This is a genomic window from Phenylobacterium sp. J426, assembly GCF_024699945.1.
Taxonomy (GTDB): domain Bacteria; phylum Pseudomonadota; class Alphaproteobacteria; order Caulobacterales; family Caulobacteraceae; genus Phenylobacterium.
The window spans coordinates 226101-341443 of the sequence record NZ_JAJOMY010000002.1 but is presented as its reverse complement, the minus strand read 5'-3'; the positions used below and the strand labels follow the sequence as shown (position 1 = coordinate 341443).

Sequence of the window (115343 nt, the reverse complement as noted above, 5' to 3'; positions counted from 1 at the left end):
AAGGGCTTTCGTACAAGGAGGCGGCCGAGGTGCTGGAGGTGCCGCAGGGCACGCTGACGAGTCGCCTCGTCCGCAACCGGCAGGCCGTGCTGACGGCGCTGGAGGGGGCATGAAGGACCGGGACCTGACCGTCGCGGCCTACGTGGACGGTGAGCTGGACGCTCAGGCCCGCGCGCGCTTTGAGGCTGAGATCGCCGTCGACCCGTCGCTGGCCCGCGAGGTGGCGGCCCAGCGGCGTCTGCGTGCCCGTCTGGCCGCCGCCTACGACCCGGTGCTGGCCGAGGCGCTGCCGCTGGAGCTGACCCTCGCCGCCCAGGCTGTCAACGACCGGCCCGCCAAGCGCTTCGGCCTGCCCCACTGGGCCGCCGTCGCCGCCAGCCTGGTCGCGGGCGTCCTCGTCGGCCGCACCACCATCGTCGAGCCCGACGCGCTGGCCGCCCGCGGTCAGCTCGCCCAGGCGCTGGACCGCCAGCTCGCCGCCGATGGCGGGCCCATCCAGGTGGGCCTGAGTTTCCAGGCGAACGACGGCCGCTACTGCCGTACCTTTCAGAGCGCGCCCGACCGCCGGGCCGGCCTCGCTTGCCGCGACGGCGGCGGTTGGCGGTTGCGCACCGTCACCGCCTGGGCCCCGGCGAACGTCGACTACCGCACCGCCGGTGTCGACACCCCGCCCGAAGTCCTGGCCGCCGTTGACGCTCTCATCGCCGGCGAGCCGCTCGACGCCGCCGCCGAACGCGCGGCCCGGGCCCGAGGCTGGAAGCCGTGAGCTAGCTCGCATGACTGACCTACGGGGTCGCGACGCGTAGGCCTTTCGGTCAGCTAGTTCGCGATACTGCCTAGGACTGCTAGGCGCCAGGAAGGCACGGCAAGCGCTTATGAGAAACCGGCGCTCCGTCGTATGCGCCGCAAAGCGGGTCGGCCTCCGTTCAGCCTGACGGCGGCTATCGGTGCGGGCGAATCCAACAGGTTGGCGGGAGCCATGTCGCGGGGATCAACATCTCGGCGAAGCACCAGATCGCGGTCACCGCAACCACAGGCTCCAGAGCCCGATGAATTTGTGCAGGCCCTCCCAGAGTAGCTGGCGACACTCCCGGCGCTCCAGCTTCAAGAAGGCGCGCCGCCAGTCGGTCAGCCGCCTTGGCGCCCGAGCGTCCAGGCACGGTGGTCTCGCAACACCATTGCGGCGTTCGGCAGGCCTGACGCCCGTCATCAACCGACCGCCAAGGCCTCTGAACGGACGGCCCGAGGCAAGCGGTTGGCGCTCCGTCGAGCAGATGATGGCTCGACGTCAGCCCCCGCGATCGATTTCCGCAAGCGGCGCCATGATCATGTACCTCAGACCATCCGAGCGGAACTCGAGACTGGCTTCGCCTTTGAGTTCTCGGACGACGCCCTGCTCCAGCAAGCGCGAACCGAATCCCTTTCGACCGCTAGGCGTCACGGTGGGACCGCCATGTTCAGACCAGCACAGGCGCAGCGCTTCAAAGGTCGGAGCCCCCTCTACCGCCCAGACGATGGCGACCCTCCCGGCTTCGTTCGAGAGCGCACCGTATTTCAGGGCGTTGGTGACGAGTTCGTGCGTCGCCATCGCCAGCGCGACGGCTGGCTGCGGCCGCAAGCGGATCCGCGGACCTTCAAGCGAGGTGCGCCACCGCACGGCCGGGTGAACGCCGAGCACTTGCGTAAGCAAATCTCGCAATTCCGCGCCGTCCCATCGCTGTGCGGTCAGAATGTCGTGCGCGCGCGCAAGAGCCATAAGCCGCGCCATGAAAGCGTTCTGTGTCGCAGGCGGAGTATCGCTGCTCCTGAGCGTCTGGGCGGCGATGGATTGGACAATGGCGAGCGTGTTCTTTACGCGGTGGTTCAGTTCGTCGATGAGCAGCCGCTGGTGACGCTGAGCCTCTTCGTTCCGGGCGAGCGCCTCTCGCAAGGCGGTGCGCTCGTCGCGCTCTGCGCGCAGCGACTCCAGCTCGTCGAACAGGCGTGCGCCGATCTGACAACGCTCGCTGTCCGTCGGATCGAGCATACGCTGGGCGAGCTCCTCATGTTGCCGCATGAGCAGCTCCACATCCTCCTCGAAGGCGAGTTCCGGATGGGTCTGCGTCCAGTAGTGGGCCGTGCGGATAAAGGCGAGATAGGCGGTGAGAAGCTCGAGCGCCTCACCCCCCAGAGCGGCCCGCAGAGCCGCTCGCGCTCGGCGACCTTGACTGGGACTGTTAAACAGGACGCCGGCCGCGACGAAGACATCCCACTCCATCTCACTGCCAGCCTCCGGCATCGCCGCGAGCGGCGCGACATGAGCCGTCAGCCGATCCAGGCTCTCGGCGATCTCGTCGGCGTCCGGAGCACCCGGACGCCGAAGCAACGCAATCACCTGATCCACGCTCTCCGGCGCGGCGTTTGGATCGCCCGAAGGCCGTCCGGCGCCGACCAGGAACCCGACGTGACGGACGATGCAGTACCGCACCTCGCAAAAGCGCGAGAGATGCACGAACAGCCGCTCTTTGAACAGGGACGGCAGAGGATTATCGAGATAGGCTGATTTCGCGAAGGCCCAGAGCTCTCGGACCAGGCCGGGAGCCTCCCCGGCGGTCTGGAAGAAGTTCGGCACGACGCCGAACCGGGCCAACACCTCAGCTCGGAATGCATCCTCGCCGCTCATGGGACGGGGCGAGGTTGGATCGCGCACGATCGACATCCGGACTGCCTTGCTCTCGGTTACCGCGGCCAGGAGATCGGCGCTCCCACCCCAGGTGAATAAACCCGCTCAGCCGTGCGGGGGGTATGCGTCGACCGGCAACGTGCCATGGCAACGTTTGTGCCTGCTGGAGCACGGCATCGATGAACGAGCGCCAGCCATAAATCACGATCGCCTGCAGGTCGATGGCAGCTGCAGCGGCAAGCCATCGTTCAGGTCAAAGCCGTGCGACACGCGCCTGGGGTAGATTCGGCTTTGGCGTTCGACCACCGGCTGCGGGGGTAGAAGGCGGCCAGAGATCAAGCTGCCCGGAGAAGTCGGGGGGGCTCGTCGACGCGCAGGACATCCTTACCGGCTGATCGCGGCAATCGGCTCCAAGGACGACGAGTTCCAGCGGCTGCGATTAAGCGCGAGGCGAACGCTTGTGCCGTCTGGCCTCCGCTCATCGCGAGAGCGGAGCTTCGGGCGAGAGCCTGGTCCGGGCCAAAGAGGCCGCACCCGCGAGACCGGGACAATAAATCGAGCCAATGTCCGCCACCAGCGCGGCTTACCGTTCCCCTGTGCAGGAGCGAAGCCTTGGGGGTGTTGGATGCGTCGAGTTGTGATGTGTGCGGCGGCGGGCGTCCTTTTTCTGGGTGGGTGTGACGGCCGGCAGACCCGAACGGTCAGCAATGCCGAGACCGGAGAACGGGCGACGATCGAGACCGGCGCGGGAGCCCGGCCGCCGACCAACATGCCCGATTTCGCGCCAATGTACCGCGGGGCGCAGATCGAAAGCTCCGTGGCCGGGACCAGCTCGCAGCAGACGGGAGCCAACCAGGGCGGCATGGTGACGTTCCGCGTCGACGACAGCGTCGAGCAGGTCGCCGCCTTCTATCGCGGCGTCCTCGACCGCTCCGACCTCAGCGTCCGGGACGAGCTCAATCTCAACGGCACGCTGATGCTGACCGGAAGTCATCCGGACGATTCCGATCGCGGGCTGCAGGTCAGCATTGCGCGGACCACCGACGGGCGGGGCAGTTTCGTGACCCTGGTCTACAGCCTCGGCGAGGGTTGACCGCGCCGGGAGGAACCGCAGAGCTTACAAGGAACCGCGACAGGGGGCTGAAGTGGATTGGGAAAAGGTCGAGGCGGCCCTGGACGAGGCGCTGGAGCATCCCCCATCCGAACGCCGGCGCCTGGTGCACGACCGGCTGGGCTCCGACGCAGTGCTGGAACGGGAGGCCCTGTCGCTGCTGGCGGCGGCGGAGGACAGTGCCGCCTTCCTCGGCCCTGCGGCGGCGCCCTCGGCCGATCTCGAATGCGGCGCCCGCTTCGGGGCCTGGCAGGTCGCCGACCGCCTGGGCGGCGGCGGCATGGGCGAGGTCTACCGCGTCGAGCGCGCCGACGGCGCCTATCGACAGCAGGCGGCTCTGAAGTTGATGCGGCCGCTGCCCGCCACCTATTGGAGCCGGTTCCAGGCCGAGCGCCAGATCCTGGCGGAATTGGAGCACCCCGGCGTCGCCCGCCTGTTGGACGGTGGGCTGAGCGCCGACAACCGCCCCTTCATGGTGCTGGAGTATGTGGACGGCGCGCCAATCGACGCCTGGTGCGACGCCAAGCACGCGGACGTGCGACGGCGCGTCGGACTCATCCTCGAGGTGTGCGAGGCCGTCGCCCATGCCCACGCCAAGCTGGTGGTGCATCGTGACATCAAGCCCTCCAACATCCTGGTTACGGAGGATGGCCGCACCCGGTTGATTGACTTCGGCGTGGCGCGGCTGATGGCGGCCGGCGACGGGGCGCGCACGGAAACCCCGGTCTCGATCGAGTACGCCGCGCCCGAACTGCTCGAAGGCGCGTCCGCCACGGTGATGACCGACGTCTACGGCCTGGCCGCGACCCTGTTCGAATTGCTGACGGGGCGGCCGCCCATCGTGGTGACCGGCGATCCCATGGCGGTGGCCGTCCGCAAGATCGCCGAGGCGCCGGCCGAGCGCTTGTTGACAGCCGCGCCCTCCGGGTCTGCGCCCGGCGCTCTGGCGCGCGACCTGGACGCCATCCTGGCCCGGGCCCTGCGGAAGGAACCCCAGGCGCGCTACGCCACCGTCGAAGCCTTTGCGCAGGACCTGACCCGAGCCCTGGCGGGTCAGCCCGTCAAGGCGCGCGAGGGCGAGCGGGGCTATGCGCTCGGCCGCTTCCTGCGCCGCCGGCGCTGGCCGATCGCCGCGGCCGCCGCGGTGGTGCTGAGCCTTGCGGGGGGCCTGGGCGCAGCTCTCGTGCAGGCCGAACGAGCCGAGGTGCAGCGGGACGCGGCCCTGCGCGAACAGGCGCGGCTCGAGGCCGTGCAGCAGTATCTCTATTTCATGTTCCGCAACGCGGCCGAGACGGGCGGACCTGACGCCGACGTCGCCCAGGTGCTGGAGAACGCCGCGGGCCAGGTGCTGGCTCAGTTCGAGGCCGACCCCCGGCGTGGCGGCCCGCTAGTGAAGATGTTGGGGGAGCTGTTCTTCTATCTGAACGACTATGAGGCGGCAGAACCCCTGCTCAGGCGCCTGGTCGGCACCACCGGGGTGGAGCCCCACATCGTCGCGTCCGCGGCCTACGACCTGGCCCAGGTCGAGCTGCGCAAGTCCGAGCAGGCGGCGGCGGCGCGCCATCTCGAACAGGCCCAGGCGTTCTGGCGGCGCGAGCCGGATCGCTGGCGCTCCCAGCTGGTGGACAGCCGCCTGGTGGAGGCCCGCCTGCTGAGAGATCGAGGCCGGGTCGAGGACGCGGTGGCGCTCCTGCAGCGCAACCTGCCCGTCCGCATTGCGCTCAGCGGCGCGAACCACCGGGAGACCGGTGTCTACCACAATGACCTGGGGGTGATGCTGACCGCGGCCGGGCGCCCCGAAGAGGCGATCCCCTCCTTCCGCGCCGCCCTGGGCGTCTGGCACGCCGCCGGGCTCGACGCGGGGCCGGACGCCCTCAACACGCTGAACAACCTCGCCGCGCTCGAAGTGCTGCAAGGCCGTCCGGATCGCGCGGAACCGCTGTTCCGGCGCGCCTTGGATGTGCGTCGACGCCTATATGGGCCGTCCGCGGCCACGGCCGCCCTGCTGAGCAACTCCGGCAAGACGCTTTTGCAGCTGGACCGGCCGGGCGAGGCCGTTCCGCTGCTGGAGGAGGCCGTTGATATGGCCCGCGAACACGCCGGCCCTGGCAGCCTGCACTATGCCTCTGCCGTCGCCGGACTGAGCGAGGCCTATCTGGGCCTGGGCCGCACCGGCCAGGCGGCGGGCCTGAGCGAGGCCGCGCTCCGGACGGTGCGGGCGGCGCTGGGCGAGAGCCACCCGGCCACGGCCGTCGTGGCGGTCTCCCTCGGGCGCGTTCGCGCAGCCCAGGGACGCGGCGACGAGGCCCGGTCGCTCCTGGACGGCGCCCAGCGATCCCTCTCAGCTCTCGGGCCGGCGGGCGCGACCCAGATCCGGGCCATCGACCAGATCAGATCGCGATACGCGCTTCGCTAGGCGGAAGCGACGCCGTCAGGTCGCCGTTCAGCTCCCGATAGAGCCACGCCCGGGCCTTCACCCAGTCGCGGCGCACCGTGCGGTCGGTGACGCCCAGGAGGGCGGCGGTCTGTTCGTCGCTGTATCCGGCGAAGAAGCGCAGTTCGACCACCTGGGCCAGGCGCGGATTGAGGCGGCCCAGCCGGGTCAGGGCCTCGTCCAGCTCCACGAGCCGATCGTCGCTCTCCCAGAAAGGTTCGATGTCGTCGGTCAGGGCGTCGACCTTGCCCGCCCCGCGCTTGGCCGCCAGTCGCGCCCGGGCGTGATCGACCAGCACGTGACGCATCGCCAGCGCCGCAGAATGCAGGAAATGATCGTCGTTGCGCCATTCGCCCCGTCGGCGCAGCTTGAGCCAGGCTTCGCTGATCAGGACGGTGGCGCGCAGCGTTTCGCCGGCGTTGACGCGGAACCGCTCGCGCAAGGCGATCTTCCGCAGCTCGCTCCAGAGCTCAGACGCCAACCGATCCGCTCCAGACCGCACGACGCCGTCCTCGATCCGGTTGGTCGCACCCGCCGTCATCACCCCCTCGCCCCAACTGAACGTGGATATCTTACGCCGAAAAACTATTGGTTGCCACCGCCCGTACGTATCCAGGCGTGACCGGTGTCGAAGCGAAGTGTCCGCGGCCTTGCGCCCGCACGCCGTCCTGTCCCAGGCCATAGCGAACCGCGTCGTCGCCAAGGACGCCATAGCCGCCGGGGCGCCCGGGAACAGATGCGCTGGCTCGCCGAGGCGCAGGGGCTCGGGGATTGAGCAAGGACGCGTTCACGACGGTCACGGCGGAGGCGCGCGCCCCGAGGACCACGCCGCCGCGGCCGTCCGAGGACCGTCCCCTTCTGGAGCGATGGCTAGTGGAGACGCCGTGACCGTGCGGCAGGCGGCGGCCAGTCCGTCACCGGCCCAGAAGCGGCGCGCGTCCCGCGCCAGTCGGGCGCCCAGCCCGCGTTGGTCGCCAGCCAGAAGGGCGGCCCGGACCGTCAGGGCCTGCTCGAAGGCCCGCTGGAGGCCCTCCCCGAACCTCGGCGGCGCCAGCAGTAAGGCGTCGCCCACGAGGGCGAGCGGCGGCGCCCCTGCGAGGTCCGTCTCCTCCAAGGCGATCCGTTGCACCCCGGGCGCCGTGTAACGGACGCCGCGGCCTGAGAAATTCATCCCGCCCAGGCGGCCCGCGAGCTCCGATCCCGCCACGTCGCAGACCGCATGCATGACGTCGTCCAACGACGGCGGCGGCCGTCGCGCCGAATAGCGACAAGTCAGGGCCGCGCGCCCCGCGGGCCCGATCTGGATCAGCCCGTCGAGGCGGCGGCCCGGATCATTCCACGCGATCACGCCCGAGGCGCCGCGAGCGCGGCCGGTCCAGCTGACGAAGGCTTCCGCGCCGCCCAGATCGTCCATGAAGACGTCCGGCAGGACCGCCTCCAGGAGGGACAGGACAGCGCGCCGCCCGCCAGTGGCGTCGATGAGCAGATCCGCATGGACGACGCCGCCCCCCCCCCCCGCACCCGCCATCGCGCACGTTCGGCGACGACGTCCAGCGCAGCGGCGTGGAAGCGCAAGTCCACGCCCGCCGCCTCCGCGGCCCGGGCGAGGTCCCGCTCGAGGCCACCCAAGGTGATGACGCCTGGCGAAGGCGCTCCCGGCGACAGCGCCTCGAGCGCCTCCAGGGCCTGGGCGGCGCCGGAGGAAAGGCGATGCACATGGGCGCCGCGTGGCGAGGCCTGGCCACGCCGGCGGGCCTCCAGGACGACACAGGACGCCCCCGCCTGCCGGACGGCGAGGGCGGCGGAAAGCCCCGCCGCCCCACCGCCAACAATGACGACGTTCATGGCCGCCTAGCGCCGCTCATCTCCTGTCGGCCGCATGGGAACCCCCAGGCCGCGGGACCGGGTCTGCTCGTTCGCGGCGACGACGAGGAAGACGACGCCATTGGGCTGGCGTCCGAGGGTCTGGCGGGCGAGGTCTTCGAGGATGCGGTCCCGGTTCTGCAGGGTCCGCCCGCCGCCAGGGACCAGCATGTCGCCTGGGAACAGCATGTCCCCGGGAAACAGCATGTCGCCCGGGAAGAGCATGTCTCCGGGGAACAGCATGTCGCCTGGAAAAGCCGTCTCGCGCGGCGAAAGCTCGAAGCGCCGCGAGGCGAACACATCCGCCAGCCGGCCGCGCTCGAAACGCGCCGCCAACAGCTGAACCGGCGTGACCTCGGCGCCGTCCAGTCTCAGCTCCATGCCGCGAAGCAGCGCCTGGCGCAGGTCCTCCTCGGTAAGCCGGTCTAGCCGGTCGCGCACCCGGATCGTGATCTGTCCCCCATCCTGCGCCAAGGCCAGGGTGGCGGACGCCATGCCTGCGCCCAGGGGCGCCGACGCCCGCCAAGAAGGTTCTACGCACCAGAGCCATCAGCTCATCTCCTGTTCACGCCCCTCGTGACGGAGAACGGGAGAGGGCCAAGCAGGCGGACATCAGAAGGGCTGGCGCTGCAGCACGATCGGGATCGACGTCTCCGCCTCCGGGGGCGCATAGACGCCGTCGATCCACGCGCCGGCGGAGACGGCGAAGGTCAGGACATGGTCGAGGCCGTCGGCGCCGGGACGAAAGACGATACGGGCCCGGCCGTCTCGGGCGACGCCTTCGAACGACGCGCTCAGGTCGGTGAACTCGCAGTCGTCGGAGGAGGGCTGCGGCAGCGGCCGGTCGATCCAGCAGAAGGGCTGGAACAGCACATAGCTGCCCTGCAGGTCCTCGCCATCGTGGAGGATGTGCAGCCGCATCACCGCGCCGTCAGCCGGATCCTGCGGCCGCGTGACACGCCAATTCGCCTGCAGAGCGCCCGCGGGCGCGCGAGGCGACTCTTCGCCGTCTTCGTCATGGGCGGTGACCGGCTCGAGAGCGGCGGAGGCGCCCGGATCCCGGTCCGGGTCGGGCGCGGGCGCGGGCGCGGGCGCGGGCGCGGGCGCATCCTGCGCGCAAGCCCCCGCCGCAAGGACAAGGAGCAAGGCTAGGGCGACAGGCAGCGCCTTGGCGGTCATGGCGGCGACTCCTTGCCAGGGGTTGGCCAGCAGCCGTGCGGGCCGCCGGCCGCAGGCTTCAGAACAGGCGGCCGACACCCTGGCGGATGCGCTCGTGCGCCCGGCGCTCGGCCTCCTCGGCGGCCGCCCGCGCGGCCCGCGCAGCGGCGCTTTCAACGGCGCCCGGGCTCCGGGGTCCGGCGGCGGTCCCTTGCGCCGCCGCGCCCGACTGGCCCTGCATGCGAGCAAAGGTCCCGTTCCATTCCCGATCCGGAGCGTCCTCGCAGTGGCTCCAATTTCCCGTGAAGGCGGATCGGTCCGCGTTGAAGCGCCAGACAACCCGACCGTAGTAGGCCGTGCCGTTCTTCTGCTTGCCGCAACTGATCGGCGAGGCGTCCTGATACCAGTAGCCGGTGACGGTGGAGCCTTGCGCCACCCCCTGAACCCGGCCGCCGCCGTACTCGTAGACCCCCTCCACGCCGCCCGCGTCCCAGCGGGTGATCGTCAGGTCGTTGAAGTCGGTCGTATAAACCCGGCCCACGGCCGGATCCGGCGCCCTGGGCTGCGGCCGCGCCGCTCGCACCCGACATCAACCGCCGGCCGCTCCAGCGTTCGGACGCAGGTTCGTCGCAATAGCCCCACCCGCCCGCGAAGGACTGACCGTCACGGGAGAAGACGAGTTGTAGTCTGCCGTAGTGGGTCTTGCCGTTGCGAGGCCGGGGACAGGCGACCCCTGAGTCGTCCTGGTACCAGTATCCCCTCACCGTCATGCCCTGGCGCTCGCCCTCGAAGCGGCCGTTCTGATGCGCGAAACGTCCAGCGACCGCCCGGCCCTCCCAGCGCTCAAGGGTCAGTTCGCCCCAGTCCGACTCGAAGGCCGCGCCGGCCATGGCCGGAGTCTGCGCATAGGCCCCGCCGGCCGCTAACAGCCCGAGCGCCATGCCCGTCGACAGCATCACTCTCTTCATCGTCATATCCTGTCCAAAACGCCACCTGTGCAGGATCAAGTACGGAAACCCGCCCGCCGACCGGACATGGCGGCGCGCAGGCCGACGGGCTCCGTCAGCCCGCGTCCGTCAGGATGGGCTCCTCGACATCCAGCATGTGGCGCGGCGCCGTCGCGATGCAGGTCTGAAGGCGCGGCGTGACCTCCTCGCGTTCAGCCGGACTCAACAGCTGGGTTCCGTAACGCTTCTTCAGCGCGTCGAACTGCGCCAGCGTCCCCCCCACGGTCCCGGATCAGGGTGGCGGCCTGGTTGCCCCAGGCGCGATAGTCTTGGGGGCTTGCCTTAGGCAGTCCCTGCGCCGTTTCGGCTGAGGCCATGTGCAGGAAGTAGGACCCATGGGTGAGCGCCCAGCACTCCATGGCGCGATGGAGCGCCGGATCGGGGCGCGGCCCTTCGCCGCCCTGGAGGCCGGCCAGGGCCTGGTGGTCGCCCGCCGCGGCGGCCTCTCCGCCACCCGTTGCGGCCCCGGCGCCCCTGCCCCGGCTCCTTCTGGACCCCGTCGTCGCAGCCGATGAGGATCATCGCCAGCAAGACGCCGCCAAGCTGCGCCGCCCAAGGTCTGGTGCGCCACGTCATGTAAAGCCTCCTTTCGTCCTTCCCTCCGCTGAACGGAGAAACGGGGCCTCGGCGGACACCGGCTGGCGCGGCGGATGGCCTCACACCACGTCCTTGTAGGCGCAGGCCAAATGGCGCGCGCCTGCCGGGTCGGCGCGGAGCTGGGCGATGACGGCGCCACGCGCCTGCGGCGGCATCGTCGCGGCGAAACGGGCGATGATCGCCTCGACCTGGGCGTCGGTCAGATCGCAGGCCAGGCCGAGGTTCGCCGCGCCATCCGCACCGCCTGAAGCCGGGGCGTCCGGGTCGACACGCCGCGGCTCGGCGTTCATGGCCGCGCGCTCGGCCGAGGATAGCCGCGACCACATCTGCTCGCCCATTTGCTCGACCAGGGGTGGCATTGTCAGCGTGCGGGCCGAGGCTGGCGTCGAGGGCAAGGCGACGACGGAATGAAGCACGCCGGAGATGGAGCCGCTGAGGGTCGCCGCGCAGCGGTCGCTTGGGGGCGAGAAGCTGGCCTGATACCGCAGGAGCATCGCGCCGGACGTGCTGCGCTCCACCACGATCTCGCCCTCGCCCTCGATCCCGGTGGGTAGGACGAGGCCCTGCTTCTGGAGCGCTGCGTTGGTCATGCCGCCCGTAAGCCGCGCCGGGTAGCGCCCGGGGCCGGAGACGGTTCCCGCAGCTTCAATGCGGAAGTCCAGCTGGGAGGCGGGCAGGCGGCCGCCGCCGCTGAACGACGTCAGACCGCCGGAGCTCGCGGCCGCCATGGCCGAGGCGCCCAGCGCCGCCACATCACGGCTCGTCCGCTGGCACACGGCGTTGGGGCTGTCCGGCCGCTCTCCCTGCGCGGGCGCGCCCATGGCCGAACCCAAGGCGATCTGAACGCGGCTGCATTCCGCCATTTGCGCGATGAGGTCCGGAGCCGAGGCGGGGATGAGATAGCCGACGATGCTGAAGTCGGTCGGATCCATCGCTGCTATGTGAAAACTGGCCTGGGGCGGTAGGCCCTCACTGGCCACGCCGGTGGCGACGTCTCGCGTCTCGCAGTCTCCCTCCTCGACGGCGGCGCGCGCGCGGACCGCCTGGCGGGCCTGGTGGGCGCCCGGCCCCACGGTGAGGCGCAGACGCCGGACGCGCGTCTTGTCCTCCCCGGCGGGATGCAGATTGGTCAGGGCGATGGTCATGGCCTGGTCGGCGAACGCCGGGTCCGGATTGTGGACGAGCGTCCAGGACTTCACCGCCGCGCCGGTCCGCGTGTCCTCGACGATCATCCCAGGCCGCACCATGTCGACAGGGCTGTGGTATTCCACCTCAACCGGCCCGCGGACCGGCGGCGCTCGCCAGACCTGCTGGGCGGTCAGGTGCAGACCTTCCAGCGCCTCTACGCCCCCCTCCCCCGCGTCGGCGATCACCGTGTAGATGGGGGGCAGGCCTTGCGTCGGCGTCTTGCCGGACCAGCGGACCACGAGGCAGTCGGTCGAAGCCTCCTTGAGCGTGACGTCCACCTCTCTCACGGCATTGGCCAAAGAAAGCTCGATCGGCAGGCAGCCGCTCCGGCCGCCGTTCTCCACCATGGCGCCTTGCCAGACCTCGCGGGCGAAAACCCCCCTGCCCCTCGGCGCGCCGAGGCACCACGCCGTTGGCGATCAAGGCGGACCAGTTCAGCTTCGCCAGCGCCCGCGCCAGGCCCATGTCCTCCCCAGCGGCGCGGATCAGGGCCGCGTCCAGCCATCCGCGGACGGAAGCCGCCTTGGCGGGATCGGCGGGACGGCTCGCATAGGCGTTGTTCAAGAAGCTCCACTGGCGGCCCCATCCCAGGACGGCCCAGAAGGCGACATCGCTGCCGCTGTTGGCGCCGACTTCGAACAGCGGGACATCCACCCGTCGGACGCCCGCAAGACTGCGCGCCAGCCCGGTCCAGTTGTCGTAGGAGGCCGGCTCGCGGTCGAAGCTGCGGATCCCGGAGCGCAGGATGATCTCGCCGCTGCTGGAATAGCCCCAGTCGTGGCCGAACCGATCCTTGCCGCCCCGAAGCGACACAAAGCCCAGGGCTGCGCCGAGGCTGTTCAGGGCCTGGCTGGCCGACGTGGGGGCCGGCTCCTGGCCCGGCGCATGCGGCGGAAGCCCCAGGCGATCGTTGCAGTACCCCTGGACCTGTCGCCACCCCACAGCCATGGCCAGCGACAGTTCAGGATAGGCCGACGCCCAGTTCTTCTCCGAAGGCCGGTCGAACCATTCCGCCGGGCGCCGTGAGATAGCGGCTGTGGCCGCCGCGTCCGCAGGCGCCGCCGTAGGCGAAGGGCGCCACGTCGTCCCGAAGACGCAGCAAGATGCCGTATGTCGGCCGTCCCGCCGGCTGCTGGGGCTGGAAGATGTCCGGCCGGGCGCCGATAACGTTCATGATCCGGCTGCTGGTCGGCCACGCGTCGAACACCCGATCCATCAGCCGTTCGATCCGACGGGTCTCAGCCGCGTCGACCGGCGGTCGGGCGACGTAAAAGGCCTCGGCCCGCGCATCGAGCCACTCGGGAGGCGGCTGGTCGCCCGACCATACCCGCAGGCTGGGCTTGTCCTGAGCCATGGCCGACGGGGCGCACGCCGTCGCCATCAAGGCCGCCACGAAGCTGAACGTCGTCCAGATCCTAACGCGGTTCATCGTCGTCGCTTCCCCATCCGGTCTGATGAGGGAACGAGATCGCACGGCGGATCAGGACATGAGAATGGATCCGTCACCCACGCGCCCAGCGCCAAGAACGTCGCGCGATATCAGCCATTGCGACCTACTTCGGCCCAAGCTTGGCGCGAACATCCCAGGCCTGAATGGTTCGGTTTGCCCGGCCTGAGGCGGCGGCGACGACCGCCCGCGTCCGCGGTCCCGAAGCGGGCCTCCAAATCGACGTTGGTCGCATTGGAGTGGCGCGCGGGCCTTGCGGCCACACCCCGGACCACGAAGCCGACCCGCCCCTCGCCGGGCGTCGTCAGCGCCGCAAGGCGCTTTCCGTCGGCGACTATATACTTTGCAAACCCGGAAACTTAGCGGCCAGTTAAGGCGTTTCGATTATTGCGCTTGTTGCGCTTATTGCGCATATAGGGTGCGTTAACAGGAGCTTTGATTATGAACGGCCTACTGGAGCGGCCGGGCACCGTGATTCCCACGGAGCACGATGCAGACCTTGCGGCGACCGCAAGTCGTGCGATCGCGCGTGCGGCCAAGGACATTCTGCACGTGCGCCTGGAGAATGGCGACGAGCTGGCCTTACCTAAAGCAGTGACGCGCCTTCTGTCCCACCTGCTTATCGAGATGGGTCAGGGCAACGCTGTCACCATCATCCCGATCCACGCGGAGCTATCGACGCAAGAAGCGGCAGACTACCTCAACGTATCGCGTCCGTATCTTGTTAAGCTTTTGAACGAAAAGAAGATACCTCACCACAAGGTCGGTACTCATCGCCGCGTGAGATTCACGGACATTTGCGAGTACAAAGAGAACTTCAAGAAGGAACGCTCTGCGGCGATGGATGCTCTAGCCGAAGAGACCCAAAGATTAGGATTCTAGACCATTCGTGTTTCGAGCTACACCGTTGTTCTAGACGCGTGCGTCCTCTACCCCCGCGCCGCTGCGAGACTTGCTAATGGAACTCGCAGTGGCCGGGCTCTTCCGCGCGAAATGGACCGCTGAAATTCACGACGAATGGATCTGGAACGTTCTCAAGAACCGTTCCGATCTCACGGAAGCTCAGCTCCACAGAACCCGCGACCTTATGAACGCGGCCGTGCTCGATTGCCTCGTTGAAGGTTACGAGGAGCTCATTCCGGCTCTCACCCTTCCGGATGCCGACGACCGCCATGTGCTGGCAGCCGCCATCAAGAGCGGCGCCGACGCTATCGTCACGTTCAACCGCCGGGATTTCCCGAAAGCGGTGCTCGAAAACTACGACATTGAACTGCAGCACCCGGACACCTTCATCCAGCATCAGATGGGGTTGGACGCCGCAAAGGTTGGTGATCGCGGCTCAGAGGTGTCGCGCCCGCCTCAAGAACCCCCGGCGACGGTGGAAGAGTATCTTGAGCGACTGGAGGCTCGGTCTCTGCCGCTCACCGTCGCTGAGCTGCGCCCATATTCCGCACTGCTCTAAGAGCCATCAGGCGTTGCGGGCGGCTCCTTGGGAGCGACCCTCCTCACCGTCTCTTTGCACCGCGCTTCGTCCTCGTCCGCCTCTAGCTCGTGGGCGAGATCCTTGAACTTGTCGAGTTGGGGCCTGGGGTCTTCGGGCATGGGGGATATCCTCAACGAAAAGGACCCACCGCCGGGCGACTTGGCGGTCGTCGCCCCGCCCTCGTATCGCGCGAAGATCGTGTCCGATCGCGTGTTCGAGCTCCGCTCGCACCCCGACTTCCGGATCGCTCGCAGGGCCCTAATCATATCGCGCCTGGCGCAAGTCATTTCGGAACGAAAGGTCCAGGGCGGGCTGCGGCGGGTGCTCCTTACTCAGGCCAAGAGGCTGCAGTGGCTGGCGGAGCGGCGATACGAGGGCCTTGGGGGCGCGGCCTCAGTCGCCATTGAGGGTGACGAGGACGCCTAGATGCGGGGCGCCCTGAGCAGCCGCCGGGGCTGCAGTCACGCGCTCCGCAGGAGGGCGTTCACCTCGGCTGCAAGGGCACGGGCAGTCTAAGGAAACCTGTAAGACCCAGGCCACCACTCCACCGCTCGCGGTGAAGGAACGATGTTGCGTCCCCGCCTTGCAGGGGCCCAGCCTAGCCTGTAGCCTGGGCGGATCGGACGCTTCGGCCCAACCCTGGTCCGGTAAGGTCGGCGTGAGCGCCTCGCGGCGCTTGCGCCGGCTGAAGCAGGCATTGCTCGCTCGACGCTGGGGACGCGTGGATCCGCACGAGGCGATCTGCACAGATTGTCGCAGGGACCCTCGGCAGGAATTCTGTTGCAGCGACTTTCTCGAGTAAGTTCATAAACTTAACATTCCCGCCACGGGCGATAGCAACCAAAATACAACCTGGCTCTCGGAAACACTCCGACCGAAGGTAGCCGCTACCGCGAAACGGGACCCCCACACCCTTCAAAGGGGCGTTCGAAAGTCGCTCCCAAGCATCTAGTCCTGGTCGAACGCCGGCCCCCGGCGCCTGCCTGATGGCGACATTGGGTATCGCGGATTGCGCTATGTCGACGGCTCCCCGTAGGGCTGGCCGCTGGTCATGATAGTCCTGATGATCCGGGGCCATCTGGTTGGCCATGCGTCTAGTCGGCGTCGAATAGCTCTAGGAAGGCCGCGAGGCTCGCGACTTGGCCCTGGGGCGCCGAGATGCGGCCTTCCCGAACGAGCTCCTCCGCTGACACGATGCGCTTCGTGAGCTCGAACCAGGACCGCCGGTCCGTTTCCAAATGAAGGGCGTCGGCCGCAGCGCCCGGTCGCGTCTCCGCCACGCCGCGGCGGACCGCAATGGTGAAAGCCTCCCCCGTGTCGCGGAAACGGATCGCCAGCGCTTTCTCCACATGCCGAGAACGCTCGGGATCGATGCGACTCTCCAAGACCGAAACCAGGGCGGCGGTCGGGGCTGCGGCGACGCCCGAATAGCTGCGCGTGGCCGCCGCGGCCGGCGACTTATGCATGTCGATCTTGCCCTCCAGGTGCAGCGCCTCGGTCAGGTAGAAGTTGTAGCCTTGGGTACCCCATGAGACCTGAGCCAACTTGCGCAATGCTGCGGCCTTCGCGGTCCGCGCAGCGGCGTCCTCGGGCGCCGCCGCCACGGCGTAGCCGGCCAGCTTCGCCGCCAGGGCGTACTGTCGCTGTTCCATCGCGCGTCCAACGCGCGCCAGCAGCCGATCCCTGCCGCCGAAGCCTTCCACAATCGTCGCGCCGAGAACCGCCGGGCTCGGCGGATGCATCTCGGCGGCGTCTTCTCCGTACCAGCCGATCAGACCGCGGTAGATGCCGCGCAGGGCGAAGTCGAACTCGGAGTAGCCCTGGTAGAGGGTGGGCTCGGAGCGGAGATGCTCCGGCAAGTGGGTGTTGGCCACCAACTCGTCAGGGCCCCAGCCCTTGTTGATCCCGCGGATCGCCTGATTGAACGTGAAGGCATAGGCGTCGCGATGCGCGGTCAGGATCCGGTTGATCTCGGCCGCCCCGGAGACAGCGTCGCCATGCATCGGGACATAGTGCTCCGGCTGCAGGGCCCGGATATCGTCATAGCCTTCGATGATGCCCCGCGGATCCCGATACGGCTCGCCGCGCAACGTATACATGGCGAAGAACTGTTTCGCCGTGACATTGGTGACGACCGTGGAGAGCTCGGGAATCCAGACGCTCAGGCTGTCGTCAGTGTCCCCCTGCGCATGGATGAAGACGAACTCCGTGCCGCCGATCGCGAGACGCTCGCCGTCCGCCACGGGCCGAGTCACGGCGAGGTGCCCGGACGCGAGCTTCGCCGGGTCGCTCACCGGCGGCGAAGGCACGCCCAGCCGCGCATCGGGCCCCTGCGCCGGCAACAGGTTGCCGAACTGCATGTTCACCCGCCGCTGGCGCGACGGCGCCAGGTCCAGGGACGCCGCGCCCTGGTTCTTCTCCACCCGCGGATGGCCGACGATCATCACGTCCGCGCGGCCTGCGCCCTTCACGATCGCCGAGGCCCCCGCGTGTAGTGGGAGTGCGAGTAGACGATGGCCAGGATCGGCTTGTTCGAGAGCTTGCGGATTTCGGCGAGGAAGGTCTCGCCCTCGCCGATGTTCACGCCGGTGTCGAAGACCACGAGCCCGTCGCGGGTTTCAACGACGATGCAGTTGACGATGGAGAAGTCGCGGATGGTCCACACCCGCTCGCGCACCTTGACGACGCGGGCCTTGCCGACGTCCGCGCGGGCCGCCGCGAGCTGGGCGTTGATGATGGCGCCGTTGGGGGGCGACCACTGTCTCCACCGGATCCCCCATGTAGGGATTAGGCGGCGGCGCCGAGGCGGCCGCAGCCGGCCACAGGATCGCCGCCGCGCCGGCTCCGACCAGAGAGTTCCAGATAGTGAAGGTCATAGGCGACTCCGCCGCCGCGTGGGCGCACAGCTGGGCGACGGACGCAGGCTCGGGGAGGTGGAGCCCGCGTCCGTCTCTCCCCCAATGGGCTAGTAGCGCACCTTCGCCGAAAGACGGAGGGTGCGCGGCTCGCCCACGAAACACCGCTGCAGGCTGCCGCCGGTCACCGGGTCGTTGGTGCCGAGCGGACCGGCCAGGGTCTGGCCGAACTTCAGCGTGCAATAGCCTTCATCGGTGAGGTTTTCGCCGCTGACAGCGAGCTCCCAGCGCTCGTCGGGGCCGCGCAGGGCGAGCCGAACACCCAGCAGGGCGTAGCCATCCTGAACCGTCTGCGGGTTCCCGTCCCCCCGCCCCGCCGACATCGTTGTCGCTGATAAAGCTGACGCGCCCATTGGCGGCCAGGCTCATACCCCCCACGGCAGCGGCCGCTCGTAGTCGGCGGAGACGACGCCCTGCCACTTCGGCGAGAAGGCCGCGCGGGCGCCGGTGAGGTCCTGGATGCCGCCGAAGCCGGGGAGCCCCGGCGCATTGCGGAAGTCCGTGTATTCCGAGTCCAGGCGCGTGCCCGACAGGGACAGGGTCAGATCGTCGGTGGGCCGGCCGACGAACTCGAACTCGACGCCGCGCTGACGAATGCTGCCGGCGTTACGCACGCTGAAGAAGGTGCCATTGTAGCTGCGCAGCTGGAAGCCATCGATCTCGGTCACAAAGGCCGTGGCGTTGGCCGTGAGGCGCCCGTCCAAGAGGTCGCTCTTCACGCCGAGTTCGTAGTTCGTGGTCTCCTCCGGCGCGAACACCCGCGCGGTCCCGAGCACATTGCCGGTCCCAGAGTCGAAGCCGCCCGACTTGTAGCCGGTGGAGACCGTCGCGAAGACCATGGTCCCGCGGGTCGGACGCCAGGTGGTGTTCAGCCGGTAGGTGACCTTGTCGCCGCTGAAGGCGAGGTCCGCCTCGTCGTTGGCCACAATGATGCCGGCGGCGCTGTTCAGCGCCCGCGCACGGATGTAGCCGTCCTTCTCGTCCCGCGACCAGCGGAGTCCCAGCGTGACGTCCCAGACGTCGGTGACCGAGTAGGTCGACTGCCCGTAGACGGCGTAGCTTTCGGTGGTCTGGGTGAACAGCGATGTGCTCGCGCCGCGCTGCGGACCGGCCAGGCAGGCTGTCAGGCGGGCCGGCAGCGCGTTGCGGATGAGGATGTCGCAGTAACCCGAGCCGAGATTGACGTCGCTCGAGATCCGGTAGTCTTCCTTGAAGTAGTAGAGCCCCGCCACATAGCGCAGCCGCCCGTCCAGCAGCGTTTCCGGGGAGATCAGCTGCAATTCCTCGGAGTGGGTCTTGCTCTGGTACCCGGCGTCTCGGCCGAACAGGCCGGCCGCCGTGTAGGCGACATCGTCCTCGCCCTGAATGTTGTCCCAGCGGCGCAGGCCGCTGATCAGGCGCAGCTCGTAGTCGCCGATCTCCCAGCTGAGCTCGCTCGCAAGTCCGTACTGCTCGTCATCCATGTTGCCGTCGGTCAGCTGGCGGACCCGCCGGCCGAAAGTGTCGTAGAGCTCCGGGTGGAGACCGTTGAGCCGGCTGGCGATGTTCGCCGCGCCCTGCGGCGTGACCGTGGCCGCATCGACCGAAGCCACGACCAGGCCGTCGCCGTCCTGCCGCTGGTAGTCGCCGCGCAGCAGCCAGGTGACCGAGTCGGAAAGCTCCGCCCGGACCGCGCCGCGCAGGGAGGTCGTCTCGAGCTGACCAAAGCGCTCGCCATTCAGCGCGCTCCGGCCGTAGCCGTCGAAGCCGTCGTACAGCACGGCCAGGCGGGCCTGGATCCGCTCGCTAACCGGCAGGTTAACCACGCCCGTGGCGCGGCGCCGTCCGAAGTTCCCGACTTCCGCCATCGCTTCGCCGCCGAAGGCGGCGGTGGGTTCGGCTGTCCGGATGCTAAGCGCACCCATAGAGGCGTTGCGCCCGAACAGCGTGCCCTGGGGCCCTCTCAGGATCTCGACCGAGGCGACATCGTTGAGGCCCGCCAAGAGCGGGCCGGGACGGGCTATGTAGACGCCATCCACGAAGGCGCCGACGCTGGGCTCGATGGCGGCGTTGCCGGCCGAGCCGATCCCACGGATCGAGATGCGGGTGTTGGCGGCCTGTGACGCCCGGGACACGTAGAAGCTGGGCGCCACCCGCTGCAGGTCCTGGACATTGGTGACGTTGGCCTTCTCCAGCGCCGACGCGCCGAGCACCGCCATCGAGATCGGCACGTCCTGCGCCCGTTCGCTCCGCTTTTGTGCGGTGACGATCACTTCGTCGACGGAGGCGTCCATGGCGGAGGCCGCCTCTTGGGCCGAGGCAGGCGCCGCCGCCAGGCCCGCGACCAGCGCCAACGCGCTCGCGCTGCGAAGATAGGTCATCTGCATCTCCCCTGCATGTTTTCGTCACGGGCCACTTAGCGGGTCCATGGGGGAGTCATACGCAATGTTACCAACCAGGATCAAATGAAATGATCCTATCTGGTAACATACCTATGTTTCGATCTCGTCGTTCTCGAAGCCGTAGCGTGTCGGCGGCGCACCGAGACGGAAGGCGTCCCGCAATGCGCGGTGGTATTCGCGGGAGACGCGGCCCCACCATTCCGCCCGCGCCGCGTCGGTGAGGCCGTCCGCGCCTTCCAGCCAGTTGATCAGCACGTCGACGATCGGGCCGACCACCTGCAGGGCCGCCAGCCGGGCGCGTCCGCCCGCCCCCGGGGCCACTCCCTCGCCCGGCAAGAACCAGCGCGCTTCGACGTAGGCCGCGAAGGTCTCCCAGATCTCCGCACGCCAGCGGTTCTGCTCCGCGCCGCCCCGGCTGTAACGCAGCACGAGGAGGAAGAGGTCTGGGTGCTCACGCGCCGTGCGCACGATCTGCAGGACCCGCTCGCCGTACGCCCGGTAAGGCTGGGCGTAAGCGTCGTGGATCGCCGACAGAACCCGCTCCAGCAGCGCATCCATCAGCGCCTGCTTGTTCGGGAAGATGCGATAGATGAGCACCTTCGGCGCCCCTAGCGCGTCGGCGACATCCTGCATGGTGGCGGTGTTCAGGCCCTTGCGCAGAAAGACCTCAGCGGCGATCCGCAGATAGAGTTCGCGACGCTCCTCACGATCAACGCGCGGCTTGGAGCCCAGCCCGACACGGGCGGCGCGGGACGCAGGCGTGACACCCTTCGTGGCCAACGACACCCTCCCCCAAGCTGTTCTGGCGGACCGCCCATGCCCAGTTCCGGGCGCCGGTTGTCAAGGGTGCTCTGCGCTGCGACCGCCCTGCCGCCGCACCGCTCGGCTCGGCGCCCGGCGACAGCGGCCCGGCGGCAGATCTCCGCTGCCGGAATGGCGTCTGCGCCCGATGATGATCGGGCCAGAGACAGCAGGCCCTCCTTGCTGAAGCTGCTGATCGCCCCGACCTGCCTGGGCTTGGCCACCGCCAACCATGCGGCGACCGCCGCCTGGCGCTAGGCCCCCATCGGTCGCATGACGCCCGCGGCCCTCACCGTCGCCCACCCGCACGAACCCGTCGCACTTGAGCTCTTGGGTTGAGGTATGACCTCTTCAGCGAGAAGCGAACGCTCGCCCTCCCGCACGTGCAGTCGCTTAAAGCGGCGCGCGCGGCGGCGGTGGACTTGGCATCGACGTGGCGAACGGCGGCGACGCTTACCCGCCCAGCGTGCGCGACTCGCGGCCCGTATCGCCCTGAACGCCAAAGCACCGGCGAAGACACTGCATGCCGTTCGACCGCGGACCTCGCCGGCATGCCGGAGACGACGGGGTCACCTGCGCGCACGGGCGGTGGCTTTAGGAGTGGACGCCAACGCCTTCGCCCCTGAGCCTTTACGATCCGAGCCAGCGCAATCCGGTCGCCGCGTGCAAGGCGTTCGTCGACTTCGCGCGACGGCGCAGCGCGGCCGGCGAACCCAAAGGCCCTGCGTGGTGCGCGCCTAGTGCTTCCAAAGGCGTTCAGGCGCGAGGGTCGGCCAGCCCGAGACCATCAATGGGGCGCCATGAGGCGGACGCTAAGCATCATAGGAATAGGCCAGCGAACACGCAGGCGACCATGAGGCCGACGTAGACCAGCGTCACGCCAAGGCAAGAGAGCAGGATCGCGAACCGCGCGGCGCGGAACGTCTTGCGGTTGATGGAGCCGTGCTGGTCACGCATACCCGGGCCTACTGTGAAACCCGACCGCCCTAAGGCTCCGCTTGCTGCGCCTCAATTAGGGGATTCTACGAGCTGCGCATTCCTGCCGTCGCTCTTGCGCCCTCGTCGTGAAGAGCCTACGCTTGGAGGGTCGGGTGTTAACATCCGGCAGAGCTCTCCAGAATTGAGTGGCCGGCGCAGTTGCGCTGGCCACTTTTCTTTGGGGCCTCGACTTGTCCGTTGGCCGTGCGCGCCGAAGCGACCCGGCCGCTGCTGCCGCTCGCCTGGTCCTACTTGGGCCGTTCAGCTGCGCCGTTGGCGCGGTAATTTGCGCGCCGACGAGACACGGCAGGTCGGCGAATTCTCGAGGCGAGGCTCGCAACGTTCGCACCGGCACGCGGAGAGGCCCCGCCAGCTCAGGCTGACGGGGCCGTGGGTCGAGGACAGCTGACGGCCCCCAAGGCCGTGCGCTGCTTAACTTCCACGAACCTGGTCGCGTTGCACAGCAGCCGGACACAGCCGTCTGACGCGCTTTGTCTTAAGAGCGCCCGTCGCCGAATAGATCTTGGTCAGCCGCAGAACGGATGGCACCGCGGAGCCACCGTCTTGGTCGGCCTCCAGAGTCGATCTGTTCGTCATCCCAGGTGCGCAAGGGCGTTGGGAGCCGAGCATCTCAGAGGCTCCTCGGACGCCCCGCGAGGGAGGAAGGCGTCCATCGCCACCTCAAGCGATAAGCCTCGCCTCACACAACCTGCGGACACGTTCCTGAAGATCCGCAATCCGCGCGCTTAGCCAGACCAGTTCCTCGGGCGTGATCTTGTAGTGCGGCGAATAGCGGGCGTCGATGTAGGCCTTCCGCAGCAACTCGAAACATCGCTGTTCGAACTTGCCCGTCCGAGGCCAAGCGTCGATCAGCTCCGGCGCCCAGACGCTCCGCCTGCGCCCGCAGGAAGTTCAGCCTGTGCGACTTCGGACTGTAGAGCGTCAGTGTCAGCAAGAGGCAGTGATAGAGCCGCTCGGTCGCTTGATGGAGCAAGAAGGCGGCCAGCTTGTTGTCGCTATCCTTGACGGCGTAACCCGCGTTTCTCAGAAAGCCGCCCGCGCTCTCGAACCAGCGATCGAACTGCTGCTGCGCCTCCTTCCTGGCCTCCTCAGGCGAAAGCTGGCGGGGTTTCGCGAAGGGCTGATCCTCGGATTGGTACAGGACCACCCCGTCGCGCAAGATGTCGACGAAGAACGGCCGGCCCAGGCCAAGTTGCCGGTTCACATCGGAGAGGGAGTGCACAATGAAATTGGCAGGCGCTGACAGGGTTCGGGTCGTCTCGTATTCGCGCAACAGGCGCTCGTCGGCCTTGGTCCAGTACTCGACGACATCCGTCAGCTCGTCGTGGCTCACGACAACAAGCAGATCATAGTCTGAACGATAGCCGCTCGCCCGATCCTCGACCCAGTCGCCTCGAGCATAGGAGCCGAACAGCACGACCTTGAGGATGCGCCCCATCTTCCGGGTCGCGATCTGCTTGTTCTTGGTGGCGTCATGGAATTCCGCCAGCAGGATCTGCACCACGCTCGAGAGTTCGCGGCGCTTGCTGTCTGGCAGATGTTTGAGGCTCGTCTTCACGAGGTAAGACTCCCCTGTTCGCCCAAGCGTTGCAACCCGCTGCCGTGCGTGGTCTGTGTGAGCGCCGAGCTGGAATAGGGTCGAGGCCCGCCTAGGATCCGAGAGAGCCGACGCGGCGCGCGCGCCGCTAGCGAAGAGCCCACCCCCTGCGCCGCCAACCTCTGCCTTGGGATTTCAGCGTCGTGGCGGCATACCGCGCCGCGAGGGAGCGCCTGTGTCCGTATTCCGCCACTACATGTTGAACAGTCGAGGCCAAATCGAGGTCGGCGACTGGCTCGAGGCTCAGGACCTGGAGGACGCGCGGCGGAAGGCGATGGAGAGTTGCCGCGGCCGTTTCCCGCTCTGCGAGATCTGGCAGGGCCATCAAAGGTTGGCGCAGTTTGCCTGTGCCGAAGGGTGTGAGGGGTGATTGCGCAGTCCCCGCGAGGCTCGCCGGGCCGTTCCTGAACCCGACGCTCGCCTTAACCTTCGCCCGTGATGGCGGCGATTTTCGCCAGCCTTTGCGATACGCAGGGTCATGCGCAGGGAGGTGGTCCGAACGCGCGATCGGCCGTCGGACGACCACTCAGCTGAGCTTGAAGCCAAGCGCTACCCAAACAGCCACGCCTGTTGCGTAGATCACCGCCACCCCGCCGAAGGCTGCAAGGATGGCGAGCCGCGCCGTGTTGAAAGTGCGCCGGTCGAGGCCGCCGCGCTCCTCCTGGTCCATGACACAATCCCCCGTATTTGTACGGGTATCGGTTAAGGGTCGGCGGCTGCAGTCGCAACGTCGCTCCGGTTGTAGTCGTCAGGTTCATTCGCGCGACGGTGCAGACGCACGGTTGATCTTTTGCGGGCCGGGCCGTCGCACCCCGGCGCGAAGGCTGCGAGGTGTCGGGCGCCAGACCGGAAGACGAGCGAGACAGCCGCGCAGCGCGTAGGCGCAACAGCAAGATCAACACACACAGAACCGGTCGGGCCAGCGCCGCGCCGTGCGCGCAGGTGATCCTGCGATGTTGTGCGTGCGGTCGGCGCGGGCGCACACAGAAACCGCGTCGGCCAGACGGTCACCGTTCGAGGTCAAGCAGAAGTGGGGCAGCGCGGCTCCATTCACTCGAACCTCGCGCCGTGAGCCCCGGGGCGCTCGATGCTTAGGACGGCAACTCCTGGCGCGATGGACGCATCGGCCAGCCTGATCCATGGAACCGCAGCCTTGTACAATGCCTTTCGCCCAAGGATCGAGCGAGGCGGACATGCACGTCGCGACAGCCAAGGAACTGGTGCTGCGGGCGCTGGTCGCGGCAGAGATCGCTGAGAGCTGCACACATAGCGAACTGCGGCGGCAGTTTTACGCCTTGTCGGAGCTTTGGCTGGACCGAGCGCGGACCGATGCGGGCCAAGCACCAGAAAAGCTTGGGTCCTTCTCTGACCTGAACCTCGCGCCGCGTCGGATTGCGGAGGAGCGCCCGCGCCCGCCGCCCTGATGTCGAGGCGATGCCTCTCCCGCAGATCATCGCGATGCGCACGTGGGACGGGCGCCGCGACCCCCGATGGGGACGTGCTACGACTTGTCGAGCGGTGAGGGTTCGGATTAGGTGAACGCGCGTCCGGTCAGCATCCCAATCCTCACCGACGCGCACACCCCGATGTGCCGCCGACGCAAGGCCTCGCGGCCTTGCGTCGGTATCTTGCTTCCGGCAGACCAAGCTTCGCCCGGTGACTGTCGCCTGCCAAGTTGTGAGGCGCCGCACGCTGCGGCGCCTCACCGGCTCCGTTTGCGACTTGCGCCTCCCCGGCCATGATGACGATCATCACATGCGCTCGCGCTGGCAGCGCTCGCACACAGCCTGCGAACCGCGAGCCTGCGCCGTACTAAGTCGGGAACTGTGACGCGACGCCGGGGCAGGAGGACCTTCCATGACAGTCAGCGACCTGATCGAGCAGCTCCTGCGTTTCGATCCGGAGCACGAGGTCTTGATGAATGTGGACCGCAAACTCTGCGCCATCGCGGAGGCGCAGCTCGATTGGGCGGGATCAGTTGGAGGTCAGCTGCAGCTTGCCGGACCTGGCGAACCGGGTCAGCGCGTCGTGAGGCTCAGTGCCCTCAGAGGCACGTAGCCCGAACCGCGCCGAGATCCATTGCGCGAGACGCAAAGCCGAGCTTAGCTCCTGTTGTCGGGCTGAGGCACGCAAACTCCCCGGCTCGGCCGGCGCGCGCGCGGCCGCTGCGTCGCGCCGGCCAACCCACCCGTATCTGTGGTGGGATCATCCCAGCCTGTCCGGCGGCGAAAGCATGCTCAGCACCAACTGCCCGCGCCTGAGTGGGAGCATCCCTCCAAGTCGGACGCGTGCCTGCGGCTCCCCGTGCCGCTGACGGCCCCGAAGCCGCGGGTTCGGTGCTTCCTTGCGCCACCCACGGTCTTCCGCTTAGCTGTGGCGGCTGAGCCATCGAGCACCCCCAGGTACGCGGACGCTCGGCCGCCGGCGCGGAGCGAAGCTCGTTCCTCCGCGCCGGTGATCCGCGGGCCAGCGTCTCGCGCGGACAGGGCGTGCGATCCGCACGCTCGGTTGAAGCGCAGCCGGACGAAGCGCGCGATGTCTCCGAAGATGAGCCCGTTCCGTTGCGACCCCGCGCGGGTCATTGCCCAGCGCGCAGGCAGACGGCGCCGGTGACGCCGCCATCTTGATCAAAGCTGTGCGGCCTGCCCGCCATGCGCTCGCGAATGTGTCGTGACGAGCGGGCCACGATTGAAGCTTCACAGGCGGCGCGTTCGCCGTGGAAGATGCAGGGGCACGTGACCATGACCTTTCAGCCTCTCGACGCGAGCCGCTACGAGGTCCGAACGTATGGCGGCCTGACATTCCGCGTCGCCCGAGGCCTCACCGAGACACTATCGGATGAAGAGGTCGAATACGTCTTTGCACGATTGGCGATGCGGTCAACGGGAGGACCGGCCCTGGAGCCGCGCAGGACGCCGCATGCCTTCAAGGGCGACTCGACCGCAGCGGCGGCGAGACTTCGACGTCGATCGCCGCTCCACATTCATGGAGATGGCAGGGGCTGAGCTTTGAACCTCACGGTTGAGGAACTGAGCATCCTAGATGCGGTCGGGCGCGGCGACTTCCCTCTCCCGCCGGGCGCTGACGCCTTGATCGAGTCTCTTCGGCAACAGGGTTATCTGTTGCGAGGGCTGCGGGGAGCGCTCTCCCTCTCGGACCGCGGGTGGGAAGCCCTGGGTGTGCCTCCGCCGTGAGCAGGACGCAGCGTGCAGCCGATGGCGGGCTTGGTCCGAGGGGTATGACCTTTCAATCTGATTGCACAGCAAGCCATCGCCCCAGAGATGCGCCGCGCACCTTATGAGCACGATGACTCCGGCTCAGGACACCTCATCCCTGGCCGATCAGACCCTGTCTAGGCGGAATATGGTGGCCAAAAACTGGCTTCGCGGTAGACGAGATCTTTGCGCCAGCAACCTCGCATTTCAAGCATTCCGAACAATAATATACGACGCGGACTGGAATCAGCCAGCCAGGGGCGACAGCGCTGTCTGCGACCGACCTTGCGCCGCTCGCCGGATATGCCAGAGCATAGCCAGCGCTGGAGTTCAAGCGAGGGCGCTAAATTGGACCGCGCGAACTATCCTGATCTGAGCGGGCGCACAGTCTTCGTGACCGGCGGAGCGTCGGGGATCGGCGCCTGTCTCGTCGAGCGCTTTCACGGGCAGGGCTGCAAGGTGGCATTTGTTGACCTGCAGAGAGACTCTGGCCAGGCACTAGCAGCGAAACTGGCGGAGGGGGTGTGGTTCCGCCGCTGCGACGTTACCGATGCGGCGGCGCTCCAAGCAGCGATCGCGGATGCCGCGGACGCCCTCGGGCCGGTAACGGTGCTTATCAATAACGTCGCCAACGATGCACGACATAATGCGGCGGAAACCTCAGTTGAGGCGTGGCGCCAGAGCCTCGCCGTGAATCTAGATCCGGCGTTTGTGGCATCCGTCGCCGCTTATCCAATGATGAAGTTGGAGGGCGGCGGATCAATCGTAAACGTAAGTTCAATCAACGCCATGTGGGGGCCAGCTCACATGGCGACGTATGTGGCGGCCAAGGGCGCGATCAATTCGCTGTGCAAGAGCCTAGCCCGCGAGTGGGGGCCAGACAGAGTGCGAGTGAACGCGCTGTCGCCCGGCTGGGTCGTCACCGAGCGACAGTTGGAGCTGTGGCTGACGCCGGAGGCGGAGGCGCAGTGGCGTGAGCAGGTAGCGCTGAAGGAACGGCTGTATCCTGATGATATCGCCAATGCAGCGCTTTTCCTCGCCAGCGACAGCGCGCGGATGATTACCGGAACCAATCTGGTCGTCGATGCGGGACGGCTCGGATAAGGTTCGGTTTGAAGGCGGCGTCGCGCCGAGGTCGGGCTCCCGCCGAGCTCCACGGCGTCGCGCGGGCGAGGCGAGCAGTCCCAGCGCAAATCGTCAGCTAAGCAACGCGAGCGTCTGGGCCGCAACCCGGTCGATCCCATAGTGCTCAGCGACGTGATCCCGGATGCGCCAGCTGAGGCGAGACTTCACGGCGCGGCTCAACCTAAGCGCAGACAGCATGGCCGCGGCCAGAGCGGCCGGCGCGTGCGGCGCGGCGATGACCCCCTTGTCGTCCCCGAGGAGGTCTCGGACGCCGCTCGCCTCCACACACACCGGGATCAGGCCGCGCACCATGGCCTCCAGCAGCGCGTTCGACTGGCCTTCGCGCGGAGATGGCGAGACATAGATGTCGTGGCCAAGCAGCAGATCGCCAGGATCGGCCACCGCGCCGGTGAACACCACCCGATCCTGTAGGCCAAGCTCGCCGGTAAGCGCGATCAGCGCTGGGCGGTCGGGCCCGTCGCCGACAATGGTGACGGTCCACTCGCGATCTCGCGGCAACAATGCCGCGGCGCGCACCAAGTCCGATGTCTGCTTGTCGGCCACGAGGCGGGCGGCATAGATGAAGCGTGCTCCGGTTCGGCCCGCGATGGCTTGAGCCACCACCTCCCGCGCCGGCGCCTCGACCCCATTGGGCAAGGCGAGGATTCGAGCCTCGGGCACCCCCTCCTTGAGCAGATCCTCGACAATCGTCTGGCTGTTGGCGATGAACCAGCGGGTGGTGCGCCGCACGAGATGCGCCACCAGATGGCCGTACAGGTACTTCTTCGCGCGAAGCGCATGGAATTCGGAGGCTTCTCCGCCGCCGCCCGGCTTAATCAGCACCGGCAGTCCGGCGAATTGCGCGCCCAGCAGCGGACCCGCGCAGTGCAGGCGATGGTGCAGCACATAGACGCCATCCAGCTCAGCGCGCCGGGCCATAATCAGGCACATGGTTCGGTGGGTCCACGCGAGCGTCGCGGCGATGTGACGACCGCCCGCCGCGGGCAGGGCGCTCAGCCGGAAGCGAATGGTCTCGCCGAACCGCTCCTCGACGACCTGAGTGTGCGGACCTTGCAGGGTGGGCGCCAGCAGCGTCACCCGCCACCCGCGCCTTGCGACCGCATGCGAGAGGATCTCGGCCTGCCGCTCCACGCCGCCATAGACATCTGGGAAGTAGCTGGGCGCGACAATGAGCAGCCGCCGGGGTCGAGCCGGAGCCGAGGCGTGAGGAAGCCCGGCGACCGATGAGGTCAACGAGGCGTCCGCCCTCACCCGCCCCGAGTCCTGACGATCTCGCAGGTGATGGGGCGGTGATCGGAGCCGAGCGCCGGACCGCGGCGGCACCGCTGCGCCCGAAGACCAGAGGTCATAGCGATTTGATCAATGGGCGCGCCGAGCCAGCCGAAGGGCGCCGCAAGCTCCCGGGTCGCCGCAGGCAGCAAGGCTGCATTACCCCACCTCAGGCCGTTCGCGCGCAGAAAGGCGCTGAAGTGCGGCGACCATGGAGCCGTATTCCAGTCGCCCATGACCAGCTTTTCCGCGCCTGGCGGACACTGAGAACCGATCCAATGGGCGGCGGTCGCGAGGTCTGCATTACGAGCCCGCCACAGGCTCGCGTCACGGATTGTGTTGGGGTGGATCGACACCACGCAGACCGGGCCGCCGAAATCCACGACGCCCATCGCCACAGGGCGTCTTTGCGGCGCTTCCAGCACACGCCCGTCCGTCAGTGGCATTTGCGCCAGCAGTTCCACGCCCTGGCGGGCGCTCGACCCTGCAACACGGTGGAAATCGGACAGCGGCGAAGTCTCGACCCAGGCTCTCCAAGCCGCAGCGCCCTCTTGAATGGCGATCACGTCGGGCTCGACCGCGTCGAGCCAGCGCGCGAGAGCCTGCGCGCGAGGATTGGTGTTCAAGATGTTGAAGCTGACGACGGTCAGGGCGGGACCGCCGGCGCCTGTTCCGCGCGTCGCGTACAGAAGAGCCGGCGCTGAGAGGATCGCGAGGCTCAGGGCGGCGCTCGCCAAACCGTACGGCCAACCCCGCCGCGTCGCCAGGGCGAGCGCCAGGATCGGGATGGCCAGCGCGAAGGTGATCCAGGGGCGGAAATGGTTGGCGGCGTCCAGCAGATAGACGGCGCCGCCGAACGACAGAGCAGTCTGCACCGCCAGGAACACCGCCAGCAGGATCATCAGCGCCACTCGACGGGGCGCATGGCTCCCTCGCGCTCGCCGGCCCGCGGAACCGCGGCGGGATCCCTTGCCGCCTTCGCGTCGCCGCCGCGCGCTGCTGCTCAATCTTGCTCTCCCCTGCCCCCTCCTTCTAGTGCGGCCCTGCGGCGCAGCAAAGCCCGGCGACATCGCGCCGCCCGCGACTTGACACCTGCGCGCGCTTACGGTGCATCGCAGATGCCGAACCGCAGGAGACCGGCGTGTCGTACAGCCCAACCGCCGAAGCATCGCCTGCTCCGCCACGCGTGGGCTTCATCGACGTCCTGTTCGCCGTGTCGACGGGCCTGCTTTTCACCAGCTTCCAACTCTACCTGCCGACCGAATGGGTGACGATCCGGTTCTACCCGACCGTCCCTCTGATGGTGATCACCACCTTGGTGGTGGTGCTGGGCTTTGGACGGGAACGTCCGATCCTGCGCACGTTGAGTCTGCCGCTCTGCCTCTTCGCCGGCATCTATGTGCTGAGCGCCTTCAGCGTCGGCTTCGACAACGGCGTGCGTGAGCTTGTCCAGGCGACCGTGGTTTTCGGCTTCGTCACCGCCTTCGCCGCCCGTTACTCCACCCACTCGCTGCGGCAGTTCTTCAAGGCGTTCGCGCCGGTGGCCGTGCTCATCCTCGGCTACACGATCTACTGGCACATCTCGAACGGCTTCTACTTTCAATGGAAACGCCTGGGCGAGCCGAAGGCGTTGTTCGATCTCCTGCCGCTGATGGCCGCCGCCTGGATCTGGAGCCGCAACCGCTTCCCAGCGGTGCTCGGCGTTCTGCTGTTGGCCCTCGTTGGGGTGCTCATACTGCTCTCCGGCGAACGAAAGGCCTATGTCGCCTTCATCCTTGCCCTGGCGCTGATGCTGAACCCGCGCCACCCGCTTGCCTATCTGGCGCCGCTGGCGGCGCTTGCCGGCGTCTACTTCGCTGTCCAGCTCTTCGATGTCCCCTACATCACCCGACAGGTGAACACCCTGCTGGCGCTGGTGGGCCTGGTGCCGGCGCCGGACTCGATCAGCAGCGTGCAGCGGGCCTGGCAGCTGCATGTCGGCATGATCCTGTTCAACACCTCGCCGCTGTTCGGGGTCGGCACCAACGGCTTCTCCGAGATCACGCGTCGGATGTATTCGGAGAACTTCGTCGGCCTGCACGGCGAATTTCTGCGCATCCTCGTCGAGAACGGTATCGTCGGCCTCACAGCGTACCTCCTGCTGCTGGGCGGGGTCGTCGCGCGCCTCATTCGCCCGCTGCCGGGCGCTTTCGGCGCCAGCCGCGAACATCGCGTCGCATGGCTGTGGTTCCTGAGCCTGCTTGTCTACACCTCGTTCGAGGGCGCCAATCAACTGCTCATGGTCCTGCAATACAGCCTGGCCTATGTTCCGTTGCTGAATTTCGGCCCGACTTGGCGGCCCCCGCCCGCGGCAGCCGAGTCGCCTCGGCCCGCGTCGCGCGCCGCTCGCCGCGGCGAGCGGCGCTTGAAACCCGCCACTTCGTCTCATCCGGGCGCGACGCCCGCCCCTCTGTGAGACCCATCCATGCATTCGTCGTGGCGCATCGAGTGGCGGGACCGAGGCTGGGCGGTCGTCTGCGATGGACCGTTGGGCGTGATCCCCTGGACTATGGATCTTGAAGACATGCTCGCCGAAGCCCTGATCTTCAAGGCGCAGGAGGATGCGCGCCAGTTCGCCCGCCTTCTAAACGCACTGGCTGGCGTTCGCAGGACGTGAAGCGACTGGAGAGCCGGTGGATCGCCGTGGCGTGCGAGGATCATTGGATTGTCGCCTGTGAGGGGCCGCTGGGGCTCATTCTGCAGTTCGGCTTCGCGTTGGATCCGGACACCGACTGCGTGGGATTCGAGATCTTCCGGAGCGAAGCTGAAGCTGCGGCGCACGCGGAGACCTTGAACAATCGACGGGCGTAGTGGGCGAAGATCGACGTCGCGCGTCGAAAGCGCAGAGCCCGCGAAAGCCTGGCGGATGCTGATCGACAAGATCCGTCGGATCCCACGCTGCAGGCGCTTTGGGACCTGGAGCGCCAAGGATCGTCGCCTCCGCTGGCAGTCCCGGGGCGGCGCACATCACCTCAACCGGGCGTACTGCGCGATGGTCATCGGGAATACCCGGCGCATGCCGCTCAGCTGACACGCCTCTTCAGCTCCTCAGCGCTAGCGCAGCCTTCCGCTTGAGTCGGTCGTCCTGGGAATTGGTGGGCATCAACGCGCCCTCAAGGCGGCCTCGGCGAGCAGGCGGACGTGGCTTGCGATCAGGGTCTGTCGATCCGCCCACGGAAAGCCCGGGCGCGCGATCAGCAGCGACACGAGCCCGTGAAGACCCGCCCACAGCGATTGCGCCAGGCGTTCGGGGTCATCGGTTCGGCTCAGGCCGGCGGCGTGCAGGTCTCCGACCAATTGTCTCATGATGTCGAAGGCGCGTTTCGCCGGCTTGGAGATATCCGGTTCGCAGGACGGCGCCTGCCGACCGAGCATCCCTTCGAGCATGAAGGCGACGCGATAGGCATCGGGGTTGCTCAGGCCGAAATCGACGTAGATCTGCAGGACGGCCGCGATGGCGTCGACGTCGCGGGCTCCCAGCGGGAGCCCTTCGTACCGCCGCTCAAGGTCGCGGAAGGCTCGGTCGTGCAGTTCCGCGGCGATCTCATCCTTAGCGGGAAAATAGGCATAGAGCGTCGGCTGGGAGATGCCGACCGCCTGCGCGATCTGGCGGGTCGAAACCCCGTGCAGCCCATATTGGCCAAACAGGCGCAGAGCCGCCGCTAAGATCTCCTCCCGCCGTTCGCTCCCCGCGCCCTTCGGCTTCCGCGGCGATCTCTGGACGCTCTCAGTCATCGACCTGTGGTGACCTCCTTCAGGCAGCTTGACAATCGGACATCTTCATCGATCACTGATTACCTATCATTGATTGGTTGAGTTCGTCGCCGTGCGAAGTGGAAGTTTCGTCGTCGTGGGCGCCACGCTCTTGCTGGCCGGCTGCAGCGGCGCAGGGGGAACGGTTGCCGCGCCCGCCCAGGCGCCGGCCGTCGAGGCGGTGCGCGTCGCCATCGGCCGGGCCTCGAGCGACATCGAGGCGACCGGCCGTGTCGCGCGGCGGCGGGAGATGAACCTTTCGTTCCGCGTGCCGGGGGTCTTAACCAGCCTTAGGACGGAACAGGGCGACGTCGTGCACGCAGGCCAAGTGCTCGCCACCCTGGATCCCGCCGGGGTCGCGGCCGCCGAGCAGCGGGCGAGCGCCGACTTGGAACGGGCGCGGCGCGACCTCGCCCGTGACGAGGCGTTGTTCGAGAAGGGCTTCGTCAGCCGCCAACGGCTGGATGACCGCCGCAGCGCCGTGCAAGCCGCGCAGGCGAGCTTTAGCGCCGCGGCGTTCGATCGCCGGTGGGCTACCCTGGTTTCGCCGGTGTCCGGCGTGGTGCTCGAACGCGGGGTCCAGACTGGTGAGGTTGTGCAACCCGGGCAGATGGTGCTGCGCGTCGCGGACGAGGGCAGCCCCCTCGTCATGTGGGCGCCGGTGCCCGATCGCGAGGCCGGGCGTATCCGCCCTGGGTCTGCCGCCATGGTGACCCTGGACGGCGCTGCTGCGCACCTGACCGGCCGCGTCACGCGAGTCGGGGAGCGCTCCGGCGCCCGAACAGGCGCGGTCGACGTCGAGATCGAGCTGCCCGCCATGTCGCCGGAGCTGCGCAGCGGCCAGATGGGCCGCGCCCGGCTTGCGGTCGCCCCGGAGGCGGCGGCGGCGGCGTCGCCGGCCCTGGCCCGCCTGCCGGCCGAGGCGATCATCGAGGCCCAGGGCCGAACGGCCGCCGTCCTGATCGTGGATGCGGGCGGCAAGGCGCGCCGGCGGACCGTGAGCTTCGGCGGCTTCGATGGCGATCACGCCCTGGTTGGCGGGCTCGTGAACGGGACGCAGGTGATCACGGCCGGCGCGGGTTTTGTCTCTGATGGGGACGCTGTGCGCGTCGTCGATCCCAGCCGCCTCGCCCCCCAGCGGGCCGCCGCACGGTGAACTGGCACATCGCCGATTTCGCCGTCCGTCGGTGGCAGTTCACCCTGGTGGCCTTCGCCCTGCTGGTGATGCTGGGTCTCAACGCGTTCAACACCACGCCTCGTTCGGAAGACCCGCACTTCCCAATTCCCACCATGGTGGTGCGCGCGGTCCTCCCCGGCGCCGAGCCGGCGGAGATGGAGCAGCTCGTCGCCGATCCCATCGAGGATGCGCTGTCGGGCCTGGACGACGTGGACGACATTTCGTCGACCAGCCAGGACGGGGCCGCGGTGATCTCGGTGAACTTCACCTGGGACGTGGATCCGGAGCGCAAATACGATCAGGTGGTCCGGGAGGTGAACGCCATCCGCGGCGCGCTGCCCCAGGGCCTCACTCTGTTGGAGGTGCGACGGGCGCGAACGACGGAGGTCGCCATCGTGCAGGTGGCCTTGGTGAGCGACACCCTCCCGATGCGCCGTTTGGAGAAGGTCGCCGAGCGGCTGCGCGAGCGCCTCGACCGTGTGAGCGGCGTGCGCCAATCGGAGGTGTGGGGCACGCCGCAATCGGAACTTCGCGTCGCTTTGGACATGGGCCGCCTGGCCGAGCTCCGCCTGCCGCCAACGGCGGTGGCCGACGCGCTGCGCGCCGCGGGCGCAGATGCCCCTATCGGGGCGATCCACGCCGGCGAACGGCGCTTCAACGTCAAGAGCGGCGGCGCCTTCCGGGACGTGGCGGACGTCGCCGACACCGCAGTTCGGGAGGCCGGCGGCCAGGTCTTGCGTGTGCGGGATATCGCCCAGGTGCAGTGGGCCGAGGCCGAACCGCAGCACCTGACGCGGTTCAACGGCCGGCGCGCGGTGTTTGTCACAGTCACGCAGAAGGACGGCGCTGACGTGGCCGAGGTCACGGCGGGTGTCGAGGCCGCGCTCGCCGAATTCGAACGGACTCTGCCGGGCGGCGTGAAGCTGGAGCGCGCATTCGTGCAGGCCAAGAACGTGGAGCATAGACTGGGCAAGCTGTTCCGCGACTTCGGCATCGCCGTGGGCTTGGTCAGCATCACGCTTCTGCCGCTCGGCTGGCGGGCGGCGGGCGTGGTGATGGTCTCGATCCCGCTTTCGCTGCTGATCGGCCTGTCCCTCCTCCAGGCCCTCGGCTTTACGGTAAACCAGCTCTCGATCGCCGGTTTCGTGTTGGCGCTCGGTCTTTTGGTCGACGACAGCATCGTGGTGGTGGAAAACATCGCGCGGCACCTGCGCATGGGGCTGGAGCGCACCGCCGCCGCGATCATGGCCACCCGCCAGATCACCTTGGCTGTGATCGGCTGCACGGCGACGCTGATGCTGGCCTTCCTGCCGCTGCTCGCCCTTCCGGGGGGCTCAGGCGCCTACATACGCTCGCTGCCGGTGACCGTGCTGTGCACCGTCGGCGCGTCCCTGGTGGTCTCACTGACCATCATCCCGTTCCTCGCCAGCCGCTTCCTGTCGCGCCACGAAGATCCTGAGGGCAACGCCGTCCTGAAGGCCGTAAACGCCGCGATACACCGCGTCTACAGCCCTATGCTGCACCGCGCGCTCGCGCGGCCATGGGCGGCGCTCGCCATCATCGGCGGGATCTGCCTGACGACGATCCCGCTGCTTGGCGTGATCGGGTCCAGCCTGTTCCCTCCTGCGGAGACGCCGCAGTTTCTGGTGCGGATCGAGGCCCAGGAAGGGGCGTCGCTAGCGCGCACCGACCGCGCGCTACGCTACGTGGAGAGCCGCCTGGCGCGCGAGCCTGAGGTCGCCTGGGCGGCCGCGAACCTTGGCCGGGGTAATCCGCAGATCTTCTATAACCAGATGCAGCGCCAGCCGCAGTCGAACTATGCGGAGGTCTTCGCCTCTCTGGTGGCCTGGAAGCCAGGACAGAGCGAGGCCCTGCTCGACCGATTGCGGGGCGAGTTCGCCGGCTATCCCGGCGCGCGGATCACCCTGATCACCTTCGAAAATGGGCCGCCCGTAGAGGCGCCGGTGGCGGTCCGCCTGCGCGGCGAGAACATGTCGGTTCTAAAATCCCTCGCCGCCGAGACTGAGCGGATCCTGAAGGCCACGCCCGGCACGCGCGACGTCAACAACCCCCCTGAGCATCGATCGCACGGATCTCGACCTGGGGCTGGACGAGGGCAAGGCGGCCGCCCTGGGCGCGTCGGCGGGCGCGGCGCGGCGGGTCGCGCGGTTGGCGCTATCCGGCGAGGAAACCGCGCGGTTCCGCGATCCGGACGGCGACGACTATCCCGTCAGGGTCCGTCTGCCCATGAGCGCGCGCAACGAGCTCTCAGCCCTCTCAAACATCTACGTGCCGACCGCGGGCGGGGAGGCCGCGCCCCTGGGCGCGGTGTCTTCGCCGGAGTTCCGCTCCAGCCCGGCCCGTATCACGCGTTACGAACGCCAGCGCACCGTCACCGTCACCAGCCAGGTGCAAACCGGCTATCTCACCTCCGCCGTCACGGAGGAGGCGAGCCGGACATTGACGGCGCGTCTTCAGCTGCCGCCGGGCTACCGGATCTCGTTGGGCGGGCAGGCCGAGGCGCAGTCAGAGAGCTTCGCCGGCCTGGGCGCGGCGGTTCTCATCGCGATTTTCGGCATCCTGGCCGTGCTGGTGCTGGAGTTCGGCAAGTTCAAGACTGCGTTGGTCGTCGCCGGCGTCATTCCGCTTGGCCTCTTCGGCGCGGTGGCGGCGCTGTGGATCACCGGCAATTCCCTGTCCTTCACCGCAACCATCGGCCTGATCGCGCTGATCGGCATCGAGATCAAAAATTCGATCCTCCTCGTGGACTTCACCGAGCAGCTGCGCCGTGATGGCGTCCCGCTGCGCGAGGCGATCGAAAGAGCCGGCGAGGTGCGCTTCCTGCCGGTCCTGCTGACCTCGGTTACGGCGTTCCTCGGGCTGATGCCGCTGGCCCTGGAGCGCTCCGGGCTCTATTCGCCGCTTGCCATCGCCATCATGGGCGGTCTGGTCACCTCCACCCTGCTATCGCGCGTGGCGACGCCCGTCACCTACTGGCTGCTAAGCCGGGGAGAGCTGAGGGCCGAGCCGCGCGTCGGCGCGCCGCTGCCGCACGCGGCTTGAGCCGGCGCAGCCGGTCTGCATCCGTCGATGCGTGGTTCTCCGGCGCCGTCGTCAAGCTCGGGCCGGCTGCAAAGGCGACCCCCATCGGTCGAGGCTCGTCGTCTGCGTTCGAGCGCACCCGCCTGGACAAACACGCCCGTCGCGCGCCGCGCGACAGTCGCCCATGGAGCGCCTGCGCCAAGATCACCGCAAGCCATGCGGACCTGTCGCACATGGGCTTGGCGCCGAACGGCCGCGGGTCGCTGATCACCAACGTCCGCCCGCTGGCCGAAGAAGCGTCGGTAAGCCGCCGGAAGGGCCTCGCAGCAGCCTCAATGACCGAACCTGCATCGCGCCAACGGCGATCTGGAACCGACGGCGACGCTTAGCATTTGACACCTTGGTGGGCTGGGGCCCGTCTGGTCCGCGAGACATCTTCGCGGAGACGTGCGTCTGGCGCAGCTGGAGGGGGAAAATGCCAGGTTCCGTCGCTGTCTTTGTCCATGTCCGCGGCGTTGAGGTCGCGATCACCGGCCTCTCCGGCTATCCGACCTCCATCATCATGACGCCGCAGGAAGCCCATGCGCTCGCGATCGAGCTCGAGGACGCGCGCAAAGCCCGTGAAGCGGACGTCGCCGAGGCAGCCACGCATCGTCGGATCTGAAGGCGCCCCGCTTCCGCTTCACGAAGCGCTGACTTTGCGGCGGCGCGATCTTCAGACATTCGCGAACCGGTTCACGTTCAGCATCTGATAGGCCTTCAGGAGCTCGGCGATGCCGGCGTCAAGCGTCCAATCCGGACGCCAGCCGGTGGCCTCGAACTTGTCGTTAGAGACGATGTAGTCCCGCTTGTCGGGGTCCTGGCCGATCTCCGACTCCAGATAGACGAAGGCCGGGACCTGTTCCTGGATCTTCGCGCACAGCTGCAGCTTGGTCAGATTCGCGTCGGACAACCCGACATTGAAGGGCTCGCCCTTCACGCGGTCGTAGTGGGCGAGCACGTGCCGGAACGCCTTGGCGACGTCACGGATGTGGATGTAGTTGCGGCGGAAGTGGCCTTCGAAGACCACCACGAAGCGGTCACGAAAGGCGCGGTAGGTGAAGTCGTTCACCAGCAGGTCCAGCCGCATCCGCGGCGCGGCTCCGAAGACTGTGGCGAGACGCAAAGTCACCCCGTGGCCCCAGTCCAGCACGGCCTGCTCCGCCTCCACCTTGCTGCTGCCGTAGAGCGAGATCGGTCGTAGGGGAGATTCCTCGGTGCAGAAGGCGTCGGCGGCCCCGACGCCATAGCCGGAGTTGGTCGTGGGATAGATCACCCGTTGGTCGGGCGACAGGCGCGCGATCAGGTCCTTCACCGCATCGCGGTTCGTCGTCACCGCGCCGATGGCGTCTCGGGCGCAGAGCGGGGCGCCCACCAGCGCCGCCAGCGGAATGAACAGGTCGTGCCGCGGCGCGAGCTCGTCGAGCAACCGACTGTCGCGCGCATCGCCGCGGATGGGCGTGAACCCCTCGTAACGGCAGCAATCGGCCAGAGAGAAGCTGTCGCCGGCGAAAGTGTCGAGCACCGTCACCTCGTGGCCATCGGCCAAAAGCAGCGGCGTCAGGATGGATCCGATATAGCCGGCGCCGCCGGTGATTAGTACGCGCATGCCTACTCCGCCGCAGCCGCGGCCCAGGCGACACGAGGGGCAGGCTCGATCCGGGCCGGGCGCCTGTTCTCCTGAACGTGCCCGCTGGGTTGCATAACGACCGCCCCATCGACGTCAATCTCGATCGGCACGACCGAGAGGGGCGCGACCGCGGCTCGTAGCGCCGGCAGACGTTCCGGCTCGATCAGCATGAACATCGCCCCGCCCCCCACCGGCGCCGCACAGCTTGCCGCCGTAGGCCCCCGCACCAAGGCAAGCCTCATAGAGATCGTTGACGGCGCTGTTGCTGATGTTTGGCGCCAAGCGGCGCTTGATCGCCCAGCCTTCCCGCAGCAGGCCGCCCAGCTCGGCGACGACGTCGCCGCCGCCGCCTTCGAGCAGCGCGACACATTCACCGACAAGGTCGTAAAGAGCGCCAAGTTCCGCGTCAGTCTGTCCGTGCCGGATGGACTGGATCTGCAGCTCCGCCGCATCGGACGCCCGGCGAACCACGCCGCTGTGCACAAGGACCAGGCAGCTGTTGAGCCGGTCCAGCGCGTCGCGCGACAGCTGAACGGGAGTGACGGAGATTTTGGCGCCGTCGAAATCGAACCGGTTCAGACCGCCGATCGCCGTATGCAGTTGGTCCTGGACCCCCACATTCTCGCAGAGCAGCTCCTGCTCAACATACATCGCCTTGCGGGCCAGTTCGAATTTCGAAAGCGGACGATCGAACAGGCTGCTGACCAGGTTGATGAAGCCGACGGTGAAGGCGGAGGAGGAGCCCAGGCCGCTGCCCGCCGGGAAGTCCGACTGGCAGCTCAGATCGAGGCGTTCACGAACGTCCCAGGCCTTCAGCACTTCGCGGACGATCGGGTGCTGGATGTCGTCCACCTCAGAGACCTGCTCCAGCAACGAGTAGGCCACCCGGTAGTTGTAGGTCTGCCAGCCCTTCAGGTTCAGGGCGGAGATATAGATGTAGCGGTTGATCGCGAAGCCGACGACCGCGCCAGGCCGGCGCTCGAAGTAGGCCCTATAGTCGGTCCCGCCGCCAAACAGGCTGACCCGCAGCGGCGTCCGCGTTAACCCCAGCATCCCCCAGCCCCTCCAAATCCCTGCGCCTAAAGCGCCACGACACGCCCCCGTGTGGCCCCCACCGGAGGGGGCGCCCTGTTCGCCAGGTCCACTCCGACACGGGCGGCCGCCGTGGCATAGGCGGCTTGCACCGTGGGATAGGCCCGTTCGCCCGACCAGGCGCTGACATCAGTGGCCGCCGCCCCCGCCGCAAGCCGCTCCCGCTTGAGCGTGTTCTGCAGCAGTCCGACGGCGCAGTCGGCGGCCCCCTGCACGTCTGCGGCGATGACGCCATTGCGGCCGTCGACCAGGATGTCGCTGAGCGCTGGCAAATCCGTCGCCACCGTCGCCCGCCCGCCTGCCAGATACTGCACCACCACGCGCGGCAGGCCCTCCCGCTCAGACGTCAGGACGCAAACATCAGCCATAGCGATCAGTCGCTCAGGGTCTGGCCGATGGCCGAGGAAGCGCACCGTCTCCGTCAGGCCGAGGGCGCGCGCCGTACGTTGCGCGCGCGCAACTTCCGGGCCGTCCCCAGCCAGCAGCACCCGCGTGCCGCGGGGCAGCGGCGTCCGGGCCAGCGCTTCCAATAGTTCGATATGCCGCTTGCGCGGCTCGAAGGCGGCCAGCATCAGGATCACCGGCGGTTTCTGACTGCGATCCGTCACGTCGAGCAGAGACCGCCAGTCGTCTGGCCAGGATGCGCTTGCGAACCGCCCGATTTCGATCGGGCTCAGCTGGACGAAGTGCGTCTCGGGCCGCCCGAGCCCGTGGCGCAGGTACTCATTACGAACCGTCGGACTGACGTCCACATAGGCATGCGTCCAAAGCCCACAAAGGCGTTCGGCGGCGATATAGACGGCGCGGCTGATGGGGCCGATGCGCGTCCAGGGGATGATATGGACGCCGTGCACGACCAGCGGCACCCGCTCGAGTCGTGCGGCCATGCGCCCCACCACCCCCGCCTTGCTCTGGTGGGTGTGGACCACGTCCGGCTTCAGCGCGCGCAGAAGCGCGCGGATCTGCCCCACCGCGGCCAGGTCGTCGACCAATGAGATGGGATGAACAAGACGGTCCAGCTGGTAGACGTCGAATTCGCGGCGCGCCTCGGCGACCATGGCGCTGTCGAACTCGGCGCCATGAAGGATCACCACGTGGTGCCCCTCGGCGCGCTGCAGGCGGCAGATCGCGAGGGTGTTCTCCTCAGCGCCAGCGCGCAGCAGACGAGTCAGGACGTGGACGACGATCATTTGAACCGTAAGGCGACTTTCAACTGAAAGTGTTACAGGTTAGACACTGCCGCGCAAGCGGGCCTCATGGCCGCTTCTCGCCTTAACCGGGTTTTGTCACGACCTGTTTTGTAAGATGAAGTGAAAAAATCATAACGCAGTCGTCGCGCTTGGCATTCGGTCAGAGTGCCGCATTGGCGGGCGAGCGCCTGACTTTATGCTCGACATACGTTCGTCGGTGCTGTTTGGAGGCGCGGGCGGCGGGGCGAGTCCGAACCAAGTTATCTGCCGATCTATTGGGAGCGTGATGTGGCGATGAGCGACGCCTTGACCGAAAGGCCGGAGGCCGGATCTGACCGCAACGCCAGCAGCGACGCATTCGAGCGCGGCTATCCGGGCGAACGGTTTGAACCCACCCGTCTTCTGACGATCTTTCTCTCCCGCTGGCGGCTGTTCGTCGGCGTCGCACTCGGCTGCTTCCTGGTGGCGGCGATCGTCACCGCCCTGGCGCCGCGCAAGTACACGGCGACTTCGACCGTCGTGCTGGAATCGCCCGCCAGCGCTGCGGGCGGCGCCCCCACGCCTGTAGACTCCGCGACGGTTGACACGGAAGTCGAGGTGGTGCGCTCGCGCGCCCTGGCCCAGAAGGTCGCCGCCGCCATGGCGACGCCCCAGCGGCCGGTCGATCTGGTCCTTCCGCAGATTGAAGCCGGCGTGAAGGCCACCCGCGCCGGCCTCACCTCGGCGATCAACATCAGCTTCACCGCGGACGATCCAGCGCGGGCGCGCGATGTCGCCAATCTTTACGCCCAGCAGTACCTCCGGGCCCAGCAGGACGCGAAAGCGCAGACCGGCGCCCAGTCCGGCGAGTTCCTCAACAAGCGCCTGGCGGCCCTGAAGGCGGATGTGGATAAGGCGAACCAGGCGATCGCCCAATACAAGGCCGCAAACGGACTGTTGGCGAACCCGGGCGCCAGCTACACGGCGGGCGAGGTCTCCAACTACAACCAGCAGCTCGCCACCGCCCGTGCGGCGCTCGCCGAAGACGAAGCGCGGCTCCGGATGGCCCGCGCACAGCTCGGCCGCGCCGGGGCCTCCACGGAGTCGTTTGACTCGCAGCTGCTCCGCGACCTGCGCGGCAAGCGGGCTGAGGTCAGCGGCCGTGTCGCCCAGCTGCAAGACCGCTACGGTTCGCAGCATCCCGATCTTCTGAAGGCGCAGAGCGCGCTCACCGACCTGGACGGCCAGATCGACGCCGAACTTCGCCGGGTCATCGCTGGCCTCGAAGGCCGATCGCAAGTGGCCCGCCAGCGGGTCGCATCGCTGCAGGGCAGCCTGGGCTCAGCCCGCGGCACATTGGCCAATGACGGGGCCGCTTCCTTGCAACTGGCGGAGCTCGAGCGCGCGGCCGAGGCGGCTCGGACCGTCTACACCGACTTCCTCAACCGCTCGAAGCAGACCAACGCCGCCCTTGGCGGCGAGCAGCCGGACGCCAAGATTGTCAGCCTAGCCCGTATGCCGGCTGGGCCGAGTTCTCCCAATGTGCCGATGAACCTGGCCCTAGGCCTGCTGTTCGGCCTTGGCGCCGGCGCCGCCAGCGTGCTGGTCGCCGAGCGGCTGCAGTCGAGCCTCACCACGGGGCGGGACGTCGAGAACCACCTCGGGCTGCCATTCCTGGGCGCGCTGCCGAGCCTCGGCTCCGTGGTGGAGGCCACGCACAAGCACCTGACGCCAGTTGATTATGTGGTCGAGAAGCCTCTCTCCAGCTTCTCCGAAGCGATCCGCTCGTTGCGCACGGCGCTCCGCACCGTCCGCGACGGTCGCCCCGCGAAGGTGGTGGTGTTCACCTCCGCCCTCCCCTCCGAAGGCAAGTCGACAACGGCGGTGTGCGTCGCCCGCTCGGCCGCTCAGGGCGGCTCCAAGGTGCTCATCATCGACTGCGACCTTCGCCGTCGTAATGTGAATAACCTGCTCGGGATCCAGCCTGAGCGCGGGCTTCTTGACGTGCTGACGAACCGGGCGACCGTCGAAGAGGTCATCGTACGGGATGAGGCGACCGGCCTCGACGTGCTGCCGCTGGCCCGCAGCTCCTTCACGCCGGAAGATGTGTTCGACACGGCCGGCATGAACCAGATCCTGCGCGACGCCACCGGCAAGTACGACCTCGTCATCCTCGATACAGCTCCAACCCTCGCCGTGTCGGACACGCGAGTGCTCGCAGCGAAGGCAGACACTGTCGTGTTCCTCACCAAATGGCGCCAGACGCCGATCCAGGCGGCGGACTCTGCGCTCAAGTTGCTGGAAACCTCTGGCGCCCACGTTGGCGGCGTGGTCTTGAGCCAGGTCGATATGAAACGGCAGGTTCGCTACGGGTATGGCGATCAAACTTACTACTATGCCAAATATAAGAAATATTATCAGGACCAGTAGCCTGTACTGGTCCGTTCACAGCATACGAGTTGGTCGAGAGTAAAATCGGGTAGCGAAGCAGATGGGACTGGGGGCGGTCATCACAGGCTCGAGCGGGTTCATCGGAACCCGTCTGGCCCGGCGTCTCGCAGAGGATGCGAGATATGATCGCATCGTCGCAGTTGATATCGCGCCGCCGCGCGAACGGGTTCCAAAGGTTGAATACGTCGAGGGGGACGTCCGTCACCCCCTCCCAACCGCGCTGGGACTCGGGGTTGACGAAATCTACAACCTAGCCGCAGTCCATCGCACACCAGGCCATCCTCCCGCTGAGTACTACGACACCAACGTGAACGGCGCTTTGCAGGTTACGCGTTTCGCCGCGGCTTGTGAGATCCCAACAATCGTGTTCACCAGCTCGATCTCAGTGTACGGGCCCAGTGAGGATGTCGTCGCCGAGGACTCGCCGCTCCGGCCAGTTTCGGACTACGGGCGGTCCAAGCGCATGGCCGAACTCATTCATGAGGATTGGCAGGTTGCGGCGGCAGGCCGACGGCTCGTTATCGTGCGGCCCGGCGTCGTTTTCGGGCCAGGTGAATTTGGGAACTACACGCATTTGGCTAACGCTCTGCGGCGCGGCTACTTCGCCTTCCCAGGCCGCCGCGACACCGTGAAATCGGGGGGATATGTCGACGAGCTGCTCGGCACATTCGCGTTCGCCTTGACGCGAAACGAACCCTTCATTCGCTACAACTTCGCGGACCCGCAGCTCAGCACGACGGAGGACATAGTCGCCGCCTTCCGCGACGTCGCCGGGTGGAAGGTCAATCCCCCCCACGCTGCCGCTTTGGCCTTTCCTGGCCATGGCCCCCGTTTTCGAAGCCTTGTCGGCGGCCGGCATCCGCACCCCGATCCATCGTGAGCGGGTCATGAAGCTTGTTCAATCGACGAAGGTGCGTCCTGGTTGGCTCTTGGAAGCCGGATATAATTTCGAAACCGACCTGCGGCGGGCGCTATCCCTCTGGCGTGACGAAACCGCCACACGCTTCGTCTAGCCTCAAGTCTGGGGCGGGTGGTCGCTTGTGAGGCAACCTGACGATCTTGCTCGTGTGCGGCCGTTTGGTAGCTAGCTTCCCGTCTCGCGGCCAGTTAACGAGAGCATCTGGACGGGGCGGGGCCCGTCGACCTGTCTTTGTGTGTGTCAGCGGGGGTTGAGTGGGCAAGCGCATCCTCATCTATGGGATCAACTACGCCCCAGAGATGGCAGGGGTGGGCCGCTACACAGGCGAAATCGGCGCCTACCTCCAGCAGCAGGGCCACGAAGTCACGGTCGTCACCACCCCGCCGCACTATCCCGGCTGGCGGACCCAGCAGGGGTTCTCCAACCGACGCTGGAGCCAAGAGACGCTGGACGGTGTTCGCGTCCTTCGCTGCCCGATTTATCTGCCCAGGGTGATGCGCAGCTTCCATCGTCTGCTCGCGCCGCTGTCGTTCGCCATATGCTCAGCTCCGGTCTTCGTCGCGCAGGCGCTAAGGGAGCGGCCGGACATTGTCCTCGCAGTGGAGCCGACGCTCTTCGTTGCCCCTGTGGCGCTACTCTCCGCACGCCTCTGCGGCGCCCGCTCTGTACTCCATGTGCAGGATCTGGAGATCGACGCGGCGTTCGCGGTGGGCCACCTTCGTGGCGGCGGGCTTTTTGGATCGGCTGGCCCGCGCGTTCGACCGAAGCATGACCCGCAGCTTCGACAGGGTCATCACGATCTCCAACCGCATGGCGGATCACCTCAGGGCGAAGGGCGTGCCGCACGATGTGATCAGGGTCGTCCGCAACTGGGTGGACACAGATGCGATCAAGCCCGTCCCAACGTCACTCGCCTACCGGCGCGAACTTGGGATATCCGAGCGGTCCTTCGTCGTCCTCTACTCTGGCAATATCGGCGCCAAGCAAGGCGTTCAGCTGCTTGTCGAAGCCGCTCGGCGTCTCGCTCCTCAGCCGGACATTGTCTTCGTCATCGCCGGGCAAGGGCCGATGCGCGGGGCTGTCGAACAGGCGGCGCGGGAGCTGCCGAACATCAAGCTGCTCGACTTCCAGCCTGAGGCCCGCTTCGGCGACTTCCTCGGCCTGGCGGATCTGCATGTCCTGCCCCAGGAGCGCAGCGCGGCGGATCTGCTTCTGCCCTCGAAGCTCGGCGGGATGCTAGCCTCAGGGCGCCGCATCCTCGTCACCGCCGATGCCGGCACGGAGTTGGCGGAGTTCCTTGGCGACAGCTGCCACCGAACACCCCCTGGCGATGCCGACGCGCTTGCCAGGGCGATCCTGGCGACCAGCTCGGAACCGCCGCGCGCGTCTCAGCAGGACGAGCGCCTGCGGCTCGCCGGTGAACTCTCGCGTCACCGCCTGATCCAGGCTTTCACTGACGCCGCACTATTTGTAACACCCGAGCAGCGTGAAGCGCCCGAAGCGCTTGCTGCCGCCTAAGCGAGGAGCCGAATGTCCAACGTCACCACTCCAAAGGTCGCCCTCATCACGGGTGTGACTGGCCAGGATGGCGCCTATCTCACCGAGCTCCTGCTCAGCAAAGGCTACATCGTTCACGGCGTGAAGCGACGGTCTTCATCGTTCAACACGGGGCGCATCGAGCACCTCTATCAGGATCCGCATGAAGCCAATCCGCGGCTGATCCTGCACTATGGCGATCTGACCGACTCGACCAACCTCATCCGCATCGTGCAGGAGGTCCAGCCGGACGAGATCTACAATCTCGCGGCTCAGAGCCACGTGCAGGTGAGCTTCGAGACACCGGAGTACACTGCCAACGCGGACGCCGTCGGTACGCTGCGGCTCCTCGAGGCCATCCGCATCCTCGGGCTGGAGAAGAAGACGCGCTTCTACCAGGCCTCGACCTCGGAACTCTATGGCCTGGTGCAAGAGGTTCCCCAGTCGGAGAAGACCCCCTTCTACCCGCGCAGCCCCTATGGCGTAGCAAAGCTCTACAGCTACTGGATCGTGGTGAACTACCGCGAAGCTTATGGCATGCATGCCTCGAACGGCATCCTGTTCAATCACGAAAGCCCGCTTCGGGGCGAGACCTTCGTGACCCGCAAGATCACGCGCGCCGCAGCGGCGATCGCTCACCAGCGCCAAGAGAAGCTTTTTCTCGGGAATCTGGACGCCAAGCGCGACTGGGGCCACGCCCGCGAGTACGTCCGCGGCATGTGGATGATGCTCCAGCAGGACGAGCCGGACGACTACGTCCTCGCTACCGGCGAGACGACCACGGTTCGGCAGTTCGTCGAATGGGCCTTCGAAGACGCCGGCTTGAGCCTCCGTTGGGAAGGTGAAGGCGTGGATGAGAAGGGTTATTGCGCCAAGACTGGCCGTTGCCTGGTCGAGATCGACCCGCGCTACTTCCGCCCGACGGAGGTTGACCTCCTCCTCGGCGACCCTGCTAAGGCGAAGACCAAGCTTGGTTGGGAGCACGAAACCAACGTTCGCGAGCTCGCCCGCGAGATGGTTAAGGAAGATCTCAAGACCATGCTCACTGATCCGATCGCCGCCTATGCGTGAGATCTACCCCCTTAGAGGCAAACGCGTGTGGGTTGCCGGCCACCGCGGGATGGTCGGCTCGGCGGTCGTGCGTCGACTTCAGACCGAGGATTGCGAGATCCTTACGGCCACGCGCGCGGAGCTGGATCTTGGCCGACAGGCAGACGTCGAAGCTTGGATGGCGGACCAGCGGCCGGAGGCCGTCGTGGTCGCCGCCGCCAAGGTCGGCGGCATCCTGGCGAATGACTCCTACCCAGCCGACTTCCTGTATGAAAACCTCATTCTGGAAGCCAACATCATCCACGGCGCCTACCGGACGGGTGTGGAAAAGCTGGTGTTCCTCGGCTCCTCCTGCATCTACCCGAAGCTGGCCCCCCAACCGATCCCCGAAGACGCGCTGCTGACAGGCGCGCTCGAGCCCACCAACGAGTGGTATGCGATCGCCAAGATCGCCGGCATCAAGCTCGCTCAAGCTTACCGGAAGCAGCACGGCTGCGACTTCATCAGCGCCATGCCGACCAACCTTTACGGGCCGGGCGACAACTTCGACCTCAATTCAAGCCATGTGCTGCCTGCCCTCATGCGCAAGGCGCATGAGGCCAAGCTCCGTGGCGATGACCATCTGACTATCTGGGGCTCAGGGACGCCTCTGCGGGAGTTCTTGCACGCCGACGACTGCGCAGATGCCGTGGTATTCCTACTCAAGACCTACAGCGACTACGAGCATATCAACGTTGGTTCCGGCGTGGACCTGCCAATCCGCGAAGTCGCAGGCATAATCTGCGATGTCGTTGGCCTTCCGAGGAACATCGTCTGCGATACTTCAAAGCCCGATGGTACACCTCGGAAGCTCATGAGCGCTGACAGGCTTCGGGAGGCCGGGTGGGAGCCGCGGATAGAACTCCGGGATGGGCTGAGGCAAAGCTATCAATGGTTCCTCGCCAACTATTCCGCCGCGACTGCTTAATAACGAGAGAGAGGGCCACGAGTGGACGCAGAGCGGCAGAACATATTAGGTGTAGCGGGCAAGGCTGCGCTGTCTATAACCAAGCCGGTCCGTTATTTCGTGGACGAATTGTTGTATAAGGCGTCAGGTAATTGGCGCGACATTGCGGCCCTCCGCGATGTCCATGTAGGTCAGCCGCTGCTCGTTGTCGGAAATGGGCCCAGTCTGATTGAAACGCCGCTCGAGAGGTTCAGCGGTTACCCAGCTATTGGGATGAACAAGATCGACTTGCTCTTCGAACGAACCACATGGCGTCCTTCCTACGTGGTTTGCTTGAACAATGTCGTCGCGTTGCAACATCAGAGCTCCTTCGCGAGCTCCACTATACCGACGTATGTGGCTTGGAAGGCGCGTTGGTTGTTGAAAAGCGAGAACCGCCGACGTTTGAGCTACTTCCATGCTCGAAATTCGAATGAGTTCGTAACCGACCCGACCTTCGGCTTTGGATCCTCGGCGACGGTCACCTACATCGCTCTTCAGCTGGCGTATTGGATGGGCGCGGACCCGGTCATCATTTTTGGCGTCGATCACAGCTTCAAGTTCACGGGGAGTGCCAGCACGTATCAACGGCGTGAGGGTGCCGACGAGAACCACTTCCACCCGGACTATTTCAAATCTGGTACGGTATGGGGCACCCCTGATCTTGATCAAAGTGAGGTCGAGTATGCCAAGGCGCTTACCGCCTTTAGCGCGGGGGTAGACGGATCTTCGACGCCACTGTTGGGGGAAAGCTCGACATCTTTCCGAAGATTACTCTTGAACAAGCCGAAAGTATGCTTGGTAAGGCCTAATCTTGGCTCCCCGCCTAACACCTCGTCGGCCAATCGGGCCGGGGACCGGCCGTGGAATCGCAGCGGCCCTCAGCTCGGGGGTCGTAGCCCGGGCGCTGGCAATCATGCCTACATTCGTTGCGCCGCCCATTGGAATTGCCCTGCTCGGTGAGGCGGGCTTCGGGACCGTCCTTGCTCTACTTGCCTTGGTTAGCTGGATGAACCTAGGCACGTTCGGCCTCCACTCCGCCCTGGGCCAGGTCATCGCTTATGAACGCTCTAATCCAACCAAGCTTCGACAGCTGTTAAGCTCAGCATTAATATGCTCTGCAGCATTCACGAGTGTCGCGACCTTGCTCCTCGCCTGGGCGATCCAGGTGTGGGCAAACAGTGTTCCGCTACCTCCTGAAATCTCACGCACACAGCTGCACCTAGCTGCACTCGCCATGATTATATTGGGTGCGGCCAACGTGTTCTTGCAAGTCTTCGAAGGCGTCAACATCGGTACGCTGAAGCAATTCGTTACCAATTACTGCCGCGCTGCGGGTAGCGCGCTTTCGTTGGTCGCGTTGATGACGCTCCCGTGGCTTATGCCACAGCCGGTGACTTTCATCGCCGCGATAGCAGGAGGTCAGCTGATCGGATCTTTGCTGCTCGCAGGGATAGTTGCGAAGACCTATCAACCATACTTTCGTGTATCGAAGGGGGATCTTGCTGATCTAGTCCGGCTCGCCAGGGGAGGGGCCTCATTCTTCGTCATACAGATCGCTTCGCTGGTTCAGAGCCAACTTCCGGTCGTGTTACTTTCTGCGTCACTTGGCCCCGCTCGAGCTTTGGATCTTGGACTTGTGCTGCGCCTACTAGTCGCCTTTGTCACCGTGATCTCAATGGTCAGCTCGACGACCTGGCCGGCTATCGCCCGCGCAATCGGAGAAGGTGATCGCTCGGCGCATGTCATGGCCAGGTGGCTGGGAGCATTCATACTCGCCGCGGCGGCAGCTGCCTTCTCCGGCCTGACCTTCTTCGGCGACGAACTCTTGCGGCTCTGGACGGGTCATGGCGCCACATCGTCCCCGCTATTCTATGGCCTGTGCGGGTTCTTCTTTGCGCAAGTAGCTTGGGGCCACCTTTGGGCCGTACTCTTGATTGCCTCAGGGCGCACAAAGACAGTGGCGATCCTGTACAGTGTAGAGGCAGCAATCATGGCGGGATTAACCTTGATGGCGAGTAAGCATGGTTCAGAATCGATCCTATTGGGCCTAGTTTCGGCAGCTGCGTTGACGTCGACCTGGCTGCTACCGATATTTGCAACCCGAGCAATTCGCGATTGGTCGAAGACCCGTGGCGAGGCCACTGCATGACCTCAAGACGCTTGTATTTCTGCGACCCCTTTAGTGACGGGCATCATGCCGGGCAGTTGGCATTCTATATGCGCGCTTCTGAAGTATCAGGCATCGCTATGCGCGTTGAAACCTCCCGGAGCACATGGCATGGAGCCGTGGATATAATAGGTCGCATACCCGCTAAAGTAGAATACGTGCGGGATGTTGATATTGGCCTGGGAACGGTGCAAGACGCAACAATGTACATCAGCGGCCTGCTCCGCAGGACCTCGCCTGAAGACGCATGGTTCTTTCCGATGCTCGATCCCTTTGTCGCTCCAATCGCAATGTTGAGAGCGCAGGCTCAACGAATTCCTCTGTGGGCCGGAGTTTACTTTCGCGACATCTTTAACTATTCGCGGTCCGATATGATCTCTTACAAGGATCGTATCAAGGCGATCGCGAAATTACGACTACTTCAGATCGCGAGCACAACGGCACTCTGCCTTTTGACCTATAATCCCGCTTGGAAGCGCGCCATCCGCTGTCCGGTAATTGAATTTCCAGATGCATTATCAGAATTGGACAGCGACGTGGGTTCAGCAATAAAGAGGAGCCGCGATCAGAAGCGAACACATCTACTTCTCTTCGGCGTTCTAAAGCCGAGGAAGGGTATCCTTGAGATGATCGAAGGCATCTTAAATTTGGATGCGGTGTTGCTTCCTAGTATACACCTCACTATAGCTGGTAAGTTTGTCGATGAGACCTACCGGAATACGGTCATGAACGGGCTCAAGGCTCTCTCCGATCGGGGCGTAGCCATCGAAGTTTCGGAAGGGTATTTGCGTGCTAGCGAACTCCAGCGGCGGCTGATGGACGCCGATATCGTGCTCGCTCCGTATTTGGATCACGTCGGCTCGTCCGGCGTTATCGGATTGGCGGCTCGCTTCGGCAAGCCCGTTCTGACGCAACACAACTTCCAAATTGGAGAGGAAGTTCGTCGGTTCAAGCTTGGTGAGGCCGCGAATATTCGTGACTCGTCCGCCACCGCTCAAGCTCTTGAGCGCTTGATGAGGGCGCGAACGACATACGAGCGCAGTTTGTCTGCCTACGCGGCTGCGCGCAGCCAAGCAGTGGCGCAGAAAGTCGCTGCCGACGTATTCAACGCTCTCACCTCCCTCGGCCCGCTAGGTCTTGCAACGGAGCGGCAGCAGCTATTGGAAAGGCTAGGTTCAGCCTCGTTACTTCACCCGTGATTCTTGCCCTGCCGTGGGCGAACTTATGAGGAATGGCGCCAATTATCCGATGTTAACGCGTCTCCCACCACTGAGGCCGTGGCGAGCGAGAAGTTGCGCCGCTCGGTCTTCGGCAGATGCTTGGCCAGTTCGGCCATCAGACGAGCGATTCCCACCCCACTTTCCACGTAACCGTGTTCCTTGGCCACCGAAGGTCAGAGGCCGCCGGTCCGCGACGGGCGCGCTAGTCAAGACGCGGTCGCCGATGAAGCACATCGTTGCGGCGAAGTGCGCGTCCAGCTAGGTCTACGCCCAGATGCGGCCCAGCGAACGCTTGGCAAACTGGGCCTGCCCCTGATCCCGCATTTTCGAGTGAGAGTCCGTCACCCGAGGAGACGGACGTGAGAAGGGCAGGTTTCAACGAGGCGGAAATCATCGGCGTGCTGCGGGAGCAGGAGGCCGGGACTGCAAACTACAGCAGAACCGATTGTCGAGAGCTTCAACGGCAAGCTGCGCGACGGTGCCTGAACGAAGAGGTCTTCGAAAGTCTGGCCGAGGCCTGGGCTGTGATCGAGCGCTGGCGGCCCGACTACAACCACGTCAGGCCCTACTCGGCGCATGGCGGCCCTAGGTCGGAAGCGGTGCGGCTGAACCACGGCGGCCGGCCTCTACCGTTCGGCGCTGGAGATCAACTATCAACCCCGAGGCTCTCACAATGATCGAGGGACCGGCAGGCGGCAAGTCGCGCCTGACCCTCACAGCGACAGCTGGCGAAGGCTCTCCGGCCAGCGCGAGCGTGATGCTCAGACGAACCCCTGACCCATGCCCCATCGGCCGACTGCTCACGATCACGTGGAGTAGGTGCCCGCCAATGCCCAACGAGCGCCCGCGACCACTCGAATGCGCGGATAGCGCTGGTCGCCCACACATGTGCGCTCGTTCTCATTTCCTTTAAACCGGCGCAGAAGTGGCCCACCGTCTCGCGCATCAGCCCCACGTTCTGCGCCGCAACCCCTGGCGACCGCGCTTGAATCGGCGCGGCGCGGGAGCGGTCAAATGTCGAGCCTCTGTTGGGTGCTGCCTACTGGTGTCCGGCGCAGTCTGAGACAAGGCCTTGGAGGTCAACGCAAGGGCTAGCCCTAGGCCCAGCCAGAACAGGAAGTGCGTTGGCGTTGACGAACCGAAGTTTGTCTCCGTGAAACCGCGCGCAAGGATCATCACAGCGAGTGTAGCGGGGAGGGCGGCTTCTGCGCGCCCCCACCCGCCAGCCACGCGGCGCACGTACACCCCCCATGCGCAGAACGTCAGCGCCAATCCTACTAATCCGGTCGCGTGGTACGTAGTCCAGAAGTCGCTGTGGAGACTGTAGATCCGCCCCAAGCTACCGAGGTCGAAATTCGCGCCAGCATTGTAGCCGGAGCCAAGGATTTGCGTCATCGCAGTTCGATTGATTTGGCCTTGGGCCCAGTCCCAAATCTCTGCTCGGCGACTGAGCGTCTCAACGTTTTGAGTACGCGAATAGTTGTCAGCATACTCCACCATGGGCGCGGTGATCTGGGGATTCATGGCGACGATAACAGCGGCGGTTGCGGCGATTGCCACGGCCGGCAAGGCACGTCGCAGATCAAACCGAACTAACAGAGCCACTATGACGATGATCGGAGCCACCAGCCACGAAGTCTTCGAGAATGAGATCGTCACTCCAAAAAGGAATATGATTATAGTTAGCAGGTGGCCTAGGCGCCCATGGACCGCGTAAGCAGCGGCCGCGAGTGCAACGCCGACCAGTGCCGTCACGCCATAGGCGTTTCGCGTGATAAAGTCTTGGAAGAGAATGAAATCCACGCCCCGTTCGGTCGACCTTTCGAGGGCAGCCAGCGTTAGGATTGCAAAGCTGCCGACAAAACTTACAAGAACAGGTCGAATATCAAGTTTTTGGTATCTCGTCAGGGCCATGACCGCAAGGAAGCTGAGCAGATCTACGACAAGACCCAAGAGCGCAAAGTCTGGGTTTGGGACCTGATAGAAGAAGAGGTTCAAGCCTCCTAATATAAACACGCCGAGGTAGAACCCACTAGCCGCAGGGATAGGCGTAGGCAACCCGCGTCGGGTGACAAACCAATACCAACACCAAGCAACCACGAATATTAGGTTGCTCAACAGCACCAGAGCGGTGCCCAGCGCCTCCGGAATCGAAAATGTAACCTGCAACACCGGTAGTAGCGCTAGCGCGCTCACGCGAAGGACTACCGCGATCGTGAGCGCATTCAGAGTCGTCGGCACTTTCGACGACCTCATTGCACGTCGCCATCAGGCTGCCATCTAACAGCAGATTCCCCGATGTCCGGATTGGGTAGGAAAGTGAGCATCATGGCGGCTGAGAGCCACGCTTCGCCTGCTTGAACCATAACGCTGATGTTCGCGGCCTCAACTGACAACATCCCAGAGCCGTCACCAAGGAACAATGCTGCTAGCCTCGCCTCTTTCGCCGGACGCGCTCGGAGTACGAAGCCAGCGATGCCAGTCCCGAACAGCGCTACAAGGATCGCGGTTGGGCAAGCCGCCGCCATCGTCGTTGTTCTTGCGATGGGAGGGGAGAGATGCACGGATCCGCACGCCAAGAGACTGGTAAGAGGGCATGCGTCCCATATAGCAGAATGAGCCTGAAACGACACCGCAGTTGAAACGCCGCTCCACTACTGCGGCAAAGGCTAGGTCCCAGGGATAACGGAGCAGCGCCCGCCAGGATCTAACCTCAGAAGTGGCCTTGAGCGAGCGGCGGTGCATACGCAACAATCGCGATGGGAGATGTCCGCGTGCTTTTACTGTGGCTCGGCTTGCAAAACCGTTGTGGCTATGCGCTAAGCGAGCCACCGAGGGGGGCTATGGACGCCAGCATCGTCATCCGAACCTACAATGAGGCCAAGTGGCTGCCGGACCTGCTGGCTGCGGTTCAGGCGCAGCGGCTGGAGGGGCTGGCTGCGGAGACAGTGATCGTCGACTCGGGCTCGACGGACGCGACCTTGGCGATCGCCGAGGCTCACCAGTGCCGCGTCGTGCATATCGCGAAGGAAGATTTCACCTTCGGGCGGTCCTTGAACGTCGGCTGCGAGGCCGCCCGGGGCGAGTCCCTGGTGTTCATCAGCGGTCACTGCATCCCGGTAGGCGAGCAGTGGCTCGCCAACCTGATCCGGCCGCTGCGCGAGGGCCGCGCCCATTACGTCTATGGGCGGCAGGAGGGGCATCCGCTGACGAAGTACTCGGAGCACCAGCTGTTCAAGAAGTACTACCCCGAGCGGAGCGTCATCCCCCAGCCGGACATCTTCTGCAACAACGCCAATTCCGCCCTCCTGAAGAGCGCGTGGCGCGAGCACGCCTTTGACGAGACGCTGACTGGGCTCGAGGACATGGAGCTCGCAAAGCGGCTCGTGGCCACCGGGCGGCGGATCGGCTACGTCGCCGACGCCTCTGTGCTGCACATCCACGAGGAAACGTGGTCAAGGGTCAAGAACCGCTACGAACGCGAGGCAATCGCTCTGCGGACAGTGCTGCCCGATGTGCATGTCTCATTCTGGGACTTTGTTCGCTATTTCTCCGCGGGCGTGCTGCTGGACTCCGGCCAGGCCATCCAGGACAAGGTCTTCCTCAAACACGCGGGTGAGATCGTCCTGTTCCGACTGATGCAGTACTGGGGCACGTACCGCGGCAATCACCATCACCGGCGCCTCTCGGCGCAACGGAAAGAAGCCTACTTCTATCCTCGCTAACCCTTGCTGGACTCCATGACCTCTGAACCGTCTTACGGCCTGGTGGCGCTGCTGCCTATGAAGGCGCACAGCGCCCGCGTTATTTCAAAAACTTCCGGATGTTCGCCGGGAAGCCGCTGTTCCGCTGGATTCTGGACACGCTCCTGGCCACGCCAGAGGTCGAGCTCGTGGTGATCAACACGGATGCGCGCGACATCCTGCGGGAGCATGGTTTGACCGGTGACGAAGACCGCATCCTGATCCGGGATCGGAAGCCGGAGCTCTGCGGCGACTTCGTGAGCATGAACCTGGTGTTGGCCGACGATATCGCGGCCGTGCCGGCCGACGCCTACCTGATGACCCACACGACCAATCCGCTGCTCTCGCGCGAGACCGTGACGGCCGCCATCGGACGCTACCGCGAAGGCGTCGCGTCCGGGGAGGCGGACTCGCTGTTCACCGTCAACAAGTTCCAGACCCGGTTCTATCGAGCTGACGGCGGCGCGGTGAACCACGACCCGGACAACTTGATCCGGACCCAGGACCTGGAGCCCTGGTTCGAGGAGAACTCGAACCTCTACCTCTTCTCCCGTGAGAGCTTCGCGGCGACAAACGCCCGGATCGGCAAGCGGCCCCTGATGCATGAGATGGGCAAGCTTGAGGCCGCCGACATCGATGGCCCCGAGGACTGGATGATCGCCGAAGCTATCGCCCGCTATCAGGGCGAGCGTCCCGAAAGTGAGGTCGAATGATGCGCGTTCTGGTCACCTGCCCGCCGATGCTGCGGATGATCGATGAATTCCGGCCGGTCTTCGCCGATCGCGGCGCGGAGCTGGTCGCCCCCGAGGTCGTCCAAACGCTGACCGAAGAGCAGCTGATCGAGCTGCTGCCGACCTTCGACGGTTGGATCTCGGGCGATGACCCAGCGACCGAGCGCGTGCTGACCGCCGGCGTCGCCGGTCGCCTACGGGGCCTCGTCAAATGGGGAGTGGGCGTCGACAACGTCGACTTCGAGGCCTGCCGGAAGCTCGGCTTACAGGTGGCGCATACCCCAGGCGTCTTCGGCCGCGAGGTGGCCGACATCGCCATGGGCTATGTCATCGGCCTGGCGCGGGGAGACCTTCCGGATCGACCGGGAGATCCGCGAGAAGAAGACCTGGCCGAAGCCCAGCGGCATTTCGCTTGAGGGCAAGGTTGTCGCCCTCGTCGGCTTCGGAGACATCGGGCGTGCGACAGCGCGAAGGCTGCTGGCGTCGGACATGGTCGTCCATGCCTACGATCCCGGCGCGCCTGAGGCGCCCGATCTACAGGTGACCCGCCTCGCCTGGCCTGAGCGGTTGGAAGAAGCTGACTTTATCGTCTTCACCTGTCCGCTGAACGAAGCGACGCGCGGAATGTTCAACGCCGACACCGTGGGTCTGGTGAAGCCTGGCGTGAGACTGGTCAACGTTGGGCGCGGTCCCGTTGTGGTTACAGACGCCCTGATCGCGGGCTTGAGAGATGGCCGCATCCATTCGGCGGCCCTGGATGTGGTGGAGGTTGAGCCGCTTGCGCACGACTCCCCGCTCCGCGATTTCGACCAGTGCATCTTTGGGTCGCACAACGCCTCCAACACAGCAGACGCGGTGCGTCGGGTCTCGCACAAGGCAATCGACCTTCTTTTCGGGTTCCTTCACTAGCTTAGCCATTGTAAAGGCGCGTGTCTCGTCGGCCCGCGGAACCGGTCCGACGCCGACGCGTGGTCCTCGCGAAGGGGTAGGTGGTGGAGAGCGATAAGCCTGAACTGCGCCGACTTGTGACGGCGCTGGACGCGGTGATCCGGGACGCGAGAGCGGCCCGAGCGGCCTTGCGCCAAGCGATCGAAGCTTCCCCGGCGGCGCCGTCGCCGCAGGCGACGCCAGTCGCCGAGGTCGTCGCTCAGGCGGAGAAGGAACGACCGCCTAACATCGGATGCACCTGGCCCGCCTAGAGCCTCAGCTCCGGAACAGGTCCGGCCGTCGCAATTGCAGCGTCTGTGTAAGGATCAGCACCTTGGCGTCGAGGATCTCGCCGCACGCCGCCATCCGGGCGAGCTGCTCGAGCGGCACCTCATGCACCTGGATGAATTCGTTCTCGCTGACGAGGCCGCCGCCGACGCCAACGCGGTCGGGGGCGCGGTAAGGTGCTAGGAAGAGGTACGCCCGCTCCGTGGAGACGCCGGGCAGGGTGAACAGCTTGACGACGAACTCCAGATCCTGGAGCCGGACCCCGCCCTCCTCCATCGCTTCGCGCCGGGCGCAGTCCGCCGGTTCGTCACCGTCAAGGCGCCCGGCGATCGCCTCAAGGACCGGGGGATGGCCCTTGATGAGTACTGGCGCCCGCGCCATCGTGATCAGGAGCGCCACGCGACGCGCCGGATCGTAAGGCAGGATGCATATCGACTCGCCATGATCCTCCGCGTGACGTTCGAACACCGCCCCGCCTGGGTCTCGAATGGTGGCCAGCAGCATGCGCGCCCAGCCGTCGTAGACCACCCGATAGCTCAAGAGTTCGGCATCGGCGGACGCGGGGCTCGTTTTGATCATCCGCCTCCAACACCCTCCAGACGCGGGGCCGTCAACTTAAGTTTGTAATGTCACGTTGCGGTTGACTAGAAGATAGCGGGCAGATGAGTCGCTGGGCCGACGATCTGCGCAACTCGATGGCAGCGAGATCCGTCCCCACCCCATGCGCGTCCTCCTCCTTGAGACGGATCTCTTCAGCGCCGTCGGAGGCGGTCAGACGGTCTACCAGAACCTGGTGCGGCGCCGCGCCGACGTCCAGTTCAGCTTCTTCTCGACCGGCGGAACCGCCGGCGCGTCGCCGCCCAACGCGACCGCGATTCCGCTGACAGACTGGAGCCCGCTGGAGTACGAGTTCGGGCGCGAGGGGCATCTGCAACCTGCTCTGGTGGCCGCCCGGCGCCTGGCGCGCTCGGTGCGGCTGGCGGAGCCTGGGGCGGCGTTCGACGTGGTCGACGCGCCCGACTATCGCGAACACGCCCTATTCATCCGCGAGGCGCTGGCGGAAGAAGGCGTTTCGGTGGGCTCCGTGGCGCTGGCGCTGCACGGGACCATCTCCTCGGCGCTGCGGGGCGGCTGGCCGTGGCAGGGGGATGCGCGCAAGATGTTCGCCGCCCTGGAGCTGCGCGAGCGGCTGCAGAGGCAGACCGTCGATAGCCTCTATGCGATCAGCGGCGCCTATGCGGGCGAGGTGGCGCGCGGCAGCGGCCGGACCGTCAATCTGATCGATCCCCTGGCGCTCGTGCGCCCGACCGAGCCGGTGATGGCGCCGCCGGGCGGCCCGCCGGACCTCGTCTTCGTCGGTCGTCGGGAGAAGCGAAAGGGTCCCGACCTTTTCGTCGACCTTGTCTGGTCGACGCCGCGCGAGCTCTATGGCGCCGCCCGGCTGATCGGCGGCGACGGCGTCAATCATGAAGGGCGCGGCGGCGACGAGATCCTGGCCGAGGCCGCTCGGCTTCGGGACGTGCAGGTGAGCTTCGAGCCGCCGCACTCGCAGTCAGAACTGCGGGCGCTCTGTCGCGGGCGGACGGTGCTGGTCGTCCCCTCCCGTTACGATCAGTTCAACCTCGTGGCTCTGGAGGCGCTGCTCGGCGGCTGCCCGACCCTCGTGTCGCGGGGCGCAGGCGTGGCGGAGTGGATCGAGATCCACCTGCCAGCGCTCGCCTGGTTGATCGTCGACTTCACCTGCGATCGCGCGGCCGCGGAGCTGGCGGCGCGAATCTGCCGGGACTACGACGCTGTCCGCGCCGAGGTTGTTCGGGCTGTGCAAGAGGCAAAGCTGCAGCCGGACCTCACCCGCTTTGACACCATGTATGCGCCGAGCCAGCCGCGGCCGCCCCTGGCGGTGCGAACGCGACTGCGGGCCTTCGCCCAGCGCGCCACCCTTGCCGCCAATGTGCGCGCCGTCAGCGAGCGCCCGCCCCTGCCCCGCGATCCCGTGCTTCGCGCCGGGGCCGCCAGCCTGTTCGCCGTACAGAAGGGCAGTCGCATCGTCGGACACAGTTGGGCGCGCGCCCTTGGTGCGGCGCAACGGCTACGAGGCGAGCTCACCGAAGAGGCGATCGTCGCCCGATTCCGCCGTCGGATCGTGCGGCTCTATGGCGTCAAGGGCGCGGCCCTGCCGGAGTTCACGCTGTCGGGCTCGGCCGATGGCGTGCGCGACCGGCTCCTCTATCAGGCCGAGGCCGAGGCGCCGCAGCGCCTGGAAAAGATCACCTATGCGCAGCTGGTCGCCTCTGAGCGGCGCCTGGAGCGCGTGCACTGGTATGCGGAACTGGCCCGGCTGGAGCAGGCCGCCGGCCACCGGTTGACCGCCGCGGTCTATCAGGCGCGCATCCTGCGCTGGCTGGGGGCCGACCGGTTCTCCCGGCTCGCCGACATCGAGGCGACGCTGGTCGAGGAAGGCTTCCCGGCGGAGGCCGCGAGCCTAACCGGCCTGCTCGACGACGGTCCGATGAGCCGCCCGGACGGCCGAGGCATTCTCGACGCTCAACTGGCGCGCCATTTGGTCCTGCCGAGCAAGGCCTGGGCACGCGTCGAGGACCATCGCGCGGACGCCGAGCCGAAGGTCTCGGTGATCGTTTCGCTCTACAACGCCGCCGCCAAGCTCCCGGGCTTTGTGCGCTTCCTCCGCCAGCAATTGCTACTGCAAGCCGGTCGGGTGGAGGTCATCTTCGTGGACAGCGGCTCGCCCGCCGACGAGTGGGCGGCGCTGGAACCGGTTTGGCGGGAGCGGCCGTTCCCAATGGTCTATGCGCGCAGCGCCGAGCGAGAGACCATCCAGGCGGCCTGGAACCGCGCGCTCGGCCTCGCCCGCGGCGCGTACCTCGTGTTCTTGGGGGTCGACGAAGGGGTTCGCCCCGACGGCCTAGCCCGGCTCGCCCGCGTGCTCGACGACGAGCCCGGGGTCGACTGGGTGATGGCCGACAGCTTCATCAACCAGATCGATCGTCGCGGCGTCGTCGACCAGGATGTCATGGCCTATGTGCGGACGGGACTACGCGGGGCCTCACACTATCTTGAGTCCACCTACCTCAGCTATGTCGGCGGCATGTACCGCCGCACGATCCATGATCGCTTCGGCTATTATGACGAGAGCTTCCGCGCCGCCGGCGACACCGAGTTCAAGAACCGGGTTCTGCCGTTCATCGAAGTGCGTCACCTCCCGGAGCGTCTAGGCGTCTTCAACGACTTCCCCGACGCGCGGATGACCAACCATCCACGCGCCGAGATCGAGGATATCCGCGCCTGGTACATCCACCGGACGCCGGCCGGCATGGCCTATGCCTTCGACAACAAGCCGGTGGAGGCGGCCGTGGCCCTGCTCCGCGACACACTGTCCTACCGCAAGGCCTACAAGCGCGAGTTGAGCACCGACATCGACCTCGCGACCGCGCTGGCGGGCTATTTGGCGCACCGGGCGCCCGGCCAGCACTGGACGCGGGTCCGAGACATCACATTCCAATTGCGCAATCGGTTCCGTCGGCTGGACACCTGGGGGGACGCGGTATCAAGGGATTGGCGCCCAGTACGAACTCGCCGTCACCGTCCAATCCATCCGCGACCTCGCGGAGCGTCTGCGCCGCGAGCTCAATTGCGAGGTTGAGCCGGCGTTCGACGCGTTTAACGACAATCGCTACGAACAGCATTTCTGGGTCTGGCGGACTTGACGCCGCGGGTCACGTGAGCGACGGCAGAAGCTGGGGGCGGCGGCGGTCCGCTAGGGGAACACAAAGGTCGATGGGTCGGGTGCGTACCCTTGCCGGAAAGGTGCGTCGGCGTCTGGGCCAGGTCGGACCCGCCATCGCGCAGCCCCCCCGACACCCTCCCGCCGCTGGAGGCGCTCGCCCACACGCCAGCCGTGGCAGCTGCGGCGGATCCGCAACCAGCTGAGCCCCCGCGGATGCTCGAGACGCCGCCGCCGAGCTGGCTCGCCGTCGAAGCTGAACCCGACCCCCTGGCGTCACTCATCGAGGACTGGGCCGAGCCCGCTCGAGGGATCGTCATGCTCGGCTTAGGCGCCCCGGACCACGTCGTCCGGGCGGCCCGGGCGGTCGGGCCGCGGGGCTGGCTGCTCGGGCATGACGACGATCCCAAGCGGCTGGGCCGGGCGCAGGCCGCCCTGAACGCGGCGGGGTGCGGCTGGGCGCAACTGGTCGGCGGCCAGGGCTGGGTGGGTCCGCCCGAGGCCCTGGTCGGACGCCTCCTGCGGCTCGCCGGCGCCGCGCCGGCGCTGATCGTCTTCGAGACGCCGTCCAGCGGCAGCCTGGCTGAATGGCTGAGACTTGCCGAGCCGGAGAACGCACCGGTGCTGCTGGGGCGGATGCCTGATCTTGGCGACGGCGCCGCAGGCGGAGCCGTCGCTGCGGCGGCGATGCGCCTGGGCTATCTGGCCCTGGACCCCATCGCCGCCGAGCCGGTGGCGCTGGAGACGTCCGGGTCGCGGGACCTTGTCTGGGGCGCCCGCGCGGCTGGCGCCGCGCGTGCGCGCCCTGCTCGCCCCGCCGCTGTATCACGCGCGTCTGCCCCGCGAAGGCTTCGCGCGTGACCCTGACGGGTTCTGGCGGTCCGCCGCGGCGCTGCCCCTGCCAGCCGGGCGCTTCGTCCTGACGGCGGATATCGCCGGCCGGCCGGCGGCCGGCGGCTGGCGGCTTGAAGCCTATGTGCGAGGGCGGCTGCTGGCGTCATCGGACCCAGCGGCTGACGCCCCAGCGCGGCTCCTGCTGGACCTTAGGGCCCCGGCGCCCTTGAGGCTGCGCCTTCTATGGAATGGCGCCGACGAGCCCGCCTGGCGCGGCGTCGATGTCTGGGCGCCGCCCAGCGGCGGTGCTGGCGGACATGGACCTTTCGAGACACGAGGACGTGGGATGACCTATTTCGACATGGCTTGCCGGAGCTGCGGCGGCCGACGCGTGGAGGCCTTCCTCGACCTCGGCGATCAACCCCATTGCAATCGTCTGATCCCGGAGCGGCTGGCGGAGAGCCAGGAGCCGCGGTTCCCCGCTCCGCGCCGGCTTCTGTCACGATTGCACGCTAGTCCAGATCGATCACACGATTCCGAAGGAGTCGATGTTTTCGGACTATCCGTATGTGTCCGGCACGACCCGCACCCTCACCGAGCATTTCAAGGAGACGGCCGGCCGGCTATCGGCGGCCTTCGGCCTCGGCGGCGAGGACCTGGTGGTCGACATCGGCAGCAATGATGGGACCGCGCTGAAGGCCTATCAGGCGCTGGGCCTCCGCGTGCTCGGCGTGGAGCCAGCCACCAATGTGGCGGACCTCGCCCTGGAAGCCGGCGTGCCCACCCTCAATCGGTTCTTCAATGAACAGACCGCCGACCTGATCCGTCGCGACCACGGCTCCGCCAAGCTGGTGACGGCGGCGGGGGTCTTCTTTCACCTGGAGGAGCTGCACAGCGTCTGCCGCGGCATCAAGCAGCTCCTGGCGCAGGATGGCGTCTTCAGCGTCCAGGCCATCTATCTCGGCGGAATGGTGGAGAAGAGTGCCTTCGATCAGATCTACCATGAGCACCTCTGCTACTACACCCTGCGCTCCTTGCAGGGGCTGCTCGCGCAGCATGGGCTGGAGGTCTTCGACGCCACGGTGAAGCCGATCCACGGCGGCTCGCTGGAAGCCCACATCGGTCACCCAGGTGTCCGTGAGGTTTCGCCGCGGGTCGAGGCGATGCTCGCTGAGGAGGCGCGGGCCGGCCTGGGCGAGCTCGCCACCTACCAAGCCTTCGCCGCGCGGGTCTGGCGTCTGCGGGACGATCTGCTCGCCGCGCTGCGCGATCAGGCGGCGCGCGGCCGACGCGTCTATGCCTACAGCGCCCCCGCCAAGGGCGCGACCCTGCTCAACGCCTTCGGGATCGGCCCCGAGCTGGTGCAGTGCGCCGTGGAACGAGCCCCGCTGAAGTTTAACCATCTGATCCCCGGCGCCCGCATCCCGATCCGCAACGAGGCTGAGACCGACCGTCCAGACGCCTACCTGATGCTCGCCTGGAACTTCCTCGACGAGTTCATCGTCAAGGAGCGCGAGTTCCTGAGCGCCGGCGGCGAGTTCATCGTCCCTGTCCCACAGGTGCGCGTGGTCGGCGCCGAGGCGCTCGCCGCGTGAGCCAGGTCGTGCTGGTGGGCGCCACCGGCTTCCTCGGCCGCAACGTCCTGGATGCGTTGGCCGCAGCGGGGCGCGACGTGGTGGCGGTCAGCGCCTCAGGCGCCCGGCCGCCCGGAGCGCGGGTTGGCCTCACACTCGACCAGCTCGAAGGCTATCAAGGGCTTTCGGGTGAGGCCGTGCTGGTGAACGTCGCCGCCCGACGCTACGACGCCCGGACCTTCGCGGCGGAGCAGGACCTCATCCTATCGCAGAACCTCGCCCTGGTGCAGCGGGTCTACGACATCTGCGCCCGCCGCGGCCTGCGCGAGATCCGCCAGGCAAGCTCCGTCGCGGTCTATCCCGCTGATCGCCCGCTGCTGTCGGACGAACACCCGCTGGACCTCAATGAACCGCCGCATCCGGGCGAAGCCTTCTACGGCTGGTCGAAGCGCTGGGGCGAGATCCTGGCCGACCTGCATCATCAGCGGCATGGCGCCGCGACCGTGAGCTTCCGAATCACCAACCCTTTCGGGCCCTACGACACCCTGGACGTGGGTGCGGCCCATGTCGCCACCGCCTTCATCCTGCGTGCGCTCGCCCCCGGGGAAGAGTTCGTGCTCCGCGGCGGCCATGTGGAGCGGGACTTCATCTACGCCGGGGATGTGGCCGCAGCCATTCTCGCCACGCTTGACTGGCGACGACGGCAGGAGACCTACAACCTCGGGCGGGGTGAGAACACCACCCTCGCCGAGCTCGCCCGTGCGGTGCTGGCCGCGGCCGGCTCCGACAAGCGCATCGTCACCGACGCGGCGCCCGCAAGCGGTCCGGCCGCCCGCCGCATCACCGCCGACAGGCTCCGCGCCGAGATCCCGGTCGCCTGGCGCTCTCTTGACGAGGGGCTCGCCCTCACCCTCAAGTGGTATCGGCGTGCGCTTTCCAGCTGATCGCGTTCTCGTCGTTGGCGCCGACGGCTTCGTCGGCGCCAACCTCGTGGCCTGGCTGCAGGCCCGCGGTGTCGCCCATCATGCGATCGGACGTGCCGCCGGCGACCTGTCCGAACCCGGGCAGGCGGACGCCGCCTTCCGCGCCGCCCCGGCGTGCGACCTAATCTTCCATCTGGTCACCCGACAGCGCACGGGCCCCGTGCAGTATGATCTGCAGGGCGAGCTGCTCGCGATCAACAGCCGCATCCACCTCAACGTTCTGGAGGCCTGGCGTCGCCATCAGCCCCAGGCGATGCTGCTGAGCGCCGGAAGCTCCTGCACCTACCCGGAACAGGATGAGCCGCTCCCGGAAGAGGCCTTCGGCGCCGCCGGCGTGCATCCCTCGGTGATCGGCTATGCCCAGGCCAAGCTGCTGCTGGCCGCGGGCAGCCGGGTCTACGCCGAGCAGTACGGTCTGAGATATCTGCACTGTGTCTTGGCGACGCTCTATGGACCGCGGGATCATCTCGCCCCGGACCGCAGCCATTTCATGGGCGCGATGATCGCGCGCGCCGCCCGAGAGAAGGCGCAAGGCGCCCCGGCCTTCACCGTCTGGGGACGCCCCGATGTGGTGCGAGAGGTGCTGTACGTCGAAGATCAGATCGAAGCCTTGATGGCCGCCGCGGCGGTGTTCGAGAACCGGATCGTGAACTGCGCCGCCAATGCGCCCCTCACCATCGGAGACGCCGCCGAGGCGATCCGCCGCGCCCTCGACTGGCCGGCGCCGATCACCTATCCGGCCGACACGTTCGTCAGCGCGAGCCGAAAGGTGCTGGATTCCACCCGCTTCCTGCAGGCCACCGGCTGGCGACCGCGCTGGACGCTCGACGCGGGCGTCAAGGCGGTGCTGGCCGACCTCGGGGCTAGCTGAGCGGCGCGCCACTGGGCATGCCGTAGGGCGCAGCGTGAACCGGGGAGAAGGCCATCAGGCCCTCAGCTACACACAGAGCGCGGAAGAAGGCTGAGTGCCCGACCAGCAGCGGCGGCGCGCCAGCGGCGATCTTCAGGCAGCTCTGCACCGCAGCGAGAGCGCGGTGCTGCAGTTGCTGGAAGGTCTCGGCCTCGGCGATGACCGCCCCCCGCCAGCCAGGCGTCGAAAAAGCGGTCAGCCGGATCGTCCTCGCGGGCGCCTGCTTCACGCCCAGATTGGCTTCCACAAGATCGGCGCGAGCTACCGTCGGTCGCCCGGTCGCCGCGGCGATCGCCTGGGCGGTCTCCGCGGCCCGGCGTAGCGGACTGTGGAAGATGATGCGGAACGGCAAGGCCCGACAAGCCTCGCCCGCGGCCACGGCCTGCGCCCGGCCTTGGGCGGTCAGCGGACGATCGAGGGTGCCGATGCAACGCCGGACCACATTCCAGTCGCTCTCGCCGTGCCGCAAGAAAAAGTAGCTGTCGACCATTCGGTCGCTGATAGCGAGGTTGCGGCGGTGTACGCAAGGCGCAAGCCGGCGCGCCTCGCCGCCGTCCCGGTTGCCGCGTTTACACCGCGGGCAAGGTGTGGGAGCAGGCGCGCGTGACCCAGCGGCGTCGGCTCCTTTATCTGCTCAACGGCTTTGACGCCGGCGGCGCGGAACGCGCGCCCGGCCTGTTGCTCGCTGGCGGAGCCTTCGACGGCTTCGACGTTGACGTCGTGGCCCTCGTGCGAGGCGCCGGCTGTCATATGGAGCACCTGCAGCGCATGGCCAGCCGGGTCGAGACGCTGCTCGGGGACAGACGGCTGCGCCCCTGGCACGTGCTGGCGGCGGAACGCGCGCTGCGCCCGCGCCTCGGAGGCTATGACGCCGCTGTCCTGTCTCTGCCCCAGGCCAATCTCGCGGGTCGATTTGCGCTCGCCCGCCTGGAACAGCGCCCGCTCGTCTACAGCTTCCACCATAACACCCACTTCTCGAACCCGGCCTATGGGCCGATGTTTCGCGCCACAGCCGGCCTTGTCGACGGCGTTGTGGCCGACAGTCTCGGCACTGCAGAGGCCGCCGCAAAGCTCTACGGCCGTCAGCCGCCAGCCGCCTCGATCCTGCCCCTGGTGCAGTTCGCCGAGCGTCACCCTCAGCCGGCGCGGCCCTGGACGCCGGGGCGTCCTTTCCGGCTGGTCACCGCTGGGCGGTTGACGCGGGTTAAGCGCCAGGCCGCGCTGATCGAGGCCGTAGCGCGTCTGCAGGCCCAGGGTCGAGATGTTCGGCTGACGATCTTCGGCGATGGCCCCCGACGCGCGGCGTTGAGCCAGCAGGTCGCGCGCGCGGGCGTTGCGGCCCGTGTCGTCCTGAGCGGTCATTCGGACGACTGGTTGAAGTCCGAAGCGGACGCCTTCGTTCTATCCAGTCGCCACGAGGGGCTCTGCATCGTCGCGCTCGAAGCCATGCACCGCGGATGGCCGGTGATCGCCCCCGCTGTGGGCGAGCTGCCGCGGCATGCGGCGGCTGGCGCGCTACATCTTCTCCCCTCGGCAGGCGGCGCCGCCGTGGCCAAGGCTATCGCCGACCTCATGGACGCTCCGCAGCGGCTCTACGCCATGCGGGCGGCCGGGATAGACTATGCCAATAGGCAGTATGGGGCGACCGCGGTCCGGGACGCCTATGCGACCTTCAACCGCCGCCTGCACGCCGAACTGGCGCAGCGCGCCGCGCGCCAGGGTCTCGCCTGATCCTCCAGGACCCGCCGACCGGCCATCTACGCGAAGCGATCCTTTGGAAGCAGGCCCGGCGGGTCACAGCTCGGCAAAGCGGCGACCGGCGCGGGGCTTCCGTGTCCCGCGCCGGTCTACCGAGCAGCTCACACTTCGGGGGCGGGCGCCGCTCGGTCTTTTTCAGCTAAGCCGAACTCGCCGCGCCGGGCAAGGCGGCGGTCGCCCTAAGCTGCGCCGCCGACGGGAGGCAGAGCATCCGGCCAGGGGCGCTCCGGCCCGCTTAGCCTGTCCAGCGGCCGCCCGTCATGGCGGCGCATCGTTGGCCTGCCAGGCAGTGTTGGCGGAGCTTCATTTGTGGCGGCTGGGCCAGACGGGCCCAGCGCTTCCGAATAGATACGCAAGTCTTGCTTCGAGGAAAGCGTGGCTTTAGCCTGGGCCGGCCAGGCGCGCGGCCAGATTTCTCGGGCCTGGCTAGACCCCCCGGTCGGCGCGGGCGTTCGCTCGCGCCGACCATCAGGGCGAGCGAGCGGTGGGTGGATGGTCGCGGCAGGCGCGGAGCGACGATTTGCTGTTCTGGGGATCGTTCGCGCTCGTGGTCGCCCTGGCTGTCGGCATCCGCCTGATCGCGGCGATACGACGCTAACCCATTCGTCATACCTGGGTGCTATAGCCGGGCCCGAGGAGCCGCGACCCATCGACCCCGGTTCCTGACCCCGCTTGGCCCCCCGGCGCCCCCGTCGGGGGTCCTTTTCGCCTTCGAGGCAGCCGGCGCAATTTGCGTTTGGAGCAGCGGGATCGGACTTGGCGCCCGCCGCCACTTCGCCCTAAGCCACCGCATCATCCGGGCGCGCGCCTGCCGCCGCCACTCGTCGGTTTGCTGTTCGGTCGCGTTGCAAGGAGGCCGCATGGATCGGGGATCGAAGCCCGCCGTCCTCGTGACGGGCGGAGCCGGCTACATCGGCGCACATACCGCGAAGGCTCTGAGCGAGCGGGGGTTCTTCCCCGTCGTCTTCGACAGCTTGAGTTCGGGGTTCCGGGAGGCGGTTCGCTGGGGTGCCTTCGTCCACGGCGACATTCGCGACGCGCGGGCGGTCGCCGACGCGCTCGACGAATACGGCGCCAGGTCGGTGATCCACTTCGCCGGTCTGATCGAGGTGGGGCGTTCGGTCGCCCAGCCGGATCTGTTCTGGGAGATCAATGTCGCCGGCGCCACGAGCCTGCTGACCGCCATGCGCGAGCGCGGCGTGGAGCGGATGGTGTTCTCGTCCAGCGCGGCCGTATACGGCCAGGGCGGCCGAGGTCCCCCTGGAAACCATCCCCGAAGACGCCGTGAAGGCGCCGTCCAGCCCCTACGGCGACACCAAGCTCGCCTGCGAATGGATGATCCACGCCCAGTGCAAGGCCTACGGGCTGAGCGCCGTGGCCTTGCGCTACTTCAACGCCGCCGGCGCTGATCCGTCGGGCCTCATCGGCGAGGCGCATGACCCGGAAACGCACCTGATCCCGCTGGCCATCGCCGCGGCCTTGGGAGACGGCAAGCCGTTGACGGTGTTCGGAGATGACTTCGAGACGCCGGACGGCACCTGCCTGCGCGACTACATCCATGTGAACGACCTCGCCGCCGCGCACGTGGCGGCCCTGGAGGTCGAGCTCGCACCCGGCGCCTATGAGGCGGTGAACGTGGGCACCGGCAAGGGCGCTTCGGTGCGGGAGGTGGTCGAGGCCGTCGCTCGCGCCACAGGTCGCCCGGTGCCGCACAGCGTCGGCGCCCGCCGCGCGGGAGACCCGCCGAGCCTGGTCGCCGACGCCTCGCGCGCGAGAGACCTGCTGGGATGGGAGCCGAACTGCTCGGGTCTTGACCGGATCGTCACGGACGCGCTGCGCTGGGAGGCTCAGCCGGCGTATGGATCGGGACGTCGGGCGGCGGCGCGTCGGGCGGCGGCGGAACGCCGGCCGAAAGAACGCCCGCCTGGACCCCAGCCCCGGGCCCAGTCCGGGGTTGAGCCCCCGCAGATCCACCTTCGCGCCTGGCGTGAATTGCGCCTGCTGACCCAGCACGAGCTTGCCCGCCTCGCCTCGACATCGCCGACCATGATCAGCCGCCTCGAAAGCGGCGTCGCCCGCCCCTCCCCCGAACTCTTGGTGCGGCTCGCCGCGGCTCTCGAGCTGCCGGAGACCGAGTGGCTGCAGCATGATCCGAACGCCAGCCGCCCCGGGTCCAGCGAGTGACGACCCACGACGGCGTATGGAGCGGCGCCCGCCCGTGCAACCGCCCTGCAGACAGGCCCTCGGTCCGCTGGCGGGGGCGCGCCTAATGCCCCGTTGGATGATCTGGAGCTGGCGCCTGGCGCTCGGCGCCGTGCTCCTCGTCGCCTTTGTCGGCGCGACCGACGCCAACGAGCGATGGGCGGCCCTGCAGCTGAAGCCTGATCAGGTCAATCACGGCCTGCTGTCCTTCGGACTCACCTTCCTGCTGCTCGCCTCATTTCGACGGGCCAAGACCTGGCAGGTCGCCGCTGTCGTGCTGGGCGCGGGGTTCGGCCTCGAGGGTCTGCAGGCGCTCGGCTACTTCGCCGGCGACGCCCAGATGAAGGATCTGGTTTCCGACGTTGTCGGCGTCGCCTTCGCGGCCTTGCCGGTGGCGGTCGGCCGCAGCCAGGGCCGCCGTGCCGCGCAGGAAGAGGCCCCTTCATCTCAACCCGGCACGGGTTCTGCAACGCCACTCTGACGCGACAGGGCGTGACGCGACTATGTCGTCTGGCGCCGCGGACCCGCGCTAGGCGAAGACCTGATCCGGAAGGCATTCGAGGGAGGCGCGAACGCGCGCCTGCGCCTCCGGATCCGGCGCGATCTCCAGGGCTGCCGCGAGATCCTCCCGCGCCGCGCCCGGTCGTCCCAGCTTCGCCCGCGCCTGCGCCCGGTTGAAGCGGCTCCAGAACGGATCGAAGCCGTTCGCCAACGCCTCGCCATACATCTGTTCGGCGCGATCGAGATCACGATGCAGGATCTGCAGGGCCTCGGCCGCCACATAGAGCATGGCGGCCTGGGTCTCTTCAGCGGCCAGCACCAGCTCGGCAAGCTGCAGGGCGCGCTCGGCCGCGCCGGCATGAAAGTGGGCCCAGGCCTGCCGCTGGACCGCGTCCAGGATCGCCTGCGCTTCCTCCGCCGTGGTCACCGCCAGCGCGAGGAACAGCGCCTCCGGCGCGCGGGCCAGGTGCTCGGCCAGCGCCGCGTCCTCCAGGACCAGCAACCGGCTGCGCTCGAGGCGTCGCTGATCGGACGGGCTTGCGGCGCGGAGCGCCTTCAGCACCTCCGCCGGCGCCCGCGCCGGCAAGGCGGTTCGACTCCGCGCGCGCATAGGCCAGGATGCCCGAGGCTGACCTGCGAGGCGGCAGCCGCAGGCTCGCACCGGCTGCCGCGGCGCCGCGCACGGCGACGTCGATCAGCAGCGCGGCCGCTTCCCGGTCCTCACCGGCAGAGCGCTCCCAGGCCAAGCCCAGCGCCAGAACATGGTGGGGCCTCGTCGCCACGCCGCGACGGCCGATCGCCGACAGCGCAGGAGCGAAGGCCAGAAGCGGGCCGAGAGGTCGGCCCCGTTCAGCAAGGGCGGCGGCGGCCTGAAACAAGGTCAGCCCTCGGCCCTGTTCGGCGAAGCGTCCGATCGCCTCGACGTCCAAATCCCCAAGGTCAAGACCCACAGCCTTCAGCCGTTGCTGCAGGTCGCGGGCCATGGCGATCTGCCCGGCCGCCTCCAGCCGATCCAGCTCGTCGAGGACCGGACCCAGCACCTGATCGCGATCTGCCGGCCGTCGGGCCAGGCCCGCCGCCAGCAAGCGCTGCTCCAGTTCGCCGGCGGACATAGGCGAGCCGTTCCTCTGGGCGGCCGCTGCCTCGGCGGCGCGGCGCCGACACCAATAGGGATCATAGCCGTCGGTCTCAGCGCGCAGATAGGCCGCCTCGGCCTCCGCGTGGGACCCGCGCCGGCTCAGGTGCTCGGCGAGCAGGTAGCGCATGTCGCCTAGGGTCGGCTCCAGCGTCAGCGTTCGGATCAGTTCTTCTCCCGCCTCGCCGATGCGGCCTTCATTATAGGTGCTCCACAGGCGCTGCCGCAGACCATCCAGCGCCGACCGGCGGATCGCCTCGGGCGTCGTGGGATCCTGCAGGATTGGGTCGAGCGTCTTGAGCCCCTCCGTCCCATCCTCGCGCAGCAGCAGAAGCCGGCCCTGCTGCACGAGGCACCACTGCGCCTCATAGCCGAGCTCTGCGGCCCGCTGGTAGTGCCGAAGTGCGGTCTCCAGATCCTGGCCGCTCAGCCGCGCGCACTCCGCCAGGATGTAGTGCGCGGCGGCAGCGTTGGGCGCGCTCTCAAGGGCCTCTTGCGAGATCTGGGCGGCGGTCGCCAGATCCTGGCCGTGGAACGCCACCCAGGCGAGCTGCTGCAGCCCGTCCGCAACAACCGCCCGCTGTGTCTCGTCCGCCAGCGCCTGCGCCATGCCGAAGGCCCGTCGCGCGTCCTCGATCTGGCCCCGTCTTCCCAGGATGACGCCCGCCAGCCGCCAGGACCAGAAGGGATCAAAGCCAAGGTCGACGGCGCGGCTGGCCCAGTCCGCCGCCTCATCCAGATCTTCCGCGCCCGCTTCGAACGTTATCAGGCTCGCCAGGTAGAAGTAGTCACCTGCCGCCTTCTCCGGCCACCTCGTGATCACCTCTCGGGCCAGGGCCAACGCCCAGCCCCGCTCGCCGGCGTGGAAGGCGCGCCAGAGACGGTCGCGGATGCGAAATTCCTCGCCGGCGAGCACGATCTGGCTCGTCGCGAGTTGCGCCGCCTGGGCCCGCAAACGCTCGGCGGCGACGCCTTCGGCCTCGAGTTCGGCCTGGGCCAGCAGTACATCCACCGGGTCGGCGCCGGCGGCCAAGGCCTTGCGCAGTTCGCGCGCGGCGTCACGGCGCCGCGTCGGTCCAGGCGCCATGGCCAGGCGCGCCCGTTGCAATAGCAGGTCTGGGTGGGCCGGCGCCGCCTTCAGGAGGGCGGCCATGAGCGCGTCGGCCGTGGCCACGAGCCGGTGCTTCGCCGCCGCCCGCACCGCCTCCAGGCCAAGCTGGATCCATCGCTCGGCGTACGGTGGCGGAGCCGTCTGAGCCGGGCGGGATGCGGGCAACCAGTCCAGGTAGCGGTCGAGCTTGCTACGAGCGTTGAACGCCGCCGCGCCGGCCAGAGCCGCGGCGCGTTGCTGCGCCTGAGCGGTCGGATCGGCCAGATAGGCGAGGATTTGGGCTGGCCAGCGCTCCAGATCATCTTCAATCAAGCAGGCGGCATGCGCCGTTGACGGAACGCCCCGCACGCCTAGGGCGGTGCTCAGCAAGGGCGCGCCAGAGCCCAGAGCGTCGACCGCCTTGACCGAAGCGCCCGTGCCCGCCGCCATCGGCGCCAAAACCAGGGCGGCGGTCTGGTAAAGCAGCCGCAGGGTGAGTTCATCCACCTTGCCCAGCGCGGTGAAGGCGCCGCTGGTCTCAGGCTCGGCGCAGGCGCCGACCACGACAATGCGCGCCGCGCCCTCAAGCTGGGCGCCATAGCGCGCAGCGCCTCGGCCGCTCGCTGGTTGGGACCATAGCGGCTGCCAACGAACAGCAGCAGAGGAAGATCGTCCGCCGGCAGGCCGCAAAGCGCGTCCACCAGCGGCCGGACGTCGGCCGGGAGCGGCCGCATGGCGGCGGTGTCGAGACCCACCTCGATCGGCTCGGCCGGCACGCCCCAGGCGGTGAGTCGCTGGGCGTCCTCGACGCTGAGCGTGGCGACGTGGTCGGCCGCCCTCAGCCCCGCAAGCTCCATCCGCCGCGTCGCCCATCGCAACCACGCCGGCGAGCGCTTGACCTGGTCCGACAGGATGTCGTGCGCGGTCACCACCCAGGGACGGCCGTGCCTTCGGGCCGCCGCCGCGACGAGCGGCGCCCAAAAGGGATACTCCACGAACACGATGTCGGAGCTGCGGACCAGATGATCGATGCGCGCCGCCAGACCGGCGTCGTGCGCCGCAGCGTCGGCCAGCCGAAGATAGATGTCCTCGTCGTTCTTGACGCCTAATGCCGCCCAGCGCCGCGCCTGCGCCTGTCGCGCGGGATCGGCGCTCGCCCGCTCGAGAACCGGAGTTGCTTCCCAGACGACATTGCCCCGGCGAACCGGCGGGTGCCGCGTATCCTGCAGCACCCGAACCTCGGCCGCCGTCTCCGCCAGCAGATCGATCAGGCTGTTCACGCGCTGGCTCGCGCCGCTACTCCGCTGCAGCCCGTCGCCCCAAGGATAAAGCACCGCAGCGTGGAGCTTGCGCGCCCGGGGTCTAGCCGCCGCCCCATTGATCAGCGCGGCGGCAAAGCTCTGCGGATTGTGGGTGGCGACCCAGGAGCCTGCCGCCGCCGCGGCTTGCGCCGCATGGCGTTCGTAGTCACGGGCGCACTCCATCAGGGCCAGGGCGAGCGCCGTAGGATTGCGGTCCGGGGCCACCCGGCCTGCGCCGGTCGCCTCCACCTGGTCGCTCATCCAGGTGTCGGCGGTGCAGATCACCGGCTTGGCCGCCGCCAGGGCTTCAAGCAGGACGCCCGACGTGCGCGCTTCGTAGATCGAGCGCCAGTAAGGCAAGGCCACGATGTCGGCGTCCTGCAGCAAGCCGTAGTAGGCCTCACTCTCCAGCGGCGCATGGATCAGCCGCACCGCGGCATGGCGCTCCGCCGCGAACTGCGTGATGGCGGGGACGAGCAGGGGCGTCGGATCGTTGACCTGGAAGCTGAAACGGAACCGGTCCAGGTCGCCGCGCAGATGCAGGATGCGGACGACGTCGAACAGGTCCAGCAAGCCTTTTTCGTCGCGGGCGTTGCCGAGGCTGACCACATGGAGCGGCCGTCCTTCCGCCGACGGAACGGCGGTGGCGGTCAGTCGCCCGGTGTGAGGGATCGGCAACACCTCCACCGGCAGCCCGTACAACCGCTCGAACTGGTCGGCGAGCCGGGCGCTGTCCGACGCTAGCCGAATCCGCACGCCGCGGGAAAACGCCGCCTGTAGGCGCTTGGCCGCCTCGTCCGACAGCGGGTGATCGTAGTGCGCAGGCTCGTAACGCAGGAGGAGCACGAGCTGGGCGCGCCGGGCGGCCATTCGCTCGGCGTAGCGTGCGAATCCAAAGAACTGCCGGCGGGTGATCATGTGGCCGAAGACGATGTCGTCGGCCCCGAGCTGCGCAGGCGGCGCCGCGGCCGCCAGCTCCGAATGGAACAGGGCGTTCGCCGCCGCTGTTGGGTCCTCGCCGGCCGGCGCCCCCAGATATCGTGGCTGAAAGTTGGACGCACCGCGAGCTGGGCTGCGATCTGGTCGCTCGCGCTGCAGTGGCTGAGGCAAACGCCGACATAGCCGTGAGCAGCCGCGCCCTGCAGCGTCGCCGCATCGTATTCGAAATGGTGACCTACGAAGTCCTTGAGCGATGGATCGACGATCCAGAGTCGCTTTGTCGTCACCGCTGCCCCCGCCCTGTGCGCTGAAGCCGGTGCGCGCCGGCCGCAGGACCCAGGCTGTAGCACGAGCGGACGCATAACGCCGTGCGTCTTTTGTACGCTGAAGGCTTGGGCGTCGGCGCAAGTTTCAAAGACGCCGGCCTGGGCGTTAATTGGGCGTCAGGTCCCGACGGCGGGCCTTGGCGCAGGCCTAGGCGGGGCCGCCACCCAGGCGTTGCAGGGTCTTGGCATGGAGCCGCCAGGCCGACACCTGCGGCACATAGAGCCGGCCGCCGCCGTCGAGAGTCAGCACGTCGAGCCGTATAAGGCCGCGCTGGGGCCGCCGGCTTGAAGGGGAGCTGCGGAAGGGTGTCATCAAAGGCCCTCGGCGTTCACTGAACGGCGAACTCCGTGGCGCAACCGTGGTTCCCGTCGGACGCGCGCTGGGATCCGTCGACGCGGCGCGGAACTCGACCTGGCAGGCGGCGGAACGTTGCGGCGACGTTGACCGGCGCTGTGGCCGCACCAGCCTCTGACCAGCTTGGTGTCGAAGCGACGTCACCGGCGGCCTCGCCGACGGCCCGAACACGCGCCGCGCCTGCCACCCAAGCGTGCAGGGTGCGCGGAAAGAGCGCCGTGCGTGGTCGGCCTTCCTGAAAAGAGCGTGGAGAGCGTGTCCACGTCTTGCCTGGAGCTTAACTTTGGGCGTCACTCCCCCTGGAGGGTGCGGCCCCTGCGGCGTGGAATGGGCTCAACACTCAGATCGCACCGTAAGGTTCCGCATTCCTTGGAGCAGGGATCAGGCTTCACTAGGGCGTGAGGCGGTGAGGATCGCCATGCTGCGACGCATAAGAACGTGGCTCTGGAACCACCGGAGGCGGCGGCATATCCGTCGACTGGCCGCTAGGTTCGTCCGCGACTATGGCGCATCGGCGGCGCGCGTCGCCATGTCGGAGGCGGCTGCCGAAGGGTTCCCACCCGAAAGAGCGACCTTCTACAGGCTGGTGGCGGCGGAGATCGAGCGGCACGCCCAGGTTTAGGACGCCTCCGATGTCACGCGGTTCAACCGGCCCGCCGGAAACCCTCACCTTCAAGACGGGATCCACCCTTTGTGATGTACAGACTTCTGTACACGCGAGTTCGCGTAATGCGTGGAGCACCGAGGCAAAGGCGCCCATCAGACGCTCGAGATCATCCAATGCCGCTTTGACGACTGGGCGGGGTGCGATCTCGGTCCGATGCGATCTCGCCGCGGACTCCTCACCCCACACTCGCGCTGCTCGCCTGTACCGCGGCCCAGCTGAGCCGGTCGCCGTCGCGGTCTGTCCTGAGGTCTAGTCCGCGCTGGACGGCGTCAAAGAGTTGGCGCTGGACCTCGCCGAACACGACGTCGGCGGCGCCTGGCCCCGCCCGCTGGACGTGGCGCAGAAAGGACTGCATGGCTCCGGGCATGCAGCCGGCGCCGCGCTTGCCGCGGACCTCATCCTCAGGATGCGCTGCCCCGGGGCCCCATCGGTGACCGCCTGGACCTCCCGACCTGGAGGCTCTTGCATTCGTCGGCCTGAGGCCGGTGTTAACCCTGAACCGCACTCGGTCGAGCATCGCCTCGCACTCGAGCCGCCACCGCTCCGTCCTAGACGATCTGGCCCAGGCGCGTGCTTTGTCGAATTGCTTGTACTCGGCCGAACGGCGTGCAGCGGGGGCGGACCTCGTGCCATCAGTTCCGAGAGGGGCGCGTCGCGGAATATGAAGGAAGACGTGGCGCAGCGACTCATCGAGACTCCTGAGCGACGGCGGCGGCGCACTTCCGCCGAAGGCCGGACGCAGCTTGCCAGCAGCTCCGGGGCGCGGAACAGGAAGGACGTGAAGACAAGCCTCGACCATCTCCCGGAGAGCAAACGCCGCGAGCTCGAGCGCGTGGTGGAGATCCTGTTCGCCGAATTCGAGGACGCGCTCGCCGGTCGGAACGCGCCGCACCGCAAGGCGGGCCGAATCCTAAAGGTGGTCCTGTTCGGCAGCTACGCCACGGGAAAATGGGTCGACGATGCCGCCAGCGGCTACAAGTCGGACTACGACTTGCTCGTGGTCGTGAACCACGAGGAGCTCACCGATATCGCCGAGTACTGGGGCAAGGCCGACGATCACCTGCTGCGCGAGTACCAGATCACGAAGCGGCTCACGGCGCCGGCCCACTTCATCGTCCACGACCTCGCCGACGTGAACAGCCAGCTCAAACGCGGCCGCCCCTTCTTCGTCGACATCCTGCGCGACGGCATCGCCCTCTACGAGGCGCCGGACCATCCTTTCGGTCGGCCGAAGGCCCTCGAACCCGCAGAAGCCCGGGCCGAGGCGCAGCGGCATTACGATCAATGGTTCGACAGCGCGGGTAAGTTCCTGCTGGCCGCTGAATTCCTAAGGAAGAACGACGGGCCGAAGGAAGCCGCCTTCCAACTGCACCAGGCTACCGAGCGCCTCTACCACTGCGTCCTGCTGGTCAACACGCTCTACAGTCCAAAGTCGCACAAGCTGAACTTCCTGCGTTCCCAGGCCGAACGGCTGCTGCCGGAGCTGATCGCAGCCTGGCCGCGCGAGACTCGCCCCGACCAGCGGGCCTGGGAGCTACTTCGCCGCGCCTATGTCGATGCGCGCTACTCCCCCCACTACAAGATCAGCGCCGAGGAGCTCGCCTGGCTCGCCGAGCGGGTCAGGGTGCTGCAGGAGTTGGTCCGTCAATCTTGTGAACGGCGGCTGCGGGGGCCGTGATGGCCGATGCCGCCGATCCGCCCAGGTCGCTTTGCCGGAGCTCCCATCAATGCAAGACCCCTCTGGCCCTGAGCGTCGTGATAGTTCCCGGTTAGGCGGGTAGGCCGCATCGATGACCTTGGGTTGTGCTTCGGCTGAGGCCAGAACACTCGGTAATGGTCGCGCATCGGCGCCCTGCCAATCTCCCTTCAAGGCAAGCATGGCGCTGCAATACGCCCGCGGTCAGATAGCCGCGCAAACTCTACCGTTCCGGGCGCGGCTGTCAGACTTGCAACCTGCAAGGGAACTCTGCAGCGGTTGCGGCATTATAAGGTCGTGGGCGTCGGTTCCGAGACGAGGCCCAGCATCGGAAGAAGCGTCCCGGCGACGACCAGACGCCGGGACGCGGTTCCCAATTCGCCAAGGACCGGCCCCCGAGACGCGCCGGCTAGGACTTACCTCCGGTTGAGAGGGAGGTGTTCAGCAGCGTGAGCAGGCTGAATCGCGCGGCGTCGTTGGGCAAAGCCGCATAGGCGCGGAGCAGGTCCACGGCGCCGGGCGGCGCCAGCAATTCGGCGACGTCGTCCAAGACGCCGGTGGCGGGTTCGGCTTCTCCGAGCACCTCGCTTGTGGTGACGCCCAAGGCCTTCGCCACGCGCGCAAGCATGAGGGCGCTGATCCGGTTTGCGCCGTTTTCGTACTTCTGAAGCTGCTGGAAGGCGACGCCACAGACGTCTGCCATGGCCGCGAGTGTCAGACCCCGATAGGCGCGCAGGGTTCGAGATCCGGGCGCCGAGCGCCGCATCGGCGGGACCGGCCCGAGGCTTGCGTTTGATGTCGGCCATCCCTGGCCCGGCTCCTGAAATGACGTCGAACGCTCAACCCCATGTTGAACTTCAGGTTTTGCTTCGAACGCGTAATCTTTGCAATAGCTCCGCTCGCACGCCGGACGGCAGATCTGACGTTTGGATCACGGCCGCCGGCCTTCACGCGGCCGCTGGGTGTCGTACGCGTCCGCTGCGTTGACGGATGCGGGCGTGAGGCAAGATCCGTAGAACCATAAGTCCGGTGCTTTGGCGTCGGCGCGGGGCCAAACTTGCGTTTCGCGCATCAGCGGCTGGGTGACGGACCGACCGTTGCTGCGGGCTCTGCCGAAGGAAAGCTCCCAACCGTCGCTGCACTCGCGGCCTCGTCAGCCGACGGCCGAGACGCCTTCTGTCATGGCGCCTCGGCCGGTGATCCGCCTAAGGTTCGAGCACACGACAGGGCTCCTCCAGGATAACCTCATCTGGAGGTCAACCTCTGGCCAGCTCGCGTTAGATGATCTGGGGACGCGGCTTGCGGAGGCCGCCACGTCGACCCTCGCCGAGGCGGCGGGGGTCGACCCCCACCAAGCCTTCGTTCAGGCCCGGGGTCCCGGCGGCGACGGCAGCCCCGCCGGCAGATTTTTGTACCAAAGCGGCCCCCAACCGGCGCCCATGGCCTGGAACACCGGCTTGTCAGTTTCCACCTCGCCCCAGCTGCCAAGCTGGACGATGCAGTCACAGGCGATCGGCGCCCCTAGATCGGGGATGTACAGGAGCGTCCTCCCGCGCGCCGCGGCGGCGGCTGCAAGGTAGGGCGCGCTGGACGGCCGGCCCTGAACGCCGATGACATGAAAGTGCCGCAGCACATAGTCGAGCAGCTGGGTGTTCACCAGCCATGAACACCAGTGCGGCTGATCGGCGAACGAGATCTGGCTGTCGCGGACGCGGCGTCGGCGCCCGCGGCTGCAGCCGGCGCAGAATGCTGTCCGTCAATTGCGCGGCGAAGCCGGCGCGATCGATGCCATCGAAATCCCAGTCGTAGATGGCGCGGGTCGAGCCCCGCCCCTGGACCTCCGTGGGGAAGACGCTCGGCCATTCGCGCATCCACGTCGCTGAGCAGAAACTTGCGGCCGGCGACGTTGGCCATATCGCGGGCGCGTCCTCGAAGGTAGACCTCGCCGTCGATGACGGCTCCCAGATCGCCGGTGGCGAAGAAGCCCTCGCGATCGCGGGCGAGCGGTCGGTCGAGATAGCCCTCGAGCGCGAAGGGGCTGCGCACGTACAAGGCGCCGTCGATCGTCTTGATCTCCACGCCTGGGATGGGGCGGCCGCAGCTGACCACCCGCTCGCCGTCAAGCTCCCGCACCCTCGGCGACGCACCCTCGCTGACGGCGAAGATCGCCTCGGCCATGCCCCAGCAGTTGTGGATCCGCGCCCAAGACGTTCCCGTCCGTTGGCAGAAGCGTTGCAGGGTGCTTTCGCGCGTCGGCTCGGAACAGGAGATCCAGCGCTTGACCCTGGCTGTGGCCCCGGGCGCCTCGGCCATGACCTCGAAGGCGAAGTTCGGCATGTAGCAGATGGCCTCGGCATGCCGCCGCAGGAGGCGCCAAAGGAGGTCCGGCTTACGGACCCAGTCTATAGGATCGAGGAGCGCGACCTGCGCGCCAGCCGCCAGCGGCGCCAGGAACGCGGCGACGAAGCCCATATCATGGTATAGCGGCAACCATGAGACGACCGTGTCACGCGACGAGAGCTCGGTGACCTGACCATAGGCCTCAAGGTGCCGTCGGACCACCTCAAGCTCGAAGCGCATCGGCTTTCGGTGACCGGTTGTCCCGGAGCTCATCTGCAGGACGACGCCGTGCGGCGGCAGGACGAGGTCCGCGGCGGGGCCGGGCGGCAGTCGCCATAGGTCGATCTGCGGCGCGCCCGGCTGCGGATGCCGGCACCCGGGTTCGGCGCAGAGCAACAGGGAAAGACCCGCGCTACGAACCGCCTCGGCGATCTCGGCGTCCCAGTAGCTCCGCGAGAGCTTCTCGGTGGGGTGCTGAAGAAACATCGGCTCGCCGCCGGCGGCCAAGATCGCGAACCAGGCTTCGACCGTCTCCGGCCGCGTGCGCCCGATCACGCCCACGCGATGCCCCGCCAGGTCCGACAGCGCCGCCAGCACGGCGCTGAAGGTGCGCCCCTCGAACGCCAGCGGTTGCGCGTCGGGACCATAGAACACGAGCCGGCCGTCGAGCGGCGTCCGCCCCCTGAACCAACCTGCGAACCGGCTCTGCATCGCCTCACCCACCGACTGACCAGTCCAAAGCCATCCAGTCGCAGCTAAGTCGTCCAGGGGCGCGCCAATCAAGGGCGTTGCGGGTGCATCTGCGCTGGTTCAATCCGGGGGGACGCCTGGCGTGGGCCCCCGGGCCTAAGCGCCCGCCCGCGAGCGGCTGCCGTTGCGGTCGGAAAACTCGCTAGGCGCTATGGTTCAACACGCAGCGATTTCGCCCGGTGCGCTTGGCCGCATAAAGGCCGATGTCGGCCTGCGCGAGCCAGGCCTCACCGCTGCCGACGTCGGGGCTCGCCAGCGCCACGCCGAAGCTGGCTGTGACCTGCAGGGGACATGTGTGCGGGATGACGAGGGTCTCGAGGGCGGCGCGCAATTCCTCGGCGACTCGCATGGCGAAGTCGCCTTGGTTCAGCACGACCCCGAACTCCTCGCCCCCGATCCGCCCCACCACCCCGCGGCCGCCCAGCACCGAGCGGCAGGTCTCAGCGACCGATTGCAACACCACGTCACCCGTCGGATGTCCGAAGGTGTCGTTGATCGCCTTAAAATGATCGATGTCCAACAGCAGGAGCGCCCCTTGGCCCGATTGCAGGACACGATCCGCCTCGGCAAAGAAGCCTCGCCGCGTCAGGGCGCCCGTCAGGTGGTCGCGTTGGGCGATCATGCGCAGCTCGAACGCCTCAACCACGAGCGCAGCGAGGTTCTCCAGCACATCCTGATGTCTCGCATCGAAGGCCCGTGGCACGGTGTCGATCGCACAGAGCGTGCCGAGATTATAGCCGTCGGGGGTGGAGAGCGGGGCGCCAAGGTAGCTGCGGATATGCGGCGGGCCCGTTACCAGCGGGTTGGCCGCAAAGCGATCATCCTCAAGCGCGTCGGCCACCACCATCACATCCCGCGCGCCGATCGCGTGCGCGCAGAAGGACACGTCGCGCGACGTCTGACGCGTGTAGAGCCCCCGCTGAGCTTTGAACCACTGCCGGTCAGTGTCTACCAGCGAAACGGCGGAAATCGGCACCTGAAGCACAGACTGGACGAGATTGGTGATGCGGTCGAACGAGGGCTCCGGAAGGGTGTCAAGAAGGTCGTAGCGCCGAAGCGCCGCCAGGCGCGCGGGCTCGTCAAGGAGCTTGTTATCCATAGCGGAGAGCCATCACCTCCCGGTTCGCCAGCGGTGGCGAGCCTGTACGTCCGCGCAGGCTAGCTGACGGGGCTCGCGAGGGCCAGCCAGCCCGATGTCAGATTCACCTCTTGCGCAATTGTGCCGCATCGGTTCAATCCTCAGAAAGCGTGTGCATGTCGCCGGCCTCGGATCCCGCTGGGAGAGAGCGCCGAGACTGCGCGCGGGGAGCCGCTCTGAGCGAACCACAGCTCGCGGGCCTGGCGAGGCGATATGGGAGCAGGAAATGAGCAAGTCTGGGCTGCGCGGAGCGGCATTGTCATTGGCGATGGGTGGGCTTGTGGCGGGCTGTGCGAGTCACAGGTTCGTGCACGAACAGGTTGGCGCCGTGGAGGGCCGGGTCGCCGGCGTCGATCGCACCGCCGCTGAGGCCTTGGCGCGCGCGAACGTCGCCCATAGGCTCGCCGAGGGCAAGTTCCTCTACAGCGTGGTCCTGTCCGACGAGTCCGTGAAGTTCCCGGTCAAGCAACACGCCCTTTCCGCCGAGGCGGAGACGCGCCTGACGGCGCTCGCCGAACGGCTGAAGCGTGAGGATCGCAACGTCTATCTCGAGATTCAGGGACACACGGACAATCAGGGTCCTGAGGCCTACAATGATCGGCTGGGCGCAGCGCGCGCAGAAACCGTGCGGCGGTTTCTTGCCAAAGCCGGCGTGCCGCTCCACCGCATGGCTGTGATCTCCTACGGGGAGGAAGAGCCCACCGCGCCCAATTCCACCGCTGCAGGCCGATCCCAGAACCGCCGCGTGACGGTCGTCGTGCTCGAGTAGGGCCTACGCGCCGCACGACAGTGGCGCGGATCGTCGCCAGTCACGACGAGGGGAATGAACTATTCCCAGCGCCGATGCGTTCCCGCTCCGAGATCGGCGCAGTCTGGTCCGGGGAGGATGTGAGATGGATGCAGCGGCGGGTGCAGCGACCTGGATCGGATGGCTGGCTCACGTTCGGTGGGGCGTGGTGGGCGTGATCGGGCTGGATGTGCTTCTCTGGGCTCTAATCATCGAAATGGCGCAACTCGCCGTCGCGATCCAAGCGATGGGATGACGTTCGGGTTGAACCCGACTCAACTTCCTGTGGAGAAGTTGTTCAGAGCATCTGGCGCGGCCCGGCGTCCGGGTCGAGGATGCGGCATGACTGAGAGATATGCCGTGCGGCCTGACCGGGAGGGCTTCTCCGTGGTCGATCTCTGGACGGGATCCGTGGCCGAGATCGCAGCCATACCCCAGGAACGTTTATCTGCGGCTGACGCTGGGCACATGGCGAAGGTGATGAATGCGCGGGTCCGGCGCGAGGAACCGCCGATGGTGCTGCGCCTCACGCCGCGCTCGGCGCCGCGGAGCTGAGCGCGTCTCGACACGCAGGCTGGACGCTTGGCGGCGTCGCCGCGCGACCTCGGCGCCGCGCTAAACCATATCATAGTTGAGCTCCACCCCATCGACCGGCCGCGGCTTATCGGCCCAAGCGCAAGAGCGCTTAGGGCGTCGCGCGCGGCGTCCATCGGCGTCGGAGGGTGTCGCCGTGGCAAATTCCGATCGCACGGCAGGACCAGCCTGGATCAACGGGACGCCGGGCCGTGCTTCTCCAGCGGCCGGTCGTCACCAGAGGCCAGCGCGCAGATTGCGACAACAGCGAGCATGCACAGAACTTCGACAAGCCCCTGGACTGGCGGAGAGCGCCCCTCGGACGCCGGCTCATCCGGTCGCGAAAGCGTCCGCGACAAAATCCAGGATCGCTCGGCGCACCTCGGCGTAGGGCAGCGTGCGGGTCGCGGGTCCGTCGACATCGGCGTTGATCGTGACGCTCTCGGCGCCGTCGCGCGCCACGGTCAAGGTCCGGGTCCGCTCGCCGTCCTGATCGAGCCGAACGATGGTGAGCCGGTAGATTCGCGCCTCGGCCGTTTCGGCGATGTCCAACTCGGCGCGGTGACCGCGCGCCGCGACCGCCGCCTCGACCTGGCGCAGCATCGGCTCGAGCTCCCGATTTCCGAAGACGCGGAACGCCTCCTCCGTTGTCGCTCCCGCACCGGTCTCCTCCGTGAGCTGCAGAGGGGGCTGTGAAATCAGTCGGTCAAGGGCGGCGCTGAGATCCTCGTCCGGCGGCTCGGCCGTCTCCGGGTACGCGGCCGCCGCCCCAGGCGCGGCGGGCGCTTTTGGGCTCCTCTCACCCGCGCTGGCCGACGTGGCGCTGGAGGCGCGCTCGATACGTGGCTCGACGGTGGCGACGGCGTCGGGTTCAACCGCCGCCGCGACCGGAGACGTCCGCGCCTTCGACTGTTCCCCATTAGGCCGTAGCACGAAGCGCACGACGATGGCGGTGACAGCGATAAAGGCGGCGATGCCGAGCAACTCCCCGAGCGTGTCGCTCATCGACGCCAAACTCCCCACGAACGGCGCGCGCCAATCGCCTCGGGCCGTCGCGTCTTCCCTAAGACCGCAACCCTGTGTCGTGCAAGCGACGAACGAAGTACAACGTCCACCGAATGCGGGTATGCACGTGAAGCCGGCGAACGCTTATCCGGCGCTTGCCGCCCCGCCGGCGAACACCACGCGATCGCGTCCGCTGCGCTTGGCCATGTAGAGCGCCACGTCCGCCTGGGCGAGCAGGGCGTCAAGTTGCACGTCGCCATCGGCGCGCGTGGCGCCGCCGACGCTGATGCGCATCGTCAGCGCCAGGTTGTCGACGGCGACGGGGGACGTGGAAATCGCCTGCCGGAGCCGCTCAGCGATCGCTGAACCCTCAACGTGGTCGGTGCGCGGCAGCAGCACCGCGAATTCCTCTCCGCCCAGTCGCCCGAGCAGATCATCCTCCCGCAAGGCGGCGCGACAGCGATCGGCGACCACCCGCAGCACCCGGTCGCCCGTGGGGTGCCCATAGGTGTCATTGACCAGCTTAAAGTGGTCGAGATCGATCATCAGCAGGGTCAGCGGGTGTCCCGCCGCGCGGCAGGCCTGTGCGGCCGCCCTGGCCTCGGCCATGAAGCCGCGCCGATTGGCCAGGCCCGTGAGCGGGTCAGAGGCGGCGAGGTTCGCCAGTTCGGCCTCGCGACGGCGGGACAGGGTGACATCTCGCAGCAACCAGATCCGCCCTCGCCCCCCCTCGCCGCCCATCGGCTGCACATCGATGCTGATGTGCTGTTCTCCGCGTTCGATCACGAAGCTTGCGCTTCGGCTCTCCTCCTGGGCGGCCACCGCGAGTTGCTCGCAGGCGGCCTGAGGGTCGGCCGCCGCCTCGCACAGGCGCTTCAGCCCATCCTGAATGAGCGTGGCGTCCACCTGCCCGGAGGGCGCCCCAAGGAGACGGCCCGCAGTGACATTGACCAGCGCCGGTTCGCCTCGGCCTTGAAAGATGATGACGCCGGTCGCGATGCTCTGGAACACCGCGATGAACTGCCCTTGCAATTCCTGCTCGCGGCGGCGTTCGGCGGCCGCCCTGACCGCGACCGCCGCGGCAAGCGCCAGCCGGCCTGCGCTGCGGTGCAGCCGCTGACGGGTCGCCGGGTCCAGGGCGGCGGCGGCCGTCGCGCTCCAGATAGCGGCTACGCCCACATGCGACCCGTCTTTCCGCCCTTGGACCGCCAGCAGGGCGTCCGCGGGCGGCGCGTCCAGGTCTGCCGTCCACGCCGACGGCGGCGACAGCTCATCGGCCGGTCCAAGCTTCGACGTCGCGAGCGCGGCCCGGAAGGCGGCGTCCAGGTCCACGCGTCGGGCGGCCAGCGGCGGGGCCGCGCAGATGTCCATCGCCGTCTGATTGGTGGCGTCCGTGGCGAAGAGGACGACCCGGTCCGCCGCCAGCAGAGCCTGCACGACGTCCGTCCAGGCGCGGAGCGACGACTCTGGGTTCAGCGGCTCCGAAGCGCTCACCCGCCGCCTGCCCGCGCTAAGGCAGACCTTACGCGCCCGCAGCCAAGCGCCAGAGGGCATCCGAAGTGATGGAGAGCGCTGCCGCACGATCGAGCATCCAGGTCAGGCCGCCGGTGGCGGAGCCTTGGAGCTTCGGACGCGCAATCGGGCGGCGTCAAGCGGGTCGATCGGACTTGACCAGAGACGCCAGGGCCGCGCCGCTGCGGATCAGGCCGAGCCGCGCGCGAACAGGACCGCGGGGATGGTGCCGAAGAAGATGCGAGCCTTGAGGCCGAGGCTGCGCCGACGAACATAGAGGTAATCCGCCGCCACGCGCCGACGATAGGTGGTCGAGCTGCGGCCCGAGATCTGCCACAGGCCGGTCAGGCCCGGCCGCACCGATGCATAGTAGACGAAGTACCGGCCGTACTTCGGGATCTCGGCCGCGACGATCGGGCGCGGGCCGATCAGCGCCATGTCGCCGCGGATCACATTCACCAGCTGCGGCAGCTCATCCAGGCTGAGCTTGCGCAACAGGTGGCCGAGCAGGGTGATGCGCGGATCCTTGCGCAGCTTATGGTCGCGGTCCCACTCGGCGCGCGCCGCAGGGTCTGAATCCAGAAGCCGCCGCAGACGCTCGTCAGAATCCAGCACCATGGATCGGAACTTGAGGCAATCGAACGGGCGTCCGCCCTGCCCGATGCGACGCTGGCGGTAGATCGGCGAGCCGCCATCCTGCAGCCATACCGCCAGGAAGACGGCCATCAGGATGGGGCCGGCGGCGAAAAGGATGGCGCAGGAAAGCACGATGTCGGCCGCCCGCTGCGCAGACATCTGCCACCCGGGCCGTCGCGTTAGTGCGGTGAACTCCTCGTCGCTGCGCCATGCGCCGGCGACCTGCGCCTGATACATCCCCCGAGCCCCATGCCGTCGGTTTCGCGTCACAGCGGTCTTAATCGCGTCGGCCAGCGCGGGCGAGTCGCAAATTGCCGCGCGGCGTGAATTTTCTGTTGCGGTGCACAAGAAGTGGTCGCCCGGCGCCTTTTCCGGCCTAAGGATCGGCAGAGCCAGAGGCGCCGGCTTTCGCCCGCGCTGGAGACAGGCTAGTGCGGGGGGCTGCAGGGGGGCCAGAGTGTCGTTTTATCCGGTTATTCTTTGTGGCGGCTCGGGAACACGGCTGTGGCCCACGTCACAGCCGCACAGGCCAAAGCAGTTCGCGCCCCTCGTGGACGCCCGTTCCACCTTTCAGGACACCGTGCTTCGGGTCTCGGGCCTCCCTGACCTCGCCCGGATCGTCATTGTCGCGGGGGCGGCCCACCTGGAGCTGATCGTCGAACAGTTGGCGCAGCTGGACGTCGAGGCCCAGCTGCTGCTTGAACCCGCCGGGCGCGACTCCGCTGCGGCCATGGCGGCGGCCGCGGCCTGGATCGCCGGCCGCGACGCCCTGGGCGTGGCGGTCTTTCTCGCCGCGGATCACCATCTGCCAGATCACGCCGCCTTCGCCGAGGCGATCTCCACCGGCGGGGCGGCGGCTGCGGCCGGCCAGATCGTCGCCCTGGGCGTCCAGCCGACCACGGCGTCTACTGCCTATGGCTATATCAAGCCGAAGGACGGCCCAGGACCTGTGCGGCCCATCGCTCGCTTCGTCGAGAAGCCCGACGCCGCCACGGCCGAGCGCTATATCGCTGACGGTTACCTGTGGAACGCGGGCAACTTCATGGTCCGCGCCGACGTGCTGTTGGCGGAATTGGACGCCTTCGCACCGGCCGTTCGCGCCGCCGCCCAGGCGGCGGTCACGACGGGCGAGGAAGACGGTTCGGCCCTGAAGCTTGGCGAGGTGTTCCAGGAGGCGCCACGCATCTCGATCGACTATGCGGTGATGGAGAAAACGGACCGCGCGGCGGTGTTGCCGGTCGCCTTCGAGTGGTCCGACCTCGGCGCCTGGGATGCGGTTCGCGCCGCCTCCGCGCAGGACCCGGCGGGCAACGCCAGCCAGGGCCCAGTCAGCCTCGTGGCGACCCGCGGCGTGATCGCCCGAACCCGCCCCGGGCTGCCGCTCGCGCTCGTGGGCGTTGAGGATCTTGCGGTCATCGTCGAGGTCCGACGGCGTTCTCGTCGCCCGGCTGGACGCGGCCCAGCAGGTCAAGACCGCCGCCGAGCGCATCCTGGCCGAGCCGCCGCCACCCGCCTTCCGCAGCCTCGAGGCCGCAGCTGCGGAGTATGGCGACTGGATGTCGGGCGTCGCCCTGCCGGTCTGGGGCGGCGCAGGCGTCGAGGCCGGTCACGGCGGCTTCCAAGAAAGCCTGGAGCGGGGCGGCGTCGCGCCGCGGGTTCCGCGGCGCGCTCGGGTTCAGTGCCGCCAGGCCTTCGTCTTCGCCCGCGCCGCCGCGTCTGGCCGGCCCGGCCCCTGGGCGGCGACCGCCGCCCAGGGCTGGGCCTTCTTTAACACCGCCTACCGTCGCGCTGACGGCCTCTACCGCACGCGCGTGGACAGCGCCGGGGCGCCTCTCGACGACGAGGCCTGGATCTATGACCAGGCCTTCGCCCTGCTCGCGCTCTCGGCGCTCGACGCCGTCGCGTCGGGCGAGGCGACGTTCGATCCGCGATCGGCGGCGCTGAACTTGCTGCGAACCCTGGACGCGCGGCGGCTGCCGCAGGGCGGATACCTGGAGGCGGGTCCTCAGCCCTACCAATCGAACCCGCACATGCATCTCCTGGAAGCCTGCATCGCCTGGCTGGATCGCGGGGAGACGGCCTTCCGGCCGGTGGCGGAGGCGATCGTCGCCTTGGCGCAGTCGCGCTTTGTCGAGCCGGGCGTGGGCCTCCGCGAGTATTTCGACGCCGACTGGCGGCCGGCCGCCGGCGCGGCGGGCCCCTGGCTGGAACCTGGCCATCAGTTCGAATGGGCCTGGCTGCTTGTGCAGTGGAGCCGCATTTCCGGTGACAGGGGTGCGGCGGACCTCGCCCGCGAGCTGTTCGATATCGGCCTCAAGGGCGTAGATACGCAACGCGGGGTGGCGATCAATGCGGTCTCACCCGACCACGCCCCGCGGGACGAGGCCGCCCGGCTGTGGCCGCAGACCGAGTACCTCAAGGCGGCTGTGGCGCTGCAGGAACCGGAACACGCCCTGCGCGCCGCCAACGGCCTCTGGCGGTACCTGCGGCAGGATGCGCCAGGACTCTGGCGCGATCGTCTGGACAGCCTCGGTAGGCTGGACCGTGCGGCCGCGCCGGCGAGCTCGCTCTACCACATCTATATGGCGGTCGAGGCCTTGGGCCAGTTCAGCTAATGGCGCTGCTGCGGCGGCGGCGGGGCTCCCGTCGCCGCCGCAGCGTTTAGCCTACTCGGCGGCGACCGCCGTGATGCCGATCTTTGGCGCCAGTTCGCCGGCGGCGTAGCGCTTTGCCATGGCCGACAGCGGGATCGGCTTGATCTTGTCGGCGTGACCGGCCGTGCCGAACTCTTCGAAGCGCTGGATGCAGACCTTCCGCATCGCCTCCTTGGCCGGCTTCAGGTAGCCGCGCGGGTCGAACTCGCCGGGCTTCTCGGTGAACACCTGGCGGATGGCCGCCGTGATGGCCATGCGGTTGTCGGTGTCGATGTTGATCTTGCGCACGCCGTGCTTGATGCCGCGCTGGATCTCTTCCACCGGCACGCCCCAGGTCTGGGGCATCTCGCCGCCATACTTGTTGATCAGGTCCTGCAGCTCCTGCGGCACCGAGGACGAGCCGTGCATCACCAGGTGGGTGTTGGGCAGGCGGCGGTGGATCTCCTCGATCACGTTCATGGCCAGGACGTCGCCGTCCGGCTTGCGCGTGAACTTGTAGGCGCCGTGGCTGGTGCCCATGGCGATGGCGAGGGCGTCGACCTCGGTGGCCTTCACGAACTCGACCGCCTGGTCCGGGTCGGTCAGGAGCTGGTCGTGATCGAGCTTGCCCTCGAAGCCGTGACCGTCCTCCTTCTCGCCCATGCCGGTCTCCAGCGAGCCCAGCACGCCCAGTTCGCCCTCGACCGAAGCGCCGACCCAGTGGGCCATGTCGACGACGTTCTTGGTGACGCGGACGTTGTAGTCGTAGTCGGCCGGCGTCTTGCCGTCGGCCATCAGCGAGCCGTCCATCATCACCGAGGTGAAGCCGTACTGGATCGCCGTGGCGCAGGTGGCTTCGTTGTTGCCGTGGTCCTGGTGCATGCAGATCGGGATGTGCGGATACATCTCGGCCATCGCGTCGATCAGGTGCTTCAGCACGATGTCGTTGGCGTAGGACCGCGCGCCCCGCGAGGCCTGCATGATCACCGGCGAGTTGGTGGCCTCCGCGGCCTCCATGATCGCCAGCGCCTGTTCCATGTTGTTGATGTTGAACGCGGGCACGCCGTAGCCGTGCTCAGCCGCGTGATCGAGTAGCTGTCGGAGCGTAATCCGGGCCATCGCCTACATTCCCCCTGCCGCAGAGTTCGGCGGACCTTAAGCATTGGTCGAGAAAGCTCAAGCGCATCAGCCCCGCCGCGGCGATCCGCCCCGTCAGGCGCGCCGCGCGGCGTATTCGCCTTGATCCGCATCAAGGCTCAAGCTTCGACGCCGCCTTAAGGGACCGATGATCGGCGCTGAGGACCAGACATGTCATCCAACTCCACATCCGAGCTGATCGGCATCGCGCTCTTCCTGCTCTTCGCAGGGGTCGCCGGCTGGTTGTGGGATCAGCCTTGGCGACGCGGCCTGCGGCATCCCGTCGCCGACCGGTTCGCCGACCGCGCCGAGGCGATGCTGTCAGAGGTGTTTGCAGACGCGCGCTCCGCTGAGCCTCACGGCGACGAGAATGGCGATGACCTCGCGTTCCGTGCACGGGCGCAGCGCGAGCTGGCGCCGCGGCTCGACGCCCTTGTGGCGCGGCTCAACGCCCACGGCGTGCGGGCCGAGGTCCGGCGGCCAGAGGCGGGCGGAGCCGATGACCCCGATGAACCACTGTTCGTCCTGGAGATCGCGCGGCCGCACCGGGTGGGCGCCCCGCCCGCCACCCTGAGTTTTCGCCCCGGCGAAGGGCGGGATCTTCTCGTTGTCTACGGCGGCGACGTGTCAGGTCCGCAAAACCACAACGGCCACGACGCACAGGTCGGCTGGCGTGAGATCGACTGGGACGACGTCGAGCCGGCCCTCCTCAAGTTCACCGCACGCGTGATCAAGGGGGATTAAGATCGGCCTCGTCCAGCTCGGGCGGCAGCAGGTCTGACGCCGCCTCAGGCGCGAGGGAACCGCTAGGGTCCGCCGGAGGTGCTGGCGTCTGTGGCGGCGCGGCCGCCCCCGAGGGCGTGGGGATGGCGCCGATATTGGGCGTGCGTTCGACCACGGGCTGCGCCGGCTGGCAGATACCCGTGTCCATGGAGGTGCGGCCGCTCGCTAGGCCAGCGTAACATTGCTCCTCCTGATAGGCTCCCCGCCACGCAAGACCCAGCGCAAGGAGCACGATGAGCAGCGGGCCGAGCCAGATGAGCGACGAGCCGCGGCGCGGCGCGACGCTGGGCGGTGCGGCAGCCGTACCCCTCCCCTGCGACGATCCCGCATGGGCCAGCCGCGTCGGCGTGCGCGGCGGCGCCTCGGTCGGCCCCTGTGATGCCATCCCCCTCGCCTGCGCTCGCTCCTCGCTCTGCCTTGGCGACACCGCCGCCCGCCGTCAAGCGCATGCGGGCGGCCCTGGTCGAGGCGGGAGCTTCCCGGTTAATTCTAAGCCATGAGTGATGATGGGCAGGCGCTGCCCCCGTATGTGATCGCGCTGGCGAGAGCCGAAGACGCGGTCAGCCGGCTGGACGAGATCGCCGCCACCCGGCTTGGACGCGGGGCCCTTGAACGCCTGCGCTTCCAGGAGGCCGCAGCTTGGTCATGGAACACGGGGTCGCTGGTGCACCTCGAAGACCTGGTGCTGCATGACGAGGGTTTAGACATCCGCACGCCGGACACGGCCCTGACGCGAGCCCACGGCGTCCTGCGCTTCTGGCGGGAAGCCCAAGGCCGGCCGCACCGAGACGTCCTGGAAGCCTCAAGCCTCATGGATCTGGTCGGCGATCGAAAAGTGACCCGCCAGAGCGGAACCGCGACCGAGCTTCGACCGCCTAGACGAAGCGGCGCCGTCGCTCACAAAGCCTTGCGGGGCGAGCCGCTCTTCGCCCCGATTCTGGACGCCGAAAAGGTCACCACGGAGAACGACGGCGAAGCACTGGCGGCTTGGTTGGCGCTCGAGCAGCGGGCGCCGCGGGCCTGGCCAGCCCTGCTCCGCGCCGCGATTCTCCGGGAGGCCTGGCAGATCATCGATCCTCTGCCGCGGCGTGGGTTCGTCGGCAATATTGTCATCGATGGCATGCTGCGACGTGACCGGCGAACGCGTCGCCATCCGCTGCTGGTGGAGATCGGCCAGCGGGAGCTTATCGCGAACGGCCTCCGCCGGGCCGGCCTCACGGATCGCGCAGCGCGTCTCGCGTGGCAGCTGCAGGCCATCGCCGCCAGCGCCGAAGCGGGGAGACGGGAATATGAGCGTTTGTCCCTCGCCCGCGATATCGCCCTACAGCGGGCGAAGGGCCGTCGCAGCGATTCGCGTCTTCCAGCTCTCATCGAACTGCTGTGCAGCCGGCCACTGGTTACAGCCGCCATCGCCGCGCGGCGGCTCGGGGTCACCGACGCAGCGGCCCGGGCCTTGATCGCCGCATTGGGATCGAGCGTTGTTGAAGTCACAGGGCGACGGCGCTTCCGCGCATGGCGGCTGTAGCGCTTTGAGCTCAGGCATGCGCCGGCCGGCGGCAGCAGGCCGCCTCGATCGACGGCCGGCTGATCGGATCCGCGAACGCCCTCAGGCGGCGCGCCCACAGGTGACGCAACGATAGGGCGCTCAGTGCTGCGCGACGTCGCACGGGATCCTATTTTCCTTGAGGAATTTCGCGTCTCCGTCGGAGATCATCTCAGTCCGGTTTCAACCGAAACGTCGGCGTTCCGACGCCATGCGCTTGGCCGCTGCAGGGTCTCGCCCCATTGGTTCTGGTGCGTGTTGATAATCGCGCCACCCGGGGAGCTTGGCTGACGAGCCCATCGTTCAAGCCAGCCAATCTCCGCCCTCGAGCGGCTCTGCTTGAGCCCGCAAAAAGAGGTGTCAAAGCGATAAGAGATCCGGGGTCAGGACCTGGACTGAAGTCACGTCTTCGTCGCTCTGACGCAGGAGGCGCGACCCGATCCCGGACGCGTACGCCGAGGTCGGCGTTGGCTGCGCGGTTAGCACGGCCGTCGTGGGCAGGATCGCCTGGGGGGATCAGGTAGGCGGATCAGTGGGGCGGAACGGGCGAGCACAACCCTCGGAACACGGAGCCCGCGGTCTGAGGCTTGACCGCGCCCGTGTCCGATGCGCGTGCTTATCCTGCCGAGTCCTCTCCGTTCCCGGAAGCCCACACTCGGCACCGGCCGGCGCGGACTTCGGGGAGTGCCGCGTCGGCCACCTTGCTCCGCGACGTCCGTTCAGCTTAGCTGTCGCCATCGGACAGCGAACACCCCCAAGGCGTACACTGTTCGATAGGCCGGCGCGGAACCTTGGACGGCTCCGCGCCGGCTCGTCTTCCCCCTGGTCTCGCCGTCCAGCCGCCGCTTGATGCCATCCGCTTGTCTCGAGAGGTGCGGCCAGGCGCGTGGCGGACGAGGCGGCGCGCTGTCGTCGCCCGGGGCTGGGGGCTGGGGGCTCGGTCGCAAGCAGTGGGGCGGCTTTAGATCGATCCGGTCCGTTAATGCTGAACGCGGCTCTGCTGATGTCGGGGGGCCAGCGTGCTTCACCGGCAAACAGGTCGCTATACGTTTGCGGGTCTAGAGCCCGCCTATCGGATACAGAATCTGGCACAGCCAGCTGGGGAGCGCGCCTCGGGTGATTCTGCCGGGTCGGGACGACACCTCCTATGCGGCCCCGCGCGTGAGACGTCGAGGCTCGGCCTGTAGCGGTCCGCCAACCCTGATCAAGATCTGAAAACGCCGCTGCGAACGCAGCGGGTTGATTCCAAGATTCCATGATTCAGATTCAGCACGGGAATATCGCGCAAGAACAATAGCTTACCCGGGGAGTCCTGACCAGGCGGGGGAGGCGTCCTGACCTGTTGGGGGCCTGATCCTGACCGCGCGGGGGGCGAGCCTGACCGCCCGGGGTATCCTGACCGATTGGGGGCCGCGCGGGCGGTCCAACCGTCCTGACTTGCCTTCTCAGCCGAGGTCAGGAAAGCTTGGCTTCGAGGTGGCGAGAGTCTCGATGGAAGAGTTGGTCGACAGCGGCGAAGGCCCGGGTGCGGGTGAACACATCCCCGGCCGGGCCATGCGGGTGGCTCAGGCCCTGCGGCTCCGCGAAACGAGTGAGTTCGTCAAGCCTGGCAATCTTGTCGAGGTCCGTTTCGTCAAGGGTCAGTCGCTCAGTCTCACCGCGTCCCGCTTGCTGGCGCTGATGATCCTCACCGCCGGCGGCGACGCCTGGCGGCCGATCGCGCATAGGATGCGCAAGTCGGACATCCGTCGGGGCCACAAGGGCAACGAGCGGATCGCCGACATGTTGGAGGAGTTGCACCGCACGCTGTTCGCCATCGACGATCTATCGTGGCGGGGCAAAAAGGCGACGAAGCGCTTCCCCCTGATCCAGTCGTCGCGCGAAGAGGTGGAAGAGGATGGCGGCGAGCGAGGTTGGATCGAATGGGAGTTCACCCCAGACGCCCGGCGCCTGATCCGCGAGTCAGAGACCTATGCGGTTCTGAACCGGCAGGCTGTGCTTGGCTTCCGCTCGACCTACGCGCTCCGCCTCTATGAAATGGGCGCCTTGCGCATACACCGCCGGCAATCGACGTGGCGGGGCGACATGATGGCGTTGCGCGCCGCCTTTGGCATCGCGCCGGAGCTCTACAAGGATTTCGCCCAGCTGCGGCGTAAGGTGTTGGAGCGTGCGAAGGCTGAGATTGATCAGCTGGCGCACTTCACGGTCGAGTGGCGGGAGGTGCGCCGCGGGAGGGCCGTCGTGGAGATTGAGTTCTCGTTCCAGGCGAAGGATGCGCCGGAGCAGCTCGCCGCGGTGGCGGAGAACGAACGCCATTCTGGAGGGCGCCAGGCGCGCCGTGATGGCGTTGTCGAACTGGTTGTGGAAGCCGGGCCGACCATGCCGCGCCCTCCGCCGAAGCACGCCGCTCGGATGGCGCCCTCCCCTTCCCTCCCCGCGAGTGACGGTTTCCCGGAAGGCTCCGTGCGCTGGACCAAGACGTTCGCACAGGTCGCTCACGCTCACGGGGGAGGCTGGGATATCGATCTGATCGCCAGCGCCTACCGCGAGCAGATGGGGGATCGTCTGGGCAAGCTTACCGGCCAGAAACTGATGAAATCCTGGACCGGATTCTGTCAGGCGTTTGCAGCTCGGCGTGGCCGGCCCTGAGCCGAATTGCACGGGTGCAATTGGCGCCTGACGTGATCCGGGCACCCGATGGCGCGCGCCGCGTAAGCGGGGCTTGGTCACCGACACAGCGTGCTGAAGTCGTGGGGGGTTGCGAGCCAAGAAGGCCTGTGTCCTCCGTGGCTGTGGCGGATGACCGGCGAGGCGGGCTGCGTCCGCGGAGGCGGTGGGGCGCCGCCGCGAACCTCATCGGCGGTCTGCCGCCGTTGCTCGTTGCTGGCGATCTAGCCCATACGACATGAGTCAGGCCGGGCTCCGCGAGCAAGCCGCTCGACAGCCACGGCAGGTTCGGAGCCGCCCGTCGCGAAGCTTAACGTTATGCCACGCGCGCCTGTCCCCCATGGCCCGGGGATTAGCGCGCTCGGTCGGCGGCCTCGCGCTGCAGTTGGTTTCAGCCTTCGCCAGCGTCTTCCTGGCCGCCGTCTTGCACCGGTGCAATCTTGTGCGCCCGGGACGGTGCGGGCGTTGTTTTAGATCGCTGGGCGGCCCGCTGGTCGGAGGTTTGTGAGGCCCCCCAAGGGGTCAGGAAGCCGTCGATCCGGGATTGGATCCGAGGGCGGTCAGCCCCCGTGGACAGGCCAACGACGGATCCGCTGCCCCCAATCGGTCAGGTTGGCGGCTCGCCAGATCCAGAGAATCAGCTTTTTCTCCGGAAACGCGCGTTAACGGCCGATTTACCCATCGAACCTTAATCGCATTACCCGTCACTTTCGCATTCTTCGTCAGCCCGAGGGAGAATTCGAAAGTTGGAGGACCCTTGCAGATGATGGCGAACTTGGCTGAGGTCGGAACTCCGTCTCTGGCGGGGCCTGTGGCGCAACTGGCCCGGCGTGCGTCCAGCGTGGTCTCCAATTTGCGGGACGCCGCCCGCGCCGCGCGCTCCGGAACGCGGCGGGAGCCGACCTTTTCGATCAGCGAGGCTGCGCGTCTTGTGGGCCGCACGCCAGCCGCCATCCGCGAGGCGGAGAAGGATGGTCGGCTGCCAGAGTCATCAAGGACGGAGACCAACCGTCGGATCGGCTACACCCTCGCCCAGGTCAATGACATGCGCGGCGTGTTCGGCACCCGCCCGTGGCGGGCGCCCGAGGATCCGTGCGCCGTGATCGCGGTGCAGAACTTCAAGGGCGGCGTGGGCAAGTCGACCATCTCTGTCCACCTTGCGCAGTATCTCGCCATCCAGGGCTATCGCGTGGCCTTGATCGACTGCGACAGCCAGGCTTCAGCCACGACCCTCTTCGGTTATGTTCCGGATCTGGACCTGGACGAGGACGAGACGCTCTACCCCTTCCTGCGGCAGGAGGAGATGAGCTCCCTCGACTACGCTCTGAAGAAGACCCACTTCGATGGCCTGGAGCTCATCCCAGCCAATCTGCGCCTCTTCCAGTCGGAGTACGAACTGGCCGCCCGCATGGCGCGGGGAGGGGGCCGGCTGCTCGATCGGCTCGCCCAGGGCATCGCGTCCGTGGCGGACCGGTTCGACGTGGTGATCCTCGATCCGCCGCCGGCGCTCGGCGCGATCTCGCTGTCGGTCCTGCGCGCCGCCAACGCCCTGGTCGTGCCCGTGCCGCCGACGGTGATGGACTTCTCCTCAACCGCGGCCTTCCTGGCGATGCTCGACGAAACCCTCCAGGAGCTCGCGACGCGGGATCTCGCGCCGGCGCTAAACTTCATACGCGTCGTGGCGTCGAAGGCCGACGAGAACAAGTCGATGCAGAAGGAGCTGATCGCCCTTATGCGTCAGGTGTTCGGGCATGTGATGATCCGCACGCCGCTGAAAGACTCCGCCGAGATCGACAATGTGACGGCGCGGCTGATGACGGTCTATGAACTGAACAATCCGATGACCAGCAAGGCGGTCCGGGATCGCTGCCTGACCTACCTCAACGGCGTCAATGAGGAGATCCTTGTCGATATCCGGGCCACTTGGCCCAGCCACGGCGAACGGCTGCGCAAGGCCGGCCTCGCATGATGGCTTTCAACAAGGCGCCGGCGACGGCGTGGAATTGCACCTGTGCAATCGGACAGGGGAGGGGGCTCCAATGAGCAAGAACCGCGGCTTCGCCGCAGGCCTCGCCGGCGCGTTGGAAATCGATCCGCCCGCGCCGGAGCCGCAGCAAAGCCGGCTGGGCATCGGGGTTCTCGCCGGACGAAGCAACCGTCTCGCCGAACTGGCGTCGGGCGCGGTCGTGGCCCGACCCGTCGAGCTCGTCGACCCAGCCCGCTGCCGGATCTGGGCTGAGCATAACCGCGACTACGACCGCCTGGACGAAGCGCGCTGCAGCGACCTGATCGAGAGCCTTAAGGCTCAAGGGCGGCAGGAGATCCCGGCGATCGTCCGGCGCGTGAAGGATGATCCCGCCGTCGATTTTGAGGTGATCTGCGGCGCTCGCCGACACTGGACGGTGAGCTGGCTGCGGGCCCACAACTATCCTGACTTCCGCTTCCTCGTAGAAGTGCGGGAGATGACGGACGAGGAGGCCTTTCGCGTCTCCGACCTGGAGAACCGAACACGGGACGATCTCAGTGACATCGAGCGGGCGCGAGATTACCTCCGGGCCCTAGACCGTCACTATCAGGGCCGCCAAAAAACCATGGCCCAGCGTCTCAACGTCTCTGAAGCCTGGCTGAGCCGGTATCTCGATCTCGCGCGGCTTCCCGCCGACCTGGTCGCCGCCTTCCCCGACCCCCCATGCGCTCAGGATCAAGCACATCACACTCCTCAAGCCGCTTCTTAAACCGGAGCCGCAGCGCGACCGGAGTGTTGAACGCCGCCCGGGCCCTCGCCGTCGCGAGCGGGGAGGGGCTGTCGCCTCAGGACGTGATCCGTCGCTTGAGGGACGCGGCCCAGCCTCCAAAAGCATCGGGCACCCCCAGGAAGTCAGGAACGGCCTCCGAAGGCCTCGTGCGAAGCGCCTCCGGCAAGCCGGTGTTGCGGGTGGACGCACACAAGCGCAAGGAGCTTCGTTTGACACTGATGCTCGGCGGCGGTGCGACACGCGAGGAGGCGGAGGCGGCGCTTCACGACGTCCTGACACGATACTGGCGGGACGTATCGACCTAGTGGCGTCGGGCTTGACGTATCCAAGCGCTCCATGCCGAGCGTGGGACGCAACCTGGGCCAAACCGAAATCCGTCGGCGCCACTGAGGTTCGCCCGCGCCTGCTGAGCCCGGCCACCGTCGCCGGCTTGTCAACGCACAGGGGCGCGCCTGCGCGCTGAGGGATGGATTGGGGCGGAAACAGCGCTTCAAGCGGCGACGCGGCGCCCCGGAACCAATGCCAAGTCCAACGCCTTCTGTCTGCCATGATGGAACAAAGCCATATGGGCGGCCAGGAGGAGGGGGAGTTCTTCCTTCCGCTGGATCGCAAGAGCCTTGGTCTCGGTGCGGCGGCTGTCCTCACGGCCGTTGGGGCGGTCGTGGGTTGGGTTCAGCTTGCCACGACGGTCCTGGCGTAGGTGTGCGCGCGCCTTCTCGCGTTTGGTGGCGCGGTTCGAGCGGCGATGAAGACCGGCGTCGGCTTCGCCGCGCGGAGGTTCTGGCTGGTGCGTCTCGACGGCGAGGCGACCGACCTCAGCTCGCCAGAGCGATATAGCAGCCAGCGATGTCGCGGAATCTGAAGTTCGCGGACGCCTGCCGCCGCGCGGTCGCCGGTGACCTCGCCGCCTTCCAGCGCGCCTAGTTCGTTGGGCGCTGTTGGCGGTGTCATTGTCTGCGATCTAACCGGCGCATGGATCACCAAGGCCGCGGCCCACGCCGATCACGACGCCCCAAGCTTCGAGTCGGTCGTTCTCAGCTTCTGCCAGGCCCAGGTTTGGAATGCCGCTATCCCGCCCGGCGTGCTGACTTCTGGCGCGGACGCCCAGACCACAACCATCTTCGCCGGCGCTGCTGATGAGGAGGCGTTCCGGGCTTTCATCGCGCGCTCGCGAGGCTGCGTGTCGTCAGCGCGGGGGCGAACCTGGCCCGTGCGTCGAGTCAGCGTCGGCCACGGCCGATCGCCTAGAGCCGGTCGGCCCAGCGGGCGATTTCCGCGAGTAATTCCCCGAATGCAGGCTGGCCGCGGTAGTAGAGCGCCGCGGAGCGCGCATAGGCTTCGGCGAGGGCGGCCCGTAAGTCGGGGTCGTTGAGGCGGAAGGCCTCGTTTTCGGCGATGGCCATCCCCTTATCGGCGCCGGAGAAATCAGCTTCCTTGTGGGCGTGGTAGGCGTCAGTGCCGATGAAGGCCTGGACCTCCGCATCCTCCAGCAGGCAGAAGACGTCGTAGTAGTGGCGCATGAAGTTTGGCGGAAACGCGCCGCCTTCCTGCTGTTTGCGAAACTTCGTCGAGATCGCCTGGAGCTTCTCCACCAGGGTGTAACCGGGGTGATAGCAGGCCACGTCGATGGCGCGGTTGTCGATTACCTCAACCCCGGACGCGACCGCATGGTCGTAAGCCCACGAACTGATGGTGTGGGGCGCGTTCGGCTGGACGTTGGCGAAACCGACCTCAAGCAGGATGCCATCCTTCAGGCCGTCGATGGGCCCGCCCAAGGTCGGGTAGCGCAGCCGAATTCCGCCGCTGAAGAACCGCTCGTCATCAAAGGCGCGGTCTCGTTCGACGGCCGTGACGCCGTCGATGGCGATCTTGTCTGCCAGCCCATCGTAGAGCGCCTCACGACTGGCGAGATGCGGCGGTTTGGCCTGGTTCCTGTTCGTCGAGACACCGGCGCCCGCTTCAGGCTCGATGCCGAGGTCGATGTCTTCCGAGAACCGGTCGATAATCCCAAGCCCCTTGGAGAGGGATGTCCCACCCTTCAACTCGAAGGTCAGTCCTCGCTGCTGGAGGCCATGGAGACAGGCATGATCCAGTAGTCCTTCTCGACGAGCAAGACGTCGATGCCTTGGGCCTCAGCAACGATCCGTAGCAGGTCGGCGAACTGTGGATGGTTGTGCAGATAGTCAGCCATACGCCCGCGCAGCGTGCAGGGCCTGGTCGAAGAACTTGCGCGTGGCGACCTTGCCGTAGTCCTCGGCGGCGCGCTTGACGCGGGCGGCTGGATAACGCTGCGCTGCGTCCTTCACCCTCGACAAGGTGGCGGCGTTATCTTCGCCCAGTTCGCTGAGGTTGTTCACCAGATCGACGAGCAGGAACTCTGAGGTTAGCTTCGCCGGCAGGCGCGGCTTCATGCGAAACTCGAACTCCCGGCCGCCGAGTTTGAAGCGGCCATGGCGCTTGTGATTGTAGACCACAGTCTTGTTATGGAGCTGGGTCGTGCCGACTCCGAGGCCATTGTAGAGGTTTGGCGAGACCTTGAGGTAGGGCGACCCCTTAAGAAAAGCGTTTAGCAGCGCCTCGTCATCCACCGGCGCCTTGCCAAAAGCTGTCTGCTTCGGAACCGAGTACAGTCCACCGGACAGCTTCACCAGCTTGCCGTCACGCAGCGACGCCTGGATATGCCGGTCAACGGCGCTGGACCATTTCGCCAGGTCGGCGCGCCGGTAAGCCTTCCCTGGGCGCAAGCGCTTCTGAAAATCTTGCAGCTTGCTCATGGCGTCCGAGGTAATGCCAAACCGTTTTACAGGCAAGGAATTTCATTGAAAATCCATGCAAAGCACGCCTGCCACGCCGACTAGGTCCCGAGTCAGCTGCTCACAGAGCGTGGAACGATTACGCTGCTGGCCCAGTCGCTTCGCCGGAGTCATGCTGCGTATCATTCGGAACCGGCCGTCAGGCGCCGGCGCGTCAGCGTCTGTCTTGAGCGCTGGAACCCAAAACCCCGGCGGCGCCGGCAATCGGTAAAGCCGATGCTCGTCCTTCCAGGGGTTGGTGGAGGCCGTTCACCTTGCCCCTGACGGCGTCCGAGCGGTCACGGTGAGCAATGCGGAACGAGCGCGGAACGGGGTCCCGTGGGCCCCACCCGAAGCCGGCTCAAGGGCGTGGCGCTCGTGGTGCTCGGCATGCACCGGTCGGGCGCCTCGGCCTTGACCCGCGCCTTGTCCATGGCGGGGGCGAGCCTGCCCGTCAGCTTGATGCCGCCTCAGCGCGATAACCATCAGGCCATTGGGAGCCGCTCAAGATCGCGCATCTGAATGACCGCATTCTGGCCGACCTCGGGGTCCGCTGGGATGATCCCGGCGTGCGCGACGTGGAGGAGAAGATCGCGGTGCTTCGGGATCTCTGGCTCCCCGCGGTCCGTCGCGCTCTGCGCAAGGCCTTTCCGGGACCGGCGCCGATCGTGTTGAAGGATCCACGCATTTCCGTTCTGCTGCCGCTGTGGCAGGACGCCTTGCGCCTGGAAGGCTGGCGCGAGGTTCGTGTTGACGCTGCGTTATCCGGGCGAGGTCGCTGCGTCCCTTGCGGCGCGCAACGGGTTTTCTCCCGAAAAGGGTTGGCTCTTGTGGGCGGCCTATACGGTGGCGGCTGAAGCCGGGGTGGAAGATGCGCTCGTTGTCCGGGCGTTCTATGATCAGCGCGTTACAGCGCCCGCGGCCACGATCGAGCTTGTCGACACCGGATTGGGTCTGGTGGAGCCCTAACGGCGCAGGCCGTTGCGCCAGCCCCGGGGACGTTCCTCGCGCCGCCGCTTCGGCATCATGGTGCGGAAAGTCCCGTCACGCCTGAGCATCTGAAGCCATCGCCGAACTTTACGCGGCTATCGTCTCCTCAACGTCCTCACGGAACAGCCGCGTCGATGCGCTGTCAGACGCGAAACGGCTCTTGGCGCAGCGGCATCGAGAACGCAAGGCGTCTGCTCCACGGCGCCGATGCTGTGCCAGTAGATCAGTGCGCCGGAGGGGTTCTCGACCCGCATGCCGAACGTCGTCGAGACCGTGAAGGCGTTCTTCGGGCGCGAGCTCCACGAAGGCGTAAACCCCGCACGCGACCCTGGTCTGGGGCGCCGCGGTCCGGCGGCCTGTGCACATGTTGCGCAAGACCGGAAATTGCGCAAAGATACGCAGGCGTGGCCCCGAGCTCGGTTCGCGCTCCGATATTCAACCAGATGGCATCAGTTGCGCAACGGAGGAAGTAATGAAGCGGTCGGCTTGGATCGGCGCTGCGCTCGCGCTGTCAGGGGGCGCCGTATCGACCGCCACAGCCCAATCGATCGGCTACCTCGAAAACACCTATGTCCAGGTGAACCTCGGCCTCGGTGTCGCAGGCGAGTCGGACATCGACATCGTCGGCCCCGACCTGCGGGGCCGGATCGACACCGATCTGGAAGCAGGGCCCTTCGTGAGCGCGCTCGTCGGCAATTCCTACACCAGCGGGCTCGCGCTCGAGCTCGAAGGCCTCTACGCGGAGAACGATCTCGACACCGACGAGGTGAGCCGCGCCCTGCAAACGGATTTCGATGTCGAGAGCCGCATTTACGGCGGCTTGGCCAATGTGAAGTACGAATACGTCAACGAGAGCCCGCTCTTCCCTTACGTGGCGGCCGGGCTTGGGTATGGCGAGACCCAATACAGGGTATTTCGTGACACCGGCAGCTCCGACGGCCTTTTGTGGCAGTTGAAGGCGGGCGTGGCGGTGCCGGTCAGCTCCAAGGTGACGATGGATCTTGGCTACCGCTTCCTGCGCTCGCCAGACTACGAGACCTCGGCTCGGGTCAACTACCAAGGCAAGCTTTACGACGCGAAGTTCAAGGCCGCCACCGGCGTTCACACTCTCAGCACCGGGGTCCGTCTCGCCTTCTAAGGGTTGGGTAGGGGAGGGGGCGCCTTAGAGGCGCTCCCCGAACGTCGTGATTCGACGCCACACGTCACCCTCAGTGACGAAGTCCCCACCTCGCGCTTGAACGGTGACCTCAATATGCCCGCTTCGGCGCAAGCCGTGGGTGTTGACTAGGTCTGGGGCGAGCTCAAGGAAGTCGCACTGCAGCGGCTCCCGCTGGACAACGCCGATGACGACACACTCCTCATGACCGTAAGGGATGGCGAAACGGTAGGCCTCGCCGTCCTCCTGCGCGGATGCGACGTGGAGCGAATAGTGCGCGCCCTTGATGATCGCATAGAGATCGATCCGCGCGCCGGCGCGAGCGCGTGGATCTCCCTCTTCCGGGAACGCCGGGTGGCCGCCCGTCATCTGGATGAAGCCCGCGACCACGTTGACCGCGCCGTCCGCCATGGCGTTGCGAATCTTGCGTTCGCGCGGATCCAACTCGGGCTCCACGCCAAGCGCCAGCCAGGCCTCGTCGACATCGAGAAGCTTGGCCAAAAGCCGGATCTTGTCCGGGCGCGGGCGCGCCACGCCGGTGAACCACTTGCTGACGGTCTCATTGCTGACGCTGGTGTCGAACCGCTGGTCCAGCTGCTGACGCACCCAGGCCTGACGGCCGTGGTTGTAGGCGGGGACGTGCGAATTCTGGTCGCAGGCTTTCTGCAGGCGGAGCGCAAAGGGGCGGTCCCGCGCATTGCGTTGCACGGGTCCAGAGACGACTGGACTGGCGTCAGCCGCGCCCGCCGCGGAACCCGGATCTTCAAGGGGGCGCGACGGCGCGGTTAGGTTTGGTCAATGGCGTTCCCCATTCTGGCCAGCGCGCGCCAAAGCGGCGCTGCCGACATTGTCGCCGCATCTTGCTATTCAGGCAACAGTTGTTCGGCGGTCGGATAATCCAGGATGGTTTCCTGCCGGCGTTTCGCTCAGAAAATAGGGGATAATATGTCCAAGCGGCTCAAGATCGGCATTCTGCTCGCGGCAGGGATCGCCGGTGTTCCCATGTCCAGAGCTGCGGCGGGGGAAATCTTGAGCGGCGTGGCGGCCCATGACGTCAACGTCGGCATCGCCACCGACACCCGGGAGGGCGGCGTCGACGCTCAGCTTGGCTATAGAACGGGTCCCGTCGCGGCGCTTGCGCGGTTCGGAGCGCCCGACGCCTACGGCTACATCTCGCTGAACTCCCGGCATCGCACCAATTTCGCGGCGGCAGGCCTTTCCTGGCGCCTGTGGCTGGGCAGCGAAAGCAAGTTGTACGTCAAGCCGGGCATCGGCGTCGCCGTCCACGACGGCTATGTTGATCTGCCGCCCGAAGAGCCTGGACTGGCCAACGCCGAGATTATCCGTCGCGCCGAGATCTACCGCACGCGCAAGCCGTACGGCTCGCGGTTCATGTTCGAGCCATCTGTGGCTATCGGTTGGCGGGCCGCCGATCGCGTCAGCCTCGAGGCCTTTTACGCCCATCTCAGTCACGCGAAGCTCGGCGGGAACGACAATCCTGGCGTCGATCTTCTTGGGCTGCGCCTGGCCTATCGGCTCAAGGATTGAACATGCCCTTGGCGGTAAAGCGCTGAAGTTGCTCCTTAACCGACCAGCCGCGCTCCTGGCTATCCGTGGAATCTTGCGTTAAACGCAACTTCGTGCTTTACTCGACTTGCATTTCGCGCCGCCGCCCTGGATAGTTGCGGCGGCGTGTGGAGCGAACGGGGGGCTCGCATGGGGTATGGGGGTGTCGGTTCTCGGCGGTCAGCCGCGGGGCCGTCGTCATGAGCACAGGTTTACGGCGACGCGCCCCAGGGGGCGTCTTGATCGCGATTGGGGTGCTGCTCGGCGCGGCGCTTATCGGCTATGGGGTCTGGCGTATGACAGCGCCTGAGCCGGGGGCGGTGACGCCAGCCAAGGCGGACGCGCCGACCTTTCGGGTGGTCACCGCGGCGCGTTCGATCAGCCGCGGCCAGGTGGTGTCAGTGGAGGATCTCCAGACCACCACAGTGCTGGGCGCAGCTCCGCCTGGCGCGCTCACCGCGCCCGCCGACGCGGTGGGTAAGGTGGCGGTCGCCGATATCCAGCCGCAGCAGCTGGTGCTTTCTTCGCTGATCTCGGCCGATCCGGCCGCCGCCGGACTGGCGCTGCTTGTGCCGATCGGCCAGCGGGTCATCAGCGTCGACACCACGGACGAGATCGCCGTCGCCGGCTTCCTGCGTCCTGGCGACATCGTCGACATCGAACTCGTATTGCCGGGCGATGCGATCGCGACCCGCGGAACCGGAGGCGACCTCAGCGAAGCGCGCACGCTGCTGCAGAACATCCAGGTCATGACAGTGGGCGCGAGCCGCCGGCGCGGAACGTCACCCTGGCGATGCGACCGGACCAGGTGTCCCAGTTCATCCTGGCGCGGCGGATCGGCCGCTTCTATTTCAGCCTGCGGCATCCAAACGACCAGGCGCTATCGGCGGAGCACCGCGCGCGGATAGCGACCATCCGCGGGGCGCCCACGCCGGCTGGAGCGGCTGTGGCGCCCGTTTCGGCCCGTTCGCCCGCGCCGCCGCGCGCGCCCCGGCCGATCGAGCTGGTGGTGGGCGGCCAGCGGCAGGTTCTTTATCCGGGGGATGGGCGATGATCCGCGCCGTGATGTTCACCATCGTGGCCGCGTGGGCGGCCCTTCATGCCGGCGCAGCGTCGGCCGCGCCGATCGAACTTGAGGTTGGCGACAGCCGCATGGTCTCCACCCGCAGCGACATCACCCAAGTGATCGTCGAGACGCCGGACGTGGTCGCTACCTCCGCTCCGAGCGCGCGGCGGCTGCGCATTACGGGCCAAAAGCCCGGCCGGACTTCGGTGACCGTGGTGGCGGGCGGCGCGCGCATCAGCCACAGCGTTCAGGTCCTGGAGGCCGGCGCCATCGACGCCGCGGAGCTCCGCCGGCGGCTGGCCAAGTATCCTGAGTTAGATCGCATCAACGTCGACAAGCGTGGGGACGCCTATGTGCTCTCCGGCGCGGCGCCCAATGTGGCCGCCCATGCGCGGGCCCTGGCCCTGGCGGAAGCCTTTGCGGGCGAGAAGATCACCGATGTGATCCAGGTGGAGGGGGGCCAGATGGTCGCCGTCGACATTCGCTTCGTGGCGATCTCGGATTCCACACTGAAGGCGCTCGGATTCAATTTCTCCAAGCTGGGCCAGGGCTTCGAGTGGGCCGTCACCGGGCCAAATCAGCTGGGAGAGTTCAGCTTCGGCGGCGCAGACGGCTCAAGCGTGGGTGCGAGCCCGCCGTTCGGCGAGGCGTTCAACATTCTCCTGCGAGATCGCAGCCAAGGCGCGCTCGGCATCATCAGCGCGCTCTCGGATGCAGGGCTTTCTCAGGTCCTCGCACAGCCCACCCTGCTGACGCGGTCTGGCGAGCCGGCGGACTTCCTCGCCGGTGGCGAGGTGCCCATTCCCGTGCCGCAGGGCGGCGGCGCGTCGGGGGCCATCGCCATCGAGTATCGCGAATATGGCGTGCGGCTCTCCGTCGAGCCCTATGTGCTGAGCGATCGCCGGATCGTGCTCAAGCTCGCCCCGGAGGTCAGCGAACTCGACTACACGAACCGCATCGCAATCCAGGGTTTCAGCATCCCAGCTTTCCGGCGGCGTTCGGCGAATACGACGGTGGAACTGGGCGACGGGCAGAGCTTCGTGATCGCCGGGCTCACCTACGAGAACAGCAACGTCAATGACAGCAAGCTTCCGGGCCTCGGAGACCTGCCCGTGCTGGGCGCCTTCTTCAAGACGGCGCAGCGAAGCCGGGAAAAGCTGGAACTGATCATCGTGGCGACGCCGCGGCTGGTTTCGCCTTTGGATCCGGCCGTCGTGACGCCTCTCCTGCCCACGGCGACTGAACAACCCCGCCTGGTCGACAGCGTCCTCAACACCCGCCCGGTGGAAGAGCGCGCCGCCCGGTTCGGGCTGAGCCGCTAGCTCATGCAGCGGGTCGCTCTCATCAGCCAGGACGAGCTGTTGCACCGCCGCCTGGAGGCGGCCGGCGATGGTTTCGCCGCCCTCAGCCGGATTTCCGGCCCATTGAGCGATCTCGCTCGCGAGCTCGCGACCTTGAAGCCCGCTCTCGTGCTGCTGGCGTTGGACGATCAGCACCCGGCCGCGCAGGCGCCGGAGATCATGTCCATCGTGACCTCGGTGGATCCGAACCTCTCGGTCGTCGCCTTAGGCGACAGCCGCAACGCCCAGGACGTGCTGTCCACCATGCGCGCCGGGGTGGCCGATTTCCTCGAGCGCGAGGATGCCGTGGATGCGCTGCGCGAACACCTGGAGCGGCGGCTGGCCTCGGCGGCGGAGATCCAGCGTGGAGAACCCGGGGCTTTCTCGGTCGTGCTGAACGCCCAGCCAGGCGGCGGGGCCGGCCTCTTCGCCCTGAACCTGGCCATTGTCCGCGGGCGCAAGCACCACGAATCCCTGCTCGTCGACTGCCATCTTCCAGCCAGCGAAGCAGGCGCGGCGCTGGACCTCACGCCAACCTACACTATGGCGGACGCCGTACGCGACGCCGGCCGCCTAGACCGCACGCTCCTGCTCTCAGCCCTGGCCCAGCATCCAGGATCCGGCCTGCGGCTGCTGCCGCTGGCCCTCCGAGCCACCGACGACACCTCGCTGTCGCCGGAAGCCTTCCTCCAGGCCCTGCGCGCGATACGGCCGCTGTTCCGGGAAACGGTGCTTTATGCCGGCGGTATTCGACACCCGCTCCTACTGGGCGCGGTCGTCAGTTGGGCCTCAAGCGTGTTCCTCGTGAGCCCGCAGAAGTATACGGCGCTACGAGATGCGAAAGACTTACTTCTGTCGCTGCCGCATGACTTCGACGTGCGACGCCGGGTCACGTTGGTCGTGGATGAATACAGCCCTATGATCAATGTGTCGCCAGAGCAGATGCAGGCGACACTTGGGTTGGAGCGGGTCGTCCGCCTGCCAGCCGCACGGGATGAGCTGATCAACGGCCTCAATCTCGGCCGCGCTATGGTGCTCGAGCACCCGAATTCCGCCTATGCGGCGGCCATTCAGGGCGCGGCCAGCGGTGAAGCGGGCGGCGCGGAGCCGAAGCTTGGCGAGGCGGTGCGGCGGGTGGCGCAGCGCATTCTGAAGAGGCCAGGATGAGCATGGGCGGCATCACCGGCGGACTGACGATCGCGACGGAGGCCTCCAGCGCCGCCGCTGGCAATCTGAGCCTGTCCGACTTCTATCAAAGCACCAAATTCGCCATCTTCAGCCTTGTCCTCGAACAGCTGGAGACGCTGGGGCTCACGGCGGAGAAAAGCCAGCCGCGCGCCATTCGCAACGCGATCGAAGACTGTGTCCATCGCTACGCGGCCACCGAAGGCCTGGCGCTCAACTCAACCGAGCGAGTGCGTCTGGCCGACGAGCTCTACCAGGAAGTCAGCGGGCTTGGTCCGCTCGACCCGCTCCTGCGCGACCCCCTGGTCGACGACATCATCGTTAATGGCCCGCGGCAGGTGTTCGTGGAGCGCGGCGGCAGGCTGTCCAGCGTGCCGGTGCGCTTCCGCGACGACGCGCATCTGATGAACATCATCCACCGCATCGTTGGGCCGATCGGCCGTCGCATCGACGAAGCCAACCCTTATGTCGACGCCCGGCTCCCGGACGGGTCACGTGTCAATGTGATCATCCCGCCTGTTGCGCTGGATGGGCCGATGGTTTCGATTCGCAAGTTCAAGCCGCAGCCGATGCTGGGCGAAGACTATGTCCGGGCCGGGTCGATCAGCCGCGACATGCTGGACTTCCTAGCCAATGCTGTGGCGTCGCGCCTGAACATCCTGGTGAGCGGCGGCACCGGCTCGGGCAAGACGACCCTGCTCAACATGCTGAGCGGCTACATCGATGATTCCGAGCGTCTGATCACCATTGAGGATGCCGCGGAGCTCCGCTTGCGTCAGGAGCACGTCGTACGCCTCGAGACGCGGCCTGCGAACGTGGACGGGGCCCGGGAAATCAGTTCGCGCGACCTGATGCGCAACGCGCTGCGGATGCGTCCGGACCGTGTCATCCTCGGCGAAGTCCGCGGGGCCGAGGCGGTCGAGATGCTGCAGGCGATGAGCACCGGGCACGACGGCTCGATGGCGACGCTGCACGCCAACTCCGATCGCGATGCGCTCGGCCGCCTGGAGATGCTGCTGGGGTTCGGAGGCCTGAACGGCGAGATCAAGACCCTCCGGCGCTTCATCGCCAACAGCATCCAGCTGATCGTCTTCGTGCAACGTATGGCCGATGGCCGGCGCCGGGTGACCTCCATCTCTGAGCTTACCGGACTGGAGGGCGAGGCCTACAGCCTCAATCAGCTCTACCGGTTCAACGAACAACCGCCGCTGAGCGGGCAGGGCGAGTTCGAAACCATGTCCGCCCGCCCCTTTTTCGCTCATCGCCTCAAGACAGCTGGCGGGCCCCCCCGCCTCTGGGGGGCGACGAAACTATGATCGTCGCCACCGTTCTGCTCGGTCTCCTGGCGCTGGCCGCCGCCGGCGTGTTGGCGCTGCGGCGGGCGACCGCGCGCCGCCAGGCGGAGGCGATTGTCGCCAGCCGGCTGGACACGCTCAGGCTCGAAGGGCTCGATCGGACGCCGATCCGAACCGACTGGGTGGAGACCCTGATCGCGGCGAGCCCCCGCTCCATACGCTTGGCCGTGGCCCGCGCGGATCTGCGGGTGGGGCCTGGCGGCGCAAGCCTCTACCTCGCCGCGGTGGCGGCGATCGCTCTGCTGGGGCTCCAGCTGCTGGGGCCCATCGGGGTCCTGGCGGCGTTCGTCGCCGGCGGCGCGCTGCCGGTCCTCCTGCTCTACCAGCTCGCCAACTATCGAATGGCCGCGTTCGTCGAGGCCTTGCCGCACTACCTCGACGCCATCCGGCAGCTCCTCGTCGTGGGGAACTCATTCCAGCAGGCGCTCGTGCGCGCCACCGAGACTGCCGGAGGCCCGGTGGAGCGCTATCTCGCGAGCGCCACCCGCCGCGTCCAGAACGGGGCGCCGGTGGCCGAAGCCCTGGCGGCGGCCGCGGAACGCGTCGAGGTGGCGGAGCTGCACATGCTGGTGACGGCGGTCCGCACCAACATGCGGTTCGGTGGCGCCATCGGTCCGATCCTCTCGGATCTTGCCGCCATCCTGCGGGAGCGTAAGCGGGTGTCACGCGAGCTGAAGAACGCCACCGGCGAAACGCGGATCAGCGCCACCATCATCGCCGCCTTGCCTGTGGTGGCGGTGGCGATCGTGGCGGTGCTCGATTTCGAATACATCAGCTTCCTCTGGACACAGCCCGAAGGTGTTCGGTTCGTCGTCATCGCGCTGATCCTGCAGGGGGCGGGGCTTCTCGTCATGCGGCGGGTCATGAGGCTCGACTTCTGATGCTGGAGAGCTTGCTTCTTGCCCTGCTGGCGCTCTCCAGCCTAGCGATGATCGCCCTGGGCGGCGTCCGCCTGGTCGGCGAACAGAAGGTCGCCGAGCGGCTCGACGCCATCCAGACCGCAGTCGAGGCGCCGCCGTCCTCCGATTGGAAGGTCCGCGTCGGCAAGCTGCTGGTGCTGGGCCCGCAGGACCGCGAGGAGATCAGCCAGCTGCTGTTCGCGGCCGGCCGGCGGGAGCCCGACGCGGTGTTCCAGTTCGCGGCGCTGCGACTTGGGCTCGCGTTGCTGTTGGCGCTCGCCACAGCGCTCGCGGTCTGGCGGCTCAACGCGGCCTCGCCGATCGCCCGCCTCGCGCCGATCCTGATGTTCGGCGCCGCCTTCATCGGCGCAAAGCAGGTTCTGGGCCTCATGGCCGGCGCCCGTCGCCGGCGGGTCAGCGCCGAGCTGCCCTATACCCTCGACGTGCTGCTGATGATGCTGGAGGCCGGCGTCAGCCTGGACCAGTGCTTCCGCACCTTCGCGGAAACCGAAGGGCGCGCTGCGCCGATCATGCAGGCGGCCGTGGCCGGGCTGGTGGCCGACACTCAGCGCGGCATGCCCTACGACCTCGCCCTGACCCGCTGGGCCGACCAACTGGGGATCGAAGGCGCGCGAGAGCTCGCCGCGGTGTTCCGTCAGTCGCTGGCGCAGGGCACAGAGTTGTCCGGCGCGCTGCGCGCCTTCGCGCACGAGTTCTCAGAACGTCGCGTGTTCACCGCCAAGGCCGCAATCGCCCGGAAAAACGTGCAGATGACCGTCGTCATGATGCTGTTCCTGCTGCCGGCGCTGATGGTGATCCTCGCCGGGCCCGCGTTTGTGCGCTTCTCCGAAGTCGCAGGAGTCCTGTCGAAATGAAATGTACCGTTCTCATCATGGCCGTGGCGCTTGTGGCCTCGGCGAGCCCCGCCCTAGCGCAGCCCGCGCCCGAAGCCAACCAGGCGCTCCGGTATCCGCCGCAAGGCGCCAGCGCTCGCGATATTGTGGCCCTTCAGCTCTCCACCCCATCGCGTGCGGCCCCGTCGAGCGGACGTGAGGCGGCGGACGTCGTCGCGCGCCATCGCCAGTCGGCCGGCAAGCTCATCGCGCCCGCGGACCGCACGCCGAGCCGGGTCAAATGATGCGCGGCCGTCGCCAGCTTTCTGGCGGCGCGGGCGACCGCGGCGCGATCACCCCGATGACGGCCATCCTGATGCTGGTCGTCTTCGGGGTGCTCGGCGTCGCCCTAGATAGCGGCCTGTGGTTCCTGAAACGGCGGGTTCTGCAGTCCGCCACGGACGCGGCGGCCATGTCGGCGGTGCAATGGCGCGCCGACGGGGCCGCCGCCAGCGTGATCGAGGCGCAGGTTCGGGCGATCCTGCTCCGCAACGTGACCTTCGCCGAAGACCTGGAAGCAGCGTCCGTCACGACCGAGCTCGGCTACTATTGCCGGAGTGAGGTGACCGCCACAGACCGTGGCTTCCGCGCCAGCCCGAGCTGCGCCAGCGGGGACGTCGCCGAAGCGGCCCGCGTCACCGCGTCCGGGACGCCGCCGATCATTCTTTCGGCGCTCTATTTCCGGGGGCCCGCTTCACAGCTGCGCACGACGGTGACGGCAGTGGCTGCGCGGATCGACGAGGCGGGCGTGCGGATCGGCAGCGGACTGGCCAATCTCGACACGCAGCGCTCCGCCGCGCTCAATGCGATGTTCGCCTCCCTGCTTGGCGGCGGGGGGGTGTCTCTGGACGCGGTCAGCTATCAGGGCTTGGCCGCCGCCTCCGTCGACGTCCTGCCGCTGCTGGAGGAGCTCAACGTCCGCGCCAACTGCAAGGCTGGGACGTACGGCGAGCTGCTCGATTGCCAGGTCCCGGTCGGCGACCTGCTGCAGGCGGCCGTCACCGTGCTGAGTTCAAACGGCGCTGGAGGCGGGAGTCTCGCACAGGCTCAGGCCGACCTGAACACCATCGCGGCGGCCGTCACCGCAGCCTCGGGGGCCCAGCGGGTCCGGGTAGGGAATGTGATAAGGGCGGACGTTTGGGACCGTGTGGGCCTCGGGGCCGCCGAGAGCTCCACAGCGCTGGCGGCGGGCGTCAACGCCTTCGATCTGGCGATCGCAGCGGCTCAACTGATCGATGCGCAGAGCACCGCAAGCCTCAACGTCTCGGGGCTGGGCGTCACGACCGTGCAGGCGCAGGTCGTGCAGCCTGCGCAGTTCGCCGTGGGACCAGAGGGGACGACGGTGCGAACCGCGCAGGTGCAGTTGGACGTCGGCGCGACGCTGAATCTCAACTCCTATGGCCTGAAGCCGTTGAGCTTGAGGGTCGAGGCAGCGCCGGCAACCGCCACGATTACAGACATCCAGTGCGCCGGCGGCGCAAGCGGCATGAACCGTGTGCGCGTCAACGCCACGCCGGCTGTCGCCTCGGTGGGGTTGGCTCAACCGATCGAGCTCAACGTGCTCAGCTTGGCGGGGCTAAGCCTCGCGCGTCTGTCGGTTAACCTCGGGTCGGTCTCGAACGGAACGCCGGCGACGCTTGACTTCCAGGGTAGTCAGATCGGCGTCCCGCCGGCGTCTGGAACCATCCAACGGACTTCGAGCAATGCCGCGAACTTCAGTCTTCCGACAGCCGCGGTCGCGGTCACAGTGCTCGGCCTCGACCTCACCGGCCTCGTTCAGCCGGTCGTCAATCTGCTGCTCAGCGTCACAAACAATGCGCTGACCCTGCTGACGCCCATCGTTGACACCCTGCTCGCTGCGCTCGGCGTTCAGGTCGGCTACGCAGATGTGAGCGTCACCGGCTTGCGCTGTGGCCGGCCGGTTCTCGTGACGTGATCAAGCAGTTGATCCCGCACAGCGCAGCCCAGTGCAAGGTGCGACGTGTATATCTTGCACCCCGCGCTGCGCCGCGAGGATTTGGCGAAGATGTCGCAGGTAATCGTATTGCGCATGAGCTCGTGCTCGGGTTATAATTTTGGAGTGGCGCAGGCCACGTGAAGCTTAGGGGGTCCATCGTGTTGAAGTCTATCATCGCTCGTACTCGCACTTTCGCTCGCGACGAAAAGGGCGCAACGGCCATGGAGTACGCCATCATGGCGGTGTTGGTGGTGGTTGCTCTGGTCGCCGTGGCGGGGACGATCAACGGCACCTTCACAAACACGTTCACCAACATGGGAACGAAGGTCAACGCGAACATGCCTGGCTGATGGCATAGAGCGGCCGGGCTTGCTTCAGATGCCGTCGCCAAAGGACCGCGAACGGGGCGCCGTCGCGCTCGAGTTCGCGGTCCTCGCACCATTCTTGGTGCTCCTGATCGTGGGGGCCATCCGCTACGCACTATATCTTTCGGTGTACTTGGCCGTGGTGCACGCCACCTCCGAGGGCGCGCGAGCGTCGGTTGGCGGCGCGACGTCTGCACAGCGCTTAAGTCTCGCCCAAGCACGGGTCGCCGACGTTCTTGCGTCCTACGGCGCATTGGTGCGGGCTGGCACCGCAACCGTAACAGCCGTGGCGGACCCCATGGGGCCGAACACCTATAGAGTTCGTGTCACCTACGACGTGCGCAATCTTGATTTCGGACCGGATTGGGTGCCGTTGCCGAACGGCGGTACGCAAATCGCCCATTCGGTTTCTGTCGCGAACGGCTGGTACGGCTCGTGAGCGGACTGGCGCTCGTCGCCACCGGCGTATTGATCCTGCTCCTCATCCCCGTGGTCGCCATCGACCTCCGCGAGCGGCGAATACCCAACGTACTAAACCTCTCGATCGGGCTTCTCGGCGCCGCGTTCGCCTGGGCCAGAGAGCCAGAACTTGCGACGCTTGGCGCATTGCTGCTGGGCGCGTTGCTGGCGCTCGGGATCTTGCTGGCCGCGGTGGGCGTGTTACGGCTCCTCAAGCGGCAAGGGCAGCTCGGCGCCGGGGACATTAAGTTCCTTGTGGCAGCCAGCTTCTGGGTCGGCGCCTCCGGCGCCGCCTGGACTTTTGTCGTCGCCAGTCTGTTGTCAGTCCTGACCCTTCTGGTCTTAGCGCCCTGGCGTGGCTGGAACCCAAGGGAGTCCGTCCCGTTCGGCCCAGCGCTGTCGGCGGCGCTCCTGACCGTCTTCATCGCTCGAGCGGTCATCTAAGATGATGGTCCCCGACGTCCGATGTTGAACTCGGGCTGCGCCGTCCGCACGTGGACCACCGCCCACCGGTCCGCATAAAGGCGCCGCCAGCCCGGCATTGCATCCATCGCGTTTATGGCTCCGCGGCCAGGGCGGAATATCGTCCATTCGATTTTGTAACGATCTATCGCTGCGGCGATCGCCGCCCCTATCACCCTGTTCCAGGTCGATGTAACGGCTGACAAAAGCGTCGCCATACATGTCCGCGCGACCGTCAATAAAGGGGCGCACGCCCTGGAAAATCAAATAACCGCCGAAATCGTAGTCGTTGAGCACAGGGCGTCGGCGGAGCTCTTCGCTGACGGACTGGAGAGCTGAGCGTGGCGCTTGAGGGGCGTCAGTGTCGGTGCGAGGCGCTAGGACTGTAAAGGCCGCCAGGATGGTCGCTCCGCCTGCGATCAAACCTAGACCGCCTCGTCGACGTCTCGCCGAGGGTATCGGTTCGCCTTGGAAGGCGGGCGCCAGGAGCAGTGGTCCTACCGCGCCGAGCACGAACTGATGGCGCGCGTGTCGCAGAGCAAGGTGGAGCAGACCGAGAAGCATCAGTAGCCGGACCTTGGGCAGGCGAGCGCCTCGGGAGAAGGCGGCGAAAAGCACTGCAATCAGGACGATCTCAAGTGAGGAGACCTTGGAGAAGTCGACCGGACGCCACTCATTGATGTTCGGCAGAATCGCCATTGAACTGATGGTGAACGGATGGATCACGCCTGCCAAACCGAACGGCGTGAACAGGCACGCGAGACCCGCCGCGAGACCAAAAGCGCCCCAAGTGCGGGCCACCGCGAGGCGATTGGCGCTACCGAGCCAAGCTTCAGCGGCGAACCCCGCAGCGAGCACCAGACCCAATATATATCCGCCATGCATGTTGGCCCAGAGCGTCATCAGAAGCGCTGTCAACAATGGCGGAGCGCGTTCAGCTGCCCGCGCTCGGAGCAAGATGAGAACCCATCCGACCAAGAGCGGCATGGCTAAGAGGTGTGGGCGTGCCAGCAAACCCGGCCCCGCACACGCAAGGGTCAATCCTCCGAACGCGAGTAGCGCCGGGCCCTGAATGTAGCGAGAGGCGTGATCGACGATGAGCCACAGGCTGATAGATGCCGCGGCCGCGAAAAGTATGAGCAGTCCGGCCCAGCCGGCGACGCGCCACACCCCCGCCATGACAGCCTCGGAGAGCCATTCATGAGCGATCCAGGCCTTTCCCGGCACCGTGAAGGAAAAGATGTCCGACGTCGGCGCGCGGCCATGCTCCAGAATCCAGCGCCCAGCAGCCACATGCCAGAAGGTGTCCGGGTCACTCAATGTGGCCGGCGCAAAGATGATCCAGGCGGCA

The 115343-nt window shown here is 67.2% G+C and carries 99 protein-coding genes and 7 pseudogenes (2 of these 106 cut by a window edge); 62 read left to right on the top strand and 44 right to left on the bottom strand.

All coding sequences use genetic code 11. The features are described from left to right. Together LRS10_RS23225 and LRS10_RS23220 are read left to right on the top strand one after the other, a co-directional pair. Positions 1-113: the 3' end of a sigma-70 family RNA polymerase sigma factor gene (locus LRS10_RS23225; RefSeq protein ID WP_257839528.1), read on the top strand. 376 nt of this gene lie to the left of the window's left edge; only the last 113 of its 489 coding nucleotides appear in the window; its start codon lies beyond the left edge, outside the window; it ends in the stop codon at positions 111-113. After that, the gene (locus LRS10_RS23220; protein WP_257839527.1) at positions 110-766 is read left to right on the top strand and encodes an anti-sigma factor; all 657 of its coding nucleotides are present in this window, start codon (positions 110-112) and stop codon (positions 764-766) included. Before LRS10_RS23225 ends, LRS10_RS23220 begins: the two co-directional genes overlap by 4 nt. 522 nt (positions 767-1288) lie before the next feature. On the opposite strand, the gene LRS10_RS23215 is transcribed toward LRS10_RS23220, so the two are convergent. Beyond that, positions 1289-2698, bottom strand: coding sequence for a sensor histidine kinase (locus tag LRS10_RS23215; protein WP_257839526.1), 1410 nt, complete (start codon positions 2696-2698; stop codon positions 1289-1291). Between the two features lie 589 nt (positions 2699-3287). Between LRS10_RS23215 and LRS10_RS23210 the strand changes: the two genes are divergently transcribed. Both LRS10_RS23210 and LRS10_RS23205 read left to right on the top strand, forming a co-directional pair. After that, the gene (locus LRS10_RS23210; RefSeq protein ID WP_257839525.1) at positions 3288-3755 is read left to right on the top strand and encodes a hypothetical protein; all 468 of its coding nucleotides are present in this window, start codon (positions 3288-3290) and stop codon (positions 3753-3755) included. A 52-nt stretch (positions 3756-3807) separates the two neighbouring features. Next, positions 3808-6189, top strand: a complete 2382-nt coding sequence (locus LRS10_RS23205) for a serine/threonine-protein kinase (protein ID WP_257839524.1) — start codon at positions 3808-3810, stop codon at positions 6187-6189. On the opposite strand, the gene LRS10_RS23200 is transcribed toward LRS10_RS23205, so the two are convergent. From LRS10_RS23200 to LRS10_RS23165, 9 genes and pseudogenes are all read right to left on the bottom strand, one after another. Then, positions 6164-6748 carry an ECF-type sigma factor gene (locus tag LRS10_RS23200; protein WP_257839523.1) on the bottom strand — a complete coding sequence of 195 codons (585 nt, stop codon included), beginning with the start codon at positions 6746-6748 and terminating at the stop codon, positions 6164-6166. The genes LRS10_RS23205 and LRS10_RS23200 overlap by 26 nt on opposite strands. A 255-nt stretch (positions 6749-7003) precedes the next feature. After that, positions 7004-7735, bottom strand: coding sequence for a hypothetical protein (locus LRS10_RS23195; RefSeq protein ID WP_257839522.1), 732 nt, complete (start codon positions 7733-7735; stop codon positions 7004-7006). A 194-nt stretch (positions 7736-7929) separates the two neighbouring features. After that, positions 7930-8052 (bottom strand): annotated as a pseudogene (locus LRS10_RS25520) (FAD-dependent oxidoreductase); the annotation flags it as partial. 6 nt (positions 8053-8058) lie between these two features. Next, positions 8059-8565, bottom strand: a complete 507-nt coding sequence (locus LRS10_RS23190; protein WP_257839521.1) for a hypothetical protein — start codon at positions 8563-8565, stop codon at positions 8059-8061. A 117-nt stretch (positions 8566-8682) separates the two neighbouring features. Then, the gene (locus LRS10_RS23185) at positions 8683-9249 is read right to left on the bottom strand and encodes a hypothetical protein (RefSeq protein ID WP_257839520.1); all 567 of its coding nucleotides are present in this window, start codon (positions 9247-9249) and stop codon (positions 8683-8685) included. Positions 9250-9307: 58 nt separating this feature from the next. Further along, complete coding sequence (locus LRS10_RS23180; protein ID WP_257839519.1) at positions 9308-9769, bottom strand: hypothetical protein; 462 nt, start codon at positions 9767-9769, stop codon at positions 9308-9310. Positions 9770-10290: 521 nt separating this feature from the next. Beyond that, on the bottom strand, positions 10291-10458 hold the full coding sequence (locus LRS10_RS23175) for a hypothetical protein (protein ID WP_257839518.1): 168 nt from the start codon (positions 10456-10458) through the stop codon (positions 10291-10293). Between the two features lie 433 nt (positions 10459-10891). Next, positions 10892-12367 carry a hypothetical protein gene (locus tag LRS10_RS23170; protein WP_257839517.1) on the bottom strand — a complete coding sequence of 492 codons (1476 nt, stop codon included), beginning with the start codon at positions 12365-12367 and terminating at the stop codon, positions 10892-10894. Between the two features lie 614 nt (positions 12368-12981). Next, positions 12982-13449, bottom strand: a complete 468-nt coding sequence (locus LRS10_RS23165) for a hypothetical protein (protein WP_257839516.1) — start codon at positions 13447-13449, stop codon at positions 12982-12984. 459 nt (positions 13450-13908) lie between these two features. Between LRS10_RS23165 and LRS10_RS23160 the strand changes: the two genes are divergently transcribed. Continuing rightward, on the top strand, positions 13909-14349 hold the full coding sequence (locus LRS10_RS23160) for a helix-turn-helix domain-containing protein (protein WP_257839515.1): 441 nt from the start codon (positions 13909-13911) through the stop codon (positions 14347-14349). Positions 14350-14425: 76 nt separating this feature from the next. After that, a complete protein-coding gene (locus LRS10_RS23155) occupies positions 14426-14929 on the top strand; it encodes a PIN domain-containing protein (RefSeq protein WP_257839514.1) in 504 nt (167 codons plus the stop codon). On the opposite strand, the gene LRS10_RS23150 is transcribed toward LRS10_RS23155, so the two are convergent. After that, complete coding sequence (locus LRS10_RS23150; RefSeq protein WP_257839513.1) at positions 14926-15069, bottom strand: hypothetical protein; 144 nt, start codon at positions 15067-15069, stop codon at positions 14926-14928. The two genes, LRS10_RS23155 and LRS10_RS23150, sit on opposite strands and share 4 nt — an antisense overlap. Between LRS10_RS23150 and LRS10_RS23145 the strand changes: the two genes are divergently transcribed. Beyond that, entirely contained in the window at positions 15068-15376 is a 309-nt protein-coding gene (locus tag LRS10_RS23145; RefSeq protein ID WP_257839512.1) for a hypothetical protein, read from the top strand. The two genes, LRS10_RS23150 and LRS10_RS23145, sit on opposite strands and share 2 nt — an antisense overlap. Before the next feature lie 668 nt (positions 15377-16044). Here LRS10_RS23145 and LRS10_RS23140 read toward each other — a convergent pair. The 8 genes from LRS10_RS23140 to LRS10_RS23110 all read right to left on the bottom strand — a co-directional run bounded on the left by LRS10_RS23140 (position 16045) and on the right by LRS10_RS23110 (position 24313). Next, a complete protein-coding gene (locus LRS10_RS23140) occupies positions 16045-17421 on the bottom strand; it encodes an alkyl sulfatase dimerization domain-containing protein (RefSeq protein ID WP_257839511.1) in 1377 nt (458 codons plus the stop codon). Next, positions 17418-17627 carry an MBL fold metallo-hydrolase gene (locus LRS10_RS23135; protein WP_257839510.1) on the bottom strand — a complete coding sequence of 70 codons (210 nt, stop codon included), beginning with the start codon at positions 17625-17627 and terminating at the stop codon, positions 17418-17420. The genes LRS10_RS23140 and LRS10_RS23135 overlap by 4 nt, the downstream gene beginning before the upstream one ends. Positions 17628-17915: 288 nt before the next feature. Next, entirely contained in the window at positions 17916-18188 is a 273-nt protein-coding gene (locus LRS10_RS24660) for a TonB-dependent receptor (RefSeq protein ID WP_308238041.1), read from the bottom strand. Positions 18189-18230: 42 nt separating this feature from the next. Beyond that, positions 18231-20225 (bottom strand): TonB-dependent receptor, encoded by a 1995-nt coding sequence (locus tag LRS10_RS23130; RefSeq protein WP_308238040.1) that lies wholly within the window; start codon positions 20223-20225, stop codon positions 18231-18233. A gap of 111 nt (positions 20226-20336) precedes the next feature. Then, entirely contained in the window at positions 20337-21026 is a 690-nt protein-coding gene (locus tag LRS10_RS23125) for a TetR/AcrR family transcriptional regulator (RefSeq protein WP_257839509.1), read from the bottom strand. 840 nt (positions 21027-21866) lie between these two features. Beyond that, positions 21867-22004, bottom strand: coding sequence for a hypothetical protein (locus tag LRS10_RS23120; protein ID WP_257839508.1), 138 nt, complete (start codon positions 22002-22004; stop codon positions 21867-21869). 721 nt (positions 22005-22725) lie between these two features. Continuing rightward, positions 22726-23604, bottom strand: coding sequence for a nucleotidyltransferase domain-containing protein (locus tag LRS10_RS23115; protein WP_308238039.1), 879 nt, complete (start codon positions 23602-23604; stop codon positions 22726-22728). 565 nt (positions 23605-24169) lie between these two features. Next, positions 24170-24313: a hypothetical protein gene (locus LRS10_RS23110; RefSeq protein WP_257839507.1), complete on the bottom strand. Its 144-nt coding sequence runs from the start codon at positions 24311-24313 to the stop codon at positions 24170-24172. A 523-nt stretch (positions 24314-24836) separates the two neighbouring features. Between LRS10_RS23110 and LRS10_RS23105 the strand changes: the two genes are divergently transcribed. From LRS10_RS23105 to LRS10_RS23095, 3 genes are all read left to right on the top strand, one after another. After that, positions 24837-25067, top strand: coding sequence for a hypothetical protein (locus LRS10_RS23105; protein ID WP_257839506.1), 231 nt, complete (start codon positions 24837-24839; stop codon positions 25065-25067). A gap of 433 nt (positions 25068-25500) precedes the next feature. Beyond that, positions 25501-25701 carry a hypothetical protein gene (locus LRS10_RS23100; RefSeq protein ID WP_257839505.1) on the top strand — a complete coding sequence of 67 codons (201 nt, stop codon included), beginning with the start codon at positions 25501-25503 and terminating at the stop codon, positions 25699-25701. A 1505-nt stretch (positions 25702-27206) separates the two neighbouring features. Further along, a complete protein-coding gene (locus LRS10_RS23095) occupies positions 27207-27962 on the top strand; it encodes an SDR family NAD(P)-dependent oxidoreductase (protein ID WP_257839504.1) in 756 nt (251 codons plus the stop codon). A 93-nt stretch (positions 27963-28055) separates the two neighbouring features. Here the strand turns inward: LRS10_RS23095 and LRS10_RS23090 are convergent, their stop codons facing one another. Together LRS10_RS23090 and LRS10_RS23085 are read right to left on the bottom strand one after the other, a co-directional pair. Continuing rightward, on the bottom strand, positions 28056-29135 hold the full coding sequence (locus tag LRS10_RS23090) for a glycosyltransferase (RefSeq protein ID WP_257839503.1): 1080 nt from the start codon (positions 29133-29135) through the stop codon (positions 28056-28058). A gap of 116 nt (positions 29136-29251) precedes the next feature. Further along, positions 29252-30175 (bottom strand): endonuclease/exonuclease/phosphatase family protein, encoded by a 924-nt coding sequence (locus LRS10_RS23085; RefSeq protein ID WP_257839558.1) that lies wholly within the window; start codon positions 30173-30175, stop codon positions 29252-29254. Positions 30176-30414: 239 nt separating this feature from the next. Between LRS10_RS23085 and LRS10_RS23080 the strand changes: the two genes are divergently transcribed. Next, entirely contained in the window at positions 30415-31728 is a 1314-nt protein-coding gene (locus tag LRS10_RS23080; RefSeq protein WP_257839502.1) for an O-antigen ligase, read from the top strand. Between the two features lie 9 nt (positions 31729-31737). Further along, positions 31738-31929 carry a hypothetical protein gene (locus LRS10_RS23075; protein ID WP_257839501.1) on the top strand — a complete coding sequence of 64 codons (192 nt, stop codon included), beginning with the start codon at positions 31738-31740 and terminating at the stop codon, positions 31927-31929. Positions 31930-32414: 485 nt separating this feature from the next. Here the strand turns inward: LRS10_RS23075 and LRS10_RS23070 are convergent, their stop codons facing one another. After that, entirely contained in the window at positions 32415-33047 is a 633-nt protein-coding gene (locus LRS10_RS23070; RefSeq protein ID WP_257839500.1) for a TetR/AcrR family transcriptional regulator, read from the bottom strand. A gap of 115 nt (positions 33048-33162) precedes the next feature. On the opposite strand from LRS10_RS23070, the gene LRS10_RS23065 reads away from it, so the two are divergent. The 4 genes and pseudogenes from LRS10_RS23065 to LRS10_RS23050 all read left to right on the top strand — a co-directional run bounded on the left by LRS10_RS23065 (position 33163) and on the right by LRS10_RS23050 (position 37948). Next, positions 33163-34221, top strand: coding sequence for an efflux RND transporter periplasmic adaptor subunit (locus tag LRS10_RS23065; RefSeq protein ID WP_257839499.1), 1059 nt, complete (start codon positions 33163-33165; stop codon positions 34219-34221). Between the two features lie 68 nt (positions 34222-34289). Next, a pseudogene (locus LRS10_RS23060) lies at positions 34290-36251 on the top strand (efflux RND transporter permease subunit); the annotation flags it as partial. 64 nt (positions 36252-36315) lie between these two features. Continuing rightward, complete coding sequence (locus tag LRS10_RS23055; protein WP_308238044.1) at positions 36316-37305, top strand: efflux RND transporter permease subunit; 990 nt, start codon at positions 36316-36318, stop codon at positions 37303-37305. A 454-nt stretch (positions 37306-37759) separates the two neighbouring features. Beyond that, positions 37760-37948, top strand: coding sequence for a hypothetical protein (locus LRS10_RS23050; protein WP_257839498.1), 189 nt, complete (start codon positions 37760-37762; stop codon positions 37946-37948). A 51-nt stretch (positions 37949-37999) separates the two neighbouring features. Here LRS10_RS23050 and LRS10_RS23045 read toward each other — a convergent pair whose 3' ends face one another. The 3 genes from LRS10_RS23045 to LRS10_RS23035 all read right to left on the bottom strand — a co-directional run bounded on the left by LRS10_RS23045 (position 38000) and on the right by LRS10_RS23035 (position 41235). Further along, the gene (locus tag LRS10_RS23045; RefSeq protein WP_257839497.1) at positions 38000-38932 is read right to left on the bottom strand and encodes an NAD(P)-dependent oxidoreductase; all 933 of its coding nucleotides are present in this window, start codon (positions 38930-38932) and stop codon (positions 38000-38002) included. Between the two features lie 114 nt (positions 38933-39046). Further along, positions 39047-40006 carry a hypothetical protein gene (locus LRS10_RS23040; RefSeq protein ID WP_257839496.1) on the bottom strand — a complete coding sequence of 320 codons (960 nt, stop codon included), beginning with the start codon at positions 40004-40006 and terminating at the stop codon, positions 39047-39049. 26 nt (positions 40007-40032) lie between these two features. Continuing rightward, complete coding sequence (locus LRS10_RS23035; RefSeq protein ID WP_257839495.1) at positions 40033-41235, bottom strand: glycosyltransferase; 1203 nt, start codon at positions 41233-41235, stop codon at positions 40033-40035. A 294-nt stretch (positions 41236-41529) separates the two neighbouring features. Between LRS10_RS23035 and LRS10_RS23030 the strand changes: the two genes are divergently transcribed. From LRS10_RS23030 to LRS10_RS23005, 6 genes and pseudogenes are all read left to right on the top strand, one after another. Continuing rightward, positions 41530-43644 carry a polysaccharide biosynthesis tyrosine autokinase gene (locus LRS10_RS23030; protein ID WP_257839494.1) on the top strand — a complete coding sequence of 705 codons (2115 nt, stop codon included), beginning with the start codon at positions 41530-41532 and terminating at the stop codon, positions 43642-43644. A 61-nt stretch (positions 43645-43705) separates the two neighbouring features. Further along, entirely contained in the window at positions 43706-44545 is an 840-nt protein-coding gene (locus LRS10_RS23025; RefSeq protein WP_257839493.1) for an NAD(P)-dependent oxidoreductase, read from the top strand. A gap of 338 nt (positions 44546-44883) precedes the next feature. Beyond that, positions 44884-45457, top strand: a pseudogene (locus LRS10_RS23020) (glycosyltransferase); the annotation flags it as partial. Next, positions 45434-46102, top strand: a complete 669-nt coding sequence (locus tag LRS10_RS23015) for a glycosyltransferase (RefSeq protein WP_257839556.1) — start codon at positions 45434-45436, stop codon at positions 46100-46102. The pseudogene LRS10_RS23020 and the gene LRS10_RS23015, both read left to right, overlap by 24 nt. Positions 46103-46114: 12 nt before the next feature. Continuing rightward, the gene (gene gmd / locus LRS10_RS23010) at positions 46115-47191 is read left to right on the top strand and encodes a GDP-mannose 4,6-dehydratase (protein ID WP_257839492.1); all 1077 of its coding nucleotides are present in this window, start codon (positions 46115-46117) and stop codon (positions 47189-47191) included. Beyond that, a complete protein-coding gene (locus tag LRS10_RS23005; protein WP_257839491.1) occupies positions 47184-48137 on the top strand; it encodes a GDP-L-fucose synthase in 954 nt (317 codons plus the stop codon). The genes gmd and LRS10_RS23005 overlap by 8 nt, the downstream gene beginning before the upstream one ends. A 123-nt stretch (positions 48138-48260) precedes the next feature. Here LRS10_RS23005 and LRS10_RS23000 read toward each other — a convergent pair whose 3' ends face one another. After that, on the bottom strand, positions 48261-48776 hold the full coding sequence (locus LRS10_RS23000; RefSeq protein WP_257839490.1) for a hypothetical protein: 516 nt from the start codon (positions 48774-48776) through the stop codon (positions 48261-48263). A 295-nt stretch (positions 48777-49071) separates the two neighbouring features. Between LRS10_RS23000 and LRS10_RS22995 the strand changes: the two genes are divergently transcribed. The 3 genes and pseudogenes from LRS10_RS22995 to LRS10_RS22985 all read left to right on the top strand — a co-directional run. Beyond that, complete coding sequence (locus LRS10_RS22995) at positions 49072-50307, top strand: oligosaccharide flippase family protein (protein ID WP_257839489.1); 1236 nt, start codon at positions 49072-49074, stop codon at positions 50305-50307. Further along, positions 50304-51524 carry a hypothetical protein gene (locus LRS10_RS22990; RefSeq protein WP_257839488.1) on the top strand — a complete coding sequence of 407 codons (1221 nt, stop codon included), beginning with the start codon at positions 50304-50306 and terminating at the stop codon, positions 51522-51524. Before LRS10_RS22995 ends, LRS10_RS22990 begins: the two co-directional genes overlap by 4 nt. Positions 51525-51992: 468 nt before the next feature. Then, positions 51993-52150 (top strand): annotated as a pseudogene (locus tag LRS10_RS22985) (transposase); the annotation flags it as partial. Between the two features lie 340 nt (positions 52151-52490). Here the strand turns inward: LRS10_RS22985 and LRS10_RS22980 are convergent. Continuing rightward, positions 52491-53543, bottom strand: a complete 1053-nt coding sequence (locus LRS10_RS22980) for an O-antigen ligase (RefSeq protein WP_257839487.1) — start codon at positions 53541-53543, stop codon at positions 52491-52493. Between the two features lie 845 nt (positions 53544-54388). On the opposite strand from LRS10_RS22980, the gene LRS10_RS22975 reads away from it, so the two are divergent. From LRS10_RS22975 to LRS10_RS22960, 4 genes are all read left to right on the top strand, one after another. Further along, positions 54389-55270, top strand: coding sequence for a glycosyltransferase family 2 protein (locus LRS10_RS22975; RefSeq protein ID WP_257839486.1), 882 nt, complete (start codon positions 54389-54391; stop codon positions 55268-55270). 98 nt (positions 55271-55368) lie between these two features. Further along, complete coding sequence (locus LRS10_RS22970; RefSeq protein ID WP_257839485.1) at positions 55369-56001, top strand: acylneuraminate cytidylyltransferase family protein; 633 nt, start codon at positions 55369-55371, stop codon at positions 55999-56001. Continuing rightward, positions 56001-56435 carry a hypothetical protein gene (locus LRS10_RS22965; RefSeq protein WP_257839484.1) on the top strand — a complete coding sequence of 145 codons (435 nt, stop codon included), beginning with the start codon at positions 56001-56003 and terminating at the stop codon, positions 56433-56435. The genes LRS10_RS22970 and LRS10_RS22965 overlap by 1 nt, the downstream gene beginning before the upstream one ends. Beyond that, positions 56344-56928: an NAD(P)-dependent oxidoreductase gene (locus LRS10_RS22960; protein WP_257839483.1), complete on the top strand. Its 585-nt coding sequence runs from the start codon at positions 56344-56346 to the stop codon at positions 56926-56928. Before LRS10_RS22965 ends, LRS10_RS22960 begins: the two co-directional genes overlap by 92 nt. A gap of 294 nt (positions 56929-57222) precedes the next feature. On the opposite strand, the gene LRS10_RS22955 is transcribed toward LRS10_RS22960, so the two are convergent. Continuing rightward, positions 57223-57738 (bottom strand): NUDIX hydrolase, encoded by a 516-nt coding sequence (locus tag LRS10_RS22955; RefSeq protein WP_257839482.1) that lies wholly within the window; start codon positions 57736-57738, stop codon positions 57223-57225. 217 nt (positions 57739-57955) lie between these two features. Here LRS10_RS22955 and LRS10_RS22950 point away from each other — a divergent pair, with 217 nt between their 5' ends. From LRS10_RS22950 to LRS10_RS22930, 6 genes and pseudogenes are all read left to right on the top strand, one after another. Next, positions 57956-60895 carry a glycosyltransferase gene (locus LRS10_RS22950; RefSeq protein WP_257839481.1) on the top strand — a complete coding sequence of 980 codons (2940 nt, stop codon included), beginning with the start codon at positions 57956-57958 and terminating at the stop codon, positions 60893-60895. Positions 60896-61192: 297 nt separating this feature from the next. Then, complete coding sequence (locus LRS10_RS22945) at positions 61193-61837, top strand: hypothetical protein (RefSeq protein ID WP_257839480.1); 645 nt, start codon at positions 61193-61195, stop codon at positions 61835-61837. A 319-nt stretch (positions 61838-62156) separates the two neighbouring features. Next, positions 62157-62279 (top strand): annotated as a pseudogene (locus tag LRS10_RS25515) (hypothetical protein); the annotation flags it as partial. Between the two features lie 79 nt (positions 62280-62358). Continuing rightward, positions 62359-63405 carry a class I SAM-dependent methyltransferase gene (locus tag LRS10_RS22940; RefSeq protein WP_257839479.1) on the top strand — a complete coding sequence of 349 codons (1047 nt, stop codon included), beginning with the start codon at positions 62359-62361 and terminating at the stop codon, positions 63403-63405. Further along, complete coding sequence (locus LRS10_RS22935) at positions 63402-64328, top strand: NAD(P)-dependent oxidoreductase (protein ID WP_257839478.1); 927 nt, start codon at positions 63402-63404, stop codon at positions 64326-64328. Before LRS10_RS22940 ends, LRS10_RS22935 begins: the two co-directional genes overlap by 4 nt. After that, complete coding sequence (locus tag LRS10_RS22930) at positions 64312-65238, top strand: NAD-dependent epimerase/dehydratase family protein (RefSeq protein ID WP_257839477.1); 927 nt, start codon at positions 64312-64314, stop codon at positions 65236-65238. The genes LRS10_RS22935 and LRS10_RS22930 overlap by 17 nt, the downstream gene beginning before the upstream one ends. On the opposite strand, the gene LRS10_RS22925 is transcribed toward LRS10_RS22930, so the two are convergent. Then, complete coding sequence (locus LRS10_RS22925; protein ID WP_257839476.1) at positions 65231-65767, bottom strand: histidine phosphatase family protein; 537 nt, start codon at positions 65765-65767, stop codon at positions 65231-65233. The two genes, LRS10_RS22930 and LRS10_RS22925, sit on opposite strands and share 8 nt — an antisense overlap. A 113-nt stretch (positions 65768-65880) precedes the next feature. Here LRS10_RS22925 and LRS10_RS22920 point away from each other — a divergent pair, with 113 nt between their 5' ends. The 4 genes and pseudogenes from LRS10_RS22920 (at position 65881) to LRS10_RS22905 (ending at position 69718) form a co-directional block, all read left to right on the top strand. Then, positions 65881-67008: a glycosyltransferase gene (locus LRS10_RS22920; protein ID WP_257839475.1), complete on the top strand. Its 1128-nt coding sequence runs from the start codon at positions 65881-65883 to the stop codon at positions 67006-67008. Between the two features lie 887 nt (positions 67009-67895). Continuing rightward, positions 67896-68234 (top strand): annotated as a pseudogene (locus tag LRS10_RS24655) (NAD-dependent epimerase/dehydratase family protein); the annotation flags it as partial. Between the two features lie 85 nt (positions 68235-68319). Beyond that, complete coding sequence (locus tag LRS10_RS24650; protein WP_308238038.1) at positions 68320-69219, top strand: NAD-dependent epimerase/dehydratase family protein; 900 nt, start codon at positions 68320-68322, stop codon at positions 69217-69219. 85 nt (positions 69220-69304) lie between these two features. Continuing rightward, complete coding sequence (locus tag LRS10_RS22905; protein WP_257839474.1) at positions 69305-69718, top strand: hypothetical protein; 414 nt, start codon at positions 69305-69307, stop codon at positions 69716-69718. A gap of 48 nt (positions 69719-69766) precedes the next feature. Here the strand turns inward: LRS10_RS22905 and LRS10_RS22900 are convergent, their stop codons facing one another. Both LRS10_RS22900 and LRS10_RS22890 read right to left on the bottom strand, forming a co-directional pair. Then, positions 69767-70057 carry a tetratricopeptide repeat protein gene (locus LRS10_RS22900; RefSeq protein ID WP_257839473.1) on the bottom strand — a complete coding sequence of 97 codons (291 nt, stop codon included), beginning with the start codon at positions 70055-70057 and terminating at the stop codon, positions 69767-69769. A gap of 2289 nt (positions 70058-72346) precedes the next feature. Next, on the bottom strand, positions 72347-74374 hold the full coding sequence (locus LRS10_RS22890) for a glycosyltransferase (protein WP_374571338.1): 2028 nt from the start codon (positions 74372-74374) through the stop codon (positions 72347-72349). A 1955-nt stretch (positions 74375-76329) separates the two neighbouring features. Between LRS10_RS22890 and LRS10_RS22885 the strand changes: the two genes are divergently transcribed. Continuing rightward, positions 76330-77229 (top strand): HEPN domain-containing protein, encoded by a 900-nt coding sequence (locus LRS10_RS22885; RefSeq protein WP_257839471.1) that lies wholly within the window; start codon positions 76330-76332, stop codon positions 77227-77229. Between the two features lie 427 nt (positions 77230-77656). Here LRS10_RS22885 and LRS10_RS22880 read toward each other — a convergent pair whose 3' ends face one another. From LRS10_RS22880 to LRS10_RS22865, 4 genes are all read right to left on the bottom strand, one after another. After that, positions 77657-78013 (bottom strand): helix-turn-helix domain-containing protein, encoded by a 357-nt coding sequence (locus LRS10_RS22880; protein ID WP_257839470.1) that lies wholly within the window; start codon positions 78011-78013, stop codon positions 77657-77659. Between the two features lie 597 nt (positions 78014-78610). Continuing rightward, complete coding sequence (locus LRS10_RS22875; protein ID WP_257839469.1) at positions 78611-78904, bottom strand: hypothetical protein; 294 nt, start codon at positions 78902-78904, stop codon at positions 78611-78613. Next, positions 78901-80298 carry a class I adenylate-forming enzyme family protein gene (locus LRS10_RS22870; RefSeq protein ID WP_257839468.1) on the bottom strand — a complete coding sequence of 466 codons (1398 nt, stop codon included), beginning with the start codon at positions 80296-80298 and terminating at the stop codon, positions 78901-78903. Before LRS10_RS22870 ends, LRS10_RS22875 begins: the two co-directional genes overlap by 4 nt. A gap of 181 nt (positions 80299-80479) precedes the next feature. Beyond that, complete coding sequence (locus tag LRS10_RS22865) at positions 80480-81436, bottom strand: diguanylate cyclase (RefSeq protein WP_257839467.1); 957 nt, start codon at positions 81434-81436, stop codon at positions 80480-80482. A 265-nt stretch (positions 81437-81701) separates the two neighbouring features. On the opposite strand from LRS10_RS22865, the gene LRS10_RS22860 reads away from it, so the two are divergent. Together LRS10_RS22860 and LRS10_RS22855 are read left to right on the top strand one after the other, a co-directional pair. Continuing rightward, positions 81702-82244 (top strand): OmpA family protein, encoded by a 543-nt coding sequence (locus LRS10_RS22860; RefSeq protein WP_257839466.1) that lies wholly within the window; start codon positions 81702-81704, stop codon positions 82242-82244. A gap of 360 nt (positions 82245-82604) precedes the next feature. After that, positions 82605-82817 (top strand): hypothetical protein, encoded by a 213-nt coding sequence (locus LRS10_RS22855; RefSeq protein WP_257839465.1) that lies wholly within the window; start codon positions 82605-82607, stop codon positions 82815-82817. Positions 82818-83165: 348 nt separating this feature from the next. On the opposite strand, the gene LRS10_RS22850 is transcribed toward LRS10_RS22855, so the two are convergent. The 3 genes from LRS10_RS22850 to LRS10_RS22840 form a co-directional block, all read right to left on the bottom strand. Then, positions 83166-83840 carry a hypothetical protein gene (locus LRS10_RS22850; RefSeq protein ID WP_257839464.1) on the bottom strand — a complete coding sequence of 225 codons (675 nt, stop codon included), beginning with the start codon at positions 83838-83840 and terminating at the stop codon, positions 83166-83168. A 144-nt stretch (positions 83841-83984) separates the two neighbouring features. Then, the gene (locus LRS10_RS22845) at positions 83985-85334 is read right to left on the bottom strand and encodes a GGDEF domain-containing protein (protein WP_257839463.1); all 1350 of its coding nucleotides are present in this window, start codon (positions 85332-85334) and stop codon (positions 83985-83987) included. 207 nt (positions 85335-85541) lie between these two features. Continuing rightward, complete coding sequence (locus LRS10_RS22840) at positions 85542-86225, bottom strand: sugar transferase (RefSeq protein WP_257839462.1); 684 nt, start codon at positions 86223-86225, stop codon at positions 85542-85544. A 103-nt stretch (positions 86226-86328) separates the two neighbouring features. Here LRS10_RS22840 and LRS10_RS22835 point away from each other — a divergent pair. Both LRS10_RS22835 and LRS10_RS22830 read left to right on the top strand, forming a co-directional pair. Further along, positions 86329-87276: pseudogene (locus LRS10_RS22835) on the top strand (mannose-1-phosphate guanylyltransferase); the annotation flags it as partial. A gap of 268 nt (positions 87277-87544) precedes the next feature. Next, entirely contained in the window at positions 87545-88603 is a 1059-nt protein-coding gene (locus tag LRS10_RS22830) for an AGE family epimerase/isomerase (protein ID WP_257839461.1), read from the top strand. A gap of 51 nt (positions 88604-88654) precedes the next feature. Here LRS10_RS22830 and fba read toward each other — a convergent pair whose 3' ends face one another. Continuing rightward, positions 88655-89740: a class II fructose-bisphosphate aldolase gene (gene fba, locus LRS10_RS22825; protein WP_257839460.1), complete on the bottom strand. Its 1086-nt coding sequence runs from the start codon at positions 89738-89740 to the stop codon at positions 88655-88657. A gap of 189 nt (positions 89741-89929) precedes the next feature. Here fba and LRS10_RS22820 point away from each other — a divergent pair, with 189 nt between their 5' ends. The 5 genes from LRS10_RS22820 to LRS10_RS22800 all read left to right on the top strand — a co-directional run bounded on the left by LRS10_RS22820 (position 89930) and on the right by LRS10_RS22800 (position 97486). Further along, complete coding sequence (locus LRS10_RS22820) at positions 89930-90502, top strand: hypothetical protein (protein WP_257839459.1); 573 nt, start codon at positions 89930-89932, stop codon at positions 90500-90502. A gap of 850 nt (positions 90503-91352) precedes the next feature. Beyond that, positions 91353-92066, top strand: a complete 714-nt coding sequence (locus tag LRS10_RS22815) for a DUF1612 domain-containing protein (RefSeq protein ID WP_257839458.1) — start codon at positions 91353-91355, stop codon at positions 92064-92066. A 1509-nt stretch (positions 92067-93575) separates the two neighbouring features. After that, a complete protein-coding gene (locus LRS10_RS22810; protein ID WP_257839457.1) occupies positions 93576-94733 on the top strand; it encodes a replication initiation protein in 1158 nt (385 codons plus the stop codon). A gap of 829 nt (positions 94734-95562) precedes the next feature. Next, a complete protein-coding gene (locus LRS10_RS22805) occupies positions 95563-96720 on the top strand; it encodes an AAA family ATPase (RefSeq protein WP_257839456.1) in 1158 nt (385 codons plus the stop codon). 70 nt (positions 96721-96790) lie between these two features. After that, positions 96791-97486 carry a ParB/RepB/Spo0J family partition protein gene (locus LRS10_RS22800; protein WP_257839455.1) on the top strand — a complete coding sequence of 232 codons (696 nt, stop codon included), beginning with the start codon at positions 96791-96793 and terminating at the stop codon, positions 97484-97486. A 1265-nt stretch (positions 97487-98751) separates the two neighbouring features. On the opposite strand, the gene LRS10_RS22795 is transcribed toward LRS10_RS22800, so the two are convergent. Genes LRS10_RS22795 through LRS10_RS22785 form a run of 3 tightly spaced genes read right to left on the bottom strand, consistent with a single transcriptional unit; the run spans position 98752 to position 100281 of the window. Next, positions 98752-99549 (bottom strand): nucleotidyl transferase AbiEii/AbiGii toxin family protein, encoded by a 798-nt coding sequence (locus LRS10_RS22795; protein ID WP_257839454.1) that lies wholly within the window; start codon positions 99547-99549, stop codon positions 98752-98754. Positions 99550-99557: 8 nt separating this feature from the next. Further along, a complete protein-coding gene (locus LRS10_RS22790) occupies positions 99558-99698 on the bottom strand; it encodes a hypothetical protein (RefSeq protein WP_257839453.1) in 141 nt (46 codons plus the stop codon). Further along, the gene (locus LRS10_RS22785) at positions 99691-100281 is read right to left on the bottom strand and encodes a hypothetical protein (protein ID WP_257839452.1); all 591 of its coding nucleotides are present in this window, start codon (positions 100279-100281) and stop codon (positions 99691-99693) included. The genes LRS10_RS22790 and LRS10_RS22785 overlap by 8 nt, the downstream gene beginning before the upstream one ends. A 768-nt stretch (positions 100282-101049) precedes the next feature. Here LRS10_RS22785 and LRS10_RS22780 point away from each other — a divergent pair. Both LRS10_RS22780 and LRS10_RS22775 read left to right on the top strand, forming a co-directional pair. Continuing rightward, the gene (locus LRS10_RS22780) at positions 101050-101268 is read left to right on the top strand and encodes a hypothetical protein (protein ID WP_257839451.1); all 219 of its coding nucleotides are present in this window, start codon (positions 101050-101052) and stop codon (positions 101266-101268) included. A gap of 385 nt (positions 101269-101653) precedes the next feature. Continuing rightward, a complete protein-coding gene (locus LRS10_RS22775) occupies positions 101654-102427 on the top strand; it encodes an outer membrane protein (RefSeq protein WP_257839450.1) in 774 nt (257 codons plus the stop codon). A gap of 24 nt (positions 102428-102451) precedes the next feature. On the opposite strand, the gene LRS10_RS22770 is transcribed toward LRS10_RS22775, so the two are convergent. Continuing rightward, on the bottom strand, positions 102452-103153 hold the full coding sequence (locus LRS10_RS22770; protein WP_257839449.1) for a helix-turn-helix transcriptional regulator: 702 nt from the start codon (positions 103151-103153) through the stop codon (positions 102452-102454). 195 nt (positions 103154-103348) lie between these two features. Between LRS10_RS22770 and LRS10_RS22765 the strand changes: the two genes are divergently transcribed. The 11 genes from LRS10_RS22765 to LRS10_RS22715 all read left to right on the top strand — a co-directional run bounded on the left by LRS10_RS22765 (position 103349) and on the right by LRS10_RS22715 (position 113974). After that, positions 103349-103993, top strand: coding sequence for an acyloxyacyl hydrolase (locus LRS10_RS22765; RefSeq protein WP_257839448.1), 645 nt, complete (start codon positions 103349-103351; stop codon positions 103991-103993). A 257-nt stretch (positions 103994-104250) separates the two neighbouring features. Beyond that, positions 104251-104919 carry a Flp pilus assembly protein CpaB gene (gene cpaB, locus LRS10_RS22760; RefSeq protein ID WP_257839447.1) on the top strand — a complete coding sequence of 223 codons (669 nt, stop codon included), beginning with the start codon at positions 104251-104253 and terminating at the stop codon, positions 104917-104919. Positions 104920-105061: 142 nt separating this feature from the next. After that, a complete protein-coding gene (locus LRS10_RS22755; protein WP_257839446.1) occupies positions 105062-106399 on the top strand; it encodes a type II and III secretion system protein family protein in 1338 nt (445 codons plus the stop codon). Positions 106400-106546: 147 nt separating this feature from the next. Further along, positions 106547-107584, top strand: coding sequence for a hypothetical protein (locus LRS10_RS22750; protein WP_257839445.1), 1038 nt, complete (start codon positions 106547-106549; stop codon positions 107582-107584). After that, positions 107581-108918, top strand: coding sequence for a CpaF family protein (locus LRS10_RS22745; RefSeq protein ID WP_257839444.1), 1338 nt, complete (start codon positions 107581-107583; stop codon positions 108916-108918). The genes LRS10_RS22750 and LRS10_RS22745 overlap by 4 nt, the downstream gene beginning before the upstream one ends. Beyond that, positions 108915-109838: a type II secretion system F family protein gene (locus LRS10_RS22740; RefSeq protein ID WP_257839443.1), complete on the top strand. Its 924-nt coding sequence runs from the start codon at positions 108915-108917 to the stop codon at positions 109836-109838. The genes LRS10_RS22745 and LRS10_RS22740 overlap by 4 nt, the downstream gene beginning before the upstream one ends. Continuing rightward, positions 109838-110731, top strand: a complete 894-nt coding sequence (locus LRS10_RS22735) for a type II secretion system F family protein (RefSeq protein WP_257839442.1) — start codon at positions 109838-109840, stop codon at positions 110729-110731. The genes LRS10_RS22740 and LRS10_RS22735 overlap by 1 nt, the downstream gene beginning before the upstream one ends. Before the next feature lie 262 nt (positions 110732-110993). Continuing rightward, positions 110994-112685, top strand: a complete 1692-nt coding sequence (locus LRS10_RS22730) for a pilus assembly protein TadG-related protein (protein WP_257839441.1) — start codon at positions 110994-110996, stop codon at positions 112683-112685. A gap of 158 nt (positions 112686-112843) precedes the next feature. Continuing rightward, positions 112844-113056 carry a Flp family type IVb pilin gene (locus tag LRS10_RS22725; protein ID WP_308238037.1) on the top strand — a complete coding sequence of 71 codons (213 nt, stop codon included), beginning with the start codon at positions 112844-112846 and terminating at the stop codon, positions 113054-113056. Between the two features lie 28 nt (positions 113057-113084). Then, positions 113085-113510, top strand: coding sequence for a TadE/TadG family type IV pilus assembly protein (locus LRS10_RS22720; RefSeq protein ID WP_257839554.1), 426 nt, complete (start codon positions 113085-113087; stop codon positions 113508-113510). After that, positions 113507-113974: an A24 family peptidase gene (locus tag LRS10_RS22715; RefSeq protein WP_257839439.1), complete on the top strand. Its 468-nt coding sequence runs from the start codon at positions 113507-113509 to the stop codon at positions 113972-113974. Before LRS10_RS22720 ends, LRS10_RS22715 begins: the two co-directional genes overlap by 4 nt. Here LRS10_RS22715 and LRS10_RS22710 read toward each other — a convergent pair. Continuing rightward, on the bottom strand, positions 113873-115343 hold the 3' portion of the coding sequence (locus LRS10_RS22710; protein ID WP_257839438.1) for a hypothetical protein. Its footprint extends 29 nt past the window's final position; the window shows 1471 of its 1500 coding nt (coding positions 30-1500); its start codon lies beyond the right edge, outside the window; the stop codon is at positions 113873-113875. The genes LRS10_RS22715 and LRS10_RS22710 overlap by 102 nt on opposite strands.

Excerpts from the sequence above, each read along its gene's own strand:
- LRS10_RS23130 (WP_308238040.1), bottom strand. The coding sequence starts at position 20,225 with ATGACCTATCTTCGCAGCGCGAGCGCGTTGGCGCTGGTCGCGGGCCTG.
- LRS10_RS23150 (WP_257839513.1), bottom strand. The coding sequence starts at position 15,069 with ATGCCCGAAGACCCCAGGCCCCAACTCGACAAGTTCAAGGATCTCGCC.
- LRS10_RS23030 (WP_257839494.1), top strand. The coding sequence starts at position 41,530 with ATGAGCGACGCCTTGACCGAAAGGCCGGAGGCCGGATCTGACCGCAAC.
- LRS10_RS23185 (WP_257839520.1), bottom strand. The coding sequence starts at position 9,249 with ATGACCGCCAAGGCGCTGCCTGTCGCCCTAGCCTTGCTCCTTGTCCTT.
- LRS10_RS22830 (WP_257839461.1), top strand. The coding sequence starts at position 87,545 with ATGTCGGGCGTCGCCCTGCCGGTCTGGGGCGGCGCAGGCGTCGAGGCC.
- LRS10_RS22865 (WP_257839467.1), bottom strand. The coding sequence starts at position 81,436 with ATGGATAACAAGCTCCTTGACGAGCCCGCGCGCCTGGCGGCGCTTCGG.
- LRS10_RS23210 (WP_257839525.1), top strand. The coding sequence starts at position 3,288 with ATGCGTCGAGTTGTGATGTGTGCGGCGGCGGGCGTCCTTTTTCTGGGT.
- LRS10_RS22850 (WP_257839464.1), bottom strand. The coding sequence starts at position 83,840 with ATGAGCGACACGCTCGGGGAGTTGCTCGGCATCGCCGCCTTTATCGCT.
- LRS10_RS22955 (WP_257839482.1), bottom strand. The coding sequence starts at position 57,738 with ATGCTGCTGGCCACCATTCGAGACCCAGGCGGGGCGGTGTTCGAACGT.
- LRS10_RS22870 (WP_257839468.1), bottom strand. The coding sequence starts at position 80,298 with ATGCAGAGCCGGTTCGCAGGTTGGTTCAGGGGGCGGACGCCGCTCGAC.
- LRS10_RS22790 (WP_257839453.1), bottom strand. The coding sequence starts at position 99,698 with ATGGCTGACTATCTGCACAACCATCCACAGTTCGCCGACCTGCTACGG.
- LRS10_RS23105 (WP_257839506.1), top strand. The coding sequence starts at position 24,837 with ATGCACGTCGCGACAGCCAAGGAACTGGTGCTGCGGGCGCTGGTCGCG.
- LRS10_RS22820 (WP_257839459.1), top strand. The coding sequence starts at position 89,930 with ATGTCATCCAACTCCACATCCGAGCTGATCGGCATCGCGCTCTTCCTG.
- LRS10_RS22840 (WP_257839462.1), bottom strand. The coding sequence starts at position 86,225 with ATGTATCAGGCGCAGGTCGCCGGCGCATGGCGCAGCGACGAGGAGTTC.
- LRS10_RS23050 (WP_257839498.1), top strand. The coding sequence starts at position 37,760 with ATGCCAGGTTCCGTCGCTGTCTTTGTCCATGTCCGCGGCGTTGAGGTC.
- LRS10_RS22740 (WP_257839443.1), top strand. The coding sequence starts at position 108,915 with ATGATCGTCGCCACCGTTCTGCTCGGTCTCCTGGCGCTGGCCGCCGCC.
- LRS10_RS22960 (WP_257839483.1), top strand. The coding sequence starts at position 56,344 with ATGTCATCGGCCTGGCGCGGGGAGACCTTCCGGATCGACCGGGAGATC.
- LRS10_RS23070 (WP_257839500.1), bottom strand. The coding sequence starts at position 33,047 with ATGACTGAGAGCGTCCAGAGATCGCCGCGGAAGCCGAAGGGCGCGGGG.
- LRS10_RS23100 (WP_257839505.1), top strand. The coding sequence starts at position 25,501 with ATGACAGTCAGCGACCTGATCGAGCAGCTCCTGCGTTTCGATCCGGAG.
- LRS10_RS22940 (WP_257839479.1), top strand. The coding sequence starts at position 62,359 with ATGTTTTCGGACTATCCGTATGTGTCCGGCACGACCCGCACCCTCACC.
- LRS10_RS22730 (WP_257839441.1), top strand. The coding sequence starts at position 110,994 with ATGCGCGGCCGTCGCCAGCTTTCTGGCGGCGCGGGCGACCGCGGCGCG.
- LRS10_RS22860 (WP_257839466.1), top strand. The coding sequence starts at position 81,702 with ATGAGCAAGTCTGGGCTGCGCGGAGCGGCATTGTCATTGGCGATGGGT.
- LRS10_RS23045 (WP_257839497.1), bottom strand. The coding sequence starts at position 38,932 with ATGCGCGTACTAATCACCGGCGGCGCCGGCTATATCGGATCCATCCTG.
- LRS10_RS22755 (WP_257839446.1), top strand. The coding sequence starts at position 105,062 with ATGATCCGCGCCGTGATGTTCACCATCGTGGCCGCGTGGGCGGCCCTT.
- LRS10_RS22745 (WP_257839444.1), top strand. The coding sequence starts at position 107,581 with ATGAGCATGGGCGGCATCACCGGCGGACTGACGATCGCGACGGAGGCC.
- LRS10_RS22775 (WP_257839450.1), top strand. The coding sequence starts at position 101,654 with ATGTTGCGCAAGACCGGAAATTGCGCAAAGATACGCAGGCGTGGCCCC.
- LRS10_RS22975 (WP_257839486.1), top strand. The coding sequence starts at position 54,389 with ATGGACGCCAGCATCGTCATCCGAACCTACAATGAGGCCAAGTGGCTG.
- LRS10_RS23025 (WP_257839493.1), top strand. The coding sequence starts at position 43,706 with ATGGGACTGGGGGCGGTCATCACAGGCTCGAGCGGGTTCATCGGAACC.
- LRS10_RS23195 (WP_257839522.1), bottom strand. The coding sequence starts at position 7,735 with ATGGCGGGTGCGGGGGGGGGGGGCGGCGTCGTCCATGCGGATCTGCTC.
- LRS10_RS22970 (WP_257839485.1), top strand. The coding sequence starts at position 55,369 with ATGTTCGCCGGGAAGCCGCTGTTCCGCTGGATTCTGGACACGCTCCTG.
- LRS10_RS23040 (WP_257839496.1), bottom strand. The coding sequence starts at position 40,006 with ATGCTGGGGTTAACGCGGACGCCGCTGCGGGTCAGCCTGTTTGGCGGC.
- LRS10_RS22880 (WP_257839470.1), bottom strand. The coding sequence starts at position 78,013 with ATGCGGCGCTCGGCGCCCGGATCTCGAACCCTGCGCGCCTATCGGGGT.
- LRS10_RS23075 (WP_257839501.1), top strand. The coding sequence starts at position 31,738 with ATGCATTCGTCGTGGCGCATCGAGTGGCGGGACCGAGGCTGGGCGGTC.
- LRS10_RS23155 (WP_257839514.1), top strand. The coding sequence starts at position 14,426 with ATGGAACTCGCAGTGGCCGGGCTCTTCCGCGCGAAATGGACCGCTGAA.
- LRS10_RS22735 (WP_257839442.1), top strand. The coding sequence starts at position 109,838 with ATGCTGGAGAGCTTGCTTCTTGCCCTGCTGGCGCTCTCCAGCCTAGCG.
- LRS10_RS22945 (WP_257839480.1), top strand. The coding sequence starts at position 61,193 with ATGCTCGAGACGCCGCCGCCGAGCTGGCTCGCCGTCGAAGCTGAACCC.
- LRS10_RS22995 (WP_257839489.1), top strand. The coding sequence starts at position 49,072 with ATGCCTACATTCGTTGCGCCGCCCATTGGAATTGCCCTGCTCGGTGAG.
- LRS10_RS23190 (WP_257839521.1), bottom strand. The coding sequence starts at position 8,565 with ATGGCGTCCGCCACCCTGGCCTTGGCGCAGGATGGGGGACAGATCACG.
- LRS10_RS22990 (WP_257839488.1), top strand. The coding sequence starts at position 50,304 with ATGACCTCAAGACGCTTGTATTTCTGCGACCCCTTTAGTGACGGGCAT.
- LRS10_RS23160 (WP_257839515.1), top strand. The coding sequence starts at position 13,909 with ATGAACGGCCTACTGGAGCGGCCGGGCACCGTGATTCCCACGGAGCAC.
- LRS10_RS22925 (WP_257839476.1), bottom strand. The coding sequence starts at position 65,767 with ATGGTCGACAGCTACTTTTTCTTGCGGCACGGCGAGAGCGACTGGAAT.
- LRS10_RS23085 (WP_257839558.1), bottom strand. The coding sequence starts at position 30,175 with ATGATCCTGCTGGCGGTGTTCCTGGCGGTGCAGACTGCTCTGTCGTTC.
- fba (WP_257839460.1), bottom strand. The coding sequence starts at position 89,740 with ATGGCCCGGATTACGCTCCGACAGCTACTCGATCACGCGGCTGAGCAC.
- LRS10_RS23145 (WP_257839512.1), top strand. The coding sequence starts at position 15,068 with ATGGGGGATATCCTCAACGAAAAGGACCCACCGCCGGGCGACTTGGCG.
- LRS10_RS22905 (WP_257839474.1), top strand. The coding sequence starts at position 69,305 with ATGCCCCGTTGGATGATCTGGAGCTGGCGCCTGGCGCTCGGCGCCGTG.
- LRS10_RS23165 (WP_257839516.1), bottom strand. The coding sequence starts at position 13,449 with ATGAACCGCGTTAGGATCTGGACGACGTTCAGCTTCGTGGCGGCCTTG.
- LRS10_RS23215 (WP_257839526.1), bottom strand. The coding sequence starts at position 2,698 with ATGTCGATCGTGCGCGATCCAACCTCGCCCCGTCCCATGAGCGGCGAG.
- LRS10_RS23005 (WP_257839491.1), top strand. The coding sequence starts at position 47,184 with ATGCGTGAGATCTACCCCCTTAGAGGCAAACGCGTGTGGGTTGCCGGC.
- LRS10_RS23110 (WP_257839507.1), bottom strand. The coding sequence starts at position 24,313 with ATGGACCAGGAGGAGCGCGGCGGCCTCGACCGGCGCACTTTCAACACG.
- LRS10_RS22800 (WP_257839455.1), top strand. The coding sequence starts at position 96,791 with ATGAGCAAGAACCGCGGCTTCGCCGCAGGCCTCGCCGGCGCGTTGGAA.
- LRS10_RS22720 (WP_257839554.1), top strand. The coding sequence starts at position 113,085 with ATGCCGTCGCCAAAGGACCGCGAACGGGGCGCCGTCGCGCTCGAGTTC.
- LRS10_RS23170 (WP_257839517.1), bottom strand. The coding sequence starts at position 12,367 with ATGGTGGAGAACGGCGGCCGGAGCGGCTGCCTGCCGATCGAGCTTTCT.
- LRS10_RS22950 (WP_257839481.1), top strand. The coding sequence starts at position 57,956 with ATGCGCGTCCTCCTCCTTGAGACGGATCTCTTCAGCGCCGTCGGAGGC.
- LRS10_RS23220 (WP_257839527.1), top strand. The coding sequence starts at position 110 with ATGAAGGACCGGGACCTGACCGTCGCGGCCTACGTGGACGGTGAGCTG.
- LRS10_RS23035 (WP_257839495.1), bottom strand. The coding sequence starts at position 41,235 with ATGATCGTCGTCCACGTCCTGACTCGTCTGCTGCGCGCTGGCGCTGAG.
- LRS10_RS23200 (WP_257839523.1), bottom strand. The coding sequence starts at position 6,748 with ATGACGGCGGGTGCGACCAACCGGATCGAGGACGGCGTCGTGCGGTCT.
- LRS10_RS22965 (WP_257839484.1), top strand. The coding sequence starts at position 56,001 with ATGCGCGTTCTGGTCACCTGCCCGCCGATGCTGCGGATGATCGATGAA.
- LRS10_RS22815 (WP_257839458.1), top strand. The coding sequence starts at position 91,353 with ATGGATCTGGTCGGCGATCGAAAAGTGACCCGCCAGAGCGGAACCGCG.
- gmd (WP_257839492.1), top strand. The coding sequence starts at position 46,115 with ATGTCCAACGTCACCACTCCAAAGGTCGCCCTCATCACGGGTGTGACT.
- LRS10_RS22855 (WP_257839465.1), top strand. The coding sequence starts at position 82,605 with ATGACTGAGAGATATGCCGTGCGGCCTGACCGGGAGGGCTTCTCCGTG.
- LRS10_RS22810 (WP_257839457.1), top strand. The coding sequence starts at position 93,576 with ATGGAAGAGTTGGTCGACAGCGGCGAAGGCCCGGGTGCGGGTGAACAC.
- LRS10_RS22765 (WP_257839448.1), top strand. The coding sequence starts at position 103,349 with ATGGTTTCCTGCCGGCGTTTCGCTCAGAAAATAGGGGATAATATGTCC.
- LRS10_RS22785 (WP_257839452.1), bottom strand. The coding sequence starts at position 100,281 with ATGAGCAAGCTGCAAGATTTTCAGAAGCGCTTGCGCCCAGGGAAGGCT.
- LRS10_RS24660 (WP_308238041.1), bottom strand. The coding sequence starts at position 18,188 with ATGTCGGCGGGGCGGGGGGACGGGAACCCGCAGACGGTTCAGGATGGC.
- LRS10_RS23120 (WP_257839508.1), bottom strand. The coding sequence starts at position 22,004 with ATGCGTGACCAGCACGGCTCCATCAACCGCAAGACGTTCCGCGCCGCG.